Source organism: Nostoc sp. DSM 114160 (genome assembly GCF_053470305.1).
Genome location: NZ_JBPFGO010000001.1, coordinates 519,043 through 634,385, shown reverse-complemented (window position 1 = coordinate 634,385; position 115,343 = coordinate 519,043). Strand labels below are relative to the sequence as shown.

100 protein-coding genes, 1 tRNA gene and 7 pseudogenes are annotated in these 115,343 nt (G+C 41.5%); 43 read left to right on the top strand and 65 right to left on the bottom strand.

Features of this window, described 5'->3' with window-relative positions; translation table 11 throughout:
* The first annotated feature begins 192 nt into the window (after nucleotides 1-192).
* Together hisD and NSTCB13_RS02980 are read left to right on the top strand one after the other, a co-directional pair.
* A complete protein-coding gene (hisD, locus tag NSTCB13_RS02985; protein WP_445629733.1) occupies nucleotides 193-1,491 on the top strand; it encodes a histidinol dehydrogenase in 1,299 nt (432 codons plus the stop codon).
* A gap of 362 nt (nucleotides 1,492-1,853) precedes the next feature.
* Nucleotides 1,854-2,279: a universal stress protein gene (locus NSTCB13_RS02980; protein ID WP_445629734.1), complete on the top strand. Its 426-nt coding sequence runs from the start codon at nucleotides 1,854-1,856 to the stop codon at nucleotides 2,277-2,279.
* A gap of 367 nt (nucleotides 2,280-2,646) precedes the next feature.
* On the opposite strand, the gene NSTCB13_RS02975 is transcribed toward NSTCB13_RS02980, so the two are convergent.
* On the bottom strand, nucleotides 2,647-3,042 hold the full coding sequence (locus NSTCB13_RS02975) for a hypothetical protein (protein ID WP_445632012.1): 396 nt from the start codon (nucleotides 3,040-3,042) through the stop codon (nucleotides 2,647-2,649).
* 380 nt (nucleotides 3,043-3,422) lie between these two features.
* Between NSTCB13_RS02975 and hslO the strand changes: the two genes are divergently transcribed.
* Together hslO and NSTCB13_RS02965 are read left to right on the top strand one after the other, a co-directional pair.
* Nucleotides 3,423-4,322 carry an Hsp33 family molecular chaperone HslO gene (hslO, locus tag NSTCB13_RS02970; RefSeq protein WP_448273108.1) on the top strand — a complete coding sequence of 300 codons (900 nt, stop codon included), beginning with the start codon at nucleotides 3,423-3,425 and terminating at the stop codon, nucleotides 4,320-4,322.
* Between the two features lie 160 nt (nucleotides 4,323-4,482).
* The gene (locus tag NSTCB13_RS02965) at nucleotides 4,483-6,543 is read left to right on the top strand and encodes a chromosome segregation ATPase (protein WP_445629736.1); all 2,061 of its coding nucleotides are present in this window, start codon (nucleotides 4,483-4,485) and stop codon (nucleotides 6,541-6,543) included.
* 412 nt (nucleotides 6,544-6,955) lie between these two features.
* Here NSTCB13_RS02965 and NSTCB13_RS02960 read toward each other — a convergent pair whose 3' ends face one another.
* The 6 genes from NSTCB13_RS02960 to NSTCB13_RS02935 all read right to left on the bottom strand — a co-directional run bounded on the left by NSTCB13_RS02960 (nucleotide 6,956) and on the right by NSTCB13_RS02935 (nucleotide 15,308).
* Nucleotides 6,956-7,834: an NAD(P)-dependent oxidoreductase gene (locus NSTCB13_RS02960; protein WP_445629737.1), complete on the bottom strand. Its 879-nt coding sequence runs from the start codon at nucleotides 7,832-7,834 to the stop codon at nucleotides 6,956-6,958.
* A gap of 424 nt (nucleotides 7,835-8,258) precedes the next feature.
* A complete protein-coding gene (locus NSTCB13_RS02955) occupies nucleotides 8,259-9,437 on the bottom strand; it encodes a class I SAM-dependent methyltransferase (protein WP_448271304.1) in 1,179 nt (392 codons plus the stop codon).
* A 317-nt stretch (nucleotides 9,438-9,754) separates the two neighbouring features.
* Entirely contained in the window at nucleotides 9,755-10,144 is a 390-nt protein-coding gene (locus NSTCB13_RS02950) for a VOC family protein (RefSeq protein ID WP_445629739.1), read from the bottom strand.
* Between the two features lie 82 nt (nucleotides 10,145-10,226).
* The gene (locus NSTCB13_RS02945; protein WP_448271303.1) at nucleotides 10,227-10,763 is read right to left on the bottom strand and encodes a GAF domain-containing protein; all 537 of its coding nucleotides are present in this window, start codon (nucleotides 10,761-10,763) and stop codon (nucleotides 10,227-10,229) included.
* A 1,428-nt stretch (nucleotides 10,764-12,191) separates the two neighbouring features.
* A complete protein-coding gene (gene dxs, locus NSTCB13_RS02940) occupies nucleotides 12,192-14,102 on the bottom strand; it encodes a 1-deoxy-D-xylulose-5-phosphate synthase (protein WP_448271302.1) in 1,911 nt (636 codons plus the stop codon).
* Nucleotides 14,103-14,861: 759 nt separating this feature from the next.
* Nucleotides 14,862-15,308 (bottom strand): hypothetical protein, encoded by a 447-nt coding sequence (locus NSTCB13_RS02935; protein WP_448271301.1) that lies wholly within the window; start codon nucleotides 15,306-15,308, stop codon nucleotides 14,862-14,864.
* A 129-nt stretch (nucleotides 15,309-15,437) separates the two neighbouring features.
* On the opposite strand from NSTCB13_RS02935, the gene NSTCB13_RS02930 reads away from it, so the two are divergent.
* Nucleotides 15,438-15,644, top strand: coding sequence for a hypothetical protein (locus NSTCB13_RS02930; protein WP_448271300.1), 207 nt, complete (start codon nucleotides 15,438-15,440; stop codon nucleotides 15,642-15,644).
* Here NSTCB13_RS02930 and NSTCB13_RS02925 read toward each other — a convergent pair.
* From NSTCB13_RS02925 to psbO, 7 genes are all read right to left on the bottom strand, one after another.
* Nucleotides 15,641-15,931: a CopG family transcriptional regulator gene (locus tag NSTCB13_RS02925; RefSeq protein ID WP_448271299.1), complete on the bottom strand. Its 291-nt coding sequence runs from the start codon at nucleotides 15,929-15,931 to the stop codon at nucleotides 15,641-15,643. The genes NSTCB13_RS02930 and NSTCB13_RS02925 overlap by 4 nt on opposite strands.
* Before the next feature lie 49 nt (nucleotides 15,932-15,980).
* Nucleotides 15,981-17,231, bottom strand: a complete 1,251-nt coding sequence (locus NSTCB13_RS02920; RefSeq protein ID WP_448271298.1) for a competence/damage-inducible protein A — start codon at nucleotides 17,229-17,231, stop codon at nucleotides 15,981-15,983.
* A gap of 110 nt (nucleotides 17,232-17,341) precedes the next feature.
* Nucleotides 17,342-18,625 (bottom strand): serine hydroxymethyltransferase, encoded by a 1,284-nt coding sequence (gene glyA, locus NSTCB13_RS02915; RefSeq protein ID WP_448271297.1) that lies wholly within the window; start codon nucleotides 18,623-18,625, stop codon nucleotides 17,342-17,344.
* Between the two features lie 396 nt (nucleotides 18,626-19,021).
* Nucleotides 19,022-19,273: a hypothetical protein gene (locus NSTCB13_RS02910; protein WP_445629746.1), complete on the bottom strand. Its 252-nt coding sequence runs from the start codon at nucleotides 19,271-19,273 to the stop codon at nucleotides 19,022-19,024.
* Nucleotides 19,274-19,275: 2 nt separating this feature from the next.
* Complete coding sequence (locus tag NSTCB13_RS02905; RefSeq protein WP_445629747.1) at nucleotides 19,276-20,139, bottom strand: hypothetical protein; 864 nt, start codon at nucleotides 20,137-20,139, stop codon at nucleotides 19,276-19,278.
* A gap of 162 nt (nucleotides 20,140-20,301) precedes the next feature.
* On the bottom strand, nucleotides 20,302-21,078 hold the full coding sequence (locus NSTCB13_RS02900) for an RNA polymerase sigma factor SigF (RefSeq protein ID WP_322713663.1): 777 nt from the start codon (nucleotides 21,076-21,078) through the stop codon (nucleotides 20,302-20,304).
* Nucleotides 21,079-21,844: 766 nt separating this feature from the next.
* A complete protein-coding gene (gene psbO, locus NSTCB13_RS02895; protein WP_448271296.1) occupies nucleotides 21,845-22,681 on the bottom strand; it encodes a photosystem II manganese-stabilizing polypeptide in 837 nt (278 codons plus the stop codon).
* 787 nt (nucleotides 22,682-23,468) lie between these two features.
* Here psbO and NSTCB13_RS02890 point away from each other — a divergent pair.
* Nucleotides 23,469-23,816, top strand: coding sequence for a hypothetical protein (locus NSTCB13_RS02890; protein WP_445629749.1), 348 nt, complete (start codon nucleotides 23,469-23,471; stop codon nucleotides 23,814-23,816).
* 110 nt (nucleotides 23,817-23,926) lie between these two features.
* On the opposite strand, the gene NSTCB13_RS02885 is transcribed toward NSTCB13_RS02890, so the two are convergent.
* Together NSTCB13_RS02885 and NSTCB13_RS02880 are read right to left on the bottom strand one after the other, a co-directional pair.
* Nucleotides 23,927-28,975 carry a WD40 domain-containing protein gene (locus tag NSTCB13_RS02885; RefSeq protein ID WP_448271295.1) on the bottom strand — a complete coding sequence of 1,683 codons (5,049 nt, stop codon included), beginning with the start codon at nucleotides 28,973-28,975 and terminating at the stop codon, nucleotides 23,927-23,929.
* A gap of 103 nt (nucleotides 28,976-29,078) precedes the next feature.
* Nucleotides 29,079-30,410 (bottom strand): P-loop NTPase fold protein, encoded by a 1,332-nt coding sequence (locus tag NSTCB13_RS02880; RefSeq protein ID WP_448271294.1) that lies wholly within the window; start codon nucleotides 30,408-30,410, stop codon nucleotides 29,079-29,081.
* 897 nt (nucleotides 30,411-31,307) lie between these two features.
* Here NSTCB13_RS02880 and NSTCB13_RS02875 point away from each other — a divergent pair.
* The 3 genes and pseudogenes from NSTCB13_RS02875 (at nucleotide 31,308) to ftsZ (ending at nucleotide 34,535) form a co-directional block, all read left to right on the top strand.
* Nucleotides 31,308-32,142, top strand: a pseudogene (locus NSTCB13_RS02875) (cell division protein FtsQ/DivIB).
* A gap of 728 nt (nucleotides 32,143-32,870) precedes the next feature.
* Complete coding sequence (locus NSTCB13_RS02870) at nucleotides 32,871-33,158, top strand: hypothetical protein (protein ID WP_445629753.1); 288 nt, start codon at nucleotides 32,871-32,873, stop codon at nucleotides 33,156-33,158.
* Nucleotides 33,159-33,218: 60 nt separating this feature from the next.
* Nucleotides 33,219-34,535, top strand: a complete 1,317-nt coding sequence (gene ftsZ, locus NSTCB13_RS02865; protein WP_448268600.1) for a cell division protein FtsZ — start codon at nucleotides 33,219-33,221, stop codon at nucleotides 34,533-34,535.
* 258 nt (nucleotides 34,536-34,793) lie between these two features.
* Here ftsZ and NSTCB13_RS02860 read toward each other — a convergent pair whose 3' ends face one another.
* The 4 genes and pseudogenes from NSTCB13_RS02860 to NSTCB13_RS02845 form a co-directional block, all read right to left on the bottom strand.
* Nucleotides 34,794-34,952 carry a hypothetical protein gene (locus NSTCB13_RS02860; RefSeq protein ID WP_448271293.1) on the bottom strand — a complete coding sequence of 53 codons (159 nt, stop codon included), beginning with the start codon at nucleotides 34,950-34,952 and terminating at the stop codon, nucleotides 34,794-34,796.
* A 95-nt stretch (nucleotides 34,953-35,047) separates the two neighbouring features.
* Nucleotides 35,048-36,016, bottom strand: coding sequence for a glutathione synthase (gene gshB, locus NSTCB13_RS02855; protein WP_448271292.1), 969 nt, complete (start codon nucleotides 36,014-36,016; stop codon nucleotides 35,048-35,050).
* A 232-nt stretch (nucleotides 36,017-36,248) separates the two neighbouring features.
* Nucleotides 36,249-36,521, bottom strand: coding sequence for a glutaredoxin 3 (grxC, locus tag NSTCB13_RS02850; RefSeq protein WP_190893995.1), 273 nt, complete (start codon nucleotides 36,519-36,521; stop codon nucleotides 36,249-36,251).
* A 517-nt stretch (nucleotides 36,522-37,038) separates the two neighbouring features.
* Nucleotides 37,039-37,125 (bottom strand): annotated as a pseudogene (locus tag NSTCB13_RS02845) (hypothetical protein); the annotation flags it as partial.
* Nucleotides 37,126-37,199: 74 nt separating this feature from the next.
* Between NSTCB13_RS02845 and NSTCB13_RS02840 the strand changes: the two are divergent.
* Nucleotides 37,200-37,643 carry a hypothetical protein gene (locus NSTCB13_RS02840; RefSeq protein ID WP_448273229.1) on the top strand — a complete coding sequence of 148 codons (444 nt, stop codon included), beginning with the start codon at nucleotides 37,200-37,202 and terminating at the stop codon, nucleotides 37,641-37,643.
* A gap of 61 nt (nucleotides 37,644-37,704) precedes the next feature.
* On the opposite strand, the pseudogene NSTCB13_RS02835 reads toward NSTCB13_RS02840, so the two are convergent.
* Nucleotides 37,705-38,214: pseudogene (locus NSTCB13_RS02835) on the bottom strand (XDD4 family exosortase-dependent surface protein); the annotation flags it as partial.
* Between NSTCB13_RS02835 and NSTCB13_RS02830 the strand changes: the two are divergent.
* On the top strand, nucleotides 38,180-38,521 hold the full coding sequence (locus NSTCB13_RS02830; RefSeq protein ID WP_448271291.1) for a hypothetical protein: 342 nt from the start codon (nucleotides 38,180-38,182) through the stop codon (nucleotides 38,519-38,521). The pseudogene NSTCB13_RS02835 and the gene NSTCB13_RS02830 overlap by 35 nt on opposite strands.
* A gap of 479 nt (nucleotides 38,522-39,000) precedes the next feature.
* Here NSTCB13_RS02830 and NSTCB13_RS02825 read toward each other — a convergent pair whose 3' ends face one another.
* Nucleotides 39,001-39,882, bottom strand: coding sequence for a 2OG-Fe(II) oxygenase (locus NSTCB13_RS02825; RefSeq protein ID WP_448271290.1), 882 nt, complete (start codon nucleotides 39,880-39,882; stop codon nucleotides 39,001-39,003).
* A 436-nt stretch (nucleotides 39,883-40,318) separates the two neighbouring features.
* Nucleotides 40,319-42,065 (bottom strand): annotated as a pseudogene (gene hflX / locus NSTCB13_RS02820) (GTPase HflX).
* Between the two features lie 96 nt (nucleotides 42,066-42,161).
* On the opposite strand from hflX, the gene NSTCB13_RS02815 reads away from it, so the two are divergent.
* Nucleotides 42,162-42,308, top strand: coding sequence for a hypothetical protein (locus NSTCB13_RS02815; protein WP_448271289.1), 147 nt, complete (start codon nucleotides 42,162-42,164; stop codon nucleotides 42,306-42,308).
* On the opposite strand, the gene NSTCB13_RS02810 is transcribed toward NSTCB13_RS02815, so the two are convergent.
* From NSTCB13_RS02810 to NSTCB13_RS02790, 5 genes are all read right to left on the bottom strand, one after another.
* Entirely contained in the window at nucleotides 42,305-44,545 is a 2,241-nt protein-coding gene (locus NSTCB13_RS02810; RefSeq protein WP_448271288.1) for a Z1 domain-containing protein, read from the bottom strand. The two genes, NSTCB13_RS02815 and NSTCB13_RS02810, sit on opposite strands and share 4 nt — an antisense overlap.
* A complete protein-coding gene (locus NSTCB13_RS02805; protein ID WP_448271287.1) occupies nucleotides 44,526-44,987 on the bottom strand; it encodes a hypothetical protein in 462 nt (153 codons plus the stop codon). Before NSTCB13_RS02805 ends, NSTCB13_RS02810 begins: the two co-directional genes overlap by 20 nt.
* Before the next feature lie 93 nt (nucleotides 44,988-45,080).
* Nucleotides 45,081-46,052, bottom strand: a complete 972-nt coding sequence (gene cofG, locus NSTCB13_RS02800; protein WP_448271286.1) for a 7,8-didemethyl-8-hydroxy-5-deazariboflavin synthase subunit CofG — start codon at nucleotides 46,050-46,052, stop codon at nucleotides 45,081-45,083.
* A 113-nt stretch (nucleotides 46,053-46,165) separates the two neighbouring features.
* Nucleotides 46,166-46,927, bottom strand: a complete 762-nt coding sequence (gene crtW / locus NSTCB13_RS02795; RefSeq protein WP_445629763.1) for a beta-carotene ketolase CrtW — start codon at nucleotides 46,925-46,927, stop codon at nucleotides 46,166-46,168.
* A gap of 331 nt (nucleotides 46,928-47,258) precedes the next feature.
* The gene (locus NSTCB13_RS02790; RefSeq protein WP_448271285.1) at nucleotides 47,259-47,450 is read right to left on the bottom strand and encodes a high light inducible protein; all 192 of its coding nucleotides are present in this window, start codon (nucleotides 47,448-47,450) and stop codon (nucleotides 47,259-47,261) included.
* Between the two features lie 351 nt (nucleotides 47,451-47,801).
* Here NSTCB13_RS02790 and NSTCB13_RS02785 point away from each other — a divergent pair, with 351 nt between their 5' ends.
* Complete coding sequence (locus tag NSTCB13_RS02785; protein WP_448271284.1) at nucleotides 47,802-48,620, top strand: SDR family NAD(P)-dependent oxidoreductase; 819 nt, start codon at nucleotides 47,802-47,804, stop codon at nucleotides 48,618-48,620.
* Nucleotides 48,621-48,656: 36 nt separating this feature from the next.
* Here the strand turns inward: NSTCB13_RS02785 and NSTCB13_RS02780 are convergent, their stop codons facing one another.
* The 4 genes from NSTCB13_RS02780 to NSTCB13_RS02765 form a co-directional block, all read right to left on the bottom strand.
* Nucleotides 48,657-49,100, bottom strand: coding sequence for an SRPBCC family protein (locus NSTCB13_RS02780; RefSeq protein WP_322690490.1), 444 nt, complete (start codon nucleotides 49,098-49,100; stop codon nucleotides 48,657-48,659).
* A gap of 19 nt (nucleotides 49,101-49,119) precedes the next feature.
* Nucleotides 49,120-49,308 (bottom strand): CPXCG motif-containing cysteine-rich protein, encoded by a 189-nt coding sequence (locus tag NSTCB13_RS02775; protein ID WP_012411100.1) that lies wholly within the window; start codon nucleotides 49,306-49,308, stop codon nucleotides 49,120-49,122.
* An 82-nt stretch (nucleotides 49,309-49,390) separates the two neighbouring features.
* A complete protein-coding gene (locus NSTCB13_RS02770; protein WP_448271283.1) occupies nucleotides 49,391-51,046 on the bottom strand; it encodes a B12-binding domain-containing radical SAM protein in 1,656 nt (551 codons plus the stop codon).
* 21 nt (nucleotides 51,047-51,067) lie between these two features.
* The gene (locus tag NSTCB13_RS02765) at nucleotides 51,068-51,265 is read right to left on the bottom strand and encodes a SemiSWEET transporter (RefSeq protein ID WP_448273107.1); all 198 of its coding nucleotides are present in this window, start codon (nucleotides 51,263-51,265) and stop codon (nucleotides 51,068-51,070) included.
* On the opposite strand from NSTCB13_RS02765, the gene NSTCB13_RS02760 reads away from it, so the two are divergent.
* Nucleotides 51,192-51,476 carry a hypothetical protein gene (locus NSTCB13_RS02760; protein ID WP_448273228.1) on the top strand — a complete coding sequence of 95 codons (285 nt, stop codon included), beginning with the start codon at nucleotides 51,192-51,194 and terminating at the stop codon, nucleotides 51,474-51,476. The two genes, NSTCB13_RS02765 and NSTCB13_RS02760, sit on opposite strands and share 74 nt — an antisense overlap.
* A 131-nt stretch (nucleotides 51,477-51,607) precedes the next feature.
* Here NSTCB13_RS02760 and NSTCB13_RS02755 read toward each other — a convergent pair whose 3' ends face one another.
* The 8 genes from NSTCB13_RS02755 to NSTCB13_RS02720 all read right to left on the bottom strand — a co-directional run bounded on the left by NSTCB13_RS02755 (nucleotide 51,608) and on the right by NSTCB13_RS02720 (nucleotide 57,876).
* A complete protein-coding gene (locus NSTCB13_RS02755) occupies nucleotides 51,608-51,760 on the bottom strand; it encodes a hypothetical protein (RefSeq protein WP_448271282.1) in 153 nt (50 codons plus the stop codon).
* A 24-nt stretch (nucleotides 51,761-51,784) separates the two neighbouring features.
* Nucleotides 51,785-51,925: a hypothetical protein gene (locus NSTCB13_RS02750; protein WP_448271281.1), complete on the bottom strand. Its 141-nt coding sequence runs from the start codon at nucleotides 51,923-51,925 to the stop codon at nucleotides 51,785-51,787.
* Nucleotides 51,926-51,939: 14 nt separating this feature from the next.
* Nucleotides 51,940-52,185, bottom strand: coding sequence for a hypothetical protein (locus tag NSTCB13_RS02745; RefSeq protein WP_448271280.1), 246 nt, complete (start codon nucleotides 52,183-52,185; stop codon nucleotides 51,940-51,942).
* Between the two features lie 363 nt (nucleotides 52,186-52,548).
* Nucleotides 52,549-53,637 (bottom strand): chorismate synthase, encoded by a 1,089-nt coding sequence (gene aroC / locus NSTCB13_RS02740; protein ID WP_322705086.1) that lies wholly within the window; start codon nucleotides 53,635-53,637, stop codon nucleotides 52,549-52,551.
* A 174-nt stretch (nucleotides 53,638-53,811) separates the two neighbouring features.
* Complete coding sequence (gene psbA, locus NSTCB13_RS02735) at nucleotides 53,812-54,894, bottom strand: photosystem II q(b) protein (RefSeq protein ID WP_445628202.1); 1,083 nt, start codon at nucleotides 54,892-54,894, stop codon at nucleotides 53,812-53,814.
* Nucleotides 54,895-55,148: 254 nt separating this feature from the next.
* A complete protein-coding gene (locus NSTCB13_RS02730; RefSeq protein ID WP_448271279.1) occupies nucleotides 55,149-55,823 on the bottom strand; it encodes a DUF2834 domain-containing protein in 675 nt (224 codons plus the stop codon).
* Nucleotides 55,824-55,942: 119 nt separating this feature from the next.
* Complete coding sequence (gene hrcA / locus NSTCB13_RS02725; RefSeq protein ID WP_448268588.1) at nucleotides 55,943-57,073, bottom strand: heat-inducible transcriptional repressor HrcA; 1,131 nt, start codon at nucleotides 57,071-57,073, stop codon at nucleotides 55,943-55,945.
* A gap of 470 nt (nucleotides 57,074-57,543) precedes the next feature.
* Nucleotides 57,544-57,876: a rhodanese-like domain-containing protein gene (locus NSTCB13_RS02720; RefSeq protein ID WP_322697507.1), complete on the bottom strand. Its 333-nt coding sequence runs from the start codon at nucleotides 57,874-57,876 to the stop codon at nucleotides 57,544-57,546.
* A gap of 158 nt (nucleotides 57,877-58,034) precedes the next feature.
* Here NSTCB13_RS02720 and NSTCB13_RS02715 point away from each other — a divergent pair.
* The 3 genes and pseudogenes from NSTCB13_RS02715 (at nucleotide 58,035) to cysE (ending at nucleotide 61,478) form a co-directional block, all read left to right on the top strand.
* Nucleotides 58,035-59,697, top strand: a pseudogene (locus tag NSTCB13_RS02715) (DUF3352 domain-containing protein).
* A 316-nt stretch (nucleotides 59,698-60,013) separates the two neighbouring features.
* Nucleotides 60,014-60,505: a hypothetical protein gene (locus tag NSTCB13_RS02710; RefSeq protein WP_448271278.1), complete on the top strand. Its 492-nt coding sequence runs from the start codon at nucleotides 60,014-60,016 to the stop codon at nucleotides 60,503-60,505.
* Between the two features lie 208 nt (nucleotides 60,506-60,713).
* Complete coding sequence (gene cysE / locus NSTCB13_RS02705; RefSeq protein WP_322697504.1) at nucleotides 60,714-61,478, top strand: serine O-acetyltransferase; 765 nt, start codon at nucleotides 60,714-60,716, stop codon at nucleotides 61,476-61,478.
* A gap of 114 nt (nucleotides 61,479-61,592) precedes the next feature.
* Here cysE and NSTCB13_RS02700 read toward each other — a convergent pair whose 3' ends face one another.
* Entirely contained in the window at nucleotides 61,593-62,177 is a 585-nt protein-coding gene (locus NSTCB13_RS02700) for an Npun_F5749 family FMN-dependent PPOX-type flavoprotein (protein ID WP_448271277.1), read from the bottom strand.
* 162 nt (nucleotides 62,178-62,339) lie between these two features.
* On the opposite strand from NSTCB13_RS02700, the gene NSTCB13_RS02695 reads away from it, so the two are divergent.
* Genes NSTCB13_RS02695 through NSTCB13_RS02675 form a run of 5 tightly spaced genes read left to right on the top strand, consistent with a single transcriptional unit; the run spans nucleotide 62,340 to nucleotide 66,523 of the window.
* On the top strand, nucleotides 62,340-62,666 hold the full coding sequence (locus NSTCB13_RS02695; protein ID WP_448271276.1) for a hypothetical protein: 327 nt from the start codon (nucleotides 62,340-62,342) through the stop codon (nucleotides 62,664-62,666).
* Nucleotides 62,667-62,699: 33 nt separating this feature from the next.
* Entirely contained in the window at nucleotides 62,700-63,089 is a 390-nt protein-coding gene (locus tag NSTCB13_RS02690) for a helix-turn-helix domain-containing protein (RefSeq protein WP_445628212.1), read from the top strand.
* The gene (locus NSTCB13_RS02685; protein WP_445632213.1) at nucleotides 63,086-63,643 is read left to right on the top strand and encodes a transposase; all 558 of its coding nucleotides are present in this window, start codon (nucleotides 63,086-63,088) and stop codon (nucleotides 63,641-63,643) included. The genes NSTCB13_RS02690 and NSTCB13_RS02685 overlap by 4 nt, the downstream gene beginning before the upstream one ends.
* Nucleotides 63,640-64,707 (top strand): ATP-binding protein, encoded by a 1,068-nt coding sequence (locus NSTCB13_RS02680; RefSeq protein ID WP_448271275.1) that lies wholly within the window; start codon nucleotides 63,640-63,642, stop codon nucleotides 64,705-64,707. The genes NSTCB13_RS02685 and NSTCB13_RS02680 overlap by 4 nt, the downstream gene beginning before the upstream one ends.
* Nucleotides 64,664-66,523 (top strand): tetratricopeptide repeat protein, encoded by a 1,860-nt coding sequence (locus tag NSTCB13_RS02675; protein WP_448271274.1) that lies wholly within the window; start codon nucleotides 64,664-64,666, stop codon nucleotides 66,521-66,523. Before NSTCB13_RS02680 ends, NSTCB13_RS02675 begins: the two co-directional genes overlap by 44 nt.
* A gap of 641 nt (nucleotides 66,524-67,164) precedes the next feature.
* Here the strand turns inward: NSTCB13_RS02675 and NSTCB13_RS02670 are convergent.
* The gene (locus NSTCB13_RS02670) at nucleotides 67,165-67,929 is read right to left on the bottom strand and encodes a Uma2 family endonuclease (RefSeq protein WP_448271273.1); all 765 of its coding nucleotides are present in this window, start codon (nucleotides 67,927-67,929) and stop codon (nucleotides 67,165-67,167) included.
* A 404-nt stretch (nucleotides 67,930-68,333) separates the two neighbouring features.
* Between NSTCB13_RS02670 and NSTCB13_RS02665 the strand changes: the two genes are divergently transcribed.
* Nucleotides 68,334-69,677, top strand: a complete 1,344-nt coding sequence (locus tag NSTCB13_RS02665; protein ID WP_448271272.1) for a TMEM143 family protein — start codon at nucleotides 68,334-68,336, stop codon at nucleotides 69,675-69,677.
* Nucleotides 69,678-69,762: 85 nt separating this feature from the next.
* On the opposite strand, the gene NSTCB13_RS02660 is transcribed toward NSTCB13_RS02665, so the two are convergent.
* The 5 genes from NSTCB13_RS02660 to NSTCB13_RS02640 form a co-directional block, all read right to left on the bottom strand.
* Nucleotides 69,763-70,071 carry a KGK domain-containing protein gene (locus NSTCB13_RS02660; RefSeq protein ID WP_322697496.1) on the bottom strand — a complete coding sequence of 103 codons (309 nt, stop codon included), beginning with the start codon at nucleotides 70,069-70,071 and terminating at the stop codon, nucleotides 69,763-69,765.
* Nucleotides 70,072-70,357: 286 nt separating this feature from the next.
* On the bottom strand, nucleotides 70,358-71,419 hold the full coding sequence (ccsB, locus tag NSTCB13_RS02655; RefSeq protein ID WP_445629783.1) for a c-type cytochrome biogenesis protein CcsB: 1,062 nt from the start codon (nucleotides 71,417-71,419) through the stop codon (nucleotides 70,358-70,360).
* 250 nt (nucleotides 71,420-71,669) lie between these two features.
* On the bottom strand, nucleotides 71,670-73,439 hold the full coding sequence (locus tag NSTCB13_RS02650) for a DUF3352 domain-containing protein (protein WP_445629784.1): 1,770 nt from the start codon (nucleotides 73,437-73,439) through the stop codon (nucleotides 71,670-71,672).
* Between the two features lie 479 nt (nucleotides 73,440-73,918).
* Nucleotides 73,919-74,548: a chorismate lyase gene (locus tag NSTCB13_RS02645; RefSeq protein ID WP_445629785.1), complete on the bottom strand. Its 630-nt coding sequence runs from the start codon at nucleotides 74,546-74,548 to the stop codon at nucleotides 73,919-73,921.
* A gap of 182 nt (nucleotides 74,549-74,730) precedes the next feature.
* Nucleotides 74,731-74,811 (bottom strand) — tRNA-Leu (locus tag NSTCB13_RS02640).
* Between the two features lie 474 nt (nucleotides 74,812-75,285).
* On the opposite strand from NSTCB13_RS02640, the gene accC reads away from it, so the two are divergent.
* A complete protein-coding gene (gene accC, locus NSTCB13_RS02635; protein ID WP_445629786.1) occupies nucleotides 75,286-76,629 on the top strand; it encodes an acetyl-CoA carboxylase biotin carboxylase subunit in 1,344 nt (447 codons plus the stop codon).
* Between the two features lie 78 nt (nucleotides 76,630-76,707).
* On the opposite strand, the gene NSTCB13_RS02630 is transcribed toward accC, so the two are convergent.
* Entirely contained in the window at nucleotides 76,708-77,001 is a 294-nt protein-coding gene (locus NSTCB13_RS02630; protein ID WP_094350101.1) for a YggT family protein, read from the bottom strand.
* Nucleotides 77,002-77,290: 289 nt separating this feature from the next.
* Here NSTCB13_RS02630 and psbX point away from each other — a divergent pair, with 289 nt between their 5' ends.
* From psbX to NSTCB13_RS02610, 4 genes are all read left to right on the top strand, one after another.
* On the top strand, nucleotides 77,291-77,410 hold the full coding sequence (psbX, locus tag NSTCB13_RS02625; protein ID WP_013189728.1) for a photosystem II reaction center X protein: 120 nt from the start codon (nucleotides 77,291-77,293) through the stop codon (nucleotides 77,408-77,410).
* A 248-nt stretch (nucleotides 77,411-77,658) separates the two neighbouring features.
* On the top strand, nucleotides 77,659-78,576 hold the full coding sequence (locus NSTCB13_RS02620) for a Ycf66 family protein (RefSeq protein ID WP_445629787.1): 918 nt from the start codon (nucleotides 77,659-77,661) through the stop codon (nucleotides 78,574-78,576).
* A 47-nt stretch (nucleotides 78,577-78,623) separates the two neighbouring features.
* On the top strand, nucleotides 78,624-79,184 hold the full coding sequence (locus NSTCB13_RS02615; protein WP_445629788.1) for a TolB family protein: 561 nt from the start codon (nucleotides 78,624-78,626) through the stop codon (nucleotides 79,182-79,184).
* An 88-nt stretch (nucleotides 79,185-79,272) separates the two neighbouring features.
* Nucleotides 79,273-79,797, top strand: a complete 525-nt coding sequence (locus NSTCB13_RS02610) for a TolB family protein (RefSeq protein ID WP_448273105.1) — start codon at nucleotides 79,273-79,275, stop codon at nucleotides 79,795-79,797.
* Nucleotides 79,798-79,876: 79 nt separating this feature from the next.
* Here NSTCB13_RS02610 and NSTCB13_RS02605 read toward each other — a convergent pair whose 3' ends face one another.
* Nucleotides 79,877-80,881, bottom strand: coding sequence for a succinate dehydrogenase/fumarate reductase iron-sulfur subunit (locus NSTCB13_RS02605; RefSeq protein WP_448273103.1), 1,005 nt, complete (start codon nucleotides 80,879-80,881; stop codon nucleotides 79,877-79,879).
* Nucleotides 80,882-82,352: 1,471 nt separating this feature from the next.
* On the opposite strand from NSTCB13_RS02605, the gene NSTCB13_RS02600 reads away from it, so the two are divergent.
* Together NSTCB13_RS02600 and NSTCB13_RS02595 are read left to right on the top strand one after the other, a co-directional pair.
* A complete protein-coding gene (locus NSTCB13_RS02600) occupies nucleotides 82,353-82,790 on the top strand; it encodes an AbrB family transcriptional regulator (protein ID WP_094350106.1) in 438 nt (145 codons plus the stop codon).
* Nucleotides 82,791-83,015: 225 nt separating this feature from the next.
* Nucleotides 83,016-83,822, top strand: a complete 807-nt coding sequence (locus NSTCB13_RS02595) for a CPBP family intramembrane glutamic endopeptidase (RefSeq protein WP_448273101.1) — start codon at nucleotides 83,016-83,018, stop codon at nucleotides 83,820-83,822.
* A 221-nt stretch (nucleotides 83,823-84,043) separates the two neighbouring features.
* Here NSTCB13_RS02595 and NSTCB13_RS02590 read toward each other — a convergent pair whose 3' ends face one another.
* The gene (locus NSTCB13_RS02590; RefSeq protein WP_448271271.1) at nucleotides 84,044-85,006 is read right to left on the bottom strand and encodes a M48 family metallopeptidase; all 963 of its coding nucleotides are present in this window, start codon (nucleotides 85,004-85,006) and stop codon (nucleotides 84,044-84,046) included.
* 132 nt (nucleotides 85,007-85,138) lie between these two features.
* Here NSTCB13_RS02590 and NSTCB13_RS02585 point away from each other — a divergent pair, with 132 nt between their 5' ends.
* From NSTCB13_RS02585 to NSTCB13_RS02565, 5 genes are all read left to right on the top strand, one after another.
* Complete coding sequence (locus NSTCB13_RS02585; protein ID WP_445629792.1) at nucleotides 85,139-86,689, top strand: helicase C-terminal domain-containing protein; 1,551 nt, start codon at nucleotides 85,139-85,141, stop codon at nucleotides 86,687-86,689.
* A gap of 148 nt (nucleotides 86,690-86,837) precedes the next feature.
* The gene (locus NSTCB13_RS02580; RefSeq protein ID WP_448268569.1) at nucleotides 86,838-86,960 is read left to right on the top strand and encodes a hypothetical protein; all 123 of its coding nucleotides are present in this window, start codon (nucleotides 86,838-86,840) and stop codon (nucleotides 86,958-86,960) included.
* A 17-nt stretch (nucleotides 86,961-86,977) separates the two neighbouring features.
* The gene (locus tag NSTCB13_RS02575; RefSeq protein ID WP_445629794.1) at nucleotides 86,978-87,193 is read left to right on the top strand and encodes a DUF2839 domain-containing protein; all 216 of its coding nucleotides are present in this window, start codon (nucleotides 86,978-86,980) and stop codon (nucleotides 87,191-87,193) included.
* A 1,030-nt stretch (nucleotides 87,194-88,223) separates the two neighbouring features.
* Nucleotides 88,224-88,568, top strand: a complete 345-nt coding sequence (locus tag NSTCB13_RS02570) for a DUF1815 family protein (RefSeq protein ID WP_094350113.1) — start codon at nucleotides 88,224-88,226, stop codon at nucleotides 88,566-88,568.
* A gap of 919 nt (nucleotides 88,569-89,487) precedes the next feature.
* A complete protein-coding gene (locus NSTCB13_RS02565) occupies nucleotides 89,488-89,976 on the top strand; it encodes a hypothetical protein (RefSeq protein ID WP_445629795.1) in 489 nt (162 codons plus the stop codon).
* A gap of 188 nt (nucleotides 89,977-90,164) precedes the next feature.
* Here the strand turns inward: NSTCB13_RS02565 and NSTCB13_RS02560 are convergent.
* Nucleotides 90,165-92,233, bottom strand: a pseudogene (locus NSTCB13_RS02560) (CHAT domain-containing protein).
* Nucleotides 92,234-92,349: 116 nt separating this feature from the next.
* Between NSTCB13_RS02560 and NSTCB13_RS02555 the strand changes: the two are divergent.
* Nucleotides 92,350-92,850, top strand: coding sequence for an acyl-CoA thioesterase (locus NSTCB13_RS02555; RefSeq protein ID WP_322697481.1), 501 nt, complete (start codon nucleotides 92,350-92,352; stop codon nucleotides 92,848-92,850).
* Between the two features lie 41 nt (nucleotides 92,851-92,891).
* Here the strand turns inward: NSTCB13_RS02555 and NSTCB13_RS02550 are convergent, their stop codons facing one another.
* Nucleotides 92,892-93,089 (bottom strand): hypothetical protein, encoded by a 198-nt coding sequence (locus NSTCB13_RS02550; protein ID WP_448271270.1) that lies wholly within the window; start codon nucleotides 93,087-93,089, stop codon nucleotides 92,892-92,894.
* A 568-nt stretch (nucleotides 93,090-93,657) separates the two neighbouring features.
* Between NSTCB13_RS02550 and NSTCB13_RS02545 the strand changes: the two are divergent.
* From NSTCB13_RS02545 to NSTCB13_RS02535, 3 genes and pseudogenes are all read left to right on the top strand, one after another.
* Nucleotides 93,658-93,865: pseudogene (locus NSTCB13_RS02545) on the top strand (type II toxin-antitoxin system RelE family toxin); the annotation flags it as partial.
* A gap of 117 nt (nucleotides 93,866-93,982) precedes the next feature.
* Complete coding sequence (locus NSTCB13_RS02540; RefSeq protein ID WP_448271269.1) at nucleotides 93,983-94,192, top strand: hypothetical protein; 210 nt, start codon at nucleotides 93,983-93,985, stop codon at nucleotides 94,190-94,192.
* Nucleotides 94,189-94,455, top strand: coding sequence for a type II toxin-antitoxin system RelE family toxin (locus NSTCB13_RS02535; protein ID WP_448271268.1), 267 nt, complete (start codon nucleotides 94,189-94,191; stop codon nucleotides 94,453-94,455). The genes NSTCB13_RS02540 and NSTCB13_RS02535 overlap by 4 nt, the downstream gene beginning before the upstream one ends.
* Nucleotides 94,456-94,652: 197 nt before the next feature.
* Here NSTCB13_RS02535 and NSTCB13_RS02530 read toward each other — a convergent pair whose 3' ends face one another.
* Nucleotides 94,653-95,849 (bottom strand): 1-deoxy-D-xylulose-5-phosphate reductoisomerase, encoded by a 1,197-nt coding sequence (locus tag NSTCB13_RS02530; RefSeq protein ID WP_448271267.1) that lies wholly within the window; start codon nucleotides 95,847-95,849, stop codon nucleotides 94,653-94,655.
* A 14-nt stretch (nucleotides 95,850-95,863) separates the two neighbouring features.
* Nucleotides 95,864-96,022: a hypothetical protein gene (locus tag NSTCB13_RS02525; protein WP_445629802.1), complete on the bottom strand. Its 159-nt coding sequence runs from the start codon at nucleotides 96,020-96,022 to the stop codon at nucleotides 95,864-95,866.
* A gap of 294 nt (nucleotides 96,023-96,316) precedes the next feature.
* Here NSTCB13_RS02525 and NSTCB13_RS02520 point away from each other — a divergent pair, with 294 nt between their 5' ends.
* On the top strand, nucleotides 96,317-97,624 hold the full coding sequence (locus NSTCB13_RS02520; protein WP_445629803.1) for a mannosyltransferase family protein: 1,308 nt from the start codon (nucleotides 96,317-96,319) through the stop codon (nucleotides 97,622-97,624).
* A gap of 45 nt (nucleotides 97,625-97,669) precedes the next feature.
* The gene (locus tag NSTCB13_RS02515; RefSeq protein WP_448271266.1) at nucleotides 97,670-99,655 is read left to right on the top strand and encodes a DMT family transporter; all 1,986 of its coding nucleotides are present in this window, start codon (nucleotides 97,670-97,672) and stop codon (nucleotides 99,653-99,655) included.
* A gap of 94 nt (nucleotides 99,656-99,749) precedes the next feature.
* On the opposite strand, the gene NSTCB13_RS02510 is transcribed toward NSTCB13_RS02515, so the two are convergent.
* The 4 genes from NSTCB13_RS02510 to NSTCB13_RS02495 form a co-directional block, all read right to left on the bottom strand.
* Complete coding sequence (locus tag NSTCB13_RS02510; protein WP_448273100.1) at nucleotides 99,750-101,288, bottom strand: ArnT family glycosyltransferase; 1,539 nt, start codon at nucleotides 101,286-101,288, stop codon at nucleotides 99,750-99,752.
* Between the two features lie 204 nt (nucleotides 101,289-101,492).
* Entirely contained in the window at nucleotides 101,493-102,143 is a 651-nt protein-coding gene (locus NSTCB13_RS02505; protein WP_448271265.1) for a Uma2 family endonuclease, read from the bottom strand.
* A 147-nt stretch (nucleotides 102,144-102,290) separates the two neighbouring features.
* Complete coding sequence (locus NSTCB13_RS02500; protein WP_448271264.1) at nucleotides 102,291-102,713, bottom strand: type II toxin-antitoxin system VapC family toxin; 423 nt, start codon at nucleotides 102,711-102,713, stop codon at nucleotides 102,291-102,293.
* Nucleotides 102,713-102,967 carry a hypothetical protein gene (locus NSTCB13_RS02495; RefSeq protein ID WP_448271263.1) on the bottom strand — a complete coding sequence of 85 codons (255 nt, stop codon included), beginning with the start codon at nucleotides 102,965-102,967 and terminating at the stop codon, nucleotides 102,713-102,715. Before NSTCB13_RS02495 ends, NSTCB13_RS02500 begins: the two co-directional genes overlap by 1 nt.
* 179 nt (nucleotides 102,968-103,146) lie before the next feature.
* On the opposite strand from NSTCB13_RS02495, the gene NSTCB13_RS02490 reads away from it, so the two are divergent.
* A complete protein-coding gene (locus NSTCB13_RS02490; protein WP_448271262.1) occupies nucleotides 103,147-103,554 on the top strand; it encodes a hypothetical protein in 408 nt (135 codons plus the stop codon).
* Between the two features lie 36 nt (nucleotides 103,555-103,590).
* Here the strand turns inward: NSTCB13_RS02490 and NSTCB13_RS02485 are convergent, their stop codons facing one another.
* The 3 genes from NSTCB13_RS02485 to NSTCB13_RS02475 form a co-directional block, all read right to left on the bottom strand.
* Complete coding sequence (locus NSTCB13_RS02485; RefSeq protein ID WP_448271261.1) at nucleotides 103,591-107,031, bottom strand: CHAT domain-containing protein; 3,441 nt, start codon at nucleotides 107,029-107,031, stop codon at nucleotides 103,591-103,593.
* Nucleotides 107,032-107,109: 78 nt separating this feature from the next.
* A protein-coding gene (locus NSTCB13_RS02480) for an IS5 family transposase (RefSeq protein ID WP_448273099.1) occupies nucleotides 107,110-107,924 on the bottom strand; the annotation gives its coding sequence in 2 pieces (ribosomal slippage) (nucleotides 107,110-107,558 and nucleotides 107,558-107,924; 816 coding nt in all).
* Between the two features lie 75 nt (nucleotides 107,925-107,999).
* Nucleotides 108,000-108,695, bottom strand: a complete 696-nt coding sequence (locus NSTCB13_RS02475; protein WP_448271260.1) for an NACHT domain-containing protein — start codon at nucleotides 108,693-108,695, stop codon at nucleotides 108,000-108,002.
* 59 nt (nucleotides 108,696-108,754) lie between these two features.
* Between NSTCB13_RS02475 and NSTCB13_RS02470 the strand changes: the two genes are divergently transcribed.
* Nucleotides 108,755-109,084 (top strand): hypothetical protein, encoded by a 330-nt coding sequence (locus NSTCB13_RS02470; protein WP_448271259.1) that lies wholly within the window; start codon nucleotides 108,755-108,757, stop codon nucleotides 109,082-109,084.
* A gap of 64 nt (nucleotides 109,085-109,148) precedes the next feature.
* Here the strand turns inward: NSTCB13_RS02470 and NSTCB13_RS02465 are convergent, their stop codons facing one another.
* The 4 genes from NSTCB13_RS02465 to psbA (NSTCB13_RS02450) all read right to left on the bottom strand — a co-directional run bounded on the left by NSTCB13_RS02465 (nucleotide 109,149) and on the right by psbA (NSTCB13_RS02450) (nucleotide 115,126).
* A complete protein-coding gene (locus tag NSTCB13_RS02465) occupies nucleotides 109,149-109,622 on the bottom strand; it encodes a hypothetical protein (protein WP_445629807.1) in 474 nt (157 codons plus the stop codon).
* 81 nt (nucleotides 109,623-109,703) lie between these two features.
* Nucleotides 109,704-111,989: a PhoD-like phosphatase gene (locus tag NSTCB13_RS02460; protein ID WP_448271258.1), complete on the bottom strand. Its 2,286-nt coding sequence runs from the start codon at nucleotides 111,987-111,989 to the stop codon at nucleotides 109,704-109,706.
* Between the two features lie 318 nt (nucleotides 111,990-112,307).
* Complete coding sequence (locus NSTCB13_RS02455) at nucleotides 112,308-113,699, bottom strand: malic enzyme-like NAD(P)-binding protein (protein ID WP_448271257.1); 1,392 nt, start codon at nucleotides 113,697-113,699, stop codon at nucleotides 112,308-112,310.
* Between the two features lie 323 nt (nucleotides 113,700-114,022).
* Entirely contained in the window at nucleotides 114,023-115,126 is a 1,104-nt protein-coding gene (psbA, locus tag NSTCB13_RS02450) for a photosystem II q(b) protein (RefSeq protein ID WP_448271256.1), read from the bottom strand.
* Nucleotides 115,127-115,343: the final 217 nt, after the last annotated feature.

The window sequence follows — 115,343 nt, the reverse complement described above, 5'->3', positions numbered from 1 at the left end:
AGTCAAGGCTTGTCGGATTGAGCAATTAAGTCGCCTTCTCAAGCAAACTATACGCTGGTAGCCTTGAGAGTATCAAAAAAATCCAGGTTAAGCTAGAGAAGAGAATTAGAGTCAGCTTGCACACCCCAGTGGGTCAAGAGCAATACTAAATCTCAGGTGGCAATATTATAATTTTGGCATTGTCCTTACTCCATGCTGCGAATTATTACTCAGCAGGCAGACGTTAGAGCAGAACTACAACGGATCTGCGATCGCACCCATGACGAACAGGTACTTCACAAAGAAGCAACGGTGCGGGAAATTTTGCAAGCAGTGAAGCGCCAAGGCGACAAAGCTGTATTGCATTACACGGACGAATTTGACAAACAAACCCTCAAAGCAGAAGAACTCCGAGTTACAGGCTCGGAATTGGATGCAGCCTATCAACAGGTATCAAAAGAGTTGTTGAGTGCAGTTCGGCTAGCTTGCCGCCAAATTGAAGCGTTTCATCGTCAGCGAGTACCAAAAAGCTGGGTACACTTTGGTGACGATGAAGTAGTACTGGGCAAACGCTACACCCCTGTAGACCGAGCTGGGTTGTATGTGCCTGGTGGCCGTGCCGCCTATCCCAGTACAGTGCTAATGAATGCAATTCCGGCTCATGTTGCTGCTGTACCGCACGTGGTGATGGTAACACCACCAGGTCCAGGGGGTGCTATTAACCCAGCAGTCTTGGTAGCTGCCCAAGAAGCAGGGGTGCAAGAAATTTATCGTATTGGGGGCGCACAAGCGATCGCCGCTTTAGCTTATGGTACAGAAACAATTCCGAAAGTGAATGTGATTACTGGACCTGGTAACATTTATGTCACCCTAGCGAAAAAACTAGTCTATGGCACCGTCGGTATTGATTCTTTGGCGGGTCCTAGTGAAGTGCTGGTAATTGCTGATGAAACCGCAAATCCAGTACATGTAGCTGCTGACTTGCTAGCCCAAGCCGAACACGATCCAATGGCAGCAGCAATTTTGCTGACGACAGATGCGGCTTTGGCGAAAAATGTGCAATTAGCTTTGGAAAGACAGTTAGTCGATCATCCACGGCGAATAGACACAGAAAAAGCGATCGCTCACTACGGCTTGATTATCGTTGTGGAATCGCTCCAAGCCGCAGCAGAACTCTCAAATGAATTTGCCCCCGAACACCTGGAATTAGAAGTCAAAGACCCTTGGGCACTTTTACCACAGATTCGCCACGCTGGGGCGATCTTTTTGGGTTACTCAACGCCAGAAGCTGTAGGAGACTATTTGGCAGGTCCTAATCATACCTTGCCAACTTCTGGTGCTGCCCGCTTTGCTTCGGCATTGGGTGTTGAAACTTTCCTTAAACACTCTAGTATTATTCAATACTCTCAAACCGCACTGCAAAATGTGGCTGGTGCCATAGATGTGCTAGCAACAGCAGAAGGTTTACCTTCCCATGCTGATTCAGTCCGACGTCGAATTCAGCAAGAATAGTGATTTGGAATGCTTAATTTTTTCTAATAACTGGAAGTTTGGATAACGATACCGACTGTAAGCTACGCTCAAGCACACCATTTGCTATCCTACCTTCAGCTATCTTTTAAGCACGAGTCGGGCATTGCCGACAGTAGTTTCTGGGAGAGGGTTTTCCTCTCTCAAAAACTCGTGAAAAGCTTCTCCACAAAAGTTGCTACAACCTGTTCGCATGAAAGTGGCGTAAAACTAGCTGACCTATGGCGTAGCCTCAAATATCTAAACTTAAGTTGTCAGATAAAAAATTAGTTTAGTGTCACTGCCGACTAATTTTGCTAGATACTTATGTATGTAAGGGGTCTACTCTTTAGGAGACGAGAGCAGTGCTAAATAGTGTTTTGGTAGCTCTGGATGGTTCGGATATTTCAGAACGAGTAATTCAAGCTTTAGATAGTTTGGTGTTTTCAAAAGACGCCAAGGTTATTCTCTGTCATGTGTTTCTCACACCAGAGTCAGAAATGGAACTACCTGCCGATCGCCCTCAGCCAGAATCCCCAACGTTTTCTTATTTTCATATTGAAAAGCAACTGCAATTATATCAGGAAAAGTTATCAGCCAGAAGTGAGTTAGAGTTAGTAACTGGCGATCCCGCTGAAGAAATTATTCGTCTTGCCAATATTTATAAAACTGACTTGATCGTAATTGGCAGTCGGGGCTTGATGGGGATGAAACGAATTGTTCAGGGTTCAGTTAGCAGTCAAGTTGTAGAAGAGGCTAATTGTTCAGTGTTTGTCGTCAAACCGAGGTAACAATTTAAAAGGGAAAGCGATTGCGATAACTACCCAAAAACTAGCCTTTGAAGAATACCTGATATCTGATAATCGCACTGATAGTCGGTATAAATTGGTCAAGGAAAAACTAATTACCATGAGTTTAGAAAGTGGACAACATGGTGCACAAGGAGTTTAAGAATTTTAATCTATGCAATTCTGTGTTCTCTGGGTCTAGAGTCCTTAAATAAATTAGTTTTAAACAACAGAGCCACAGAAGAGGACACTTGCATGAGCGGGTTTCCCTACTTGAGCAAAGTGTCCGTGGCACAGAAAGAAAAAAGAGATTTTTGGAGTCACCTTGAAAAGGCTAGCCATAGAGACAAAGAAAATCCCTTTTCTACGTTCAGTCAGTTAAATGTTCTTGAGTTGCTAAAAACTGACGCAAGCTCAACAAGCTGAGTGTTTGACCCAAATTCAAGGGCAAAATTGAAACTCCTTCCAAGCGGGACTGTACCCAACCTTCTCCCCAGTACCATTCGTGGAACCCGTCAATGCCTCCGCTGAGTAGTAAGCGAAGGCAGTTGGATTTGACAACCTTTACTTGATGATGAATCGCGATTGGCCCAGTCCAGGTTGTAAACTGGAATCCGGGAAGCAGTTCTTCTGGCATTCCTGGCGCAAAACGTTGCCCTAAAAGCCATTTTTTTAGTTGCACGGGATGCAGCAGACTGTCACGAATTGCATCTGTTGATGCTTCGATTTCAATCCGTAGTTGGCTTTGTTGAAAATTACCCAGCATTTTTCTCGGATTACCTAAAGATAAGACATCGCTATTTCTAATATTGCAAATAGTTTTTGTCATTAGTCATCAGTCCTACCCTGCGGGAAGCCCTTCGGGTGACGCTCCTGCGTCGCTAGCGCTGCGCTAACAGCAGTCGCTCATGGGGGAAACCACGCCAGATGCTCCACTTGGGGAAACCCCTGCGTACCCGTCACTGGCTCCCCAAGACCGCGCTACTTCACCGCTGGCGCGTCTATGTCCTTTGCAAATAACTAATAACTAATGACCAATGACCAATGACAGCCGTTTATTTACGTAACACCCGACTACGTTACTTTTCTTGCAGCAGAGAACTTAGAATAGAAAAAGTGAACTTGTTAAGAAATGTAAGGTTATTCATGGCGGATCAGTTAATTCGTGCAACAGCAGCCGAAGGTGGAATTCGTGCCGTAGGTGCGATCGCCACACGTTTAACAGAAGAAGCACGGCAGCGCCACAAGCTTTCTTATGTGGCAACGGCAGCACTGGGTCGGACTATGACGGCGGGCTTGTTAATGGCCTCTAGTATGAAGCGGACTGGATCGAGGGTGAATGTCCGCGTTAAGGGCGATGGCCCTTTGGGTGGCATATTAGTAGACGCAGGCTTAGATGGTACAGTACGCGGATATGTCGGCAATCCATCTGTAGAATTGCCTCCTAATGCCAAAGGTAAATTAGATGTTGGTGGTGCTGTGGGTAGCGGCTACCTCTACGTTGTGCGAGATATCGGTCGTGGTTATCCTTACTCTAGTACGGTAGAACTAGTTTCTGGCGAAATTGGCGATGATGTAGCTCATTATCTGGTGAATTCCGAACAAACACCTTCGGCTTTAGTTTTAGGTGTGTTTGTGGGAGCCGCCGGAGTAACTACTGCTGGAGGATTACTGATACAAGTATTGCCCAAAGCCGCTAGAGACGAAGCCTTAGTAGAAAGGTTGGAATCACGGGTTGCTGGTCTAGCAGGATTTACGCCATTGTTGCAAGCTGGCAAGACGTTACCTGAAATCTTTGATGACTTATTGGGAGACATGGGGTTGGAAATCTTTTCCGAACGCCAAATGTTGCGCTTCCACTGTGGTTGCTCTTTCGATCGCGTTTTGGGGGCACTAAAGATTTTGGGAGAAGCTGAACTGCAAGATATGATTATCAAGGATGATGGTGCCGAAGCAACTTGCGACTTTTGCGGCAACGTCTACCAGGCAAGTAGCGATCAGTTAGCTCAACTAATTTCCGATTTGCAAGCCGAATCTGCTGTTTGAAGATAAAGTATAAAATAGCACTGATTTTAGAGATTGATAATGGTACTCTGTGGAGAGAGATAATCAAAAAAGTAGCTTTTTAATGACGAGAAAGTTACTATGTCAACAATGGAATTATCAATCTAAAACAGAGCGCTATTCAATTATTTTGGTGTGAGAGATGACAGAGCGGGATATTCCAGACAGTTGGTCAAGAGCCAGTGGAAGAGAGCCAGATCAAAGCAAAAGATTATCCCGAACAGAACAATTCGGTGAAACTCAGCCATTTGATGTCCCAGCTACTGGTTCTACCTCCAAGTCAGTGAAGCGGCGAAAAAAAAACCATACGAATAGTAATTCAGAAGAAACTGCCCAACTCAGTAGTACTTCTGGGAAATGGCCACGCTGGCTGAAAAGCTGGACATTGTGGCTAGTACTACTAATGTTGATTCCCAGCAGTGTCGGATTCTTGGCAATGGCAATGCTGCTAAAGTTACCAGCTGCCCCTAATTGTCCCTCGATTTTCTGGCCGCTAGCTAGTGCTTCTGTGCGGCTACATTGCGCTCAGTTAGCGGCTTCTAAGCAAACAGTGAACGACCTATTGCAAGCGATCGCTCTAGTGAAGCAACTACCACAAAATCACCCGTTGCATGGAGAAATCGATCGTTTCATCGAAGAATGGTCGCGGGATATTTTGAAGCTAGCCGATCAAAGTTTCCAAACTGGGAATTTAGAGGAAGCGATCGCGACTGCTCGTAAAATACCCGAAGATGTAGCAGCTTATAAACTAGTCGATGAACAAGTTGACAAATGGCAGTCAATTTGGTCAAAGGCTGAAGCCACATACAATGGTGCGATCGCCGAAGTAAAGGAACGGCGCTGGCAATCAGCATTCATGTTATCCGCTAAAATGCTGCGTGTAGACAATCAGTACTGGGCGGGTACTAAATACGACCAATTGAATCGTCTGATTGCTACAGCGCGGGAAGATGGCGATAAGTTAGGAAAAGCCGAAAGTTTAGCAAACAGCAAAGTAGTTGATAACATCCTAGAAGCGATCAAGTTAGCCGAGTCTATTGGTCAGGAAAGTTACCTTTACCAAAAAGCTCAGGAAGCGGTTCCGACATTTGGACGCAAAATGCTGGAATTGGCACAGGCGAAACTAGATAAAAAAGATGCGGATGAAGCGCTAAATATTGCTAGGCAAATACCGGAAAGTACGAAACTACAAGGCGAAACTGATGATTTTATTGCTATAGCTGACGCAAAAAGAAGTGCTTGGCTCGGTAATGTTTCTGGTTTAGAGGCAGCGATCGCTCAAGCACAACAAATCGATCCTTCCAGACCAGTGTATAACGAAGCACAGCAACTAATTGCTCGTTGGCAGTTGGAAATTGAAGATGTTGCCCATTTGGAAAAAGCAAGAATATTGGCTAGCCAGGGAACAGTCCCGAATTTAAACGCAGCAATCGCCCAAGTACAGCTTATTCCTGCTAGTAACCCTAGAGGCGCAGAAGCTAGACAAGAGATAGGTCGCTGGAATGCTCAAGTGGAGACAATTGAAGACCAACCTTACTTAGATCGCGCCGATCAGATCGCAATATTCGAGGATATTAACTCCTTGCAAGCTGCGATCGCCCAGGCCAGCGAAATTCGTAGAGGTCGTGCACTATATCCAGAAGCACGGAAAAAAATTCGTACTTGGGTAGGAAAAATTCAGCGAATTCAAGACCAACCTTACTTGGATCAAGCACAAGAACTGGCCCAGAGTGGAAATCTTACCGCCGCCATTAGCGCAGCTCAACAAATTGCCTCATCGGGAAGGGCGCTTTCACAAGAAGCACAAGCTGCGATCGATGACTGGGAAGGGCAAATTCGCACTAGAGAAAACTGGAAAAAAGCCCAGGAAGTGGGGGCCGCTGGTACTCCAGAAGCCTTGGTTGAGGCAATACGACTGGCGGATCGAATTTCAAACAATAGCATCTTACGTATGGATGCAAACCAGGCTATTGACCAATGGAGTCAGCAATTATTAGAAATAGCACGCACTCAAGGTCAGTCTGATATTGCTAGAGGCATTGACATTGCCAAATCAATTCCACGCGGTAGTGCTGCTTACAGTGCAGCGCAAGAGCAAATTAAGACTTGGCAGGATTTTCTCAATCCTCAACCTGAACCTCAGCCTTCGTCTGCGCCTGAATCTCTACCATTTCCTCGATCAACTACTATTAATGGTCAGTGATCGTCTATTAACTCAAGTTGCGGGTTATCCAATTCTAGGTTTTTTGCATCCGTCGATTCATGCGATGCCTACGCGCACCACAAGTTGGGGTTGCACTACGCGCAACCCTAACTTCGACAAAATCAAAAAGACAATTACTGAATCAGTTTAGAGTATCAGAATTTGCTCATTCAAGAAATGCTTATCGAATAGTCAATGCAAAAATGAATGCTTCAAGCTTCAGTAAAAACCTTTTATACGTGGCTGTTAACGCTTAGTTTACCCTGCCTTCAGGCGTGAGATGATATCATGTCCGGGTAATCACTTATGATTACCGTATCTGTGGAAAAATCCCAAAAGTCTCTTTCCCCCAGCAAGAACTGCACTCTAAATAATAAGTCTTCAACCGGACATGATATGAAGCTTAAATTCTTTATTCCCCGATCGCTTCTCCCCATTCCTTAATGACTGAAAATAGTGATGAGTAATCATCATCAGCAAATGACATTTTTACGGCCGTTTGCAAGATTTGCCGCACTCCTTTAATACTGCTGAGATCCAAACTCCGAGATTTCGCTTCCGAGATAAATAACTCCGTATCTTTAAGCAAGTGTTTTGTGGGGAAATTGGGATCGGCATAATTGCCATCTAACATCCGTTGTAGCTTTTTGTCAAAGGTAGGTGCATAGAGGGGACTGTCGCGCAAGATTTGCATAAACACATCTACATCGACACCTTGACGCTGGACAAAAGCTAGACTCAAACCAAAGCTAGTTGTTAGAGAAGCTATTAGTTGATTTAGTGCCAATTTAAGCGCCGCCGCAGATCCTACTGGCCCGATAAGTAAAGGTTCTGTGCCAAAATTTTGGAGTAACTTCAAGTGGCGTTCGTATTGTTCTGGCTCGGCCCCTACCATAACACTCAACTTGCCAGCTTTTGCTTCTGGGATACTCCCTAATACGGGCGCTTCTAAGTACTCACCACCACCCCCAACAACTGCATCTCTAATTTCCTGGCTTTCTGTGGGCGTAATTGTTCCCATTTGGATAATCGTGCGCCCTTCCAGAGTTTGCCAAGCAGTATCTGAAAGCAACACATTGTAAATAGCTGGGGCATTAGTCAGCATAAGAATTACGCACTCAGCAGCACGAATGGCGTGGCGGGGATGTGTAGCAATTTCAGCCCCAGCTGCTTGTAGTGATGCTAATTTTTCTGGGGTACGATTGTAGGCAACTAGCTGTATATCTGCGGCTAATAACCTTTGAGCCATTGGTAGTCCCATCAGTCCAGTTCCCAGAAATGCCACCTTCATTTTTTACGTTCCTTTAGTACAGCGTCACCATAAGCGTTGCGTAAAGCTTTTGGCATAGCAACTCTTAGAGAGGCTACGCCAACGCTCAGAGCGAGTCATTGAGCGTTATAGCCCATCATGAACATCGCATTGTTTGATTCAAATTTAGTTAGGAAATAGTTATTTGAAATTTGAAATATAATCCTAAATCCCAGTTTTCTTACTTCCTAACTCTGGCAATCAACCACCGGCAGCAAAAGTTAACATAATTATCACTGACAGTAATATACCAGGGGTAAGTAGTGTTACTAGCATTAACAGGTCATGAGTGGACATAATTATTACTTTGGTAGTGTGTTTAACTTTACTGTAATCACTGTTATGCTAGTCCAAATAAGACTGATACTGCATTCTTAAATAGAGTTTTAACTTTTCAACTTTACGCTTACTCTGGCAGGATCGATCCTTTTAATGGTTGAGAGATTTCTGTTTTGTCCAGACCTTTGCTCTGAATTAAGACTCCAAAGCCGCCGAGTCCTGTGGGGTCTAGAAGTTGGTGTAGTGCGTCCCGATGCTGTAGTAACTGCGAGAGAGGTTGCTTTTGCTGGGAAAGGGCTGCAATACGATCGCCTAATCCCAATGCCATCAAAAATAATCCCTGCTGAATAAAACCAACATTCTTTAAATTACATTTCTCACCCCAGCGTTCCAAAGCTGTAAAGTCAACATGGGCAGTTATATCTTGTCGCCCAATATTAATATAAGGGTTGTCATGGAAGCGGTGGTGATAATAGCACTGTAACGTTCCTTGCGATCGCCTGGGATTGTAGTAACGGCTGGCGGGGTAGCCATAATCAATTGTTAACACATAGCCGCGCTGCAAGCGGTCTGCTACTATACTCAACCAGTCTAGAGCAGCTAAATTAATTTCACTACGGTAGCCATCTGGATATGCACTTTGGGTAAAGTTCATTTCCACCAAGTCTAAATATTCAGCTAGTTGGGGCGTTGAAGGTTCCCCTGTGACTTCCACAAATGATGAACAGGTTTCTTTCTGATTACTATCTGTAGTTACATAAATTTCTCGGAGTTCTCCCGTTTCTAGGATGAATTGATGCACGGGAAACGCATCTACTAACTCGTTAGAGAAAAAGCAACCTGCGATCGCATTTGGTGGTATCTCCTCTAAATTACACCAACGCACCGGGAAATCTTGCAAGCGTTGCTGCTGTTCTTGTCTTAAAGTTGGAGACTTTTCAACAATTATGTACTCTAGGGCGGTAAAAAAATCTGGGTAGTGTAGCTGATGATATTTAAGGATATGCAAAGCTAGCAGTCCTTGACCTGCTCCCATTTCTACCAGAGAAAAGGGTACAGGTTTTCCTAAAATCTCCCACATTTGCAAAAATTGTTCTGCGAGTAACTCGCCAAAGTCAGAACAGAGATTGGGAGAGGTAAAAAAATCACTATCTTTAAAGCCTATTTTGACTGCATCGCTGGAATAGTAGCCGTATTCAGGGTGGTATAATGCCATATCCATGAATTGGGCAAAAGTAATTCGTTTTTGAGGATTGGTGGTAATGTGATTGGCGATCGCAGCACACAATGCTGGATTTGCATCCATAAAATTTGAGATTGGGGAGTATAGAAATAAATGAATTATGAATGATGCAAAACAAAATTCATAATTCATTATTTCTCTAATAGTCTACAAATCCCATGATATCGACCACTGTGGGATAAGTGCTGGCATTTATTGACAGACAAAACTGGGGAGTTTGCAGTTCGATGCGATCGCCATCAAATTGTTCTGTCCCTAATGACCTAAAATCTTTATTTTCTACTTAAGATTTATTTTATAAATAGTCTTTTAGGTGTTGATTTTTTCTCTTGCGATCGCAATCTACAGCCCAATTAATCGCGTCCAAGGCAATTTGCTATTTAGCCATTCACCAACGACACCAGCACACCGTTGGGATCGCGGACACGAGCAATAGTGTGTCCCCCTGGCTGGGTTTTCGGGGCATCTAGTGTTTTTGCACCAGCCCCGATCGCTCTCATGTAAGCGCTGCCAACATCAGGAGTGATAAATGATATCTGAATTAATGGTGGTGGTTGTGTGGGATCGTTGGCATGAAAGCCACCAGGAAATAATTTCTGTGCTTCGTTACTAGAAGAGAAAGCTAGTGTGGTGTTTCCGGTTTCGATTTCCGCCCAGATAGATTGCCCTTTTTCCAGGAGAGTGCGACGAACTAAACCAAAAGCTTTTTCGTAAAACTCAACTGTTTTAACTACATCGTCTACCCAGATTACCGTGTAACCAAATTTCACAGTTTTTTCTCCTTTTCTAGAAAGATCGGTGCTGGCGAGGATTTCTGCTACTTAACTGTATGCGATTTGAATACACAGTAACTTAGCTTTCCAGAATGTTACGATCTGTTGCTAGGGTTTGTGCCCCTGTTTGGACCGTTTCTATATCTGATGGCGACCAATAATGAGGCCCTTGACACTGATGTGCTACTAGTAATCCCCATAATCCTTTAGGGATGACAATTGGTACAACCAAGTTGGCGCGAACCTGCATACTGCGGAGAAAATCTCGGTGACAAGGCTGGATTGGCTCTAATTCAATATCAGCGATCGCTCTTACGCGTCCTGCTAAGTATAAAGCAGCATACTCATTGTTAAAACAATCATCTGGCCCAGTGGAACCAAGTATTGAGAATTCTTGAGAACTCAAAGATTCAAAAGTCACCTGCCCTTCCCACTGACTGTAAAAATAATACAACACCACCCGATCGACCTGAAGCGATTCTCTGAGTTGATTGGTTGTTTGCTGGACTAACTCATCGCGCTGTATTGATTTAACAAGGCGGTCGAGCAATTTCTGTAAACCCTGTTCAGAGCGATCGCAGCTGTGGTTAAATTCGGAGTGAGGATGAATTTTCACGGTTCTAATATGACGACTAAGTAAATGCTGCCGTATTTATATAGTAATTTATTACACTTTCTTTAAATACATTTTTGTATTGAGAGCAGCAATTCAATTTTAACGAAACACAATACTAGTAAACCTCTTCGTCAATTTAAAATAAATTACTAAGAAGTAGCGTTTTTTCATCTACACTAAGGATGATTCTAAATTTAAAATTTAAAGTTCAGAATATTAAAATTTTACAGATAATATGTATCTTGAGTTTTTCTAGCATAAATTATTGATTGCGATTTAATCTGCGAGTTTTCACCAAATCACAAGTCAGTTTGTATTCACAGTTACAAAAAATTATCAGTCAATATAGTCCAGATAAGAACAAAACACTTGTAAAGACGGCGATTTATCGCGTCTCAAAAACCCAAGCGTATTGCCAGCTATGTTTGCTTTAATGAGTTAATGCAACTCTTTGTGATTCTCCAAACATTGGGGCGAAGTTACGGTAAGCTTCTAATGCTGCTTCTTTAACAGTTGTATTCACAATCGGAATATGTTGTGAGGATGTAGCTAAATTGATCTTCGGTTAAGCCGTAAAGGTGTGCTACCATTCCATCGAGTTCGGCGCAGAGTTTAGCGCGTTCTGTTTCGTCAGTAACGCCTTGTTGATGGAAACCTAAACCGACTTCTTGCGCGAGTTCGTCAAATTCTGGTGTGGTGTTTAACCATGCTTTTGATACTTTATAAATCCTTTACCTTTGTTTACGGTTCAGAAATATTACTGAAATCGATTTCTTTGAGTCTTGGCTTTCTTTGTTTGTATAGCCGTGATTTTTTAATCATCAGGTATATTTGTTGATTACTTTATCAAAATGCCTAATTGCTTTATAAAAATGCCCGTTTACTTTCTCAAAATACTGAAATGCTTAATCAAAATAAGCTTTGACTTACTCAAAAGGTCATTTGACTTACTCATTTTGGTGTTTTCCGCAAGCAAAAGCAGCTTTTACTTACTCAAAAGGAGCTTTTGCTTACTCATTTTGGTGTTTTCCGCAAGCAAAAGGAACTTTTACTTACTCAAACCCCAGTTTACTTTCTAATTTCGGTGTTTTCCACAATATAACAAAGACGCGATAAATCGCCGTCTCTACAAAGGGGTAATTATTGTAGAGACGGCGATTTATCGCGTCTATTGCCTTAATTCAAAATTACGAATTAGAAAATAATCCCAAAGAACAAATAATCTGAGGTTCTTGCTTTTCTAGTTATTCTGTAGGTAGATGTAGTAAGGTGAGACTAAATCTTGCCTAGCCCAACTCCGATCGATAATTGCTGCTAATTCTTGAAAAATCTCTACACAACCGTAATCTTGCCAGCGATCGCTAATCTTCTCATAAAAATAACCCCTATAAAAGGGGTTATTTTTAGATAATACTGTTGATAAGTAAACTAAACCACAGCAGATAGTTGCCGTTTAAAGAAAGCTTGCAATACTCTCTCTGCTATTTGATGACTAGTTAAACCTAGTTCTGTCTTAGATTCATTGGGTTCAGCATGATCTACCAACACATCTGGTACACCAAATCGCTTGACAGGAACGAGAATATCTGCATCTAGTAAAGCCTCGGCGATCGCAGAACCAAAGCCACCCATGACACAGCCTTCTTCTAAGGTGACGACACGGCCGATTTTCTTCGCTAAAGGCAAAATCAACTCGGTATCCAAAGGCTTAACGAAACGGGCATTAATTACAGTTGCTTCAATGCCATGTTCGCTGAGAATTTCAGCAGCTTGCATTCCTGGATAGACCATTGTGCCATAAGCAACAATTAACACATCATCGCCTGTACGCAGAATCTCGCCTTTGCCGATTTCCAAAGGTTCCCAACCTTCCTCCATTAAGGGAACGCCGTAGCCATTGCCACGAGGGTAGCGCATTGCGATCGGGCCGCTGGTATGCTCAACACCAGTTACTACCATGCTTTGCAGTTCTGCCTCGTCTTTGGGGGCCATGATTACCATGTTAGGAATGCAACGCAGATAGGCAATGTCATACATACCTTGGTGGGTGGGGCCATCAGATCCGACGATTCCCGCCCGATCCAAGCAGAAGAATACTGGCAGGTTTTGGATGCAGACATCATGAATTATCTGATCGTAGGCGCGTTGCAAGAAAGTAGAATAAATAGCTGCAACGGGGCGCATTCCTTCGCTTGCAAGTCCTGCTGCTAAGGTAATTGCGTGTTGTTCCGCAATGCCGACATCTATATATTGATTCGGCAGTTTTGCTTGAAGCTTATCTAAACCTGTCCCCGTTGCCATAGCCGCAGTAATGCCGACGATTTTCGGGTTTTGTTCGGCAAGTTTTACCAGAGTGTGAGAAAAGACTTTGGCATAAGCTGGGGGTTTGGGTTTATTAGAAGGAATAGCTTTGCCAGTTGCGACGTTGAAGGGGCTTTGAGCGTGGTAGCCAACTTGATCTAGTTCGGCAATTTCATAACCTTTGCCTTTTACTGTTGCTACATGTACCAAAACTGGGCCTGGTATCTGATGTGCTTGTTGGAAGGTAGCAATCAATTCTTCAAGATTATGCCCATCCACTGGCCCAATGTAGGTAAAGCCGAGTTCTTCAAAAACTGCACCTACCTTCGGAACAGCCAAGCGCTTCATACCTTCTTTGATGCGTCCGAGTTCGGGTGAGAGGGATTCACCAACGAAGGGAATTTGCTTAAACTGTTCCTCAAGATTATCTTTAATAAATTGCACCGGTTGGCTAAGGCGCATTTTGTTGAGATAGCGAGGAATCGCGCCGACGTTGCGAGATATGGACATGTCGTTGTCATTGAGAACAACCAACAGGTTCGTTTTTGGTATGTGTCCGGCATGGTTAATCGCTTCTAAAGCCATGCCTCCAGTCAGTGCGCCATCGCCAATCACAGCAACGGCTTTAAATTTTTCTCCTTTCAAGTCTCGCGCTAAAGCCATGCCCAAAGCTGCTGAAATACTTGTAGAAGCGTGTCCAGCCCCAAAGTGGTCAAACTTGTTTTCACCCCGTTTCAGATAGCCCGCAACTCCGTCCTTTTGTCTGAGGGTGTGGAAGCGATCGTAACGTCCTGTAAGCAGTTTGTGGGGATAAGCCTGGTGTCCCCCTACATCCCAAATAACTTTATCCCGATCTAAGTCCAGTGTTTGGTAAAGTCCTAGTGTTAATTCGACAACACCCAACCCTGGCCCCAAGTGTCCACCATTAACTGCTACTGTTTGAAGATGCTTATCTCGAATCTGACGGGCAATCTGTTGTAGTTGGCGAACAGATAAACCGTGCAACTGATTAGGATGGGTGATTTCGCTCAGATGCATATTATAAGGTTTTCCTCTCTAACTTCGAGTCTCGGTATTTTGATTTTCCCACGGTCGGGTTGTCCACAGAATCAAACTCTTACATTGTTACTAAGTTGTAGTGGAAAGTATAACTTCTTAATTGACGATGGTGAAAAATTTGTTAACCATTAACAATTCGTCAAATAAGATTGCAATCAGTTAAAGTTATAACACATTTTCCCGTGGGTAATGCTACCTAAAAAATGCCTCTAATGCGTATATAAAAACAAGTTTTTTAAGAGTAATTTGCGGAAGTTCCCTAAGCAGATTACTCAATTTTGCCATCTTTAAGTTAGTACAAACGAAAGTCAAATATTTTATTTACAGCTATATATCTAGCATAATTACTAGTAAATATTTAACTATGGTTTCTACTCTGGTTCGCTGACAGCAGCTAATTTTATCAACGATCGCTAGTTCTTATAACTGGGACAAATATGTATCTAAAGCTACTTGATTACTTGATTACTTTATTTAACTTCATTTATTAATATATATCTCGTTAAGAGTCTCCAACTGGAAACGAAGCATTAATTACAATTCCTTATAGGGATGCAGAGCTATCTGTGTTACCCTACCATAATGTTTAACTACCTGTAAATTGCTGTAATAATATTGATGTAACCTTAGATTTTCCGAAATTACTCGCAAACAACAATATTTCCGACCTCTTTAAGAAGTCGGAAATTTGAAGCTTTCGATTTTTACAAATCCAATCGGATTGCTATATCTATATCTCTATTTACCAAAAGCATCCTTAATGTTTTCAACAGTACGTTCAACAACATTCTTTGTGTTGTCTACTGCTTCTTTAGTCCGAGATGCATCTTCATTTGCTCTCTTCTGAATTGTAGCGGCATCCTTCTTGGCTTTACGTCCAATAGGGCTATCATTGTCTGTTGCTTGGTCAACTTTACTGGAATTGCTCTTGGCAGCGTCCTTAACTTTATCTGCCGTATCATCAATGAAATTTTTGGTTCGTCCAGCATCTCTAGCAGCTTTGTCTTGGGCGCGATCTGCATCATCATATGCTGCAATCAAGGTTCCAGAAGGAGCAGCCATTGCTGAGGTGTTGGAGAAAAATGCACCTTGCCAAACGAAAGCGATCGCTAACATACAAAACAGCGCTGTGGCCATCCAGCGTTTTACGGTGGAAAACTGTTTTGCAACATAATTGGATTTCATACAATACAATCTCATGTGATTTAGTATACTATTTCTACTTCATTTAGCTTGCTAGCTATATCGATCCCTAGATAGAAGTTCTGGCATCAATAGTGATGAAATGAATTCACTATTTTGATAGATTGAATTTTGAGTAAAGATTATTTCTTAGGAATTAAACGTAGAATTAAACAGTTTACAGTTTTTGAGCATCCGCGATCGCTTCCTCCGGGCGGTTACGCCATCGCCACTGAATTTTTACGATTAGGGCGTTTGCGTTCTGATTTTTTCTTAAGTCCAATCCAACATCCGATCGGTGGTACACCTACTACAAAGTCAATGCTGAGTTTCAATTAGAAATTCCTTGAAAGCGGGGTGTAGAAATCACAGAAATCATACTTAGCTTTCAAGCCATCTCTCAGAATTGACTTGTAATTTACAGATAGATCCGAATCTGTATGACCGCAACCAATAAAACCTGTTTGGGTCAGCATCAACAACGCATTCTTTTGTTTCTGCTGAAGCTGCTGGTAATACAACTCAATAGCAGACTTAATCACATCCGTTACTGCTTGATTAGTCTGCTGTTGAATAAAGGTTAGTCGATCGGCATACTTGTCATCTAATCGTGCATTAATTCGCATCGTTAGGTTCGTTTGTCATACAATCTGTATGACAAACATAATATACCTACTACCTTGTCAACAACTTCCGGCGCAGATTATCCAACGCTGCATTTGCACTGACATGACGAATTAAAGCTCTACCTCGCACAGTACCAAACTGATACTCAAAACTTGTCACTTCATCTTTTGGCCCGGCTAAACCAATGTAAACTAAACCCACTGGCTTTGTATCTGTCCCTCCGGTTGGGCCAGCAATTCCAGTAATACTCAGTCCCCAAGTTGTTGCAAGGCGGGTTTTGACTCCAACAGCCATTTGCTCTGCAACAGTAGCACTTACCGCCCCAAATTTCTCTAAATCTTCCTGGTTAACCCCCAACAGCCTAACCTTTACGGAATTGTCATAAGAAATTACTCCACCCCAAAAGTAATCAGAACTTCCAGAAATCTCAGTCAACATTTGCCCTAAACCGCCACCAGTGCAAGATTCTGCCACTGAAAGCGTTTCTTTTGATGTACGCAACAACTGACCAACTACAGAAGCAAGAGTATCATTATTAACACCGTAAAAATCCAGTCCGGCAATTTCTTTAAGTTGTTTTTCAATGGGCACAATTAGGGCTTCTGCGGCTGCTTCTGAATTTGCTTTTGCAGAAACTCGCAATCTAACTTCCCCTTTACCTGCATAAGGGGCGACTGTGGGATTTGGCAACTTTAAATACGAAGTAACCTTTTCCGCTAAAGCAGATTCACCAATACCCCAAAACTTTAAACTCCGGCTGTAAATAATTTCTTTACCCCAACCTTGACTTTTGAGAAATGGCACAGCTGTTTCTTCCCACATCACGTGCATTTCACTGGGAACACCGGGAAAGGTGAAAATCGTGATTTCAGGACGAGGTTGCCAAATGATGCCGGGTGCTGTTCCAGTGGGGTTGGGTAGAATTTCTGCACCTTGAGGAATCAAAGCCTGCTTGCGATTACTTGGTGACATAACCCGACCACGTTGGGCAAATTTTTGCGTTATATCTTCGATGATGTCAGAACGTTCTACCAACGGGACTTTAAAAAAATCGGCGATGGTTTCGCAGGTGAGATCGTCTGGTGTGGGGCCGAGTCCACCAGTGAAAATGAGAATTTGCGCTCTGGAAATAGCAATTTCTATAACTTGCTTCAACCGTTCTGGATTATCCCCAACCACTGTTTGATAGTAGTGGGGAATACCGAGTTGCGCTAATTGTTGCGCCAAAAATTGAGCATTGCCGTTGAGGATATCTCCTAGCAATAATTCAGTACCAACACAAATAATTTCTGCACTCATTGGAAGGAATAGTTAGGAATTAGGAGTTAGGAGTTAGGAGTTAGGAGTTAGAGTTAGGAGTTCAAAACTTAAAACTCATCACTCTTAACTCTTAACTCCTAACTATCATCTCAGGCTAATGCTGGTACAGGAATTTCCAGATGAGGATATAAGGGGAAGCGATCGCACAATGCCGCTACCCGTTGACGACAATCTTGGGTTACTACGTCGGAATCTGGAGAAAGTAAGCGATCGCTAATAATATTGGCAATCTCGGTAAATTCTGCTACTCCTAAGCCCCGTGTGGTCATCGCTGGCGAACCTAATCTCAGACCGCTGGTAACAAATGGTGACTGCGGATCGAAGGGAATAGTATTCTTGTTAGCAGTAATATTCACGGTACTGACTAGCTGATCTGCCTGTTTACCAGTTAGACTTACAGAGCGTAAATCTACTAAGATTAAATGATTATCAGTGCCATTAGAGACTAACTTTAAACCACGGTTTTGCAGTTGTTCTGCCAAAGCACGAGCGTTTTCAATTACTTGGGCAGAATAAGTTTTAAACTCAGGCTTGAGGGCTTCTCCAAAAGCTACTGCCTTGGCAGCAATAACGTGTTCCAATGGCCCGCCTTGGCTGCCAGGAAAAACAGATTTATCTAGCTTTTTACCTAGTTCTGCGTCGCTAGTCAAGATTAAACCACCTCTAGGACCGCGTAGAGTTTTATGGGTAGTTGTTGTGACTACGTGACAGTAAGGAATGGGGTCGGGATGAAGACCAGTGGCAACTAAACCAGCAATGTGAGCAATATCGGCAAGTAAGTAAGCGCCGATTTCATCAGCAATACTACGGAATTTTTCAAAGTCAATTACACGTGGATAAGCCGAATAACCACAAATCAAGAGCTTAGGACGCTCCCTCAGCGCCAGCTCGCGAATTTGATCGTAGTCAAGTTGTTCTGTTTGTTGACTGACACCGTAGTGGCTAACTTTGAACCACTTACCTGAAAAATTTACAGGAGAACCGTGGGTAAGATGTCCCCCATGAGACAAATCCATCCCCATAATTTTGTCCCCTGGTTCTAGGAGTGATAGGAACACAGCAAAATTGGCTTGTGCGCCAGAATGGGGTTGCACATTCGCATGAGCAGCCCCAAATATCTGTTTAGCACGGTCGATCGCTAGTTGCTCGATTTTGTCGATAAACTCACAACCGCCATAGTAGCGTTTACCAGGTAATCCCTCAGCATATTTATTTGTCAGTACCGAACCTTGAGCTGCCAATACAGCAGCAGAGGTAAAGTTTTCACTAGCAATCAACTCCAAATGGTCTTGTTGGCGCTGTAGTTCGTCATTGATTAACCCAGCGATTGCCGGATCGCTGGAAGAAAGAAAGTCTGAATTAGTCCTAGTCACTTGAATTATCCTTATGGAAATTTGTACAACGGCTGATTTTGCTTGGATGCAGCACCTAAATATACAGTCAAAAACCATTGGTCTTGACTGCTGTACAGAGGCAATTACTCGTCTGCGTACTCTGGAGGTTTATTTGTGCCAACTTATTTATTATTAGACCCAAGCTCGATTAATGCATTAATTATCATAACGTTGCTTTTTGAAATCCTCACCTTGCTGGGTGTTGTGAGGTCGTTAGACAGTATTCTTTATGAACCTATGTTAAATAATGCTTACTGCGTAGGCGTAGCCCGTCGGAGACATCGCTGCTTTGTAGAATGATTCATGAACAACAAGAACCCCGACTTATTAAAGAAGTCGGGGTTCTGCGGGTTGCAATTCTCACAAATCAATAAATCAAATAGGATTCATATAGCGATTTTGATAGTAAGCCAAAATCTGGTTAACTCGTTGCCGATTTTCTAAGCTAGAGTTTGCTGTCCACGAGAGGCTCAAGCCAGCAATTTGACTTTGATTGTAATCAAACTGTTGGGATGACTGGGGAATTAAATCCACTTTCACCCCTTCGACTTGACGTAAATGAGCTGCTATTTCTCTATAAACAGCTAAAGGCAAACCAGCGAATTCAACTTTTTCCTTAGTCTCCATCTTTATGAAGCTCCCACATTAGACGTATTTTGGGGGGGTGTTGTCACTGAAATTGCATTGCCGGTAGCAGATGCAGCTGACGACGTTGATTTGACAGTCCCTTCCCCTACCATTTTGGCAACTTCAATACCATATTGTTCCAAAATTACGATGGGGTTGTAGCCCTGATTCATTTCAATACGTTTAATCAGTACGCCATTTGCTAATCGCTGTCCCGCTTGTACATACCGACTTGTCGGCTCATCCGGTACTTTGATAATTGCTTGTGGTTCTTTACTAATTAGAACTACACCAGTCACAACTACTGCCCTTGCTAACTCAGGCTGTGCTGGTGGTGGCAATACAGAGACTAAAGTGGGGTTGGGAACAACTTGAGGCAAAACTTTAGGTAACACTTTAGGCAACACTGAAGTCAAAGTAGGATTGACTTTTTTTGGTACAGAAGAAACGTTGTTTTTCTTTGGATTTAAAGCGATTCTGCGTGTTGGAAGTTTTCGTACTGCTAGTGATGCAGTAGGTAGCTTAGGCACCACGGGAACTGGTCTTCCAGATGTTTGAGCCATTCCGGGAATAGTCTGCCCGAAAAGTTGTGCAAAAGGATCGCTTCGAGTTTTTGATACCACAAGTTCCCGTGTCCGCTCTGTGGCATTCGTGGATTGAATCAAGCTAACAGATGCAAGATTAACTTGTGAGACTTGTTTGGCCGGTATCACTGGATTCTGAAAGGATTGAGCCGCTGGTGGCGACTTTTTTGCTATTTTGGGAACTGGCACAGGATTGATGGCTTGTGGTGTATCTTCAGAAGCACATCCAGCGAGCGCCAAAGTTAGAATAGCTGCAATTGTAATTTTTGAAGTTATGCCCATGAGCCTTTCTCAAAAGCCATTGGAAAATTGAAAAGTGGAAATCAACATGCCTAAAATTTAGATCAAAGGCAAAGTATGTTCCCTTTATAACCTAATTTTTTACATTTCAAGGGTTATTTTTAGCACTGCATCCCCAGTATAACTGCGGTTGGTTTTTTGCAGTCAATCTTCTGCCACACCCATAAGCTCTTTCATCAAATCCAGTCCTTTCTTGACTCGACGGGAAACCGTTACTACACTGATGCCCAGATGTTCTGCAACTTGTTTTTGGGTCAAATCTTGCAAAAACACACATTCCAACACATCGCGGGTGCGTTTTTCTAGCTGAACCAAAGCTTGTTGTAAGCGAAGTTGGTCTTCTTGTGCCAGTTGAAAGCTGCGATAGTGAGGATCTGGAACCAATTCTCCCAAGCAGGTAGAACCTTCTTCTCCATCTTGGATTGGCACATCAAGACTCAAGGGAGCGCGATTAACCCATGCTAATTTAATTTCTTGCCATTCGTTTGGAGAAATTTCCAGTGCTGCCGCTAATTCCGAGTCGGTTGGTTGACGATTGTGTTTTTCACGCCAAGAACGTGATACTCCTATTGCTTGCTGTTGGAGCGCTAACCATTTCCGAGGAATTCGCACGGTGACACCTTTATCTCGGAGATAGTGTTGAATTTCACCCCGAATATAGGGAAGAGCGTAGGAACTGAAGGCATGTCCCTTAGAAATTTCAAATCTTTCAATAGCTCTGATTAAACCCAAACATCCAACCTGGAGCAAATCATCGTAGGTTTCATGACATTGATTTGTCCAATAGTGAGCTTCTTTTCTCACAAGTCCAAAATTGAGTTTTACCAGTTGATTGCGAATGTTTTCTGACGGAGATTGTTGATATTCTCGCAACAACTGCCAAATTTCGTGCTTTAGTTCATTGGTGACTGTGGTAGGCATAGCACCGGGTTTATTGAGCAAATAAAGAATCAATTATTATTCGCTTTTTAAATTCAGCTGCGATCGCACGATATCAAATGAAATATTGCGCAATATTTCATACAAATACTATGGTAGATAATAAAGACTTTCTATTAAAATTCCATAGGTTACTTGACAATCGAGCAAAATTTAGATGGGCGAAATTATTATTTAGTTGGTTATTTATCTTTGGTATGACTTGTAGCTTTTTTAGAACCACATAGAAATAAAATATAAAATTAATCACTAAATATCAAACCGAGATTGTACTTAACTTCAGTTAATTAATGATGAAATTAATTTAGAGAAACTAAACAGCAGTAGTCGAGCTTTGTTTCACAAGTAAAAGTTCGATTTACAGTAAAATTACGTGCTCATTCCACTGAAATTTATTCAATCGTTAAAAATTACTAATAATTTAAAAAAATCTTATGTATATTTACGCAAGGCAATAAAAAAAGGGCGTCTCACCCTTTTTTGTACTTAAGTCTATAGTGTTTTAATGAAAGGGAAAAGGTGAAAGGGATGAATCAAGTCACCCATAAGACTGAGGGATAAGAATTTTCACAATTGCCAAGGTTATTTTGCCCCCAATTTTACTCAGATTTAACTTTTCCCCATTTTTGTAAAAAATCTATTCACCCTCTTTTTGAAAGAGGGTGGATAGTTTAACTTTTGCGATCAAGTCTGGTACTTACAGAATTGTCGTTTTGAGTGCCAGTCAGTTGCCTTAACTTTTGAAGATTTAGCCACGAGTCGATTCAACCCGTCCATAAAATAGACCACGAATCTTGACTTCTTTAGGTTCGCCAGCACCTAAATCTGTATCAGATGGCTGTTCGCTCTCAAAAGTGCCAGCAATTTCACCGCTAGAACTGTCTATTTTGGCGATTTGCAGAGAAATCTTGCCATTAAAATTTTCAGCGCGCTTGACGTTAGTGCGGGTCAGTTCTTCATCATCTGCTTGAGCGGGGAGAGCTACAGCATTATCGTAGCCACTGACGACACCACGACCTTTAGGATCTAGGAAGGCAGCACCACGATAGGAGGGAACTTTAAAGCTGCCTTCAAAGTCCGTGGAGGTGTTAATACTGGTCAAGCTGGGTTGGCTTTGAGCAACCAAATTTTTGATGGTGAAGAGGAAAGGTACTCGCTCACCACCAGGAAGTTGCACAGTGATGGCTTGGAAGTCAAGACCATCAGTTTCCTTAAAAGTCAGGCTATTATCTGCGTTAACTTTTAGATTACCTTGCACCTGGTCAATGGTGGAAGTGTATCTGGTCAACAATTTGCCAGCAACAAATTCTGCTTCTTGGCGTTTATTAGCAGGTTCTTCTTTGATGAAGAAGCTAGTTGGTTCCAAGCAAAGTTCTTTGATGGTATAAGACTGGCTAGAATCAATGGGAATGGAACCACGGCTTGTTTCTGCTAGTTGGGGGCATTTGTTCGCCAAGCCAGTGCCACGAATTTGATCGTAAGTGAGTACATCTCTACCACTACTGGTAGTAGGAGCATCACTACAAGCAGTTATTAGCCCCAGGCACAAAGCCAAGAATGCAACAATTAAAGCGCGATACCTCATGGTCAACCTCAATCTCAAAAATTAATATCTAAGTTGTAAAACTGCATCGAAGCTTTGATCTCTGATGAGAAGCTGCTACTCTGCGAAAAGCTACCTTTGTTCGGACACGGCTTTGCTCTGATTAAGAGAGTTGAAGCAAGTGTTCGGGTGTCTAGTTGTCAGACGCTGCTCAAACTTTTCTCTGCTAAACGTAGTTAAACGTGTCGCTCTCTTGAGCTTGGAGTGTAAACCCCAGACTAAGTAGAACACTGCATCCATTTTGGATGTGTGTCACTAGGGGAGCAAAAAACCAGCAGTTTTACTGTTGGTGGCATTTGTTTGAAGTTGGGCGAGTGTATGAGTAAGCCTCACACAGAGAAGCATAAATGCTTGTGCCTTGAAAAGTGCAAACAGGGGTATCTGCTTCGCACTTTGCTCTTGCTTATCGCAAAAGCATCGTCGCCCAAGTCTTTTTGTATCATGTATGTGACGCCACTACATACAGCCCATTGTTGGATGGGTAAATCAGCCAGATCATACGATTTTTTTTAACTCAAAATCAAAGTTCTCAAAATCCAAGAAAGTCTCGTCCCGATCGCATCTAGCTTCTGTAAAGCCTATGCTAAAGGTTACTACGCTCTTTTTGGAGCGATCGCAATTGCTTTTGATAAAGATACAAATCTAGTTATATTCACCCCTAACTAGGGCAAATGAGGAGATGCAGTAACAGGGGGACAACTGACAAACTAGGGAAAATTAAAAATCTCCGGTAAATTTGAGTTGACCTCATTTATACGGAAAAGGTGGCATGAACGATCGCAAAAATATTAAATCAGAGAAGTTGTCTGGTAAACTGCAAGCAATCGCAACTGTAGTGTATGATGCCGCTACAACCTGTGAAGGCGATACTGTAGCTCTTTTAGCTTTGCTGCGGCAATTAGAGCAGTTACACCGAGAAATCCGGGATGGAGTTTTTCAAGAAAGTTTGCCTGTTAACCGTCGCCAACTTTACTCACTGCTGAAAGATATTGAGTCTGAGGGGGGCTGGCCTTATATTGAGCGCATGAGGCTACAAGCCTTTTTAGCGAATTTGCCACAAGAGGCTCCCGAAGAAAATAGCCATGAAGTTTTGGAGAGCGATCGCTCTATTGGCTGATTAGCTCGAAATTTATTTCTAGTTTTGAATTAATAACTCCGATCGCCTCATCAACCGCTAAACCAAGAGCGGTTGCTCATTGAGGCTTTAACCTAATTCGTAATTTGTAATTAAAAAGGGTTTGTACGGATTATCCCATCACAAAGAAGGCGATCGCGCTCTTCAAGATTGTGGTTGTGCTTAAGGTAATCACCCACCCAATTGCAACCACGAACAAGCAGATCGTCAAGATTTAAATTCCACAGAATTATTGTGTTGTCAGTACTTGCTGATGCTAGTGTTTGACCATCTGGGCTAAAACTGACACTTAATACCCCAGCGCGATGTCCATTAAGACTTTTAATTAACTTGCCCTCAGGACTCCAGAGTTTCACTGTACTGTCCCAATTGGCGGCGGCGAGTAATTCACCATTGGGGCTGAAAGTCACGGCATTGACGCTATCGCTGTACCCTTTTAATAAGGTTTTTAATAACGTCCCATCCCGTTGCCACAGTTTTACGGTGTTATCCCAGCTGGCAGAAGCCAGTAACTCGTCAGTGGGACTAAAGCTGACACCTGTCACCCAGCTGTCATGGGGTGAGAAAGTTTTTAACAATGTACCATCCCGTTGCCAAAGTTTAACAGTTTGGTCATCACTGGCAGAGGCTAAAACTTGACTATTATGGCTGAAGTTTACACTATTTACAGCATCCTGATGCCCCACTAAGGTTTTGAGCAACTTGCCCTCACGGTTCCAAAGTTTCACTGTTTTATCTTTGCTAGCTGAAGCCAAAAACTGACCATCAGGACTGAAATTCACGCTCATCACACTATTACTATGCCCGTGGAGAGTCATGATTAAAGTACCGTCTAACCGCCAAAGTTTCACTGTTTTGTCAAAACTTCCTGAAGCCAGCATTTCACCTTTGGGGTCAAAACTGACACTAGTAACTTCATTTGTGTGCCCCACCAAAGTTTTGTAAAGTCGAGTTTTGACCTCACCACTGCTGGTGTATCTTTGCCAAAGTTTGACAGTGCGATCGCGACTACCAGAAGCTAGCATCCGGCCATCGGGACTCCAAGCAACGCTCAAAACTCGCTTCCGATGCCCTTGAAGAATAGACGGTCTGGGAGCATCTAAACTCCATAGTTTTATACTTTTGTCGAAACTTCCTGAAGCTAGCAATTTGTTTTTTGGACTGAAAGCTAAGCTGACAACATCATCGCTGTGTCCTTTGAAGGTTTTGAGTAAAGTACCAGTAATACTCCAAAGGTTTATGGTTTTATCTTCACCAGCGGAAGCTAACTTTTTACTATCGGAACTAAAGCTCAAACTCCACACTGTACTGCGATGCTGCCGTAAAGTTTTGTAAGGACGAAAGTCAAAACTGTCTTTAGTGCTGTTACTTTCCCTGAGCCAAAGTTTCACTGTTTTATCTCGACCTGTTGAGGCCAAGAATTTACCGTCTGGGCTGAAAACAGCTATCATTACAGCTTGTTGATGTCCCTGCAAAGTTGTAATAAGGCTACCGTCCCGTCGCCAGATTTTTACTGTTTTGTCGTCGCTGGCCGAGGCGATGAATTGACCATCGGGACTGAAGTTTACCCAGTTAACCCACCCTCGATGTCCTCTCAGTATTTTTACTAGGCTACCGTCTTTGTGCCAAAGTTTTACAGTTGTATCCTTACCGCCAGTAGCTAACAACTCACCATCAGGACTGAAATTAACGCTGTCAACCGAATCTCCGTATCCTTTCAGGGTTTTATATGGTTTAGGGTCAAATTCATCTGTAACCGGGTTTTTGTGCCAGATTTGCACTGTTTTGTCAATGCTGGCGGACGCTAGGGTTTGACCATCAGGGCTAAAACTTACACAGGTAACAGCACCAGTGTGACCTTTGAGGGTTTGGAGTAAGGTACCGTCAGGACGCCAAAGTTTCACTGTTTTATCTTTACTGCCTGATGCTAGCAACTGACCATCTGGGCTAAAAGTTACTCCCCAGACAACATCAGTGTGCCCTTCCAGGCGGTTAACCTCAGTTACCCCGTAAACTGCTTGTTGCAGTGCTGTTACTACCCGCATTCGGGTATCTGGCTGAACTCCATCAGCTTGTTTAAGTCCTTTCCAAGCCCGTAGACTTTCTAGGAGGGCATCAAATTCTTTATTAGATGCAAACAGAGCTTCGCTAGCAGCAGCGATCGCACTAATTTGTAAGTTGGTTTCACTACGTTCAGCTCGTAGAGTTTGGCGGACTGCTGCTCTTTTTTGTAAGTCGGCTTGCCACCATAATGCTGCTATTGTTCCCCCCATAATTGCTAGGATTGCACCTGCTATCCGTGCTTCCCGCAGTCGTCGTTGCAATACCAAATTTAGTTGCTTTTGACTGAGTTGTTGGGCTGCTTCGGCTCTAGTTTTTTCAAGTTTAATTTTTTCTAATTCGGCGAGCATACCATAGTTGTTCTTTTGGCGAATTGGTTCAACTAAATAATCGTGAACCAACTGGTAGCGATCGCCTAACTCTTCTCTGACTCGCAATACCAAGCCTGAACCCACCAATATTTCTAAAATCAGTTCTCCAACTTTGTCAAAGCTTGATATCGTATCTATATTATAATTATTAACTAATGCAGCTGCTAAATCAGCTTTAGTTTTTAAAGGTCGCGTCCCCTTTTCATCTGTTAATTCAAATAATAATTTCCAACTTAAATCTTCGTTCTCTTGACCGCAATCTTTGATAACTTCCCCTAACCAGCGTTCCACTAATTTTGCCGAGCCACCACAAAGCTTATATTCTGCAAGTGTCGTAATGTTTTCTATTTGTAGTTGAGCACCGACTATTTGTAATTCAATTGGATGTACTTCGTCTAGTTCTCCTGTCAAATCCTGGACTAATCGGTTAATCAATTCCTCACTTAGTTCATAATGTGAACGTTGAGTAAGACTGTGAATTATGGCTTTGGCATCTCGGCTAGAGAATTTTCCTAAATAGTAGCGAATATCCTTATCAAGAATATTTTTATTAATTACTCCTAAATCATATAAACCAGTACTATTTTTCTGGCTCAAACGTTCAAACTCTAACAAATGATGTAAGTAATCTTCTCGTAATGAAAGAATAATTTTTACATAAGAAATATTTAAACATTCACTAAAAAATTTATAGAATTCTATTCTTTGTGTAGGAGGATTACTAACAAAGAAAAATTCTTCAAACTGGTCTAATATGATAACTATTGTATAATTGCGCTCAGATGCTAGCCGAATTCTTTCTAGTATTATGGTGGGTGTAGAGTCAATATTAACCGATATTCCTGTGTATGCTAATGCTTGATTGATACTGCTACTCAAGATTGTTATCCAATCAGTATAAACAGACAAAACAATCGGTATAGGAATGCGTTCACCGATAACTTTTCCCTTGAGTGCTGGGACTAAACCAGCTTTGAGAATTGAACTTTTCCCTACACCAGATGGCCCATAAATAACTGTGAGTTTGTAGTCTGCGCGGGCAATTCTTTCAATGAAGCGATTGACATCTTGTTGCCGTCCAGAAGCAGATATTTCTTGAGCAATTTCTTCAGGAATAAACGGTATTTTGTGAGATTCTAGTACTGGATTAATTCTAGGGCGTTGTGGCTGTAATTGACTTGCTCCGATAAAGGCACGAAAGCCATACTGATGTTCTATTTTAATTTTTTCTTGCTTCAGCTTAAAGGCTTCTGTATAGTTATGACACTCAAAAAAGTAAAGCGATCGCAGTTCCTCTAAAATCTCTAAGTACAGTAATGGCTGATGTTGTAGCTCACAAACTACCCTCGCCCATTCTAAGTTATTGATAGCTTCCTCGCACTCACCCAAATGCCGTTGTGTGCGTGCTAGCAACAGAAGATACCAACTTTCTTGTCGTCGTCTTCGCAAAGCGTCTCGCAAAGAAACTTGTGTTACTTCTTCAGAGATAGAAAGCGCTGTATTGGCTAATTCATGAGCCAGTACCCAATTCGATTCTGAAGCCGCCACATTTGCCAAAAAACCATAATTTTGAGCAACTTGTGCGGGAGTTCCATAAATTTTATGTAGGTGTAATGACTTTTGAGCTAATTCTTTTAAGTCATTCCAGGCTTGTAAACGTTGTAGCATTTCACAAGCAGGCAAAATGAATTTAGCAACTAAGTCTTCTCTTTGTACCTCCTCCAATAGCTCCAAGCATTGTTTAAACCACGACAGGGCATGTTCGCAATAGCTACTAGTATTCTGGTATAAGTCTGCCATTCGGTGATAACAAAGCCCCAAGTGGAATAGTACTATTGCTTGCTTAAGTAAAGATGAGGAGGGCATAGGTTGAGGACATGAGAGGGGCAAAGAAGAATTACTCTCCCACTCTGCTATTCTCCTCGCTTCCTGCTGCCACAATGCTAGGCTTCTTTGATAATTGGCTAAAGCACCATTAATTTGATCGTTAGCGTATTTATCTCGCCCCAACACAAATTCTAAACTAGCTTCTAATCCTGGTGTTAATTTAACGCCATACAGGCGTAGTAAATCATTACGCGCTGATTCTATTTCGTGGCGGTGTTGGGATTTTGGATCTAAATCTAGGAAGGCGTTAGATAAAAACGTTTCAGCACCTGCTTCTAAAACTTTGGCAAATAGAGATTCTTCCTCTTGAGAGATCAAAGTAATTAAATCTACTTTGGCCATTTCAAATTTAATAGTGGTTGCAGCCCAGCTTTTGAAATCAGGCGCTAATCTTGAAAGCAATGATGCTACTTCATCCTGTAGCCACAAGACCACTGGAAATGGAAAAGTAGCAGCATAGATATCTCGTGCTTGGTTGATACCTGTAAGTAAGTTTTCGAGGTCGGTAATTGACTCAATACCGAAAATCATGACAGCAGACGGTAAAGAGTCTGTAAGGACGGCAGGATTATCTAAAGATAGTTCTGAGATGATTGTGCTGTGTAAAGAAGTAGTTGATGGATTGAGAACGATTTCTCTGATATTAATTTCTTTGGTGTTCGAGCGAATATTCTCTAACATTTGCTCGCGTAATCGCTCATAGTTGCATCGAACTAAAATCAGAGCAAATTGACCTTCGGAAAGTGCGATCGCTCTAATCAATCTTTGTAAAGTATGCTGATTTTCTTTGGTGTAGACACGTAGCTGTTTGTCATTACTCATTGGATATGGGGCTGGGCATTGGATATGGGGTATTAGGCATTGGATATGCAGCATTAATCATTAGTTCACTAACAAATGACCAATAACAAATGACAATTGACTGTTACTTGTTTTGTTGCCAAGCCAAAACTTTTTCTGTTTCTGCCAAGGCTGGACTGATGCCAAACCAGCGCCCCACAGGATCGCGATATTCAAACAGATACATGCTTCTTAGTAAGCTCTGATAGTCAGACTCACCTTTAACTCTCTGCTGCTGTACTACTTCAAACAATAATTCCCACTGGGACTCATCAATAGCTAATAGCAGATCGTCGCGGTAATCCTTAATCACAGCTTCTAAGCAGTCCCTAGAAAAAGGCGGATCTTGTCGTTGCAGGCAGCTATAAAGTAAGCCTAATAAGTTACGAATGTGACCACCACTAACGCGACATAGACGATCCAAGGTTTCGGAGCGATCGAATAATTCTGTAATTAATAAAAGTCTGTTATTCAAAGGAACTTCTGGAAAAGCTCTAGCTAGAACTAACTGGCGCACTAGCGACATTCCTGGTTCGTAGTCACTGCCATCTCTTTGGCGCACCAATACCATCGGTAGTACTTTTGGTGCAATCCCTCCCCCCAGACGATTTTTCAGTGTCTCATACTCATTGGAAAAAATTAACGTTAGGGGAATTGTGTAAACTAGGTGGCATTTAAGTCGGCGTAACTGTTCGCCTCGGTCAATGAAGAGATATTCTGGTTGCGATCGCCCGGATGCTAAGGGACGCATATCCACTCGATCCAAATTATCTACAATCACTACCAGTCCTTTTTGACCCCTTAGCTTTAGCTGTTCAACAGCCTTTTCTAAAATCTCTTCGTTAATCGCCTGCAAAATACTATTGGTACGTGGTTCCAGATATTGCCTCAGTTGATTCCGCATCTGGGTGCTATCTTTGGTTTTGGCAGTAATTTTGGCAATACCCAAGGACAACTCTGCTTGTCCAGAAAGTTCTATGGGGCTTTGCAAAAAATCGCCTACTTCTTTAAACAAATTGGTAAAGTAACCAGGTTTGAGTTTGATGCTAATCCCTTCTAAACTGGCACTGACTTGACGGGCTACACTCAGTAAAATATCGCTGATATCAATATCTGCCATGTCTAAGTCTTGACTGGACTCAAAATAAACCACATGAAATCCTGCCAATTCTAGTTCTGTCTTAAGGCGCTGCAATTCCGTTGACTTACCGCAGCCGATATGACCCGTAAATAACTGACAGGTTGGCTCGTCAGGAGAAATACGAACGATCGTTCGTTGCAATTCTTCGACAATCTTGCAACCACGTACATCAGCAAAATCTATGTAATACTGCCGATCTAGTTCGTTACTTATATTTAGCGTGTAGCTAGGGTTACATGCTTTATAAAAACGTGACAAATTTAATGTCGTTTTCATGTATGTAGAGGTTTATGTAGATGCAGCTTAGTTTGGATTTTTTATACAATAAATCCCTATCTAGGATGTAAATAGAGGATTGATTCGCAACGAGGTGGTAGTGTCTCGCAAAAGACAGCGCTTGTTGCCAGATTACTGTCAGTAGTATGGCAGAGATTTAATTGACCCTAATAGCAAATGGCACTAAGATAATGCAAACCCATTATCTACAAAGCTTTGGGGTGTGGGGTGTAGGGTGTGGGGTATAGTGACGTTCGCGCCAGCGTTGCGTGCAAAGAAATTTGTTTATGTTCGCACTTATTTTTACTTTTCTTGATTTTTTCTGAACTTCCCCTATACCCTTACCTGGCAAGGATTTCATCTTTTATTGGTGCCGCTCGACCTGTCGGGTCTTAAGCATATCTGTCCTTTTTACACCTGCTATTGAGGTTTTGACAATCTCTCCCTTCTGTTCGACCTGCCACAAAATTATATGGCTGAGGAATTAAGTAAAAAAAGCTACAAATTTTCATGGTTCTCAGTTTGGATAGCTGATGAGTGTGACTGGTATGAATTATAGCAAGGTATACAGAGATCCAGGAATACCTATCTATCATTTCACATTCTATTTGTCAAGAAAGCAAAATCCCACACATGTCAATTAATATTTTGTAATCTTTAAGGAAAAATCTTCAAAAATAACTTGTCAAAAAGACTACAGTCAGTTAAAAATGGACACCGGAAACTTTAATAGGACTAATTACTAGCGCCATAATCATTGTGTAGTTACTGTAAAGTGTTATTAAAAATAAAAAAAGTCTTGAGGAGAGCGGCTCAAAAATGCCAACAGTGTTTACTGAAATTAATAATGATACGAGCTTGTCAAAGAATTTAGATTGCAACCAAAAAGGGGTGTGAATGGCTGGCATAATATCAGTTTCCCGCACGCATCTAGCCCAGCGTCGTCAGAAATTGCGTCGGCAGCGGCAGATGAGAATTATTCAAGCTATTTGGCGAACCTTTGCCATTACTGGTTTGGCGGCTGGATTGTTGTGGATGGCAGTCCAACCGATGTGGATGCTAAAGGCTCCCAAACAAATAGCGATCAAATCAGGTAATAAATTGCTGTCGGATCAAACAGCTCAGTCATTGTTGGTGCTATCTTATCCTCAGTCTTTGTGGCGGATTGAACCGTCAGCGATCGCTAACTCTTTGAAAAAACAGCCAACTATTGCCCAAGCGATCGTCAGACGCCGCCTATTTCCTCCTGGATTAACCATTGAAATCCAAGAACGAGTACCTGTAGCAGTAACTCAAACACGTGGCAACAAAAAAGTAACAATCGGCTTACTAGATGCAAGTGGGGCCTGGATGCCTTTAGAAAAATATACATCACTGAATCCTACTAGAAAATTACCCAATCTCAGAGTAATTGGCTTGCCAAATCAATACTGTCTTTACTGGACTCAACTCCATGAAGCTGTGAGCCAAAGTCCCGTGAAAGTGATGGAAATTGATTGCCAAAATCCAACAAATTTAATTTTGAAAACAGAATTAGGAAATGTGCATCTTGGTGTTCCAGGGTCCCCAATTGTCTGAACAAATTAAGGTACTCGCCCAAATGCGTCATTTAGCAACAAAATTTAATTCTGGTCAAATAGAGTATATCGATCTGAAAAATCCTGAACTTCCATTAGTACAAATGAACCAAAAAGATGAAAAATTAACTCCCAAAATTCCTAAAAACATCTAGCGTGTTTATTATTTTGATAGTTCCTAGTAAATTAAGAAGCTTTATGCTGATAAATATATTTATTATTTTCAGTTTTCCAGCAAATCGCCCGAAAATCGGCATTAACTTCTAATTAAAATGAGAAAATCAATCATAAAATCTCTATTGCGAGTAACAGAACCTCAATTGTTACCCTAACATCTAATAGTAGGGTGCAAAATGTCAGACAGTCTAATGATGGTCTATAGCGTACAAAACGCCTTCTGCCCATACATTCCTTGACTAAACCCAGTGCAAAAAAGAGAACATTGCTTGAGCTTTTCATTCAGATTCAGACTCGTGAGCAGAGGTCACTGAAGGAACGGTTTATGCCGCCATCCAAGTGCAGAAGCAAAAAGGCTCTGGCTTTGGTCTGTTGAGGACACTTCCAAAGACAGTTTACCGAAGTTTCAATTTGTAACGAAAAATGCCAGCTAAAACTGCGTAAGCATTGCTTCTGGGCAATAAGTTTGGACTGTTCTGTGCTGTAATTCCTATTAGGTGACGAAATCTCTTAGGAAATCTTGATTTGTTGGCCGCACTAGTGAGAGTTCTTGTAGGATAGACTATTGCTTCAACAAAGTGTCCATTGAGACCACCCAAACAACAAATTAATCAGGTATAGTCTGACAAGTAAATTCTTGCTTAGTTTAACTTAAGCATAAGTAAGTAGAAGGTAAATTTTGTGTCTAAAGCTGCAATTATGCCCAATGGTAAAACTTATTAACAATATTATTATTGGGGCAGAGAAGATACGCTGTAGTATGTCTTTACAAGTTATGCCCGCCGCTGAGAATAATCAAGAGATTAATGTCTGGTTGAAGTTATACAGGTCAGTTTTAGATGAATATAGGTATACTTCTCTAGAATTGGCTGTGCGATCGGCTGTGTTAAAAGCTCATCCCATAGCAAATTTTCGCACTGCCAATTCTGTTAGGCTTGGCAGTAGTGAAAACAATAAAGAACAACGCCATATTATTGTGGCATTGTCAAACTAAAGTTGACTCTTAGGTGAATAACACCTGAAAAAGTCGTTTATCTACCCTTTTACAAATCCAATGACACTTGATAATAACCAAGGACTTAACTATAAAAATTCCCAATCTACGGGACAGCCGGGGTTCTCTTTGGCAGTGAACTCGACCAATCCCTTTAATAACTCTGGGCTGAATTTCGGGCAAAATCACGATAATAAAAAAATTTCTCCGGAAAATAGCCGAATTGGTGAGATTGTTCCTGGTCGGGTCGCCAACATTAAAGTGATTGGTGTCGGTGGTGGTGGTGGCAATGCTGTTAACCGCATGATCGAGTCTGATGTCTCTGGCGTAGAGTTTTGGTCAATTAATACTGATGCCCAAGCTCTTACCTTAGCTGGCGCTCCAAGTCGATTGCAAATTGGGCAGAAGCTAACGAGGGGTTTAGGAGCAGGTGGTAATCCTGCGATCGGTCAAAAGGCAGCTGAGGAATCACGGGACGAAATTGCTACGGCTTTAGAGGGTGCAGATTTAGTATTTATCACTGCTGGTATGGGGGGTGGTACTGGGACGGGTGCAGCACCAATCGTGGCAGAAGTGGCCAAAGAAATGGGTGCCCTCACTGTTGGTGTAGTCACACGTCCATTTGTTTTTGAGGGACGCCGCCGCACCAGTCAAGCAGAACAAGGTATTGAAGGACTAAAAAGTAGAGTAGATACACTGATCATTATCCCTAACAACAAACTGCTGGAAGTGATCCCCGAACAAACGCCTGTGCAAGAGGCTTTTCGTTATGCAGATGATGTACTGCGACAAGGGGTGCAAGGTATTTCTGATATCATCACGATCCCCGGTTTGGTAAACGTTGACTTTGCTGATGTCCGAGCAGTTATGGCAGATGCGGGATCGGCATTGATGGGAATTGGCGTTAGTTCTGGAAAATCTAGAGCCAGAGAAGCTGCGATCGCAGCTATTTCATCACCATTACTAGAGTGTTCTATTGAAGGTGCTAGAGGAGTTGTATTTAATATTACAGGTGGTACTGACCTGACTTTGCATGAAGTTAATGCAGCGGCAGAAGCAATTTATGAGGTAGTCGATCCCAACGCCAATATTATTTTTGGGGCTGTAATTGATGACAGGCTCCAAGGTGAGGTAAGAATTACTGTAATTGCCACTGGATTTACAGGTGAAGTGCAAGCTGCGGTACAACAAAGCGTAGCTAACGTTCGAGTAACACCTAATACTTCAAAGCGTCCAACAACACAGCAACCTACAGTTAATCCCCCAACCTCAGCTCCAAGTTCAACTCCAACCTCAACTCCAATTCCAGAACCAAAGGAAAAACCTGGATTAGATATCCCTGATTTTCTGAGAAACCGACGTACACCAAGGAATTAAAAGATTTGGAATTTGAGATTTTAGATTAACTTAGCAGTCTCCGGTCAGGCTGAACGCTGTATAAAATCTGCTACTTCCACCAGGGTTTTACCAAGGGCAGGGATAAGCAATCTTTTGCCATACCCAATTTTGCCAATTGGTAAAAAAACTTGTCAAGGCTACTTTATAGAATGAATTTGGGCAGGAGTTTACTGGCTTGTATGTCCAGCTATGCTTTCAGAACAAAACAATAAAAATACCTGCCCAACTATGGATGCATCACCGATAGCGCAGTGTTAGCAAATCTTCTCCCAAGGAAAAACGCCAAGGGCGAACGAGGTCACGAGCGTCACAGGCGATCGTAGACATCAATGCATCTACCCCTTGCAATCCACTAAACTCATATTCCGTACAAGTAAATATATTTACTTCAAACAAGTAGCTTAGGCAACTAGCCCACGCAAGCGCCCAAAGCAAGTCTGTTTGCTGGGGAATTCAGACATCAAACAAAAAAAAATAAATGTAAATTATTTTTAGATTTTTAATCTCTGTTCAATCCATTGAATAACCTGATGACCAAGGTGAGTACCATCTAGACGGTCAATCTCACGAATGCCGGTAGGACTAGTGACGTTAACTTCAGTTAGGTAGCCACCGATAATGTCAATACCCACAAAAATTAAGCCGTCTTGGCGTAAGCGTTCAGCTAGTTGGGTACAAATTTCATATTCTCTTGGCGTAATTTGGGTTTGAGCGACTGTACCACCAGTTGCCATATTATTGCGAAAATCAGTTCCACTAGAGAGGCGATTGAGCGCACCAATTGGTTCACCATTGAGCAAGATAATTCGCTTATCTCCTTCTTTTGCTTCTGGTAAATAGGTTTGTACCATTACTGGCACTTTACCTTGGAGGGTACTGAGTTCAACAATAGAGTTAAAATTGCGATCGCCTGATTGCAAAAACAAAATTCCTTCGCCAGCTTTGTTACCCAACGGTTTGAGAACTGCTGCCCCCTTTGCTTCCACAAATTGCCGGATAAACTGCTTATCAGCACTGACAATCGTTTCAGGAATCGCCTTGGTAAACTGAAGGGCGTACATTTTTTCATTTGCCCCTCGGATGCCACTGGCACTGTTAATCACCAGGGTTTTATTTTGATCAATATAATCCAGAATGTAGGTGGCATAGAGGTAGGAATCATTGACAGGTGGATCTGTCCGCATAAATACGGCGTCCATTGTCTCTAAAGAAGTTAAGGAGGAATCGCTTAACTTATACCAAAGATTCGCCGTTACCCAGCGTCCCTCTACCAACTGCACTGGTACAACTTCAACTCGCTGTAGAACAGCTAAAGCTTTGCCCTCCGCCACACTCAGCAAATTTGCTTGAGTCACCCAAACTTCGTGCCCCAGGATTTGCGCTGCTTCAATTAGGGCAACACTGGTATCATGACACGGGTCAAGTAGATGGATGGGATCAATGATAAAAGCCAGTTTCACCCTTTATACCTCAATCACCAAGAAATTAAATGGTTATTCAATTATTATCTCTTGATGCTCTCATCAATTGACGTACATATGTACTGCCGAGTAGAATCTGGAGGGTAAAGTCTTGTAGACAGATTGGTTTTGTGAGCAAACCCGCAGACAAGGCAGCGTGTTGTTTTTCTAAAATTGTAGCGACTACCGTGTAATTTGCAGTGGTTTGTCGCTATCGCAATACCTTCTGAACCTATACGCTATTGCTAGAAGTTAGTAGCTCATCCAGCTTGCCTTGACTGTCTAAAGCGTGGATATCATCACAACCACCAATATGATCGTCATTGATGAAAATTTGCGGTAAAGAACGGCGTCCATTTGCTCTTTGAGCCATTTTATTTCTGGCTGCTTCATCCCCATCAATGCTGTATTCGATAAATTCAACACCCTTGTTTTTCAGCAAACTTTTAGCACGAATGCAAAACGGACAAGTCCTCCAAGTGTAAATTTCTACTTTTGCAGCCATGATGTCCTCAACTTGATTTAATACTTTTTAATTTTAGAGCTTTGCCACTGACTGTGGCTGCTTTACTCCTTCATAACCTAATTTACAGAGGGCACTGATGTAAGTAGGCAAAAATACAAGTAATGTTAAGTAATGTAAAAATATTGAGATTAATTTGTAGTGTATCTCTTTGGGAAAGCAAGCTACGCGTAGCGTCTACAAACCTTTAATTATTTACGCAGCTTTATTTAAACTCCAAGGTTAAGCTAGCCAACTATTATATAGATTATTTTTATTTTGCATCTGACCTAACAAGCTAATAATATTTCAGTTTAAATGCTAGCAATAGCAGTAATTATATTTAGATTGTTTCTGTCGCTTAAATTTTTTCGCTACTAAGCGCTAGTTAAAACGCAGGAATTATTTAGGTGAGTTCTAGTTTAGCGTTTCTTACCTCTAACAAAAATGGGTTTAGAAATGCTTATGCTCTTCTAAACCCATATTTAAGCTTTCTCCTACTAAAACTCAGCAGTGTGGTTTAATTTTGGGAAATATTTTTTTTGTTTTTCTTCTTGAGTCCGAAAACACCCAAGGCAAATAATCCTAATGCTGCGGTTGTGCTGGGTTCAGGTACTTTTTTCGGTTGAGGTGCAGGGGGTTGATAGTAAGGCGGTACTGATGGTACGGGTGTAGGCGCGGGTGCTGGAGCAGGTGCGGGTGCTGGAGCAGGTGCGGGTGCTGGAGCAGGTGCAGGTGCAGGTGCAGGTGCAGGTGCAGGTGCGGGTGCTGGAGCAGGTGCGGGTGCTGGAGCAGGTGCGGGCGCTGGAGCAGGTGCGGGTGCTGGTGCTGGTGCGGGCGCTGGTGCTGGTGCGGGCGCTGGTGCTGGTGCGGGCGCTGGTGCTGGTGCGGGCGCTGGTGCTGGTGCAGGTGCAGGTGCGGGTGCTGGAGCAGGTGCGGGTGCTGGAGCAGGTGCGGGCGCTGGAGCAGGTGCGGGCGCTGGTGCTGGTGCGGGCGCTGGTGCTGGTGCGGGCGCTGGTGCTGGTGCAGGTGCAGGTGCGGGTGCTGGAGCAGGTGCGGGTGCTGGAGCAGGTGCGGGCGCTGGAGCAGGTGCGGGCGCTGGTGCTGTGGCAGGTTTTATACTAGTTTCGCTTAGTGATGTACCGTACTGAAAACGGATGTTGCCAATCTTAGTGATGTCAAAGTCCGAGGTTAGCCCTGATAGCAGGAAAGTAGCTGAACCTTGAATAAAAGTCCCCGAACTCACGGCTGGATTTGCATCATTAGCGTAACCACTGATGATGCCGTAATTGAATTGCTGTCCACCGCCACCTTGGAAAATGCCTAAGCCAGCTGTACCCAGACCGTAGTGTTGGTCAATGCCAGGAAGCCCTCCAGTATTACTAGTGTTTGGCAATTTCCATTCATTTAGAGCTAGAAGATCAACATTCTTTGTAGTGGTAGAGCCTGCGCTTGAGGTTACTGTCGGGGCTAGAGCCGAAACCAGCGATAAGTTGTTTAGGGGAGAACCAGCATAGTCCCAGAAGACTGAGGTCAGAACATCAGAAGGGTTTGAAATTCCTACAGAAGATTTGTTAGTCAGGGTCAGTGACAATAAACCATTGTCTAGGTAATTAAAGAGAACCGACGCTGCCAGAGGATCGTTAGATTTGTCGTAGGTATTGGTTCCTGTAGCTGAAAAACTTATAGAACCCAAACTCTTGGGTGCAGGTGCAGGAGCAGGAGCTGGCGCTGGTGCTGGCGCTGGTGCTGGTGCAGGTGCTGGCGCTGGTGCTGGTGCAGGTACAGGTGCTGGCGCTGGTGCAGGTGCAGGTACAGGTGCTGGCGCTGGTGCAGGTGCAGGTACAGGTGCTGGCGCTGGTGCAGGTGCTGGCGCTGGCGCTGGTGTATTTTTGTTGCCGTTGCCGTTGCCGTTGCCGTTACCGTTGCCGTTGCCGGCCTGTGCTTGGGGTAGTTGTGACCCTAAAGCTAAGGTGAATGATAATAGACCACAACTTATGTAACCAATTACTTTTTTTGAATAAGCTTGAGACATGTAAATCAAACCTCTTTGTCTTAAACAAGATATGAAAAAGCTTCCTAATAATGATGTTTATACGAGCATCATGGACATCATTTTCTAATCTAAATTGACACATAAAAAAGAGATTTAGTACTGTGTTTTTTAAGCTTTATCAAAAATTTAATACACGAGCAATAAATGGTTTATATTTAATCAAATATACTGATTGAATATTTATACTATAAAAAAGTTTCTATTAAAGTTACGTAATAATTCTAGTTATAATTGGGAAATTAAATCTTTATTTAAAAATAATAAATAAATTACTTAATCAATATTGATAAACTCTTTATAAGTCAATGAAAGATATTACTTAGAAAGTCGATTAGCTATGAGTTTGTAAGAAATTAGAGAAGGCGATCGCCTTCCCTAAAGTTAAATATTCATTGTGGTAGTGTACAGTGATTATACTGAATTCGCTTATCGACGCACCCAGCCATTGATAGTAAATCGACTATCTCCAAAAGCTTGAGAGGGACAATTCACAGGCAGTACTTCGTGCATATAACGGCTGAGGAAGAATACAATGCTGTTATTGCGAGGTTCAACTGTTTTGAATGTCTCAGCATTTATATATACGTTATTATCAATTTTGCTGTCGTAGATCAGCAATTCTCCACCAGAAAATGATTTTGGTTCTTGGTAAAAGTAATAAACGTATGTTAGCTCTCTAGTAGCAGTATCTGGACTGCCATTGTCATTATGAAGTTTATAATAGTTACCATCATTATGTGCAGTTAGTTGGCTTTCAATTTGTGATGCAGAAAATAATTGTAAGTTTAACTTGCTCATAATATCAGGAATCATTGCTTGAATTCTCTTTAATATCAGTTCAGAAAATTCAGGAAATGAATAGACAACCATTGATTGGCGATAGTTAATATCGTTGGTAGAAGTATTGCTTGGCAAAAAATCAGACTCTTTTTTAAGGACGTATTTGAGTAATTTTTTGTGTTCTTCTGGTTTAAGAAAATTATCTATTTGTATATAATCAGAAGCCAAAATATAATCATTTTGCAATTCTACTTTCTCTGATTGCTGTACAAAGATTGGGGGTTCTGTAACCACACCTATAAGATGTTCGCTAGGAAAACATAAAACCGAGCGACCTTCATTGATGGGAATTTGGAATAAATTCTGTAACTCAGATTCTTGTTTGTAGGCGCGAGCCACAACTGTTGTTAAAAGGCTATGCAGTACAGTTGCATCTGATTTTAAATAAACGGTGTATTGATGTCCTCCAGTTAAAAGAAGCTGTACTTTCACATCTTTTGACTCAAATTGCTGTGAAGCTAATTGCATATACCTTTCTTTCTATAATGTTGATAAATGAGATAACTCTAAAAGTCATATTGAAAGATTAATACAGTACTTACAGCAGATTTAAAGTTGTGAGGTACACAAGCTAAATCTGTTATCCAGATATAAAGTGTGTTTTACTCCTAAATTCTAAATTCTGCTGTATAAAATTAATTAAGAACAAGTTCAATACTTAAATCTTTATATGTAATTGAATTTATTTAGTGATAAATTTAATTACTGTATCAGCTACCAAACAGAAAAATACCATTAATCAATTGTTCTAGCACGTCTTTTATAATATTGTCATTCAGCAAATTCCACATAAATAAATAAAGCTTTAGTAAAGTAGAAATATCTATTATTTTTAATAGAAAATGCCATAGTTCCTATTAACTACGGCATTTTCAACTAGAAAATTAAAAATTTATTTCAGTATTTACTGGGAATCAACAGCATATTCAATCAGCTTGGCAAGGCGCTGACGTAGGGTTTCTAATCCCAAGCGCTGACTCGCGGAAATAAATACTGCCAAGGGGAATTCTTCTCTAGCTAGAGCTAGTGTCTCACTATTGGCTTGATCGATCTTGTTAAAAATCACTAGCGCCGGACCAGGAGTTATTGGCATTTGCGCCAAAATTTCTCTGACTGAGCGAATATGACGCAACCAAGCAGGGTGAGATAAGTCCACCAAATGTAGTAGGGCATCGGCTTCTGTGACTTCCTCTAAGGTGGCACGGAAGGCATCCATTAACGATGCAGGCAGTTCGTGTATGAACCCTACCGTATCTGTAATCAGAATTTCCTGATGTTCATTGGTTTCGCCATAAGGAATCGCCAAACGGCGGGTAGTCGGATCGAGAGTGGCAAATAACTGGTCGGCTGTATAAACTTCTGCATTAGTGAGAGCATTCAGCAAAGTGGACTTGCCAGCGTTGGTATATCCAACTAAAGCAACTGAAGGAACTTCTCGATGCTGTCTTCGTTGCCGTAACCGCGAACGATGGGCTTGCAACTGAGTTACTTCTTTTTGCAGTCGGGAAATACGCTGTCCAATTGCACGGCGCTCAGTTTCCAGTTTGGTTTCACCAGGACCCACGAGTCCCAATACCACCACCCAATCGGGACATCGTGCGACCTCTACCAGCCAATCGCGGTTGCATATATTCTAACTGTGCTAGTTCTACTTGCAACTTCCCAGCACGAGATTGAGCGCGTTGGGCAAAGATATCCAAAATTACTTCGGTGCGGTCAACCACCCGAATACCAATTTGCATTTCTAAATTGCGGACTTGGGAGGGTGAGAGATCGCGGTCGAAGACAACGAGGTTGACTCCTAGTGTTTGGGCAGTTAGGGCAATTTCTTGCACCTTACCTTCGCCAACTACAGTTTGGGGATGAACGCGCGATCGCTTTTGTTGTATTGTCTGTAATACATCTCCCCCAGCGGTATCAACTAACCGTGCCAATTCTACTAGGGTGTCTTGGAATTGTAGCGGAGTCATCTCACTGGTCATCAGCCCCACAATCAGCACGCGATCGTGGTCAGCATCTACTTCCTGGGCGACATATTCGCGCTGGAATTCTGCTTCCAGATTTTCCACTAAGTCTACTAAATCCTGCTCTGCTAGCTCGTCCAAGTCTAGAGGTGGGGATATATTCCAACTTGGAGATTGGATTTGGCTTTCCTCTACCTTGGGAGCAGCAGGACTAGTAATCAGGGTGCGAGACTCTTGGGGTGTCAGATGAGCTAGATAAGCTTCTTTGACATACCCAGTCGCACCGCCTCCCCGCCGTGTAAATCCGGTTCCGGTAATATTTAGGACAACTAGGGCATCTAAACGTTGTAGTGCCATAGCCGTGAGTGCCGCTTCATTGGGCGGTTCTGGCTTGAGATGGGTGGCAATACAACGAATACCACTGAGTCGTTCTGCACCGTAACGGGGCAATTCCATCGGTGGTATTTGCGTTTGACGCGGTGTGCCTACGCCGACGCGAATCACTTGTCCGCGACGGTTGATGTAGGCGCACACAGGCTGATTGACTTCTGTGCTAATTGCTGCCAGACGCTGGGAAAACTCAGGCGTGGTGATGCGATCGCCTGGTATGCGCTGGTGATACAGCCGCTGTAGTTGCTTCAGCTGGCTGGACTTCAGACCTTGGAGATTTCCAAAAATAGTTTCTATAGGCGTTTATGACCAGTGAAATGGCCCCCCGAATTCTTATAAGTCTATTTTACAACACGGTTTAGGCTGCTATCTCTCTCCTTTGAGGGATGCATTATGAATTTGTTCGCGGTGGGTATTAATTTGACCCTATTTTGGTATTGTCGGCTTAAGTTGCTATATACGAGTGAGATTATGAAAGCGATCGCCTATGAGAAAATTATATTAATTGTGCGATCGCTACATCATGCACTTATTTTTTAATCCTGAAAATCTATATCATCTTCTAATTCTTCAGCAACCTCGGAGTAATTGAACATGAAGACAAATTTGTTTTTAGGTAAAATCAACGTTGGAAGATAAAGCGGTTGATTATCCCAACGTTCTTTATTTTCACCTTTTTCATAGATGAGCAAAAGAGTAGGAACATTTGGGTACTCAGTTTTAGGTTTATTTAGCACCCTAGCATTGATAAAACCAAAGCCTCCCCATCCAGACGGTTCTTGTCGTGTCAATTCTAGTCCCTTACCCGTTTTTCCTCGAACAACATTGAGCCGTCCTGTTGAGATATTTTGTGTCTTCATTTGAATAAGCAAGTCTTTAACTCTGTCATCTTGCCAGGGATATCCTGGCCAATAGCGGCTTCTTATACAAGAAAGAATTTTGATGAGAAAGTCAATTTCTACTTCGTGATACTCGCCTTTCTCACCTATACTCTCGTAACTAGCTAGTAGCTTATCTAACTCTTCTACATCTTTTCTAATTTCCGAGGCTTTCCACAAAGGATCGCGAGGAAAAATATGTGAGCCTGGTATAAAAGCATTAATTGCTGCTAAATTCAAGACATTAGAACGAGTTGCATTGAGTGTGGGCCCTACCCAAACTGGCGTAATCTGAATATTATTAGGATCGTCTCCAATCACCTGACGCATTCCCTCATCAGCTTCATGAATTGCTCGGAAATCTTCTAAAATATGCTGAGGCAAAAAAAGGCGAGTCACATCAAGTAGTTCCTGACGATAACCAAACATCCGTGCGTGCTGATGAACTGTATCCATCGTCTTTTGCTTGGCATCACGTCCATAATAAGTAATCATTAATCCCTCAATAGTGACACCTCGTCCAAGTCTGTTACCCCCTATAAGAATATTCATTCCTGAGCTATACTTTAGTCCTTTATCTGGATTACTCGCATCAATAACCTTTGGGATAGCATTCCGTAGCTCATGCTCTAGCTCTATAACTAAATCATTTAGTGGTGGGAGATTTTTTGCTGTTTTACTTAACTCTGTATAGGCTTCATTTAACCACTTCATTGCTTCTTCACGCTTTGCAGCAGATAGTTTTCCTCGAAGCGCCTTATCAAGCTCCGCAATAAAGCCGCGAATAACCTTTTCCAAGGTGCTATGAGTGATACGCTTGTGGTCAATATGAGCCAGAAAAGAGTATTTAGCTTCTGAATTTTTTGCAGATTCTATTTTATATATTGAACCTAAGAAAAAACAGCATAGAGATAGTCTCAATCCGGGAGGTATATCCCAATTATTGCCAGGGTTTATCTTGCCTCCCTGTTTTTTTAATTGATCTAGCTCTTCTAGTTCAACTTTTGTACAGCAATATTTGCTGTTATCTGAAAAAAATAAATTTCCTCCAATATAACTATCACCAGGTTGAGGGAGAGCAGCACAGAAAACTGGTTTACAGGGATGATTAATATTTTGTAATAGAAGACTTTGAGGAGTTGCAGTAATCTGCAAATATATATGATTTCCTACTTCTTTACGAATATTGCCAATTTTTTCAAAAATTGCACTATCTGGAACTGTCTTTTTACCTTTTTTAGCCTGTTTTGCTTCGTTAGTATTTGGGCTAGCATTATCAGCTTCATCATCAAATATTAGAGTAGGCACACTACTGGCTTTAGAATACTTAAGAACTTTCAACAAGTTATCTAAATGACTTTTATTCTTTGTAGATACTAGGACAACACCAGTATCTTTCATATAATCAAGTAATTGATTAGTTGCAAAGTCTTCTGGATCGTTTCTCCATTCTTTCCAATTACAAATACGGGGCCCACCTTTAAGTTGCTCGGCAAAACGATCGGCAGTTTGTTCGCCTAGACAGATATTATCAGAAGTCAACACAATGAAGCAACGGAAATGGTTAGCCTGAGCAAGTGCTAGTGTAGCAATGGTAGTATTGGTTTTACCGCTTTGGACTTTGCCATAAATTAGTCCGGTAGTACCATCAGCTATTTTTCCCTTATGAGGCTGACTCACAATACCTGTACCGGTAGCACCAACATCACCAGAGCCAAAAGTTGTAGAGTAAAAATGAACGCAATTCTGGACTACCTCAACAGCAGTTTGTTTTAATTGCTCTGCTGCTTTATCCCCAATTTTGCTTTTAACTTTATCAATAACTTTATTAATACAATATCCATCCGTTGCAATCTCTATCTTATTCATTGGTGTTGCCCTAATTGGAAAAAAGTACACGAGGCCATTCATTTTGAGGCACTGTCTGATCCATCTGTTGTCTACCTGGGCCACTTATATGATAACTACCATGTATCTTTCGAGACACAGATATGTGTTTACCAGCAATACCAGCATTTTTGTCCAATATACTCCAAAGCCTTTCTTGAGAGATGCAACAGATACCGTCTTTATGACAGATAAATGCCAAAAATACTGAAATATTCTGGTATTTAGTATGCAGGGTATCTAAAGCTAGTTCTTCTTGACTACTGAAGGTAAAAGACCATGCAGATTTGGGTTTTTTAGAAACCTTAAAGAGAATAGCTGATTTACTAATCTTAGTTTCAACTAGATAAATGGATGAATGTATCGAAGATGCATGAGTTATTGTGAGGCGTTCTCCATGATCAATTAGCCGCAAAAATGCAGCGCCATGAAGGAATTCCTGATCGTTGATCATTGTCAAATCTGGGCAAAGTCAAGGGAGATGTATACGTTCTGGGTACTTCAGTAGTAAGGTAATCACTCTTGGTTAGCGATCGCACTAAATCTGTTAAACCAATAACATAGCATTCCGCGATCGCTTCACGGCTGTTTGCAATTCCTCCGACAACCAGCCATCAAATTGCGGATAAACTGGCAAACGGGCTACCAATTCCCACCCCGCAGACTGTAAAATTTCTCTTAATGCCTGTTCCTGAACATGAGGATAATCAGGATTTACCTCATCTTTTGGCCCTATTCCACCCAAATCTCGCGCACCAGCTTCGATACAAGCGAGTAACCATCGGTCATCTTTAACTAAATTCGGCGGAATTTGAATAGTAATATCTGGCGGTAAAATCTGACGTGCTTTAGCAATTACTTCTGGTAACTGATGAGGGTTAAAAGGTGGTGCATCAAAGGTTTGCTGATATCCTGGACTATGAGGTTGCAAGATAACTTCTTGAATGTGGTGATAACGTTGATGCAGTTCAGATATAGCTGTTAATGTTTCCCACCAATCATCAACTGTTTCCCCAATTCCTAACAGTAACCCAGTTGTAAAAGGGATCTGCAACTCTCCCGCCCATTGCAATTGCTGTAAACGGACTTCTGGTAATTTACTCGGTGCGTGCCGATGTACACTATTTAACAATGTTGGCGTTAACTGTTCCAACATCAGCCCCATCGAAACATTCACACGCTTGAGCTTTTGCATTTCTTCAAAACTCAGTGGCCCCGCGTTTGTATGAGGTAAAAACCCCATTGAAAGCGCTAATTCACACAAATCATAAATCCGCTCAAACCACGCCTGACGCTTTGGCGAATGGGGATGCACTTCACCACTGAGTATAAGAATTTCACAGACTTTTTCGTTTTGAAGTGGTTTTAAAATACTGTCTGCATCTGAAATACTCATCCAGGGACTTTTACCCAGTTCGCTGCGAAAGTTGCAGTAGCTACACCGATTAAAGCACTCGTAAGTGGGAACGATTGTATAAGCAGGGCTATAGGTGACAAGACGAGAATTATTAATTGGCATAAGCAGAATAAATTTGCTCTTAGTAGGCAGCCCCAGACTTATTTTAATAGTTATAGACACTGACTACAAACCTTTAATTATTCACGTCCACTTATTTACTAGATGAATAAGAACTATTTTGCTTTGTAAATTTCTGGTAACTGCCACCAAGCAACATGAGGATACTCATGGTGTTCTTGATGATAGCCGAAATGATAGCACGTGAGAAATGACCACCAAGTTGGACGGTTAATCGTTTGGGCACAATGAGGCTGAATATACCCTGAGATTGGTTCGCTATGTGGAAGGAAAGTACCAAAATAAAATAATTGGAATGAACTAAAAAGCGAAGGAAGCACCCAAAAAGTTATTAGATTAGTATGGGGTATATGAAGCATGTGATTAGCAAACTGATATATAAGAGTTACAGCAATCATTTGTCCCCAACTCCAGTAACCTTTCATAAAATGAAAATACCAAGCAAAGAAGTTTTTGTCTTTACCATTATGAAAGTCTGGGTCTGTTTGAGTTGCTGGATTTTGGTGGTGTAACCAATGCTTTTTTAATAATTTTTTATATGGTAAAAGACCATAAAGAGATAGAGTTAATGTCCCAATAAAATGATTAATCTTGGTGTTCTGGGGAAACACTACCCCATGCATGGCATCATGAGATGTAATAAATAATCCCGTATATAAAAATGTTTGCCATAGTATAACGGGCAATAACATCCAAAATTTTAATTTGGAGATGTCAAGGGAAAGCAATAAACTCAGGCTAATGATCCATACGCTAACAATGACAATAGCAATGAAAAGTCCTTTAAAGTGAGATTTACTTTTCACTAATGAAGTCAATTTTGTTTGATCGCTGGGTGGTTGTTCTAACTCGATCACACTTTTACTCCGCCTAGCATTCAGGTGAAAATTCCAAAAATAAAATATAGTCATTACAAAAACAACTAACTACTAGCCAGAAAACTGTGTTAGTGGTAAATGTATTACACTGGACAATGCCAACAAACAAAAATATGTATAAATATTGAGATACTTTAACTATTATTACACAATCTGATGCTATTCTAAAAACCGTTTTTGGTTAAAAGGTTGGGTGATATAAGTGAAAACACTGGTAAAAATAAGTATTTATTATAATCAATACCTTATATTTGATACTTTGGATAGAATCTAAGCCTGCAACAAAGACGCTCAATAATTAACGGGGAGTTTAAGAAATCAGGTGAAGTACGTCCCGCACGACGCTATAACCATTGAGATCCCAAAGTAGATAAGCTAGAAAACCGATCGTAGCCAAGCGACCGTTCCAAAGTTCAGGCTGAGGAGTTAACCCAAGGTCACTAGCATTGTGGTCTTTACCATTGTATGCAGTTTCAGTTTTATCACTAGGATAAAGTGCCATTGTGAAGTTTTCTTAAGAAGCTAATTACATTGTTTATATTACTTAAATTACTTATTTGGCGCTATCTGTCTCTAGTCCTAAAGTAGAAACAACTCTAAAGAATGAGATTTTGAAGATATTTAGGAAATACTTATCTAACAAAAGTTCAATAATAGTTTTTATTACTCTATAGAGTAGAGGTATTTTTACCAAACAGCTGCGAATAAAAACTTATAATATCGTTAAATAACTATTTTGGATATCATAAAAAATCTAACGAAAGTTAGAAGGTTTCTGGAATGTTATTGCTCAAAATAAATAATAAAGAAAGAGCAAATAATATTTTGAAATTTACTAATTATATATAATAGTATGGCTCCTACAGTATTGATTACAGGTGCTTCTGAAGGTATTGGTAAAGCAACAGCTCTTTTATTTTCTCGGCAAGGATATGACCTTGTAATTGCAGCTCGTTCTGCTGACCATTTGGAAGCTGTAGCGCAGGAGTTACAAAGCCTTGGTCGTGCAGCACCATTGACTGTTACTTGTGATGTAACTGACGCATCTCAAGTACACACCTTGGTACAAAAGGCATTGGAGCATTATGGTTATATTGATGTGTTGATAAACAATGCAGGCATCTTCGCATCAGGGCCAGTAGAGCAGTTTTCTCTCAGTGATTGGCATCAAATTATAGACACTAATTTATGGGGATATATCCACACAATTAATGCCCTTTTACCTCATTTCCTCCAGCGGGGTAGTGGAACTATAGTTAATTTAAGTTCCATTGGCGGTAAGGTACCAACTGCTTACTTAGTGCCCTACTGCGCTAGCAAGTTTGGGGTGACAGGGTTGACGGAAGCGTTACAAGCAGAACTACAGCCAAAGGGGATTCATGTTTGTGGGATTTATCCGAATTTAATTAAGAGTACTTTAATGGAACGGGCAGTTTTTCGGGGCAAGGATAAGCAAGATGCCCAAACTCGCCGTGGACAGCTTGAGGCTGTGCTGAAAAATCCGGTGGTGGAGAAGCCTGAAGATGTGGCAAATGCTATCTGGGATGCAGTCAAGAATAAGAAATCGGAAGTGATGGTTGGTTCGGCGAATTTCTCGCAAGCTTTGTATCGCTTGTTTCCTGGTTTGATAAAGTGGGTTTCGCGGCAAGGGTTGAAAAATCAGGATAATTAAGATAATTAATTTTTGCTGCCAGCATATTCTGCTATCTTACTCACATTCTCGTTTCGTTACATAGTGGCGATAGCGAAACATAGCTTCTAGTTGCACTTGCACTAACCAACCACTGACAAATTCAACTGTTCCTCCACCAGGCATAGAAAAAGAAATAGCATCAGTCAGCCTAGTTTTACCATTTTCCAGTTCAAATTCATGTCGATGTATCCAAGATTCAAAAGGCCCAGATATCTGTTCGTCGGTAAATAGGCGATATTTTTCACATTCAGTATGACGCGCTAACCAAGTTAAGGGTAATGGACCGAGAAACAAGCGAAATTCAGTGATAGCGCCCACGTTCAGCCCTCCTTCACGACGAACCACTTGAACCGGCTGCCAAGGTGGATTTAAGAGTTGCAAAATATCTGGCCTTTCGTGAAATTTCCAAACTACTTCTGGTGAGGCATTAATGATTGAAGAATGTTTAAAGTGCAGCATGGAAAGAAAAACCTAAAATTCAGCTTTCAGATTCGGTATCTATCTCGATATCTAGGGTATCTTCATCAACCCGCACATACAAAATATTTGGGTTACAGCAAACTTGACAATCTTCTACATAAGATTGCTGTCCTCCAGCACTCAAATCAATAAAAGTTAAGTTCGGTTCGCCGCAATAGGCGCAGTAATACTCAGCTGTGTTTTGCATCAAGTTTTCAGCGATGAATTCAATGGTATTGGGCATGGGGCATAGGGGATTGGGCATTGGTTATTCCCCTTGTCCCCAGTCTCTAGTTCCTAGTTCCCAGTACTGGCTGTAGTTCTTTGAGGGATGGATTGATATAACTCTGAGCATCAGCCAAATGCTTTAGTAGTGTAGACTGTGGCAAAGGCCCTTGCAAGTGGCTCCAAGGTAATACTTGTTCTGTTGACCATTCGGCATGAACGTAGAAATCTAAGTCGGGGATTTGTCCTTTGAGTTGCTTGAACGCACGTTTGTAGCTACCCAAGGAATCGCCAAAATCACGAGTAAGTTCGAGAAGTTGGGAGAGTCTACGATCGCCTCTCGATAATAAAGCCTGTATAATTGACCAATTATAGCTTTCTGGGCGAAATTCTATCCCCTGTGGTTTTAGCTGTTTTTGCAAAAACTGCAACCGCTTTTCTGCCTGCCGATTCACTCCAAACCATTGAAACGGTGTGTGTGCTTTGGGTACAAAGGTACTACATCCGTATGTTAAGCGCAATCCCGGCGCAGCTTTTTTGATATTACGCATCATCGCCACGGTTTGCTCTAAATCTTCTGCTTCTTCACCAGGAATTCCTGCCATTCCGTAGAGTTTCAAGCTTTTTAAGCCGCCAGCTTTGGCATTTATGGCTGCTTGAATAATTTCGTCGTTATGCAGCTTTTTGTTGACGATTTGGCGGATTTTCTCAGAACCACTTTCTACAGCAATAGTAAGCGATCGCGTGTCTCGTTTTGTCAAAGTTTCTGCTAACTGGACTGTTACAGTATTAGTTCTCACTGAGGCAATACTGAGACGGGCATCATCATACTTTGGCTGACTAATATAATCTAGCAAAGCCTCAAATTCTGGATGTTGAGTAACTGAAGCCCCTAATAATCCTAGCCGATTTGTGACTTCTAAACCTTTGGCGATCGCTGGAATTAATGAATTTTCCAGACTGGCTGTTCTAAAAGGCAGTGTGAGATAACTCGCCAAACAAAAGCGGCACATTTCTGGACAACTTCTCACCACTTCCACCATGTAAATATTTTCCCATGCGGCTTTTTCGGTGACTACAGTAGAAGCCGATAGAGTATTTCCTCGGTAAGTTTGCTTTTGCACCACTGCGGGAATTTCGGGAGAAATTGGTTTGATTGACTTTACTTCACCATCTTTTGTGTGATACTCCACTTCATACAAACTCGGTACATAAATTCCTGGTATTTGTGCAAGTCTTTTGAGTTGAGTTTGTCTGGAGGCATTTCTGATTTCTTTATAAGCCTCAATAAAATTTCCTAACAGGGTTTCGCCATCTCCCAGTAAAATGACATCAAAAAAATCTGCAAAAGGTTCGGGGTTAGCAGTGAGAACGGGGCCACCACCAAAAATTATCGGATGAGAATCATTACGAGAGGTTGCCCGAATAGGAATTTCTAAAGATTCCAGCAAACTTAAAATATTCACATAATCCAGTTCCCACGAAATCGAAAATCCCACAATTTCCGGCGTTCTGGGGAGTTGTTCGTGAGTATCGGTAAACAGGCGACTCACCTGCACATCATCACGCATTGCCAAAGTTGCCCACACCACCTGATAGCCAAGGCTAGTGATACCTACGCTGTACTCGTTGGGAAAGGCGAAGATTATGGGGATAGCGTTGGTGTCTGGGGTGGTGGGTGTAAATAGAAGGCGTTCGGAGTCAAATACAGATGATGTCACAGGGATTTGTTAGAGGCAAGTTTATCTATATTTAATTTTAAGCCATAGAATAATTAAGTTAAAAATCAATGTTACGGCGTTAGCAAGAATAATTGGCAAGGATTGTAAATAAATTCCATAGATTAACCACAAAAAAATACCACTGATGAATGTAATTAACGTAACTAAAGAAACATCTTTTGCTGATTTTGTTTGCCAAGTTTTAAACATCTGTGGCAAAAAAGAAATTGTGGTTATTGTGGCGGCAGCTAATCCTAGAACTGTCAGAAAATCCATGTTTAATTATTTATATCAAGTTGCCATATCATACATCAGCGATCGCCCTTGCCTGCTTAATACAACGCTATATGAGACATTTTACACTGTTGAGCGATCGCTACAACAGTTTAACAATAAGATTAGCAACTTATTCAATAATTTGCTAATCTAAAAATGGATCGCGGTCTAAACAAGAATAATCGGTGAAAATTGTCACTTATATATATTAACCCCCAAACAAAACCGATTATAAATGCAATTAGTATGACAAAATAAAACTCATTAAAGGCTATGTGATAAACATTAGCAAAACCGATGAATTAATTCTTCACGAGACAACTGCAACAGTAAAGGCGTAAACTCTTCTGGCGGTAACGATAATAAAGGTTCAATAATTGCTTGAAGCTCATTATCTATTTCACCAAAGCGAACTTTGAGCAAGTTTTCTACTACCAAGCGTTCTCCTTGCTGAATTCCTGTTTAGAGTCCTGTTTGGAGTCCCCGTTGTTCTCCTTCTTGTATCGCCTGTTCGCGGTCTTGTTGGTAAAGTGGTGCTAATCGCATAAGCAATTCCCTATCTTCCTCGTCTTGATTTTGAGTGACTTGTAAGTTTTGTTGCAAGTTGTACAGCAATTCTAACGCTGCTTTTCGGAAAGGATTATCGAGAGATTTAGTAGCCACTCATATTCATGATCATTTAAACTCATTTCTACGTCTAGCTTTTTTAGTATTTTATACAGTGGGCTGTCAGGAGATGAATCTTGATACTTGGTGGCTTGATATTTATTTTTTAGATTAGCAAAGCGTTTTATATCTTGAACAATTGCAACTGTTTGAGTAAGATTATTTTCTTGCAATAATTTGGCTTCTGAATCAGTCAAACTATTTTCTGAGTCAAGTTTCCAAAGTATCGGATACAAAACATTACCTATTGATGATTCCCAGTTTTTGGCAACTTTATACTTAGCTCAAGTCAGTGAGTTCAATACCTAAGTCAAGTTTTCGTAGTATGAGATACAGTAGGCTAGCGGGTGATGAATCTTGATATTGAGTTGCTTGGTACTTGGACTTTAAAGCAGCAAAGTGTTTTAAGCGATTTTGAGACTCTTTATCCATATTGATAGTAGATGCGATCGCACGTAGTTAAATGTGTCATTCGCTACTATAATAATACAGATAAAAAAGGGCGAGTCAGACACCCACCCCCGAAGCATAAATATTTTCTGAAAGTCAAAGTATAATCCCTACAACACCTTACACTGTCCATGATGTCGTAACAAATGGTCACACAATACCAGCGCCACCATCGCCTCCACCATTGGAACTGCACGCGGTAACACACAAGGATCGTGTCGTCCTTTCGCAGCTAATAGCGTTTCTTCACCTTCACGAGTTACTGTTTTTTGCTCTTTTCTAATTGTCGCCGTCGGCTTAAATGCAACTCGTAAAATGATATTTTCCCCGTTGGAAATTCCCCCCTGAATACCACCAGAACGGTTAGTTACAGTGCGAATTTCACCATTTTCATCAATATAATATTCGTCGTTATGCTCAATTCCGGTTAACAACGTTCCGCCAAAACCGGAACCAATTTCAAAGCCTTTGCTAGCCGGGAGAGACATCACACCCTTAGCGATATCAGCTTCCAATTTATCAAATACTGGTTCGCCCAAACCTTTCGGCACGTTACGCGCTACACATTCTACAACACCGCCGATAGAATCACCTTGCCTCCCAACTTGCTCAATTAATTCAATCATGCGATCGCTACATTCAGCATCGGGACAGCGCACGATGTTGCTTTCCACCTGTTCTAAGGTAACGGTATTTGGATCGACTACACCTTCCAAGTCTTTGATGCGCTTGACATAACCAATAACTTCGACATTGGCAACTTGACGGAGAATTTTTTTTGCGATCGCACCGGCTGCTACTCTACCAATTGTCTCACGCGCTGACGACCTACCCCCGCCTTGCCAATTGCGAATGCCATATTTTGCATCATAAGTTGCATCCGCGTGAGAAGGGCGATACTTCTCGGCCATCTCGTCGTAGTCTTGCGACCGAGTGTCTTTGTTCCGTACCAAAATCCCTATAGGCGTTCCTAATGTTTTGCCTTCAAATACACCCGATAAAATCTCGCAGGTATCGGCTTCTTTGCGAGGTGTCGTAATTTTACTTTGTCCCGGACGCCTTCTATCTAATTCTACTTGAATTTCTTCTGCCGAAATTTCTAGTTGTGGAGGACAACCATCAATCACAACCCCCACACCACCGCCGTGAGATTCACCAAAAGTAGTTATACGAAATAGATGACCAAAAGTGTTGCCCATGATCTTAAAGAAAAAGGATGAGGCTTATGTATTTTAACTAGAGTTTGTGCAAAAGTTAATTTTTATGCTTTGGCACTCGGAATGTTTGACGTATAGCCTATTTTTTATCTATACAAATGAGAAAGCGCCCTCCGTTACCAGAGGGCGCTTTCTTAATTCAGCTAAACTTCAGAATTAACCGTTGATCGCAGGAGCAGTCAGAGCAACAGGAGCGGAATCGCCAGCAGCCAAATCCAGAGGGAAGTTGTGAGCATTACGCTCGTGCATAACTTCCATACCCAGGTTAGCGCGGTTGATTACATCAGCCCAAGTTGAAATGACACGACCTTCAGAGTCAATTACTGATTGGTTGAAGTTGAAACCGTTCAAGTTGAACGCCATTGTGCTTACACCCAAGGCGGTGAACCAGATACCGATTACAGGCCATGCTGCTAAGAAGAAGTGCAGGGAACGGCTGTTGTTGAAAGAAGCGTATTGGAAGATTAACCGACCGAAGTAGCCGTGAGCCGCAACGATGTTGTAAGTTTCTTCTTCTTGACCGAACTTGTAACCGTAGTTTTGAGATTCGGTTTCGGTGGTTTCACGAACCAAGGAGGAAGTTACAAGAGAACCGTGCATCGCAGAGAACAAGCTGCCGCCGAATACACCTGCTACACCTAACTGGTGGAAGGGGTGCATCAAGATGTTGTGTTCTGCTTGGAAGACGATCATGAAGTTGAAGGTTCCACTTATACCCAAGGGCATACCATCACTGAATGAACCTTGTCCGATCGGGTATACCAAGAATACTGCACTTGCTGCTGCTACTGGTGCTGAGTAGGCGATCGCAATCCAAGGACGCATTCCTAAGCGGTAGGATAGTTCCCATTCACGACCCATGTAGCAGAATACGCCAATCAGGAAGTGGAAGATTACCAACTGGTAGGGACCGCCGTTGTACAACCACTCATCAAGGGATGCTGCTTCCCAAATTGGGTAGAAGTGCAAACCGATGGCGTTGGAGGAAGGTACTACTGCACCAGAGATGATGTTGTTTCCGTAAATCAAGGAACCTGCTACTGGTTCGCGGATTCCATCGATGTCTACTGGAGGTGCGGCGATGAAGGCGATGATGAAGCACGCGGTGGCGGCTAGCAAGGTGGGGATCATGACTACGCCGAACCAACCGATGTAGATCCGGTTATTGGTGCTGGTGATCCATTCGCAGAATCGATCCCATACATTGGCGCTTGAGCGCTGTTGTAAGGTTGTTGTCATTGTTTTATAAATGCGATTATTTGCAGATGAATTTAGGTAGGTTTGACTACCTGTTACACATCTTAAAGAATTTATTGCGTTTTGTAAAGTACTTTCAGAAAAAATTTTCTCTTGGGATTTACGCACCCACAGAAAATCCCCAAACCTTTGAAAAAGCGGGGACTTGGGGTGATATCACTTTGGATTTTAGACTTTCCTGCGGAACGCTACGGTTAATCGAACGATTTTAGATTGTGAAAAATGCACTTTATTCTTCAATTCGTTGCTGGCTGCTTGGATATGGACTCTATACCCACTTCTTGTAAAGGTGGACGCACAGATAAATAAACCAATGGCCCAAATAGCGGTATCAAGGCTATTAACCAGAACAACTGCGGATTCTTCCAACCGCGACGCGCCATATCATCCCCCAGCAATGTGGGAAATAATAGGCAAAGTAAGCAAAAATCTAAACTCATCACATGAATGAAGCGGTTAGTTTGCCACTCTTGCACAAAATTGCTCCAATCTCCACCTCTTATACCGTAGGTAACTAGAATAATCGTGGCTATTGTCAATACAAAACCAGTCACACGAGAATCTAGTAATTTGAGCAAGATATTCTTTTTACCGACAAACTGATTATTTGGTTCTCTAAAGGCTAAGTACGGCAACAAAGCGAAAGCACCAACTCCGAAAGAGACAGTAGCAAACAGCCAAGCAGGTATTTTTTGCCCTCTACCATCAATGAAGACTACTGCACTGTAAATAAGAGGCCAGATGCCCATGAGGTTGAATAGTGCTATGACTAAGGGGTTAATGCCTTGCCACTGTCCAATAGAAAGGTTTTTGATTAACTCGAATGTACCAGGTTGCTCAGGAGGCGCGAGGAAAAAAGCATAGACAACAAATCCCAGCCACAGTAGACTAAAGGCAATTTTTCTAAGCATGAAAGATTTAAGTAGTATTAATTATTGATTTTGCCGTTACAAATCCGGCTATCTGCTTGCTATGGTATTGTTTGCTCGCCTAGAGGCGTAGCGGCTTGTTCCTAAAGATTAATCGCTAATTAAGGATTGAAATAACTGAAAGCTTCTGAGAGATAATCAGCAGCAGATGCTACTACTGCGATCGCACTTTCATAATCTAGGCGCGTTGGCCCCAAAACTCCCACACTTCCTACAGGTATCGAACCTCGGCGATAGTTAGAAGAAATCAAGGTGCAGGTGCGTATCGGTTCTAATGGATTTTCTGCGCCAATGCGAACCGTTACTTTTGGTTTTCCACCATCCTCCGGTTCTGGTTCTTCAAATATTAATCGCCACAGTTGGTCTTGTTCTTCCTCCAACAGGTGGATAATTGTTTGTACCTGCTGTAACTGGGAAAATTCTGGTTGGCGCAAAACTTCTGACACACCCCGAACCATAATTTGGGTTGCAGTCGGTGCAAGAGTGCGACGAGTCAATTCGGCAACTGAGTTTTTCAAAAATTCCCCGTAGCGTTGGAACTCTTGATCTAGTTCGCTCCAGTTGAGGTTGGCTAATTCCAACAGACTTCGCCCCCGCAAGTGGGTATTCAAAAAGTTAGAAACAATCTGCAACTCGCGATCGATTACCTCTGAATCTCGTTGTGTTTCTTCTGGTGTTGGCGACAAATCCATCAATTTAGAATGTGTCTCATAACCATCAGTCACTACAATCAGCATGATCCGCCCAGCTTCAATTTGCACTAATTGCAGATGTCGCAATAGCGCTGTAGTCGTTTGCGGCATAGTGATCAAGCTAATACAACCACTCAAGGTTGCTAAAATCTGCGCGGCTCCTTGTAGTAAGGTTTCTAAACTGCGATCTTCCCACTGGAGATGCTTTTGCAGTGCTATCTCTACTTCTCGCCCTAAAGTTTCTGTTCGTATAGTTTCTGTCTGCGACACGCTGCGCGAACGCAGAGAAGGTGTAATTAGCTGGTCAACATAAATACGATAACCTGAATCTGAAGGTACACGTCCAGCAGAAGCGTGTGGTTGGTAGAGCAATCCAGACTTTTCTAAAACACCCATGACATTGCGAATTGTCGCCGAGCTTACGCCAAGGTCATACTCCTCGACCAAAGCCTTTGAACCAACAGGCTCTGCCGTAGCAATGTAGTGACGTACCGTTGCCCAAAGTATATGCTGTTGTCGATTTGTTAACTGAACTTCCATTATCCTATGTTTTGCTGAAGGCAAATTTTAATCAAACTCTGAAGAAATTTGTGAATTTAATCGAAAACAGAGAATATTAATAATTTATTAAGATAGCAAATTATATAATTATATTATGATAAGTATTTTTAAAGTTTATATACATACAGCATTTTTTAAGAGTAGGGTTGAAATAGTAGCTCAACCTTTTTTCAAAAGCTGCTAGTTATAATGTACCCTTACGATGCTTCTTTCTAACCGTACTTTTGCACAAATTTGCGCTTGCAATAGTATTATTAGATACATATCTGTTGACAATGGCTAGTGCTAAAGTGGGATTTGGGCACAGTCAAAAAGTTTTGTGCAAATGTACTTTATGCCCAAATTGCAGGCTTTTCGGTGAGCCTATAAAGTGATGTACTTATGCCTCTAGCATAGCAAAAGTCAGATGGAAGAGTCAGTTCCATCTGAGTGACGTATCCCAGCAAAAGCTAATACTGGGGAATTGAAGGGTCTACTAATTGGGAATAGGCATCAATACCACCCGAAATATTTTGCACATTTGTAAAACCTTGAGCAATCAACCACTGGCACATTTGGGCAGAGCGGATGCCGTGGTGGCATAACACCAAGGTTTCGGCTTCGGGATTGAAGAGGGTAGGTACTCGATCTCCCCATTCGGCAAATTGACTTAAAGGTAGGTTTACAAAGCCCTCAATGCTAGCGATCGCCAATTCTTCTGGTTCACGCACATCTACTAGCTGAATACTTACATCACTAGAAGAAAGACGTTGCGCCAGTTCTTCTACACTAATTTGGTTCATGGGTTGACTAAAAGAATTCCCGATAAACAGTCCTAATCCTATTTATGGTGACAGAAAATCTCTGCCTTTGCATGAGTATCCATTCTCAAGAAGGTTGATTAATTCTGCTAGGCTTTCTGCTTAAATGGCTGTAAACCGTCTTTTTTAATAGGTTTAATGTGAATAGGCAACGTTCATTTATCGGTTTTATCGTCGCTGGGGCGATCGCCCTGCTAGTAATTGCGATCGCAGGCTTTTACTGGTTTTTCGCCAAAAGTCCGGCTAACCTTATTGCTTCTAGCTCTGGGCCTGGTGCAGCCATATTCGTGTCAAAACTTTCCCCTGCAATGGTTTCATTATTGACCAATCCTGACCGTTTGCAGGCGTTGGAGCGTGAAGAAGAACTATCTAAACTCAAAACCAGTTTATTCGGCAAGAGTGGCATAGATTACAAACAAGACATTCAACCCTGGTTAGGGGACGAAATTACATTAGCGGTTACTACCTTAGATATCGATCGCGATCCAGAAAACGGACAGCAGCCAGGGTATCTGTTAGCAATAACAACCAAGCAACCAGAGAAAAGCCGCGAGTTTGTCGAATTGTTATTTTCCAAACGGGCCTTAGCTGGTGCAAACTTAGCTGTTGAACAATATAAAGGTGTAAAGCTGATTTCTGACAATTCTCAACCAGAACAAGATTTGCTTGCTGGTGCTGTTGTCGGTGAAAGCTTCGTCTTATTTGCCAACGACCCCAAAAGTATTACGAGATGCGATCAATAACGTCCAAGCGCCCGATCTGAATTTAACTAGCTCACCCGAATACCAAAAAGCTACCAAAGAACAGCTCAAAGGGAAATTGGCTGTAGCTTTCTTGAATCTTCCCATCGTCGCAAAATGGCAAGGGTTAGAGTTACCAGAACAACTTTATAACAGTCAAATTATATCCTTAGTGTTGAATCCCCAAGGATTGCTGGCAGAAACCAGCATTTTGACTTCATCGGAAATTGTCCCTCCATCTGCACCGTTATCTAAACCTGTGGGAGCATTGCAGTATGTTCCAGCATCCGCAGGTTTAGCAATTTCCGGCTCGAATTTAAGTAATTTGGCTGATAGTGACTTAGCCAAACTCTGGAAACAAGCAACAGCAACTATATATGGTTCTGGGGAAGATATAGTTTCCCGATTAGCAAAACCTTTGGTGGATGTTCAAAAACGCTGGGGTATAAACTTCCCAGAGGATATTTTCAGTTGGGTACAAGGAGAATATGCCCTAGCATTGTTACCTGATAAAGAGCAAATAACCCCCCATTGGATTTTTGTAGTAGAAAAATCCGAAAGTGTGGAAAAAGGTGTTGCTCGATTAGATGCGATCGCCTCATCCAACGGACTCAGCATTAATCCCTTAACTATAGATAAGCAAAAAATCTCAGCTTGGACAGAGTTAACCACAGCTACAAAAAAAAGCGATGTCAAAGAAGGAGCATCTTTCAGCATTGAAACAAAAGTGCGGGGATTGCACACAACTTTAGGAAATTACGAAATTTTTGCGTCTGACTTGGAGACGATCAATGAAATTCTCACAACCAAGGATAATTCCATAATTAACAATCCTAATTTCAAAGATAGTATCGCTGCAATTCCCCTACCAAACCAAGGTTATGTATATCTCGACTGGACAAAGAGCCAGAATTTGTTAGAGCGTCAAGTACCGATTCTCAAACTAGTGGAAGTCTTAGGTAAACCATTTTTTAACAACCTGCGATCGCTCACAGTCAGTAGTTATGGAACTGACACGCGATCGCTCAAAGGTGGCGTTTTCTTCAAACTCCATAATTCGTGAGATTTTCATAAAAGCTCAAAGTAGAGAAGGGAAAAAATTCTTTTCACTTCTCTACTTTCTTGCCTCATAATATTTACGTAGATATTCTGTAATATTTGGTAACTAATGTCTTGATTGCAAAAATTCCCCACTATCAACGGGCGGATTTAATGTTGCTGTCTAGATCCAGAAATAACCAAGCAATTAACAGTCCACTTTGAAAAACATTAACTGTGGCACATTTGATTGTGGCACAACCAATTGAAATTTCACTGGAATTTTTTTACTAGAATATGTATATATCACTACTTATTTAAAAGCCTGTTGGAGGGCTACTATGAAATACTGTCGCCCCCGACTTCAGTTTTGCGGCGGTTGGCTGTTGGCTATACTTACCGCGATCGCAGCTACCCCTGCAATCGCACAAACAGCAAACTTTGCTACTTTAAACTTATCAGCAAACTTTGATTCATCACAAGGAACAGTGCAGGGATTTACAGGTGGTTCTTACTCATTGTCTGCCATAAGTAACCGCGATCGCGATCAAAAAGCCTGTATTGGCTTTGCCGATTCCAAACCAGATCACATTATGGTTTTGGAAAAGGACTTTCCTCAGCTAACAATCCAAGTTGATAGCAACAACAACGACACCACTTTAATCATCCAAGGCCCAGATAAAACAACAATTCGTTGCGGCGATGATACTGGCAAAAGTAAAGATGCTAGTGTTAGCGATCGCGACTGGAAAAAGGGCACCTATCGGATTTGGGTAGGTACATTTAATCCTGGAGTCAAGCGGGATTATACTCTGAAAGTGGAGCAGCAGTGAAGTGGGGAGTAGGGGAGGCAGGGGAGCAGGGGAGCAAGGGAGACAAGGAGACAAGGAGACAAGAGGTGAGAACTTGCAACAAGTTTTTCCCCTTATCCCCAATTCTCCTTGTCCCCTTGTCCTCTTCCCTATGCCCAATTTTTAGGTGTAACACCTGAGAGGATAATATGGGATAGTAGCTTGTTGTGCTTTCCGAGGGTGCTATCTCGTGCTATCTATACTGCGTGCTGACTTTCGTATCATATTTGAACGTGACCCAGCTGCCCGTAACTGGTTGGAAGTTTTATTTTGTTACCCTGGTTTGCAAGCCTTGTTATTCCATAGGCTGGCTCACTGGTTGTATAGTGTTGGTCTTCCCTTTATTCCGCGCCTGATTTCTCACTTGGCTCGGTTTTTTACTGGAATTGAAATCCACCCTGGTGCAACAATTGGGCAAAGTGTGTTCATTGACCACGGCATGGGTGTCGTAATTGGTGAAACTGCGATCGTCGGAGACTATGCTCTAATTTATCAAGGTGTCACCCTTGGGGGTACTGGTAAAGAATGTGGCAAGCGCCATCCTACTGTGGGCGAAAACGTCGTAGTTGGAGCTGGAGCGAAGGTACTGGGCAATATCCAAATTGGCAATAATGTCCGTATTGGTGCTGGTTCTGTTGTTCTCAGAGATGTGCCTTCAGACTGTACTGTGGTAGGTGTGCCTGGGCGCATTATGTATCGTTCTGGAGTTCGGGTTTCACCTCTTGAACACAATAACTTACCAGATTCAGAAGCTCAAGTAATTCGTGCTTTAGTAGACCGGATTGAAGCGTTGGAAGAACAAATACAAACCCTTCAGCGCAACAATTCTTCAGACAAAACTCCTGTTTTATTGGGTGGTTTAGCAACGAAAGAGGATGAACCAACCCACGATACTCGCTGGTGCAACCTCAAGGATAAGACCATCCAAGAATTTCTAGATGGTGCTGGCATTTAAAAAGTGAGAAGTTAAAAGTGAGGAGTGAGGAATAAAAATCATAAATGCAGGTTTGCAATTTCCAACTCCTAACATTTTGTAGAGACGCAATTAATCGCCTCTCTACTCCAATATTTAAGGATTAATCGCTTGGCTAGACCACTCTTGCTGGTCATCACGGTGGTAAAGCCATCGATTTTGTGGTTCGCCGCGTAATTCTAAATGGTCTACTTGCACTGGGTCTAGTAGCAGTAGACAAAAATTAGCCATTGGCTCGACCGGATCGGGTGCTGGTGGCTCAAAGGCTCCTGCTTCTTGGTTTCTGGGTTTACCAGGATGCGGCCAAGCAAACTGTAAACGCGCCGCATCACTCAATTCTTGCCACATGGCGATCCGCGCTAGCTGTAGATGTCGATCGGAATCATTACCGCTTACTAGGGTTAAACAGCCAGTGATGCGGAATTGTTCTCGTGTATTGGGGAAGTACCAGCAAACTTCTGCCCAAGGTTGTTGCTGTATCCGATCTGTTTTGGCGCTACGGTTATCGGTGATAAATTTTAGCTGGTTTGTACCTTCTAGGAAGCCGCGAAAAACTAGGGTACGATTAGCGGGGCGGCCGTTCGCTTGTAGCGTTGCTAATTGCAGGTAACGGGCATAAACAAGGCTGCGGTTGCGATGGAGTGCATGAGCGATCGCACCTCGCCAAGGAGCAAGAGACATTATACAATTCTGTTGGTAATCTAACGCCAGGTATTCCTGAACATACTATCACTTCAATACTTCTGGTTGAGAGCCAGTGATTATTAAAAGTTATCTAACGCCAAGAAGCTTTAAGATTTTGTTGCTGTAATATATATAAATTATTAATATAAATAATACCTAATGAGTTCCTTACCTGCTAATCGTGCTAATACTCTTAAAGCTGCTTTTCGTGTTTGTGATGTAGCTCCTCTAGTGAGTAATAAAGACATTGAACGTTATTATGTTAATTTATCAAAAGTTCGCAAGACAGAAGCAATTAATACTATTAAAACTCGCTTAAGTTTTCTTGAACCCGCAGAATTTTGCAGCCTTCTATTTACTGGACATCGAGGATGCGGTAAAAGCACAGAATTAAGGAAGATTCAACGAGAATGGGAATCTCAATATAAAGTTATTTATATAGAAGCCGACGCTGAACTAGATATACAGCACTTTCGAGGTAAATGAGGTACACATAATATTGGTGTATCAAGACTTAAAATGAAAGCATACTCAATCGATTTACGAGAAAAAATAGTAAATACTTACGAAAAGGGTGGTACTTCAATAAGAAAGGTTGCTGTGCAATTTGGTGTAGCAAAAAGCTATGTGCAAAAGCTAATCCAACTTCATAGAGTGCAAGGACATCTAGAACCTAAAAAGCAAGGTGGAGCCATGAAGGGTAGGTTAGATGATTTCGTGAGCGAATTAGCCGAAATGGTTCAAATTTACCCAGACGCAACTTTATTGGAATATTGCGAATATTTTGGAGAAAAATACAACGTTTGGGTGTGTGCAAGTGTGATGTGTTGTGCATTACAAAAACAAAAATTAACGCGAAAAAAAAGTGAAAGTGCAGCCAAGGAAAAACAGAAAGAGTCCAAAAACTGAGAATAGAGTATTGGGAGAAAGTAAAGCAAGTAGACCCAGAAGACCTTGTATTTATAGATGAAATGGGTGTTTTACTTGGCTTAACTAGAACTCATCAAAGAAGCGAGCGCGGTACTAGAACGTATAATTTTAAACCATATTACCGGGGAGCAAAAATAAGTGTAATCGGAGGAATTAGCTTAAAGAAGGTTTTAGCCGTGATGACTTTAAACGGCTCAATGGATGGAGATGCATATAAAGTTTTTGTAGAACATTTTTTACTTCCGCAATTATGGGTTGGTGCAGTCGTTGTAATGGATAATCTACCTGCTCATAAAGTCGAAGAGATTAAGCTTTTGATTGAAGGAGTGGGAGCAAGTGTTCTTTATCTATCTCCTTATTCTCCTGAATTCAATCCAATTGAACATTGGTGGTCACAATTAAAAGCTTTTCTGAAACAATTTTCTCCCAAGAGTGCATCTGTCGTTGATGGTTTAATTAAAATTGCGCTGAAACTAGTTGATCCAAAGCATCTAAAAAATTGGTTTACTAATTGCTGCTACTGTACCTCATGAACCTCAAATTTGCTGTATTAGACGCAGAATACACAGATTTATATTTAGTAATTATTAAAAAACTTGCTGATGTACTATACGCATCGGAATTAAATTTTGATGCACAACTTTTAAATAATTTTGAGTCTTGGTTTAAAGAAATTACTCAAGAAACTGAACAAACAGTTGAAAGGTCAGTAAGTGTCGGTGTTCAAGCAGAAGCAGGAATAAAGATTCCCTTTATTTCAAAGCTCTTGAGTAAAATACAAGCTCAAATTAAAGGTGCTGACAAACAAAGAAAGACGGTTCGGCAGAATTTACAAAAAGATATTGGTCGTTTACAAGCAGATATAAATTTGTTGCTAGGGGATGCTTTTGTCAAGCTTAAATCCAAATATCCTGAATACGAAAAGGGATTGTTAATTATTTTTGATAACTTAGACAGAGTGCCCCCAAATGTAGCTAAACATTTATTTTGTGATTATGCATTTCAATTACAAAGTCTACATTGTACGATTATCTATACAGCGCCAATTTCTATTGTCTATTCGGAAAATAATTTGAGTAATTCCTTTGACACACCTAATATTGTGCCGATGGTCAACATATATGAGTTTGAACAAGACAAAAACGAGCTAGATTATAATGATGATGGTATAACAGCAATTACGAGTTTAATTGAACAAAGAGTTGAAGTAGACGCAGTATTTGAATCGCGTCAATTATTGGTAGATTTAGCCAAAGCAAGCGGCGGTCACATCCGCCAATTGATGCAAATAGCATCAAAAGCATTTATTACAGCAGCAACTCGTGAGCATGAAAAAGTTACTGCTGATGATATCACTTATGCGATTAAGCAAGAGCAGTTTAATTTTGAGCGGAGTATATCAACAGAATACTATTCTGCTTTGGCTGCGATATATATCAACAAAGATGTTTCTAAAGATGAAATCGGCAGATTAATGCTGTTCAATCTTTGGGTTTTTGAATATAACGGCAAAAATCGCTGGAATTATGTTAATCCAGTTGTGAGGCAAATCCATGCTTTCCAAGAAGCAGTCAAATCAGCCACAAGTAACCCCTGAGTTAAATTTAGAAAAAGAAACTTTTGTGCAAATAAATCAGCAGTCATTAGCGGAACTGTTAACCTTTATTGACTTTGCTGACACTCAGTTAACGATTGGGTTCGTTGCTGTTAACTTTGCAGAAGATAGAAATACTTTAATTGAAATCCTCAACAACCATCCTCAATGTCATGAGATTCAGTTTGAACTTCTCAATTTTGCCGACCCTAATTTGCGTTTTTTAAGGGATGAGATTATTCGTGATTTAAAAGAAATTCATTTAGAATCAGATAAAAAATTAGTTTTAATTGTGATCGGTTTAGAAAAGTCTATTGGTTTATCTGGGGAATATCCGCCTGTACTGCAAGACTTGAACTTTGTCCGAGACGCTTTTACTAATAGTGTTCCTCACCCTATACTGATATTTCTGCCAGATCATGCCCTAACACGTTTGGCAAAATATGCCCCAGATTTTTGGGCATGGAGAAAAGGAGTATTTTATTTTCAAACAGTCCAGTCTACTCAAAAGTTGGCTATTGAAAAAACTATTCAGTCTGAGAGAATATTAGGAAGTTTAGATTTACCAGAAAGGCAAGAGCGGATTGATTTACTTGAGCGCTTGCTAATGGAATCATCAACTGATGTACGCACCCGCATTACTATTTTGCAGGAGTTAGGGGCAGCTTATAAGAGTATTGCTGAGGTAGAAAAAGCAGAATATTTTTTGCTAAAAGCTTTGAAGTTGACTGAAGAAGATGGAAATTTAGCAGGAATCAAAGCCAGCGTTCTCCACGAACTGGGTGACACTTATCATGATTTAGGAGAATGGGATAAAGCGGTGACATTGCACGAACTAGCAGGTATCTACACCAACAAAGGGGATGTGGATAAAGCGCTCGCATTCTACAATCAGTCTTTGGAAATAACTGAACGCATTGGTGATGTCCAAACCAAAGCGTTAACTTTGCACGAACTGGCAGGTATCTACGTCAATAAAGGGGAAGTAGATCAAGCGATCGCACTCTACAATCAGTCTTTGGAAATAACTGAACGCATTGGTGATGTCCAAACCAAAGCGGCGACGTTGCACGAACTAGCAGGTATCTATGCTGACACAGGGGATGTGGATAAAGCGATCGCACTCTACAAATGGACTTTGGAAATAACTGAACGCATTGGTGATGTCCAAAACAAAGCCGCGATGTTGAGCAATCTAGGAATTCTTTACGCCAACAAAGGGGAAGTGGATAAAGCGATCGCAGTTTACAATCAATCTTTGGAAATAACACAACGCATTGGAAATGTCCAAGGTAAAGCAGCGACATTGAGCAATCTAGGAATTCTTTACGCTAACAAAGGAGAAGTAGATGAAGCGATCGCACTTTTCAATCAGTCTTTGGAAATAACACAATGCATTGGAAATTTCCAAGGCAAAGCGGTGACGTTGCACAATCTAGCAGGTATCTACGCCAACAAAGGGGATGTGGATGAAGCGATCGCACTTTTCAATCAGTCTTTGGAAATAAATGAACGTATTGGTAATGTCCAAGGCAAAACAACGACGTTGAGCAATCTGGGAGTTCTTTACGCTAACAAAGGGAAAGTGGATGAAGCGATCGCACTTTTCAATCAGTCTTTGGAAATAAGAGAACGCACTGGAGATGTCCAAGGCCAAGCAATGACTCTGTGGTGGTTAGGACATTTGGCAGAACAGCAGGGTGAATACACTAAAGCGATATCCTATTTGCAACCAGCTTTAGAGATTTTGCAGCGAGTGCAGTCACCGGATGCTGAAAGTGTGAGTGCAAGTCTTGATAGGGTAATGCGTAATTCGTAATACTTCGACTGCGCCCTTCGACTACGCTCAGGACAAGCTCAGTACAAGTTCGTAATTCGTAATTACAGCACCTAAAGTTTTTTGTCTCACGCAGGCAGAGAGAAGTTTGAGCAGTGGCTTTTGCCGATCAAAACTTCTCCTATCGGAGACGCTACGCGAACGGTGGGCGCAAAAGCGCAGAGAAGAAAGCGAGAGTGTTTTTTAAATATATGAAAATTGCTGTAATGAGTCTTTGATACTCGTGAACGAGTCTTTGATACTCGGCGACGAGTCTTTTTTACTCGCGGATGAGTCTTTGATACTCGGCGACGAGTCTTTTTTACTCGCGGATGAGTCTTTGATACTCGGCGACGAGTCTTTTTTACTCGCGGACGAGTCTTTTTTACTCGCGGACGAGTCTTTGAACTCCATTAATGAACCTCGGAGCTTCGTTGATGAACGTCAGAGCTTCATTCGTGAACCTCAGAGCTTCGTTGATGAACCTTTGAGCTTCATTCGCGAACCTCGGAGCTTCGTTGATGAACCTTTGAGCTTTATTCGTGAACCTCAGAGCTTTGCTGATGAACCTCGGAGCTTCATTCGTGAACCTCAAAGCTTCGTTAATGAACCTTTGAGCTTCGTTAATGAGTTTTTACAGCAATTCAGGAAAGAGAATCAGGATCTATGCCAAGCGATCGCAACTGTTCTGCGAATAATTCAGCACGTCGTTGTGCTTGTTGAGCTTTTTGTTCTGCTTGTTGAGCTTTTTGTTCTGCTTGTTGAGCTTTTTGTTCTGCTTGCTGGGTTTTCTGTTGAGCGAGTTTTGCGTTTTCTTCGGGTGTTAAAAGCTTTTCCCCTTGTTGGTTATACCAATACAACCACTGGCGAGGAATGCCTAGATAAGTTCCCCGTTCCATGCCAATTCCTAAACCAATCTCTGGCAACCAAACGGGATTACCATCTTCTAATGCAGTGTAACCACCATTAATTAATTTGTATATTTCCAACCGTGGCTTTCGACGACGATTTGGATTGTAGATTACATAATATAAAATCCCTAATTTCGCATACTCTGCTTTTTTAGTAGAGTACTCACCACGATATTTTTGAGATACTACTTCTAGCGCTAATATTGGTACTCTCCTCTCTTCCCAAAGCACATAACTTAGACGGAGGTTTTCATCATAAAATCGCTCTACGCCCAAACTCAAAAACCCATCTGGGACTATTGCTGGTAAATCTGGGTCATAATAAATACCCATATCTACACCAAAAAACCAATCCATGCGTTCTGGCCAAGCCATTGCCAGAAGCGCTTTTAGTAAACCGGGAATCAAATCTTGCAATTCATTATCCACGGGAGTCTCGTCAGAGTCAGGTAGCTCCTCAGATGAGGGCAAACAAGCTAATGGATCGTAATTTAGCATGATCGATTTCCCATTCCTCAGTTATGAGTACATCTTTATTTTATTAATGAATCTTGATGGTAATTTAAATGAGAGAATCAGGATCTATGCCGAGCGATGTCTACGATGGTCACTGAGCCAAGTCGTACCACTTCGTGGAAGCAAGCTACGCGCAGCGTCTCGTAGAGAAGTGCGGGCCACGCCTACGCACTTTTCAATCAGTCTTTGAAAATAACAGAACGCATTGGAGATGTGCAAGGCAAAGCAAATATCCCTACTCACTTTTTCCCTCGACTCAAGAAAAAACTGCTAGATTTACCACCCAGGATACTAGAATTTAGTTACCAATGAAGAGATAATGTCTCATGGCCGACGTTTTCGTGGGATGTGGCAAACCCTAGTTAGATTCTGATTCATCTTTGAATATGACTGTTTCCGAAAATCGAGAAGCGTTTATTCCCTACACTCGCAGTGATATTATCAAACTTTGCCTGCAAGACGGTCAGCTAGATGAAGCTGATGTCAAAAAATTTCAAGATTTCTGCCAAATCCTCATTGCTTACTATCACTTTCGCTTCCACAAAACCTTAGAAGTTATCAAAGATAACTACGTACCCTTTAACCCTAATGCAGAGATTCAACCAGTAACTCCACCAACATTCGAGCAATATGATGACATGGAGTTGAAAGTAGTTGAAGCCTTTGGGCATATTGTTGAAAGAGCTAATTATATTCTTTTACCTGAATCGATTCTCAAACGAGCGCTGGCAACCAAATCTCTCATTGAATTGAAAACTAAAGTAAATTTTGAGGATTTTGACCGCTTGATTTGTTATTACCGGGGTGATAGTTCTAAAAAAATTTCGGTAAAAAAATTCTTCTTTTGGCAAGAAGAAAAAACGATTGATATTTTTGAACGGATAGTTTTGTTAGTCAAGTTCAAAGAAGCAGCTTACTTTCGGGCGAAGAAAGACAAGATCCAAGAATTAAAATTCATTCCCGGTAAGATGTATGTTTACTTCTACAAAAATATTCCCAAACTAGATGTTGACTTAATCTTTCCCAATGTCAAAACAAGTATGACCTGGAAAGATCGGTTACTATTTGGAATTCCGGCGATTGGCGCGGCAATTCCTTTGATATTAAGAACGTTGCCGAATTTATTATTAATAGTTGCTGCAATTTTACTAGTACTAAATGTTACTTTTTGGGTTGAATCATTAAATGTAGAGTTGGATAAAGTCAGAAATTTTATGCCCGTCTTGGTGGCAGCTTTATCATTAGCGATCGCTTTGGGTGGATTTGCCTTTACGCAATACACTAATTACAAAAATAAAAAAATTAAATTTCAAAAAATTGTAACTGATACGCTATTTTTCAAGAATTTAGGAAACAATCATAGTGTTTTTCAAATGTTTATGGAATTAGCAGAAGAAGAAGAATGTAAGGAAATTATTCTGGCATATTATCACTTACTGACTAGCCCCACACCATTAACTCCTCAACAATTAGATTCTCGCATTGAAACTTGGATGGACAATAAATTAGGCACAAAGATTAACTTTGATATTCAAGGGCCTCTAAGCAATCTAGAAGATATTCGCGGCCAAGTAATTCAAAATAGCAAAACAACAGACAAAGTACCAGAAGTCCCTTTACTAGCCTACGATCGCCAAGGAGCATGTCACGTTTTACCTTTGGATGAAGCTAAAGCAGTAATTGATTATGTTTGGGATAATGCTTTTCGATATAACGGGATAATTTTGTAGTTTAGTCTCTCGGTTATTTGTAAACATCAAGAGGCGCATATCCCCCAATTCTTGAAGAAGTTGGGGATATTTTGCTTATTGAGTATTAATTTTCCACTTGTTTGAGTTTTTGAAAAATTTCATCAAGTGGTGACTCAGATTCATCAGGACAAAATTCTAAAGCAAGTCTCACTTTTCCTTTTTTCCATCCCAAATTACTAAATTGTAAAACTTCACAATTTAATCCTTGGGTATACAAATTTACTTCATCTGTTTCTTCTGCTCCAATATATTCCTTAATTGCTGTAATCAAATCGCGGACTTTAAAAGTTTTAGCAATATTTAACTTATTAAAAGTGTCCGGTTTTATAGACACAACTTCATCATGGTTTAGTATCTCGAATCCATCTTCCATAAAAATCTCCTGTTAATCAATTTATATTTTCCAGAGATATAACAGTTCATCCGAAATAAAATGATAATTTAGTCATTAGTCATTAGTCCTTAGTCCTTATCAATAATAATTTTTGTCTGGCGCAATCGCTCTTAGCGATTTAGTAAAAGTAAGGGCAAAGAAAAACTCTGCCCTCCTCTGTGTTTCAACTTAAATACTTAACTCACCATAGTTTTACAAGATACCAAGTCCTGATTTATGAGTAAAAGTAAAATACTCAATACTCAGTACTGTCTTAGTGAGGTTCTTAGAAAAACCAACCGTAAGAATGCAAACCTTTACCCAAAAGATTCACACCGAGATAGCAAATCCAAACTACAAGCAAACCAGCAGAGGCTAAAATTGCCGGACGGCGCCCTTGCCAACCGCGAGTAATTCTGGCGTGAAGGTAGGCAGCGAACACTAACCAGGTGATTAATGCCCAAGTTTCTTTCGGGTCCCAACTCCAGTAGGAACCCCAGGCTTCGTTAGCCCAAACGCCACCGGCAATAATGCCAATTGTCAGCAGGGGAAAACCTAGTCCAATGATGCGATAGCTGATGTTGTCGAGAGTTTCGGCAAGGCTAAGGCGCTGGGGTGAAAGAGGTTCAGCAGATGCAACGGCTGGCGATTCAGGGGTAGTTACTAAATTCAAAACAGCGGTGTTTCCGTTACCGTTGCCGTTGCTACTAGTTTCAAAACGAGCAAAGCCGTTATTTTCGACAGCAGGGGTTGGTGGTTGAGAAATTAGTTCAGATGCTTTGTGCAAGCGGTAGCCGTTGCTGCGATAGCCACCAGTACCAACAGAACTGCCTTGTAGTTGGATGTTTTGACCGCGAGTGACAATTAAAAAAGCGATCGCTAATAACGAACCCACCATCAAAGCAGAATAACTCAGCATCATAACGCTGACATGCATCATCAGCCAATTTGACTTCAAAGCAGGTACTAAGGGTTCTGACGCTTGCATCTGGGATGGTAGTGTCATAGTAGCAAAAGCAGTAATAGCCATTGCCACCGGAGATGTCGCAACTCCTACTAAGCGACTACGGCTACTATTTTCGGCAATCAGATGAACAGCGGTAATTCCCCAAGCTAAGAAAAACAGAGATTCATAGAGATTACTTAAGGGAAAGTAACCAGCTTCGATCCATCGTGCCCCTAGTAGAGTAGCTATACACAAATTTGCGATCGCCATCCCAGCTGTCCCCAAAGCGGCTAGATAAGGCAGATTTGGAAAAGCCGCTCCTCCCCAATACACCAGCATTGTCAGGAATAATATGGCAAAGGACGCATTGTCCAGCCAGTTCTGGAGTACAACCAAATTCATAAAGTCTTCTCTCCGTGGATGATTTAAAATATCGATTCTGACTGTTTTGATCCTATATGTTTAGAGGGGAATCGGGAATGGGGGATTGGGAATGGGGAATGGGGATTGGGCATTGAACATGAAGAAGAGACAAGGGAGATAAGGAAGAGGGGGGAGACAAGAGAGAGACTTGTTCAATAATTCCCCCTTGTCTCCCTTGTCTCCCTTGTCTCCCTGCTCCCCTGCACCCCTGCTCCCCTCCTCCCACTGCCTATCTAACAGAGTTACTCTTACTCTTTTCTGGACTAGGCAATGTAGTTGCGTTAGTAACTTTTTTAAGTTCGATAAAAATATCGTAACGGTTACTACGATTGTCGCTGACAGCAGATGTCATCCCAATTGTGCGCGTTGCATCTAGCAAAGTTTCTTGATTGGGAATTAGAGTTGGTAAAGGGAAATTTTTCACAGTTCGTTCCACATCCAGAAAAAATTGACCGTTTGTCGGATTGGGTTCTGTAGGAACTGTTTGTTGGAAGGGAAGAGTGCCAGCTAGTGTGTAGTTAGGTTTGGGAACAATTTTATCGGTGATGGGAGCGCCCACTACCAAGAAAGCGACATCTCCATCTAACCAACCGTGGGTAGCAGTTAACGTACCATAAGGTGATACCCAGTTAACAACGGGTTGACCTGCGACTTTCCCCGGTTGCACTTGGAACTGGTATTGATTTTTCATCACTTCATCCAGCTTACTGATGGATGCTTCAGCTAATTTGCGTTGGCTTTGCCCGCCGTAGTCATCGTTTGTCTGTACCATGAACAGCAAACCCGCACGAAAATCATTTGGTGAACCTTCTTTTGGAGTAGCAGGAATTACTGATAAAGAAAACTCCCCTTTCATCCAACTAAGCAAATCCTTCTCCAAATCAAGATCGGTAAGAGATTTTATCCCACCTCTAATCTGTTCTGGTGCGATCGGTGATAAAGGATTTCCCTGAGATGTTAAAACATAGTCTCTCCACAACCTCTGTAAATTACCACCAGTAAGCATCATTAAGGTTTCGGCTGGTATGCGGCTTTGCATTTTCCCAGCTTTGTTTTCCACTGTCAGCACGCGTTGACTATTAGGGTTTAACCAAGAAACGCCCTTGAAGCGGATTCCTTCTGACTCTAAAGTTATTGTCCCTGCTAAACCTTGGTTATTTTGCAGTTGAGCCAAAACTTGAGCAGGCAAAGGGCGGTTTGGAGAAGCCGCGGCTATTTTCGCTGCTGTTGGCACATTTACATAAAACTGTCCAAAGGGTTGGTAATTGGCAATTTTTGGGAAATTCTCAGCAAAGCCGCCCGTTGTCGCTAGGGATGTTTTATTTTTGTAAGCATCGATCGCTCGCTCTGTGGCTTTGGGACTATCAGTTATGACTAAAAAATGCCCATCTAGTAATGCAGCCGAGAAGTTTTGCCCTGCTTGTCCCTCACTTTGTTTAATGGCGATCCCTTGATAAGTGCGATCGCTCCATTTGCCTTGTTTAAGAATTTTGGGTTGTGCCAAAATACTTTTGGCGATTTCTGAATTTTTTACTGGCAATACCATTACCATCGACTGCTGATCGCTAGCAGCATCTTCATTGGTGGTAACTGGTTTGGGTGCAGGTTTATTCCCTATTGTTGGGGCAAGAATTGCGATCGTCACGTCATCGCCTACCCAAGGAGCGATATCTTTCTGGAAGTCGTAACCATTATTCGTCAGAAAGCGATCGCGTAACTGGACTAAATTTTTGTCCAGTTCTGTTTGGGTTTCTCTTGTCCCAAACTGCCGCAATTTCTGCCACTGCTGGGGATCTGTTGTTAAGGAAACCGCAAACAGGGCATCACCAGGAATAATATTTGCACCTACTAGCAAATCGCTAGAAGATATTTGTCTCTGGGCTAACAACCAGTAGGCCACACTCCCCGCACCAATCAATAACCCAGCAGCCGAGAGCGTCAGCACCAAAGACGGTTTCTTATTTTTCTTCATCTGAACAGACACAAGAGGCGGTGCCATTGAAACCTGTACCTCATATTTCCAAACTCATTACTTGCTAAATTGGTTAAGTCAACCAAAAAGTTTCTTGCGATCTAAGGTAGTTAATTTCATAAATTTTTCCACCATAGACATTGATGATATTTCGGTAATTAACCGTTCTTTACTGTTTCAAAGCGGTGTTTTAATGGTTAGTTACCTTTTTTAACACGCTTTCTTGAATTTCGCTGGACATTTCTAAAAACTGCTGTCTTTTTTAGAAAGTCTCCGAAAGTTAACATAGTTCATTTCAAGCACTTTGAGGATATAACTAACTTGAAAAAGCTGCAAGTCATCTGTAACCCAGACTACCTTCTATTTATAGAGCTTCTATCTGTGGTACTGACTTGATTTAAGTAAGATCAACTTAGCGTCCGGGATTTTACATAGATTACCCATCTTCAAAGTCATTAATGTAAAATTCCTATACTCTGGGGCGCACTGTAAAAGATACAAAAATACTATGCCTCAGCATTAGCAGCACTCAACTGCATAGGCCCCAAATATTTGGTTAAATAAGGTGAAAAAACTTCATAAATTAATGTCAGTGGCTGCCCATGATGCCAAAACAAGTAGTGACGACCCCAAAAAGGCCCAGTGACACCAAAACCGGACTCTAGTGCCAATGAGTCACCGTAGTAAATTCCTCGAACATCCCGATACAATTCTGTGCGAAGACGAGCTAAACTTGCCCAAATTGGTAATGAACGGTTTTGTAAATACTCATCGACATGACTGGCTTCCCACCACGAAGTAGCATAAGCTAATCGTTGACCAGAAGCGGTACGCAGCCATACTTGTCGCCGTAATCGCGGTTCTGGGACAGCTTGGATTAACTCAGGAGCAGCATCCAAGTCGATACCAATCAATGACATATCAATGATATCTACTTCTACAGGCTCACCTGTGAGCAATTCTAAGTGACGTGTTGGAGAGCCGTCACCCAAGAGCATTAGCTGCCATGCAGGTGCTAGCTGAGTGTGGGGTAAACTTTGTTGAATTATTTCCTCCCCTCCTTGCCAAATCGGAGTGAGGCGATGCCAAGGTGGTGGCGATGTTAGGTTGTTTGTCGGCGTAAAAGAAATAGTCAATGCTTTTTACAAAACTTCACCTATTTCTATAAAAGCATAAAGGACTAGTACTTTGACAAGGCAACTTTACTTAATATCTAGTAAGCACTGAAGTGCTTCAAAAGCAAACTTAATATTTAAGGGTCAACAGTCTAAGGTTTTTTAACCTATAACTATTGACCCTATACTTAAACAAGCAAAAATGCGGATGGGGAGACTCGAACTCCCAAGGCAAAGCCACACGCACCTCAAGCGTGCGCGTATACCAATTCCGCCACATCCGCATGGTTTCTCTAAAGATAGACTATAGCATAAGAAAATAATTATAGTAAGGTGATATCTAAATTCAGTTGCTTCAAAAATATAAATTTTCTCAAGGCGGTATCAGACTGACAGAAATTTAGCAGCTGTACAAGTGATATTGAAAAGGGTAGAGCTACTGTGTTCGGCGGGGTGCGATCGCGTATCTGTCTGCTGTAGGTGGTGTCGACGACAGGCTATGACGCTCGATAGCGACGTAGGAGCGTCTGACTCGCTATCGGCTTCGCAAAAGCCCAGCTTGGTAGTCTAGCCAAGACTTACAGCAGCAATGTTGTTAGTGTAGTAAGACTCGTAGACGCAGCAAGCCTGCAATATGCGAGTTTGCTTAGGATCAGGGTGGCGAATCTCCTGCAATAATTTGAAATAATGCGGAAGCGTTGTTTCAAGTTGGATCAGAGAAAATGTCAATCTACTGGTAATGATATCGAAACTAAAAAATGAAGTTTGACAAAATATTAATTGCCAATCGGGGAGAAATCGCCCTTCGCATTCTCCGCGCCTGTGAAGAAATGGGAATTGCCACAGTTGCGGTTCACTCCACCGTTGACCGTAATGCTCTCCACGTCCAACTTGCTGATGAAGCTGTTTGCATTGGCGAACCTGCTAGCGGTAAAAGTTATTTGAATATTCCCAATATTATTGCTGCTGCACTGACGCGCAATGCTACTGCCATTCATCCAGGTTATGGTTTTTTGGCAGAAAATGCCCGGTTTGCGGAAATCTGTGCCGACCATCATATTGCTTTTATCGGCCCAACTCCAGAAGCTATGAGACAGATGGGCGATAAATCCACTGCCAAAGAAACCATGCAAAAAGCTGGAGTCCCGACGGTACCAGGTAGTGAGGGATTGGTAGAATCCGAGCAAGAAGGATTAGGATTCGCCAAGGATATCGGCTATCCAGTGATGATCAAAGCTACAGCAGGTGGCGGTGGACGGGGTATGCGCCTAGTTCGTTCTGAAGACGAATTTGTGAAACTTTTTCTCGCAGCCCAAGGCGAAGCAGGAGCAGCTTTTGGGAATTCTGGCGTTTACATAGAAAAATTTATTGAACGTCCCCGCCACATCGAATTTCAAATTTTGGCGGATAACTACGGTAATGTCATCCACTTAGGCGAACGGGATTGCTCAATTCAGCGCCGGAATCAAAAGCTGTTAGAAGAAGCTCCAAGTCCAGCTCTCGACCAAGACCTACGTGAAAAAATGGGACAAGCTGCTGTCAAAGCTGCCCAATTCATTAACTACAGTGGGGCGGGTACTATTGAGTTTCTCTTGGATAGATCCGGTAAATTCTACTTTATGGAAATGAATACCCGGATTCAAGTAGAACATCCTGTAACAGAAATGATTACTGGGATAGACTTAGTTGCCGAACAAATCCGCATTGCTCAAGGTGAAAGACTCAAGCTTACCCAAGACCAAGTAGTATTACGAGGTCATGCGATCGAATGCCGAATCAACGCCGAAGATCCCGACCATGATTTTCGCCCTTCTCCCGGACGGATCAGTAGCTATCTGCCCCCCGGAGGGCCTGGTGTACGGATTGATTCCCACGTTTACACAGATTACCAAATTCCACCTTACTACGATTCCTTAATCGGCAAGTTAATCGTTTGGGCACCAGACCGATCCACTGCTATTAACCGGATGAAACGCGCGCTGCGGGAATGTGCCATTACTGGATTACCTACCACCATTGGGTTTCATCAAAAAATTATGGAAACTCCACAGTTTTTACAGGGTAATGTCTATACAAATTTTGTGCAGGAAATGAACGGGTAGGAGAGTAGGAAAGGAAAAAGGTTATAGGTTACAGGGGACAGGGTTATAACCTGTAACCTGTCCCCTGTAACCTGTACCCTAATTAACACGAGATAGCATAGTCAACAATCCTTGTTGACCTAACAGGATTTCTCGCAGCAGGCTGAAGATACCAACCCAAATAATAGGTGTAATATCTACCCCACCTATAGGTTGCACCAGCTTTCGCAAAGGTATTAAAAATGGCTCAGTTGGCCAAGCTATTAAATTAAAGGGCAAACGATTCAAATCCACTTGCGGATACCAAGTGAGAATGATACGAAATATAAATAAGAATGTCATAACCCCTAACACAGGGCCAAGAATCCAAGCAGTCAGGTTAACACCAGTCATCGGTTTTAGGTACTATCTATCTGTAAAAAAAGAAAAAACTTAGGCACAGGCAAGTTGCGCTTTGCGTAGACATAGCTACAAAATTTTAAGCTTTGTAAAGCACTCCGATCATCATTTTAACTAAATGCTGTCACTTCTTTCTGAAATAGAAAAGCGAACTCGCCCATGTGGTTAACTCAATAACTGGTGAAAGAAGTTACCAAGTTTGGCAGTTCAGAGTTAGAGGCTTCTCAAGAAAGTAATACACTATTAAAATTAGGATGAAGTGTGTAAAAAAAGGTTGAGAAGTATGACGCCTTCTTTAGCAAATTTTCTTTGGAGTCTGGTATGGGGTACAGCAATTGTTGTAATACCCGCTACTGTTGGTCTAATTTTCATTAGCCAAAAAGATAAAATACAGCGTTCATAATGCTTATGAGAGTTAAATTAGCTCTCGTAATCGATTGTCTGTCAACTATCTACTTAAATTGCACTAAAAGCAGCATAAACTGCGACTGGTGGCAGTTGTAGCTGACAGACATAGACGTTTTTACTTTTCGGTGAATAGCTTCAGAGCTTCTTTGCCAGAGGCTTTGAAGCTTCAATATATCGTGCCTAATTACAGTAGTGATTTTAATTGTGACTCGCTAACATAGATTTGATATTGGGAAAACAGCAATGATAAATTTTGGGCTGAACTCAGCCAGTTTTCTGGCTCAGGTAAATTTTGGGGCAAACTCAGCCAGTATTCTAGGAATTTTCCTGGCTGTGGCTGGGGCAGCACTGTATTTTCTCCGCACTGTGCGTCCGGAATTGTCACGGGATCAAGATATCTTTTTTGCGGCAGTCGGCTTACTTTGCGGCTTTATTCTCGTCTTTCAAGGATGGCGGCTAGACCCGATTTTACAATTTGGTCAACTGCTTTTAGTTGGCACAACTGTGTTTTTTGCAGTTGAAAGTATTCGTCTGCGAAGTATAGCTACTCAGCAAGCAAAGCGCAACACTCCGATTGTGGACGAAGACCGACCAGTTAGCGATCGCTATTCGTACAATAATCGCAGAAACTATCAGGCTGAGATGGAGGCAGACTTAGATCCACTGCCTTATGAAGACGAGGAAGAACGCCCAGTGCGTCCCCGGATTCGCGGTAGCAGGGATGAGATTTCAACTCGTGATGACTACTATCAGGAACAACCTCCCCGTCGTACAGAACGCCGCAACAGCAGCACTAGTGAAAGACAGACTCCATCTGATAGAACGCGCCGGCGGACTTCTGGGCGTCCTGTAAATCGCCCTTCTGAAAGCTTTGAAGAAGAGAACTGGGGTTCTTCTTCTAGGCAAGTTGATGATTGGGAAAATTCAGGTGGGGAAGTTAGAAAACCTTCTCGCCGTAGTAATAACGGGTCACAGCGTCCCGAAAGTCGTGAAGATGATGTTTCTCCCAGACCGAGAAGGCGTCGTCCCCCCACTGACTCAACTTCTCGAAGACCGCGCGAAGATGATGATGCGATCCCAACCGATTATGTACCATACAACCCAATTGAAAAACCAAATGAGGGGCCAGATAATTTGACCGATTTTGATGACGATGTTTAAAACAGTTGGCGTGCAAATAGGTTTAAAGGCGACGGAAAACAGTTGAGGTGGAAAAATTTACGCCTGCATTTTGGCTCCAAAGACCAATTCATTGGAGCCTGGTTTTTGGTTTAACAAGTTTGCTTGTATCTTGTGGTTCTAACGATATTCCTATAGGGCCTACTTCTCTTAACAGTCGCTACACCGAGGAGCAACCTGCTTTGAGTGGAAATGGGCGCTTTTTAGCGTTTGTATCTAATCGGAATGGTAATCAGCAGCTACTAATGTACGATTTGGAGAGGCAACTGTTTATTAGTACACCGGGGATAAACCGACAGGAGACAATTGCCGAAAGTCCTAGTTTGAGCTACACCGGACGTTATATTTCTTATCTTACTAGTGACCAGGGAAGACCAGTGGTAGCGCTTTACGATCGCGCCACGCAACAGTCACAAATTGTCACGCCAATTTATCGCGGCTGGATCAGAAAACCAAATATTAGTCCAGATGGACGTTATGTTGTCTTTGAAACCGCCACTCGTGGTCAGTGGGATATTGAAGTTCTAGACCGAGGGCCAAATATTGAGTTAGATATTCCCAACGGTGCAACTGTGGGTTCACCTCCGTAGGGGAGAAGGTGAGGAGTTGGGAGTTAGGAGTTGGCAGTTAGGAGTTAGGAGTTGTGAGACTATTGACTAATGACTAATGACTAATTATATGAAACGTATTTTTTTTATACCTATATTTTTCTGTTTAAGTTTATTGACTGGGTGTTTTGGCTACCCTCGCATTTTGAGTTATCCTTTTGATCCGGGGGGTCGGAGTCTTAATAGTTTAGCGTCGGAATTAAACCCCCAAATTTCTGGGAGATACATTGTTTTTATTACTGACCGACGCGGTAGCCAAGATGTTTATATGTTTGATACGGTAACTCGTGATTTGGTTGATTTGCCAGGTTTAAATTCCTTTGATGCGATCGCAAATCATCCTAGCGTTTCACAAGATGGTCGTTATATTGTGTTTGCTGCTAGCCGTCAGGGGCGATCGGCTATTTTTCTCTACGACCGAGAAACACGCCAATCACGGAATTTGACCAATAACCTGCAAGCGGAAGTCCGCAACCCTACAATTAGCGCTGATGGTAGCAGGATTGCTTTTGAATCCAGTAACAACGGGCAGTGGGATATTTTAGTATATGACCGTTATGGACAGCCGTTAAATATACCTCAAGAGCCACGTTGAACAACAGTTAGAAGTTAAGAGTTAAGAGTGAAGAATTTTAACTCCTAACTCTTAACTCCTCACTACTCCCTCCTCACTTTTAACTTTTGTTTTCTACTTGTTGCACAGATTCAATGAGCGATCGCACTTGTTCCGTACCCTCAGAAGCTTCAAATGATAAAGGAAACTTACCCCGGAGGATCATCCGCAAACCGAGGGGTGCAAGACTGAGTAATCCTTTTAAATCCCGAAAATAATTACCAACTACTTGTAAACCAAATTGACGTTCATCAATCCAACCACCTTCTTTAACTAAATCTATCAATACTTTCCGGTGACGAATTGAACGACTATCACTATTTTTTTTCTGGGTGAGAATTTCTTGTTTAACTTTGGTGATTTGTTCTAATGGTGCAACTTCCATTGGACAAACAGAATCACAGTACAAACAACGAGTGCAACCCCATACGCCTTTAGTACCTTCGTTATAGCTTGCTAAACGATTTTCGGTATCGCTATCGCGGGAGTCTGCTACCATTCGGTAAGCTTTGGCAAGGGCATGGGGACCTACAAAGTCTGGATTAACTTCACGAGCGTTGCATTCAGAGTAACAAGCACCGCACATAATACAGTTACCAGTTTGATCGAGGCGCGATCGCTCTTGTGGTGTTTGCAAAAACTCTCTTTCTGGTACTTGTCGTGCTGCCGTACTCACATAAGGGGCAACTGCCTCTAGATTATTCCAAAAGCTGCTCATATCTACAACCAAATCTTTAATCACGGGCATATTGCCAAGAGGTGCGATCGTGATTTCATCAATAGCATTTACTTTACTTTGAGATGATGGTATTTGTTGTAATCTGGCAAGTTCGCTCCCAACATTTTCTTTACAAGCTAAAGCCGAACGCCCATTAATTCGCATAGCACAGCTACCACAAATAGTATTGCGGCAATTTTTGCGAAATGCCAAAGTTCCATCTTGCTCCCACTTAATCTGATTGAGGCAATCCAAGATTGTATTACCTGGTTCGGCCTCCACAATGTAGGTTTGCACAACAGGGGAGGAATTTTGTTGCTGTCGAATGACCTTAAAAATAATTTCCATAACTACTAACCAAAATTTTAAAATTACTTCACCAGCCTCAACAATCATGAGTCAAAGCAGGTAGTTGCGAAAAGTGAGTTATACTTTTTGCCCCTAATTTAAACCCTGGTGTTAATAGGCTGACGATTAAAAGGCGACTGATTCTAGTTTAAGGATAACCATTAAAATTTTACTTGTAGTAGCGCTGTAAGCAAGATTTTTGTCAAATTCTCAGTTAAAACGCCAAAAATGCGATCGCAGCTTTGCATTGAATTTACCTGTTTGGCAATCTAAAGGAAAGAGAGTTTGCTTCAAAAGTAACTTCAGTTGATCTTTGATCTAGCGATCCTATCCAAATGAAATGCATGGGAAGTTAGCAATATGTCTTGATGTCAACTTGAGTCAAGCAGTCCTGACAGTAAAATTCCACCTTCGCTACCACTTGACAGAATTTTTTGATTATATAGAAGTTTGAAAGCCCATGTTTAATATATAGTAGTGGCAATCAAGCACTAGGCAGATGTTAAGAGATTTGTTCATCCCATAGACAGACGTGCAAAATCCTCTGGCCGCTTTTGACCTGAAGATAATAAACCGAGGAAAAATCCTCACCACTTTCAAAAAAGTTAGAGTACCGCGAAACCCACAGGTGCCAGACTTTTCGCTTTTTGGCTTGCTCTCAATCAACAAAATATGGGATTGAACTCATTGGTCAAAACTGCTCGTCTCAATATATAAATTTTTATCAAAGCCAGATAGCAATGCTCGCGCTTGTAATCATAAAGGGTTAAGAAAATCGTCACTGCTTTTTTCAACTTTCAAGTCCAGGAATTTAAATAAAAATTTACCAGCAACTTTAATTCAAAATTAAACAACTATTTTGCTATTATTAGTCCATGCTAGTATTTAATATAAAATTACGAAGTAGCAAAACCAGAATCAATAGCCGTATCAGCGCGGTTACTACTGCTTTGTTGATTCGTAATGTAGAGACAAGAAAATTCGCGTCTCTACTGGTAGAACAAAAGGGTGTATACCCGTAGGACTCTATTGAAATACTATGCTGTCCTAAGCTTGAAAGGACGAGTGGAGAAAACTCTACTTGCTCATTGGCAAGAAAGGCAAGCACTGAAAGTGAAAAACCTGCAATTTTTTGGGTCTACGACTTATTTGCAGTAGAACCTAACCTCATTTGTAATGGTGGCTGAAAGTTACACCGCTACAGTAGCGCTAAAGAAGAAAATAGTTTTCTTTCTGATGGCTAATAATGGTTAAAAGTGCCGTAACATCACCAAAATTAATGTCTGTGGCAACTATGGCCTCTAGTTGGTTGTAGACAACCATATATAGAAGTGCTTTTGGCTCCTATCGGCAGGAATTCACCCGTTACATTAGGGTCTTCAGTAGCTCTATGCAAATGCTAAAAAATTAAATGCTGGCATGAGACTACATAGTTTATCAGTTTGGAGAGAGTAAGGAAAATTTGAGCATAATGACTGAAACTGCAACCGCGCCATTAACTGGAAAAGCACTACTTGCTAAAGTAAAAGAACTTTCCACATTACCACGCCGAGAAAGAGCTAAACAGTGCGGCTATTACACTGTTACTAAGAATAATCAAGTTCGTGTCAATCTCACCGATTTTTATGACGCTTTGCTATCTGCTAGGGGAATTCCTCTAAGTCCAGAAGCGCCTAAAGATGGTCGTGGTCGTGAACCGACATATCGGGTTAGTGTCCATCAAAATGGTCAGATTGTAATTGGTGCTACATATACCAAAGCAATGGGCTTGAAGGCTGGAGATGAGTTTGAAATTAGGCTGGGATACAAACATATTCACCTGATTCAACTAGGTGAAAGCGATAAAAAACTAACCTCACAAGATATAGATTCTGACGAATCAGACGAAGATTTAGAAGACGAAGAGTAAATTTGCTAATGGTAGGGATAAGTTTCAGGTTATGATAACTTGTCCTTACCCCGACAGCAAATTGGTAGCCAGGTAAAAAATACGATTAGACCCCTTGCAGAATTTACCAAAATTAGTAGAGTCTTGATTAATCAGCAAGAAATCTATAATGCAAGAAGTCTATCGTGTTTTTTGTTTATTTTGATAACTTTCTTTGAGTCTTCGGTCAACGCCTTACTGGCGTTTATAGAAAATGCACCGCCACTAGTAATAGTGACGGCATTTTTTGTTTGTTGGATAGTTTGCTGGTTGCCAGTAGCAACAGTATCAGCAATATTGCTTAATTGGCAACCTCCTAAACCTTTACAGCCAGAGCAAAAAATGCCGTTATTGGTGTCACTTTACCTATTAGCTCCCCCGATCCTTTGGGGAGTTGTTTGGTTGACTAATAAATCTTTTTCAGATTACGGCTTTGTTGGCAATCTTTCAACTCTTGGTTTTTTAGCACTAGGTTTTGGTTTGGGAGTGCTGAGTCTAGCTATTGTATTTGGTGGGCAATTCGGGTTAGGTTGGTGTTCTTTTGAAAAGTCTAATTTCAAGTTACTACTACCCATATTGCTACCGATTTTCTTGATAGCGTTATTAGTCGGTGGGATAGAAGAGTTAGTTTTTCGCGGTTTCCTGTTCACAGAATTAGCACAGGATTACCCAGTTTGGTTGGCAGCAGCAATTTCTAGCTTGATTTTTGCCTTGTTACACTTGGTTTGGGAGCAACGCGAAACTGCACCCCAACTTCCGGGATTATGGCTGATGGGAATGGTACTGGTGCTAGCACGTTTTACCTCTAGCGGTAATTTGGGTTTAGCTTGGGGATTGCACGCAGGATGGGTATGGGCGATCGCTACCATAGATACAGCAGAACTAATTACTTACACTGGTATTGTCTCTGACTGGTTCACAGGTAAAAATAAAAAACCCTTAGCTGGCTTGGCGGGAATTATTTGTGTATTGGGAACTGGAGTAATTATCTGGTTCAACTCTCAAATATTTTAATTTCCCATAGATGATGTCTGTTAACGCAAATCCCCGACTTCTTGAAGAAGTTGGGAATTTAAATCCAACGATTTAGAAGGTACTATTCCACCCCTATACTCTCGGGTTTTGGAGAAAAGGGGAAAGAAAAAACCTTTAACCCAAACCCGATTCCGAGTTAGAAATGCACAAAGCGAGAAGTATTGTATTCCACCCTACTAATCTTTATTCAGTACTCAAAACTACTCAGACCTTCTGATTCTGTCGATTTCTCGTTGTAATTCTTCAATTTGGCGGCGCAAACTTTCTGTTTGATTTTCGGAAGATTCTGCTGAAACATTTACCGATCCGGAAGCAGGCGATCGCTGATAATTTCCTCGGCAAATTTGCTGATATTCTTCAGATACTGCCCACGACCGTAAGTAATGCAAACGTTCAACAGGGAAAGGATGACTCAACATCATACCCTGAGCGCCATTGTAGATCAAGAATTTATATATCTGATTCAGTCCATCTTCATCCAATGCCTGATAATTTTCTGACTGCTTGATAAACTCTTGTAAACTACATTCATTGGCATATTTGTTACTACCACCAGAGAGTTTCATCATCGTTGACATCACAGGATTTAAGTCATCCATCACTAGTAGTGCAGCGCGATCTGACGATAACTCCGCTTTGCGCCGCCACTCAAAAAAGGCGTAAATCAAGCCTTGTGTGAGAATATTACCGATGCCGAAGGTCAATTCTCCCAAGGCCGAAGCAGCACTCATCGCCCACATCGCCATTTGAATTAAAATAGTATGACCACATTTAATATGCCCTAGTTCATGAGCTAGCACCGTCCTCATCTCGGCTTCGTCTAGTAAGTCTAGTATCCCTGTATTTATGACTATGTAAGGATTCTCTTGCCCCAGCGCATAGCTATTTGCTTGGGGATTTTGCGAGACAAACAGTGTTGGTTCTGGGTAAATGTCCAAATCTCGGACGCATTCCCGAAACATCTGGTAAATAGTGGAATATTGACGCGGCCCGACTTGGATGCTGTTACCCATTAGATAGACTAATTGAGGGCGTTCGTAGATAAATTCCACAAATTTACGAGCGATTAAATCAAATCCTGGCAAATTTCGTAAAGCTTGCTCCGCTTGGCGATCTAGTGGATGCCTGAAGGCTTCGCTGGAAATTCCTGTGTAAGTTGGCATAATTTAGGATATTGGGTGATTGGTCATTGGTCATTGGTCATTAGCAAAGGACAAAGGACAAATGACAAATGACAAGATAATAGAAATGGGGCAATTGGAAGTAAAAATCACTTTGTATGGAATTGAAAGCGTGTGATTGAGGCAGAAGTTCATTTGTCACTACATAACTTTTTGCGATCGCAAGCGGGGTTCCCTTCCTGGCCCCATCATTTGACGATGGCACGGTTGGTAGCACGCGCCTTGCGCCTGGGACGTAGCGCCCTAATTCAAGTAGGGGCAGTTAGTGGCTATCAAGGGCGGTATCGTACTAGTTTTGTAGCATCAGCCCTGATGTGGCATGGTCCTGTAATTATTGTTGCTCAAGAAACAGTGCAGCAACTTCTGCTGCGGGTGGAAATTCCCCGTCTACAGCAGTGGCTACCAACCAATAAATCGATTAGGACAGGTGATGCTTGGCCTGATGCCCAGTTCCAAGGGCTACTGTTGACCTCCCCAGAAGCTTGGTTAAAAGGACAGTTAGCTGGTGACTCACGCTTTCCCCAAGGCATTCCCACAATTATTGATGGGGTAGACGATCTTGAAGATTGGGTGCGTCATCAACTTACTCAAGATATTCAACCCGATGATTGGGAGCAACTCATGCTGGCTTGTCCAAACCAAGCTGAGGCAATTCGCGAAGCACGGATACAACTAACACACGAACTTTTTCAGCATCCTGCAAATCCATATCAGTGTTATTTAATTTCCCAGCCAGAAATAGAAATTTTAGGCCGTTTGTATTTGGCTTTAGAGTCAGTACAAGCACTGCCAGAACCTTGGAAAAAATTCTGGCAACAATTTCAAACCCTTGATGAAAATCTTTCCCCCCCTGCTCTCTTTTGGGCGACTATTGCCCATCGACAAGGTTTATTTTCTTTGCACTACGCCCCAATGGAATTAGGGGAAATACTCTCGCCGATTTGGCAGCGACAACCAGTAGTTTTAATTGGCAGCGCTATCGAACCGGAAACTGAGGCTCCCCTTTTCCGCCAGCGCTTGGGTTTGGACGATTTAACTTGCCTGAAGTTCTCTTCGGAAAATCAAGCGGAAGCAATTCAACTGTATGTACCCTATAAGTTGCCTCTACCCAACACGCCAGAATTTCAAGCGGCATTTATTCACAAAGTCCGCACACTGGTTTGTCTAAGTGCGACAGCGCCAGGATTAACGGTTGTCTTGGTGGGGGATGTACCACTAAAGGCTCAAGTTGCGGCAATTCTGGCTTCAGAGTTTGGTTCGCGGGTGCAAGTAGAAAAAACTTGTTTAGATGAGAATGGTATTTTGATTAGCGGTTGGGAATTTTGGCGAGAACATCAACGAGTTTTGCCAGCACCTCATCTGTTAATCATTGCGACTTTGCCCCTACCATCTTTAGAAAATCCTCTGGTAGCTGGTAGGGTAGCTCTTTATAAGCGATCGCATCAAGATTGGTTCCGTTTATACTTGTTGCCAGCAGCCTTGAATGAATTACAACGGGCGATCGCTCCAGTACGAGAAAGTCAAGGAATTGTGGCTTTGCTTGATAGTCGTGTAGTTAACCGTAGCTACGGCGCTCAAATTCTCGCAGCTTTAAGTCCTCTGGCACGCATTAACTATCTCGATCCCAGCCTGTTTTCCAATACCGATGAGGAAAATTCTGCTTAAAATTCAGTTACCAGTGACGCCATTTGACGGCAGTTGCTCCACTTGGGGAGACCCCAAAACCCTTCGGGTTCGGCAGTCCCCCATCGACGGAAACCGCCAAGACGGGGTCTGCCTCACCGCAGTGCCTCCCCAATGCCTAATTTAAATTTTGACGAAGCAAAGCGCGATCGCAAAGAAGCAAGATATTATTATCAGCTTATGGAAGGTGATGCGATTCATCGCCTTTGGAGTAGGCATGATTCCTGGCAAAATAAATTTAGAACCTAAGTAGAATTTGAGTTACTGATTATGGGTGAAGCAAAACGTCGTAAAACCGCACTAGGGGAAACATACGGTAAAGATACTCGGATCTTATCTTGGGTTCCGATCACAAAAACTCAAGGCGAACAATTTGTCACTTGGACTACTCGTGGTGCTTGGATAGGCATTGGTCTGATGATTGTTGGATGGTTAACAATCCGTTTTATCGGTCCAGCTTTCGGTTGGTGGCAAGTAGTCTATTAATTCTTAATTCATAATTGAATTAGTTGGATATCTAGGCTCCAACTAATTCAAGGCTGCTAAAAAAGACAATAACGCCCAAGTGTCTTGCCAATAATTACAAATTACATTAGCGCAACGGTGGGGAGTTTGCGTACCCTATGGAAAGCAAGCTATGCGTAGCCTCTTGTAAAAAGCATTATGAGGAATTACGAATTAGTTAACTGAGTTATTAATAAAAAATAATTACTCATTTTGGATAGATAATCGAAATATATTATATATGCATTAAATTTGGCAAAACCAAATTAAGATAAGAATCCTTCTAAATTATCGTGCTTTGGTTTGTGCAAGTTTTTGAAAATAATCCCAAAATAACTAGAAATATTGCCTAAATGGCAACAATACTTTGCTGAGTTTAGATATTGTCAGTGTTAAGTTTTCCCATTGTGGATTCTACACTCACAGTTGTCTCCTATGTACGTAACCTGAGTATAAACTATTTAGTTTATGCTTGTGCAACTACTTAGGCTAGAATTCGCACTGTTATCTGCTTAACTTTATATATATAGGAGGAAGGAATTTAGTATAAGTAATCATTTGTCTATACCAAAATCTACGTTATAAACAGAACAGATTAAACATCTAAGCATGAGACAGTATAACGATGGAAAACTACATTATAGCGTTTAATAACAGTGTATTTGACTGCACATAGCCAATAAAAACCAAATATGTAGCTTTTCTGTAGTTGACTAGTGCTAAATTTAAGTTACTCTTAAAGCGGATCTCTTGCTCTAAGAATCTACCCTGACAGAAGTGTATAAAGATATAGTTAAATTTAGCAATTCTGTCCGAGATTTTGAATTTGCAAACTGAATAGTTTGATACGGCCCTCAAAATCCCGATCCACTACCCTAAACAAAGTAGTCAATTCATGACTCAATATCATGTGTCTGGTAATTGTAATGGATAGCTTACAATACCAATGGGTGAGAAAATCTAAAGAAAATATAAAAGAAACTCAAATTACTGTGGTGTCTGGAGGACAAAAGTGTTTCTGAGACTAGCACATCAACATCGACAATTCGTCCAAGACTTAGTAATGAACCTGCAAGCCTTGGCGATTGTATTAGAGCGGCGTGGGTATCCTGCATCTTGCTATACCTGTGGCGATCAAATGAATAGTGCATCATTTATGGTTAGCTTGGGCGATAACCATCTGATTCGGTTTTTAGTGTCCGATTACGGCATTACTTGGACGGAAATGCGGGATGACCGCGAATTAATGAAGCTAGAGGGTGCAGAGGCAATTAGCCAACTAGATGAATTGGCCGATCTTGTCAAGCAATCTATGCAAAGTGATACAGGCTCTAAAACTCTTGCCAAGAAGTATTAAGATTTCAGAGGTCGATAGCAAATTAGAAATTGATTAGGTAACTGTTAATCGGTAAAAGTGGCTTAGTTAGCGATCGCTCATTACTGATTCTCCGTTACCATTAAGTGATTGGCACTTTATTAGCCTATCGCATCTTTTTTTGTATCTACCAAAATTTCACAAGCCAAATTGTTAACCTTGAGTTATCAGGTGTTAAAACGCACCACACTCAACCCCTTCTCCTGTAAAGACGCTACGCGAACGGGGAATTCAAAATTCTCTCATTCACCTCATAAAATCCCCATAAATAATGGGGCTTGAAACAAGGACTCTTTGTGCTTTGTACTTACGCATCGCAGCACAATTATTTCTAATTTTTCCATAAATCATCGGACTTATATCCTTTTATTCTTCCGCCAGAGGTGGCGTATATAGCTGCTCAATTCTGCAACATGAAAAGCGATCGCTCCTCATGTGGGAAAATCTTATCAAAACGCGATCGCAGTTTTCGTTAGGGCATTATCTAAAAGTATACGAGTGTCTAACGCTCTTTTATTACTCTAAAAAAATAAAAATATTTGTAGCGACTGTCTTGAAAATCAAGACAGTCGCTACATTTAGATTCTTCAAAACCTATAAAAATAAAAGGTTATAATTTTTCTTTAATGAGAGTAATAAAAAAGGGCTAATAAGTCAATTTTTATGTTAAGAATTGCTGAGATTTGGCGAATCGTGGTTTAATTACTGAAAAAATTTAACTATAAAAATCCGAATTTGATTTTTGAATAAAATTAAGTATTTGTAAAGTGCGTTACGACTTCAGTCTAACGCACCGAACCCTGAATTTGGTGCGGCGCTTGGACACTTAGGGCATGATTTCTAATTCTAAAACTCAAGCTAAAAATTCGATTCTAATCAGATGAAGAAGGACTGGAAGCTGATGAAAACAAATTGGAAAATAGGATTTGGTGTTCTTGCTACTTTTGCAACTCTTACACCTATGTCATCAGTTCTAGCTGATGAGCTTTTCTACAACACTAGCAATGGTGCGGGTGCTGTTGGTGTTTTCGATCGCTTTGGCAATTTCACACAATTAAAGGGCTATGCTGCGGGAACTTTTTCTACTGGTTGGTCACAAATAGTCAATACACCGCAGGGCGTCTTCTTCTACAACGCTAGCAATGGTGCGGGTGCTGTTGGTGTTTTCGATCGCTTTGGCAATTTCACACAATTAAAGGGCTATGCTGCGGGAACTTTTTCTACTGGTTGGTCACAAATAGTTAATACACCAAGGGGCGTCTTCTTCTACAACGCTAGCAATGGTGTAACTGCTTTTGGTGTTTTCGATCGCTTTGGTAATTTCACACAATTAAACAGCTCTACGGGAACTTTTTCTACTGGTTGGACAAAGATTGTAGAGCAGCCGTAGCTACTGGGCATTGAATTGTTATTTCTGACTAAAGACATGCTGAATGTGTCGATTCTAAATAATTTGTAAAATATTATCATATAAGCTTTGTTGACTGTTGACTGTCAAAGGTTAACAGTCAATACCGATAACGGATATTTTTCACAACTGAAATAGGATTGCCATAACCCAAAATTTCAAATCCAAAATTAAAGTCCATTGCCAATCAAAATAAACGGTGCCCAGTAGTAGGGATGACTAAAATTACTAATTGGCGTTGCAGATGTATTCTCATTTCTCGCCTTCCAGTTTCCAGTAATTAATGAGATTTGAGCTTGTCGTAGAGCTTCAGTTTTAGTCAACTTCTCAGAAGAGAGAATATGATAAAAAGCACTCATGATTGCTTGTGTACCACCATCATCTACAGACCACAAAGAGGCGATCGCGGCTCTAGCGCCAGTTTGTTGCATCTGATAGCCAAAGCCCAAAATTTCTTCACCATTACCTAACTTGCCTCCCAAGCCGGTTTCACAGGCGCTCAACACTACCAAATCTACATTCGGGAGTGACCAAGTGGCGACATTTCTAAAATTAACGCGATCGCCATTCCCGAATAAAATAAACGAATCTTCTGGTTTACCAACCACAAAGGCTGCATGAGTCGCTAAATGGACAATTGTATAATCATCCATTTGGGGTACAGCGACTTTAGGAGTAAAGGCATGTCTAAAAGCTTCGTAGTTTCAGGAACCGCTGCTGCTAGACTTTCCACCTCCCGCACTGCAAAGGGTAAGCCAGCGAAAGCAACCTGTCGATTCCCAACTTTGATTTGATAATTACCTTTAGTAAAAGCACCCGCTAAAACCCGCAAAGTAGATTGTTTTGGGGTGTTTAAGTTAGTCAGGCTAGCGGATGTAATATGATTCACATTGAAGCGCTGCACTAACCATTGTTTACCATCATATAAAGCAGTTAAAGGAATGTAGCGTAAGCGATCGTCTGGAGCGTAAATCAGAGTTTGCGTACCTGATACCTTCAAGTCTTTCTCTATCGGTTTAATTAGCCAGTCATATAATTGGCGTGCAGGTGCTTTGATATTTCGACTGGGATTGATTAAAGCTTGACGGAAAGCATCAATTGTTTGATAGAAGTTTTCGCGCTTTACAGCAACGGTGCGATGGATTGGTGGGGATTCAGGAGTTACCAATACCAATTCCAAACTATCTTTTAAAATCAGTGGGTAGAGTAATGCCGATTTTTGCGGTAATCGCGCCAAATTATCTCGAAGTTCGTTAAGACTTTCCAAATCCAAATTTTGCCGCCTAGCTGTACGGCTAATTTGCTCTACCTGTGCTTTCACTGAAGGACTATTGATAAATTCGTTAAATCCATCTAGAAGTTGCTGTTGATTTAAGACTAGTTGCTCGATACGTTGTTTCTGTTTGAGCGATCGCTGTTCGGGGGCAATTTTGCGTAGTATTGTTAATTCTTTACCCAGTACAACAGCATTATCCACACTTTGATCCAGCTTTTGTTTAATTGGTTTTTCTGTTGCCGCTATATTAATACCTTTGACAGTACGTTGATTACCTGGCACATTCTGGAGATATTCCTCTAGTTCTTCAACTTTGAGTAAATCCATTGTCCTTTGTGCTTCAGCAACACGTTCTTGTTTGAGCAATCGTTCGCCCAAAATGCGATATGTCTGGCTAACAGTTATGTTGTAAGCATCTGGTTGCGGCGCACTCAATGCTGATGGATTCAAGCGAGCTTTCTCACGATTAATCAAACAATGCTTGTAGAAAAAAATTGCTAACTCTGGTTGGTTTTGGATATCGAATAAGTAACCTATGTTACTGTAGGTTTTGCCAAGTCGAACCAGATCCCCAAGTTCTTTGTTAATCAATAAGGCTTGCTGATAGGATTGAAGTGCTTCAGGATACTTTTTTTGACTTTGGTAGATTCTGCCAATATTGTTAAATGTTACCGCTTCCCAAGAGCGCTCTCCAAGGTCTCTACTGATGGTTAATGCTTTCTGTAATTTCTGCAACGCTTCTTTTGATTGACCTTGACGAGATTCTTTGATAGCTTCTTCATTGAGCCTTGCAATTTCTGAGAGTTGATTATTCTTGGGTAAAACTTGAGCTTTTTCTCCAGATTCGTACCTCAACCTTGCATTTGTATTTACCTGGTTATTGTCTGGATATACCATCCCAAAACCTAGTAAGCTAAGTAGAGATAAAGTAACAACACTCACATGCCGGAGATTAGGCTGCATCACAAAACACTCCCTATGCTCGGAAGGTAAATATTAAATCAATAAGTCCGGCAACGCAATTAATTTTTATGCTATTCAATAATTTGGAAAATTTATAAACACTGAGAAATTTGAAGATGTCAGAAGAAAAACCCAGCCGACCAAAACTACCACCAACCAGCGCTCTTGACAATCCATCCAGTCATGAGTTTGGGAATTGGTTTGAATATCCTGTCAGAGTCCAACCCCACCACACTGACTATGCCGGTCTTGTCTGGCACGGTTCCTATATAGCTTGGATGGAAGAAGCGCGGATTGAATGCTTGCGATCTATAGGGATTGAATTTGCTGATTTAGTTGCTATAGGCTGCGATTTACCAGTTGTAGAACTGTCGGTGCGCTATCACCGTTCAATTCAATTGGGTATGGCAGTGCTGGTAAAAACCCGCATGGCTGAGGTGACTGGTGTGCGAATCAATTGGGATTACGCCATTATCTCAACTGATGGACAACAATTGTACGTCACAGCTAAGGTGACTTTAGTCGCTTTAGATCGCGAAAGAGGGAAGATTATGCGTCAGTTACCGCCGAGTTTTAAAGATGCATTAGCCAAGATTTCAGCATTAAATAACAATTGACCAAAAAATTAATTCTAAATTTTGCATTCATAATTCATTTTTTACTTGCCGATTTGGATCTGTGACAGATTTTGAGCAAACTGTGTTGCGTAATGCCAAATATCTTGGGGTGTAATGCCAAAACTAATATTTAATAAAACAAGGATTGCCGCAAGAGTTAATGCAGTGTTCACGGTTGCTTTCAGCAATTTCCATAATATTATGAAGACTATCCAAGCTATAATTAACGTAATAATCATATATATTCATTCCTGAATAATTGCCCTAGTGTCAGAAGATCTTTATTTAGAAAGGGTAAATTTTTATCTGAAGTCAAAATTACTATTGCTAAAGCTATTAAACCTAATTTGGAATAGATACTAAAGCTAAGATTTTTGTCTAACTGTGCCAATGCCATATTAGCTGAAAATCATCCAATTATTCGGGTAAAAGGCAACTTATTTGGCAATTTGGCAAAATTACTGGAAAGACTTTTTAAAATTTTTGTATCAATAATCACAAGATACAATAGTTAGATTAGGACTGCGATTTGATTTTTGAAAACATCCTGAGACTGAAAAGGCTGTTGTATACTAACGCGAGGTTGCAACCATTTAAAAGAATACCTCGCTTCCCGTCCCGATTGGTGAAAAGAAATTTGCCCTGAAAGTAAATAGCCACGCTACGCATTTGTGATGTTGTGAAAGTGCGATCGCATTTTAGTACTTTGGGAGGGACTGCGATCGCATTTATTGTTGATGAGATGAAGTGCGATGTTTGACGACAAGCCACTATGCGTCTATGCATTTATTGTTGATGGGATGAAGGGCAAATAAAGCAATGTCACTGAATGTTGACCCCTTACCCGCAGATTATAAAGAATTAACTGGTTATCCAGGATACTATCGCGTACAATAAGAGAGAATATCGTATTGTTTACCGCTTTGATATAGATGCAGATTTGGTTGAAGTGATTTTAGTAGGTAAACGTAACGACGATAAAGTTTATAAGCAACTCAAACGTTTGCTGGGTTAGAGATTTATAGGGGCGATGTCTGACGACAAGCCGCTGTGTGTCTACGCATTTATTGAGGTTTATGGTATTGAAGGGCGATCGCCATGCTAGTATCAATCCAAAGCTTAAGGAATTTATATGACAGAACTTAACCTTGACGAAGAAAAAATTAAGCAACTATTTAAAACCGCACTCACCGAAGTTATCCAAGAACAGAAAGAAGTATTTGCTGATTTGTTAGCAGAAATTATTGAAGATATAGCTTTAGAAAAAGCTATTAAAGAAGGTGAGGATACAGAAACAGTCAGCAGGGAGGCGATTTTTAAGATTTTGGGAAATAAAGGATGAATGTTGAGTTCAAAAAGAGCTTTGAAAAAGATGTGAGTAAAATCAGAGATGAAACTTTGCTGCAAAGAATACAAGCCGTAATTGAAGAAGTGGAAAAGGCAGAAAATCTAGGAGAAGTTAACAATATCAAAAAACTTAAAGCTGATGGTGATTATTATCGTATTAGAATTGGAGACTACAGAATTGGATTAACAATCTCTGATGATGCTATTGTTTTTGTTCGAGCATTGCAAAGAAAGGATATTTACAGATATTTTCCTTAATGACAGTTTAGAGCTTTAAAGGCTAATTATTTTTTTGTACTAATATCAGCGGATTTTGACATTCAATAGTAGATGCATACTGGATGCTGTAATTTGTAGGAATAACCGTTAGCCTTCAGTATTAAGCTGAAGGCTAAACAAGAATTGGTCAAGAACCAACCAGAAAATTTGCCTTTTAGGTATTTGATTAAAGGCTTTTATCGCAGAGAGATGATCCGCGACTGAGTTTCTAACGTTTCACTTGCTATTAAAACTTCTTGTCTTGCCCATTGATCTGCTGCCAAAATGTCATCTAAAGAGGGATTAACACGGTTATTATTTTGATGGCGATCGCACACCCATTCGATACACCGAGGAATATCTAAAAACCGAATTTTTTCTTCTAAAAATAAAGCTACAGCTTGTTCGTTGGCAGCGTTCAATACAGCTGGCATAGAACCGCCAGCTTTACCCACAGCATAAGCCAACTGCATACAAGGATACTTCTGGTGATCTGGTTCGCGGAAGGTTAAATTTCCAGCTTTCACCAAATCTAGTCGTTCCCAGTTAGTGTAAATGCGATCGGGCCAAGATAAAGCATACAGCAAGGGTAAGCGCATATCTGGCCAACCGAGTTGGGCTAAAACTGAAGTATCTTGCAATTCAATCAGTGAGTGAATAATGCTCTGGGGATGAATGACAATTTCGATATTGTCATAATCCAAGCCAAACAGGAAGTGAGCCTCAATTACTTCCAGTCCTTTATTCATTAAAGTAGCAGAGTCTACTGTGATTTTCCGTCCCATCGACCAATTAGGATGCTTCAAGGCATCAGCAACGGTTACATCTGCTAACTTTTCTACATCCCAGTCGCGGAAAGCCCCACCAGATGCAGTCAGCAAAATTTTCCGTAAGCCATCTTTGGGAACACCTTGGAGGCATTGAAAGATTGCGGAATGTTCGGAATCAGCAGGGAGTAATTTTACACCATGTTTTTCGACTAGGGGTAGAACCACAGGGCCGCCAGCAATCAGAGTTTCTTTGTTTGCTAAGGCAATATCTTTACCAGCTTCAATCGCTGCGATCGTCGGTAGCAAACCAGCACAACCAACGATCCCAGTGACAACGGTTTGGGCATCGCCGTAACGGGCAACTTCTATCACTCCGGCCTCACCAGCCAGTAGAATCGGTTGGGGATTGAGGTCAATGATTGCTTCTTTGAGCGCTGGTAATTTATCTTCTGAGCAAATGGCTGCTATTTCCGGCCGAAACTGTCGAATTTGAGCAGCCAACATCTCTACATTGTTCCCAGCTGCCAATCCCACAATCCGAAACCGATCTGGGTACTGAGTGACAATATCTAAAGTCTGAGTACCAATAGAACCAGTTGAACCAACGAGAGTAATCGCTTTCACAATTGCTTAAGGATTTACAGACAACTCTCACTATAAATTGCTGGGGACTCTTTAATCACAGCGATCGCCATAATCGATACACTAACGAGGAGGAGAGACGCAAAGAAAGAAAATATCCCCGTGTCTTCTTGTTCGCGTACCTGTTTGTGCCAATCCCAATCCGTTAATTTCAACTCGATAGACTGCTAGCACGGCGGAAATCCTGCTACGATCTCAAAGCAGACAAGGTTTAATTTTCATATAACTAGACAAAATTTGTATTTATAAATACTATATTTTAAAAGATAAATTCTGAGAGAATTGGCAAAAGTAACCAAATAGGAAATAATTTCAATTAATTACTCATCTGTCCAGTTTCTTAATTATGTTGGTGGAGGATTTAATATGCAAAATCTTACTGATAAATTGCTGGATTGCAGCCATAGGTAGAAAGATGCATAAAGGAGTTTGTTGAAGCACTCAACCCTATGGTCAAAGCTCAGATAGTTATAAAAAAAATTTTATGGAAAAATGATTTCCTATTTCCAGCAGCAATATGGCTTGCCAGTCGAATATTTATCTGGACTGCTATGTTGCTGGTTGCGCCAAAACTATCATTACCAGCAGAGGAATTTTTGCCCCGTTTTGGCTGGGGGGTTTTTGATGCTTGGGATAGTATCCATTATCGAGCGATCGCAACTTCTGGTTATGAATTTGTGAATGACGGTAAGCAACATAATCTGGCCTTCTTTCCCCTGTTTCCCTTAAGCATCTGGATTTTGATGGAGTTGGGCTTACCGTTTGAATTGGCAGGCACATTAATCAACAACTTGGCATTTTGTGCAGCACTTTACTGTTTGTACTTTTGGGTCAAGGATTGTTATGGCATCAATGCAGCACACTGGGTAACTGCTGTGCTTTCTTTGTATCCAGCTTCGATGTTTACGGGAGTGATTTACACAGAGGGGCTGTATTTGTTTTTGAGTACGGCGACATTGCAGGCGTTCGATCGAAAGCAGTATGCCTGGACTGCTTTTTGGGGCGCGATGGCGACAGCAACACGTCCTACAGGTATGGCACTAATTCCAGCATTGGCGATCGCAGCCTGGAAAGAACGCCGACCACCTATTGCCTATATAGCCGCTTTGACTACAGCTATTGGCATACTTCTATTCAGTTTGTATTGTGCGATTTATTTTGGCGACCCTTTAGCTTTTATCGAAGCACAGCGAGGATGGCGACCAACTCTCGGATTTGATTGGCAGGGTTGGTTAAATATGTTCATGCAAATTGCCGTCGGTAGTAAAAATTGGCAATTTGGCTGGGTGCAAAACTCCTCTGGCGGGATTCAAGACCCCTGGTATCTCCTGTTATTGGGGGCGATTGTTGTCAGTGGCTATCTTTTATGGCATTTCCGTCAACGTTTTGGTTCTGTAAAATTATTTTATAGCTTTTATGCTTTAGTCTTATTTTTGTTGATTCTGGCAAGCGAACAGTGGATCGATAACTTCCTCAACTTGTTCATGGTCTTGGGTGGTGGCTATGTGTTGTGGCGCTTCCACACGCAACTGACCCCAGTTACAGTTATTTATGGCTTTTGTGGTATTGGTTTGCTGCTAGCCTCTGGAGGTACTATCTCTTTGAGCCGTCTCGCCTACGGTATTGTGCCTCTGAATATAGCCATTGGTGTGCTGCTATCTCACTATCCTCGTCAAGGATATTTAATATTAGGCGCTTTTGTGACATTACTAGCCAAAATAGCTGTAGGATTTGCCCAAGAGCATTGGGTTGGTTAAAGGGTTCGATCCATTATTGCGAAGAAATTGAATTGAAATTTCCTAATGAATGTATTCAATCAAACGAAGATAGCGATCGCTTCATTATTTCTAGGTGTAGGTGCCATATCTTTTGGCTCTATTTTTATGAAATTGAGCGAAATTGAACTCAGCCCTAGTGCAACTGTATTTAATCGTTTTTGGCTTGCTAGTGTGGCCTTCTCGATCTGGCATGGATACAAAGCAATACGGCAACGATTTTCCGCAGACAAACCTGTAGAACAGCAGTCTTACACCAGTCAGGATATGTTGCTATTACTAGGTGCTGGTATTCTTTGGGCTGCCACTTTAGTTTTGTTAGCTTGGTCGCTGACTCAAACTAGTGTTGCGATTTCTAGTGTGTTGCATAATCTCGCTCCCATATTTACTAGTTTAGGGGTGTGGCTGCTATTTCGTAAGGATTTTGAGAAGCAATTCCTGATTGGCATGTTCATCGCCCTTGGGGGAGCGATCGCTATTGAATTTGAGGAGTTGCAAATTGCTACAGACGAGGTTCAAGGCAGCTTGGCTGCGATCGTTTCGGCGGTTTTATTGAGTGCATACCTGCTGATCGTAGAAAAATTACGAACTAAATTTTCTCCAGCTACAATTCAATTGTGGATCTGTGCGATCGCCGCTCTAGCTATTTTCCCCATACTTTTGTTCACTCAAGATCGGCTTTTCCCCTCTACAGTCAGTGGGTGGGTGTGGGTAATTTGCTTGGCGCTGGTTTGCCAAGTTTTAGGTCATGGGCTTTTAACCTATAGCCTTGCCAAGTTTTCCTCTGTGGTTGTCTCCTTGGTGCATCTGTTAGAGCCAGTATTTAGCGGCATTTTCGCTCTGGTAATTTTTTCAGAAAAATTAACTTTCTCGAATTGGATAGGTTTCGCTGTAGTTTTAATGGGTTTATACTTAGCCATATCTAGCCAAGCTGCTATTAATTACCCGTTCCAGGAATCAGTCAACAATATAGTTAACATTTTCGTTAAAAGTATGACGATTAAACTGTCATTACTAAAGCAACAATTCTCCGAAACACCGGCTTTATTGGGAACTGTCTCATTATTGTTTGCCTTAATTCCCATATCCTTAGCACCATCTTTGACTAAATTGTGTCAACAAGAAATCGGTGCAAATGCTGTAGTATTTCATCGTAGTTGGATTGCAACAGTTGTCTTTGGTTTGTGGAATGGACTTGAGGCTTTCCGCTACCAACAGTCTATTGAAGGAGGCAGGAGGCAGGGGGCAGAGGGCAGCATTACTCCTGTCTTACTTGATAACCAATCTATAGAACAGAAGCCTTTTACAACTCAAGAAGTGTGGCTATTGTTGGCAATGGGAACCTCTGCTGGAACCTATCTTCTATTATGGGCTTGGTCGCTGAGTCAAACTAGTGTTGCCAACGTGGCTTTACTGTCTAATTTGAACTCTTTATTTGTTGCTTTGGCTGGGTATTTATTATTCGGTCGGCGTTTCGACAATAGATTCGTGATTGGTCTGGTCGTCGCTTTGGGTGGAGCGATCGCATTTGAACTCAATAAGGTACAATTTGCAACCGATCAAATATTAGGTGATGCATTAGCATTGCTAACTGCGGTTTTCATGGCTACGTGTATGCTGCTGATAGAAAGGCTCCGAACCAGATTTAGCACTGCAACTATCATGCTGTGGCGATGTGGAGTGACAACAATGTTTCTATTACCAGTCCTGCCATTCCTCGAAGATAGACTATTGCCCTATTCTTGGATGGGTTGGTTTTTCATAATTTTCCAAGCTCTCTTCTGCCAAGTATTGGGTCAGGGACTTTTAGCTTATAGCCTTAGCAGAATCTCTTCAGGCGTTGTCGCCGTCACGCTTCTTTTAGAACCAGTTCTAGCTTCCATTTTTGCTTGGTTTATTTTTGCAGAACAAGTAGGTTTATTTGACTGGGCGACTTTTGCCGTAGTTTTAATGGGTATCTATCTAGCTCAATCTAGTCAATCCATCGTTCAAGTAACAAACGAAGGATCGTAGCAGCGCTATTTATCCAAAGTTAAATTTTAGAGAATATGTCTCTAAAGGATAAATTCATTCAGATGAAAAAAGTAAAATATCTTACATATTTAAGTTATGGTGAAATCAGTGTAAATCCTTGAGCCGAACCGATAATTTTACTACCAGTTAAATTGATTTGCTGCAAAGCTCCATTGTCTAACAGCAAATAAGATTTATTAGATAACATTTGTTGTAAAGTTGGGACAGTTGCAGGAGTTACCTTACAATCGCAGTAAAAGTCTAAACTGGGACGCCCATAAGCAAAAGAAGTATAAATTTGTGTTCCTGTTGAAACATTTGCCCGAATTAATTCTGCTACTGGTTTAACCGGAAAAGCTTCCTTTAATTCCCAGATCCATGATTGCGAACTCATTAACAGTGCTAAAACTAAGTACATCCCAGAAAATAGCACTGGAATAAAGTTGCGATCGCGTTGTCTAATTAGCCATGCTGCAATGCTCATAGTTATTGCCAAAACAATGCTCATAACTATTAAACTCGGCTCTTTCTTTGCAACAATAAAGTAAACAAAACCTCCTAAACCAGCAATAGCAATAATAGCTATAAATATTGTCAAACTTCGCACCTTAAAATGACCGTACTGCCAAATTTCGCTAAGTTTAGCACCAATTGCCAAAGCTAAAAATGGATACACAGGCATAACATACCAAGGCAGCTTAGTTCTCATTAAAGAAATAGTCCCTAAGTAAATAATTATGCCAATAAGAATTAAGCGACCCCAGGTAGTATGACGTTTTTTCCAAGCTAGATAAAAACCTCCTGGTAAAAATAGTAGCCAAGGAAAACTATACTTAATTAACTCAATTAAATAATACCAAGGTGGCCCGCTATGACCTTCAACAGATTGTGTCAAGCGATCAAAAGTTTGTGTTTGAAAGTTCACTTGGAAGAAAGTTTCGCCATAATGTTGCCATTGAGCGACAAACCAAGCGATCGCAGGTGCATTTCCGAAAAATATTCCCACTAATAAATAGGGACTTGTTAACAAAGCATACTGCCGATCTACAATCAGGAATAAAAAAGCGATCGCCCCTAGCGGTAAAACTATCATCCCTTTGGTGAGAGCGATTAACCCCAGACAAAATCCCACACCGAGAGCATATCGGCGATTCTGTCGTGCTTTTAGCAAACAAAACAACAGCAGCAAGAAAAAGGTAATAGTTGTACCATCTAGCATTGCTAGTCTTCCGTGACGCACTACAGGCAACATCGTCAGGTAAACTAAAGCGCTAAACAGAGCTGGTATTTGGTTAAAAAGCAAACATCCCACCAAGTAAAGCAAAGGCACTCCCAAGGCAGTTAACACTGCACCCGGTAAACGCGTTGTCCACTCATTCACGCCTGCGATCGAGTAAGTCCAAGCAATTAACAAGTGCATCAGGGGTGGCTTATTATGATAGGGTTGTCCTCCCAGTGTGGGGTAAAGCCAATGCATTGAACCAAGCGGGGCACGCCAAATTTCACGGGCAACTTGTGCCACAGTACCTTCATCCCAATCTCTTAAAGCGGAGTTTCCCAAAAATATCAGCCATAGAAATAGAGATATTACCAGTAAGCTAAATAACCATTCTTTTTCTCGGAATAGACGCATATTTAAAATCGGGATAATCATCTCAAACCTCACTAATCGTTAGATGATTTCCATCAGAAATCATTGCTAATTTTGTAAGTATCTTGGATGAAGATTTGAGATTTTCTTCTCCTAAAATAGATACTCAGGCTGATAATACTCGAAATCCCATCGTAAATCTAATGGAAGTTGTGAGTAATTAACAATGCTCCAAACTGCCAAACTTCAACCCTCCTTTTGCTGAAACTGGCTCAATAACCAAGCGCAAACTTCAGATTGACTTATTTCACGACTTCGGCGTAAGGCTTCTTCTAAAATTGCAATTACCAATCCAGGCAATACTTGTGATTCTTGAATACGTTTACTGCCTCGATCTGCGATCGCATAAGCTATAATTTCGGCATTTTGGACATCTACTACCCAGTATTCAGCAATACCCAATTCTTCGTAAAGCGCTCGCTTTGTACCCAAGTCATCCAGTAAAGATGTTTTCGCAATCTCAATCATTAAATCCGGTGCAGGATAGCGATCGAGGTTGACGATTCCTGTACCTGCTGGGATAGTTTGGGCACGTTCTCTGAGGTAATAGGCTATATCAGGCTGACAATCCTGAACACCAGTTTTACGAAAAGTCGTGGTGTCTAAGCCTGTGGCTAGAATCCCTTTAATAGTCGCAAATAGAGTTACAGCAAAAATAATTATTACATGGTCTTGACCATGAGCAAAACTAACTGGTGGCATCTCCAGCCTCATGTGTCCTTTGTAGTAGTAACTCTTTGCCTTCTCGTTGAGCAAGTTAGCGATCGCTTGCTCATACTCCTGCCAAGAAGCACAAATCCATGTATCTGTCGGTAACTGGGTCTGAGTTTCACTCATTGTCTAACCCTTCTGCCAGTAAGCTATATCTCTTGTAACTTAAATTCTAAACTCCTAGCTCGACTCTTTAACCTCTGAAGTGCAACCTTCGAGTTCTGAGGTTGGATGATGGGGGTTAGAAGGCGATCGCTTCGCTGCTAAACCATCTCATACTCGGCAATTTCGCATCAAAGCTGTATAACCTGCTTGCACAAAATGTCTGTCATAGGCAAGCGCTTCAGCAATAATTTGCTCCTCCATAATTTTGAATGACACGCAATCAGTTTGACTCCACTCCTTATCTACCCTTTGCTCATAAAGCGTCAACGCCGCCTGAAACTGAATACTAGTTTGGGGAATGATGGTAGTGTTTGGATGGCGATAGAGACTTCTAATAAGATTGGCGGCTGCTTGTCGAAAGTACTCACCTCTAGATGAAAAATCATTCAGTACTTCAGTTAAGACCATTTCACTGGTGACAATATGAGCAGGCTGTAAAGCTTTTGAGAGATTTATCGCTTTGTTATGTAAATCATCACGAGGATTAAGCAACGCTACCCAGTACCCTGTATCTGCAAACACAACCCGCATCAATCTTTTCCTTGTTTCTGTTTCTGGTAGTAATCAAATCTCCTAGCTAAGTCTGTGGGTAGTTTTTGCCATTCTTCATCAGGGACTTGGGCAGAGATTTCAGCTACCAGTTCCCAAATAGGCACAGCGTTTGGGTCAAAGGAAAGTTCGCTTAATTTGGATATCTCGCTGAACTTGATGGTAGTTGACAGGTTTTCAGAACCATCTGACGGAGATATCGGCGTATGTTCCGGTTGAAAATTTTGTTTTACCATTCTATTAATTTTACTTGCTTCTTCGATGTCTGAGTCTGGATGATGAGGCTTGAAAGGCGATCGCTTTATTTACTCAACTTAGTTTATTCTCTTTTCACCGCAGCCTCAATTGCTTTCACAAATGGAGCAACCCACTACTGATCTAAAACTTTTTAAAGTGCCTCAAATATAAATGCACTTTGATTTTTTGGCTTATTGCTCACAATCTGGAGAATCTGCTCTGGTTGAAGCGGTTGCCAAGTTTGGCGACGAGTCTAGCTTTTGAGATATTATGCGTCTGCGATCGCTCTCAAAATCTCAACTTTCAACCTCTGAACTCGGAAGTTGCACCTTTTTACTCGAACATTGAGCCTCTGAACTCGAAACTTCCACCTTTTTGCTCGAATGTTGAGCTTCTGAACTCGAAACTTCCACCTTTTTGCTCGAATGTTGAGCTTCTGAACTCGGAAGTTGCACCTTTTTGCTCGAATGTTGAGCTTCTGAACTCGGAAGTTGCACCTTTTTGCTCAAACGTTGAGCTTCTGAAGTTTAAGTTTCGGTTTGTGAGGTTAAAACTTAAAGGTATAAGCTTGGATGATGGTGATTGAAGAGGCGGTTTTCTGATTACCAGAAAGGTGATTAAGCTATTTTTTCTTCAATTTTGGAGTTAAATGCTCTGGAATGTTTTCTAATTGAATTGCATTACATCCAAATTTATAAGCTATTTCAATTGACTTCCCTGCTCCAAGAGCATCATAGAATCCTGTAGCAAACTTGATTGCGGCAGTATCTCCCACTGAATCACTCATACCAATTACATAATTAATATGCTGGACAATCGCGTTTGCTTGCACCTCAGAAAGGCAAGCATTCAGAAGAACACATTCTACGTCTTCAGCAAACAGTTCAAATAAACTTGCGAGAGCCTCTGTACTCACTAGTTTTGATTTACCTTCTTCGTCTTCTATCACTAGTCCTTCATCTCCAGCTCCATGTCCGCAGAAATGGACAATCTGTGGTCGAGTATCTAATAAAGCTCGACGTATATCATCAGTCCTAATAGCCCCTCTCTTCTCTAATCTGAATTGGTCACGCTTCTGAGATCGACGTAATCCCTCATCAATTTCACGCACCTCTTTATCCAAGCGTAATCTTGCCTCATCAACTGGGCTGGATGCCAAGATCAGAATTGTTTTCATAGTCTGTGATTCCTTTTTGCTAACAATCTGAAGAATCTGCTCTGGTTGAGGTGGTTGCCAATTTTTTCGCCGTTTAACGCTCTGAGCTTTCAGCAGCGTTTTTTGAAGCCACGTTAATTCAGGAAACTCCTCAGCAATACGCTCAATCTCGATACATGCCTGAGATGTCCCAGTTTCCCTAAGTTGTGTTAAAACACTGTCTCTTAAGTTAGCAACGCTCTCTCTAGCGCCCATATTGTGAGCAAGAACATCATTACTGTAATCAGGATCTTCAGCATGAGGATACTGATAAAGTAGCCAGATGTATAAATCCGCTAACTGTTTTTCAGTCAGCTTCAAATGCAAACCATGCGAGTAGCGGTAAGCGACTGCTTCAAATACTTCTCGCCCAAAGTCTGTATTTTGGTGGATAGCCGACCAAATAACCGCCCAGCTAGTAGGTTCTGCACATTCGACTAATACCCTACCTGCAACTACAGCTTTTTGGTGTGCTTCTTCTTCTAAAGGCAGAGGAATAGAAACAAGGGATTTAGCAAACTCTCTAGCTCCAATCGATTCACGCTTTAAAAGTTCTTCAAGTAACTGTCCCATACATTGAGGTTTAATTACTGTATCCCTAGCCTTTTCTAAAAGAACAGCTTTGAAAGGCTCATCCCAGCATTTCTCAAATTTATTAAGAATAAAGATATAGCTATGTTCCTCATTCTCCTTATTAATAATGGACAGCAGTGTATTTAGGGTTTCAGAGGGGGCATTTATGTATGCCCATTTAACTAATTCGGTGTAATAATGTTCTCTTTGGGTGGTGCTGCTATGAGGAAAGGCGACAATAACAGATGCCCACCGTTGCCATATCTCAGATGATATAGTATCTAAAAATTCTGGAGTTTCTTGTAAAAGCAATAGTAAAGCTTTACAGCCAGCTAATGCTGGACGATCGTAAGTATTTGTCCCTATCCAGTCATAAGCTACCTGATTATATTCTTGAATGTACTTTTTAGCGCCGTTGATAATTCTTTTACGAGTTTTTCTATCAGCTTCTTGCCATCCAAAAAGTTTTGTTAAATCTGATTCAAGCTCTTGTTCATAAAATTGACTATCTGGCTTAAGCAGCATCTCCATACTTATTTGCCACCAAGCTAATAGATTTCCTGACTCTAGTTGCTCTAAAAATAGAAGTACTCGTTCTTTAGGTGGTGGATCTAGAATAGGTTTTTGTCTACGAGCTATGCGTTCTTGCATCTCTTGATAGTCAGACCTCGACTTCTTAGCCTGCATTGAGTCCAAATCAATTATTGAAACATAATATGCAAATTCTTCACGCAAGATATTATTAGTCTGAGTAGCTGTAAGGATAGCATCTATCTGCTTCACATCTTGACGATTAAATTTCCACTGAATTAGCGCTGCCCAAATTCGCTGTTGCTGAGAATCAACATTTTTAAGTTTTCCGAGCATCCAAAAAACATCTTCTGTCAAAAGGATATTTTGTGTTAATGAATCCAATAAGAAATATATATTTTCTCCTGATTGGGAAACTGTTATAACTGCCTGCTCAACAAGCTTGCGCCGATTTTCAATATTATTAACAAGTGATAATTTAAATTGTGCTTGAATCTCATTGTCAAAAGTTATGATTTTCTGGTCTTCTCTCCACTGTATTAGAGCGATTTTAGTAAAATTTTCTGCTATCTCAGGTAAATTGAGATGTTCCCAAGCTTTTAACATTATCGCGTCTGCAAGTATTTCAAATGAATGTCCAAAGCACCTAAGACCTTGCTTTTCGACCCACTTAAGAGCAACTAGCAAATCACATGGCTGTAGTTTTGGTACAAGTTCAAAGTCAAGAAATATTTGATACGAGCCTGTAAAATTTTTCTTCTTGGGTGGAGTTAATATATTAAACAATTCCTCTACTGTTAGATGATCTGACCAAATTGCTGCCAAAGCATATCCTTTAAGTCGGTCGTCCTCATCTTCTAGAAGCTTTTCACAAGTCAGTGGTTTCAATTGCAATCTTGCACTTACATTACCAATTGTACAGATTGCTTTTGCGGCACTAACTCTGAGGTAAATTGATTGAGATGAATCAAGTGCTAGGTTTATTAACTCCTCCTGAAGTTCATCTACCTTACAAGCCTCAGCAATGTTTATCGCTGCATTTCGTGCATCGATTGGCTTGCTTAAATCCTGAATATATGGAAGCAATTGTACAGCTAACCCGGAATTTTTAAACTTCTCGTATGTGGGATAATTATCTCTATGTGAATCAAATAGTTTTCCCTGCTCGTACTGTTTTAAGAAGTTATCAACTATTGCTGCTCGAAGATTTGTATCTGTAGGTATGTCGCTTCGCAACAGTACATCAGGATCAGTCTTCATGATTTCCTGAAGTACGTCAGTTCTCATACTAGCTAACCATGCTACTATTTCATGAAGTTGTGGAATTAATTTATGTTCAGGATCTTCAGGTGAAACAATTAATTTCATCACCTGATTTAAAGGGGTTTCGTGCTGAAATAAGTACCATGCTGCTAGAAATTCAGCATAGGTCTGATGAGCAAAAACAATTCGATGCACCCCACGCGAAGAAAACAACCCCGTAACAGATAAAATCTCTTCTTTAATACACTTTTCGTCAAAAGAAAACTCTTGCTGATTAATGTTTTCTTTACCTATCAAATCCCGAATAGCAATATCCGTTGTAGGCATATCCCCATATTCTGGATTGACCCAGATGGCAGACTTATTAGAAAATAGAAGTAATGCAGCAATTCGACTTGCTATAATTAATCGTTTTTTGGCACTTAAACTGCCAATATTGTCTGAATCACGGCGATCTGGGTTAACCTCTTCACACATTTGTAAACAACCTTCTTCGTACAATTCTTTCTGAGAAGAAGGAAACCGTCCGTTTTGATAAATACCCAGAAGAAATTTTAGAGCTGATTCGTAAACAAAAGCTTAAGAAGCCATCCGCTTGATCATCAGACGAATCAATGAGCCATAAATCATAGCTTCACTTAACTCTGTGTACAACTCATAATCCTTACTCAAACGCCGAAATCTATTAAGCCAGCCAAATGTCCGTTCCACAATCCATCGTTTCGGCAATCGCTCAAATGTTTTCGATATCCTTTCAATCACCTCAACACGAACCTTTTCTCCGCAAACTTTCTTGACTGCTTGAGCAAAGTTTTCTCCTGAATAGCCTTGATCTACCCAAACAACTTCCAATTTGGACAATTCTTTAACCGCCTCATGCAGTACAACCACAGCACCTAAACGTTCTGACGCATTGGCTTCAGTTACTAAAACACCAATCAACAACCCTTGAGAATCTACAACTATATGTCGCTTACGCCCTTTAACCTTCTTACCACCATCGAAACCGTAGACCTCCCCTTTTTTTCCGTGGTCTTCACTGACTGAGAATCTGCGATCGCCACGGTAGAATTTTCATCTCGCCCTAAATCTTGTCGCAGTTGATAGCGCACTTGGTCGTGAATCTGCTGCCAGATGCCTTTACGCTGCCATTTTTGAAAGTAGCCATACACTGTTGTATATGGAGGAAGGTCATGAGGTAGCATTTCCCATTGACACCCAGTACGTTGCACGTAGAAAATTGCATTCAATATTTCTCGTAAATCTACTTCTACAGGATGCCCAAATCCCTTTGGCGTAGGGAGAAGAGGCTTGAGAATCAACCATTCAGCATCGCTTAAATCACTTGGGTAGGGTTTGCGGTGTGGATTCTCAATCGTAGGTATACGGCTCATCGACAACAACATAAATTACACTCGATTTAGCCTATAACCTTAACAAAGCCGGATTCAGCTTTCTTTAGATTTTCTTTACGAATCAGCTCTTAATGTTATTGGCTTGATAGCAAGAGGAATAGCATTTTTGTTAAAAACTTCCTGTAAAAAACTGTTAGAGTTTATGCCACGCTTACTTGCCTCTTCAATTACATTTTCTCGAAGTAGAGGAGCTAGCTGATATACCCCAAAATTCGCTTCTCCCCACTTGTCTTTTAGCTTTTTTTCTAGGCTATCCTTCCAATCAGCTGTTCTGCAAGTGATCCGAAAATACAAGCGATCGCAAGGTAACTTTTCTATTTCACGCTTGAGAATAATGACAAGTTTATTGATGGAAAGTAATCCTTCATCTAGGCTATCCAAAAAAAGATATAGTTTATGTTTTCCTCTGCACCAAGCTTGAAACGTTTCGTCGCGGAAAATTGCATCACACAGATCCTTATCTGAGTCATAATTAATAAGTTTGAACCACAAACATACATCTTCTGAACCACTAAATTTCTGACTTATTTGAGAATATGCTTGTTCGGCTGCTGTAGTCTTACCCATACCAGCTTCACCTAGCAGCACCAAACAGGGCTTTTCAGATATGGTATCAAAAGTAACTAAGTCAGGATTATATATATGTCCCCACTTTTCTTCTGGATTGCATAAATAACCTCCGCAAGCAAAGTTGAGGTTAATTGATGGAGGATACCAGAATCGCTTCCATTTGTAATCTTGACTTGGCATTTTTACCGACAAGAGGTTGAGAATATTTTTACTATGTTAACCTCACCCAACCCTTAGTGATGCTCCATCATAAACTAGCTTTTAGGATAAGATGCTTTTGCGATCGCTCTCAAAATCTCAACTTTCAACCTCTGAACTCGGAAGTTGCACCTTTTTACTCAAACGTTGAGCCTCTGAACTCGGAAGTTGCACCTTTTTACTCGAACGTTGCACCTTTGAACTCGGAAGTTGCACCTTTTTGCTCGAACGTTGCACCTTTGAACTCGAAAGTTGCACCTTTTTGCTCGAACGTTGCACCTTTGAACTCAAAAGTTGCACCTTTTTGCTCGAACGTTGCACCTTTGAACTCAAAAAATAGAGCTTCAGAACTCGAAATGTCGTGCTTTTAACTCCAACATTTAAATTCTGAAGCTCACACGTGGCATCTTTTAAGTGCAAGTACTAGGCTATTTTCTACAACGCTGCTTTTTGAGACTTGGATTTTCCAGGTTTACGAGCAAATCGTTGTCCCATTTCTGCAACCACTGTATCTAAACCCGCCCCTTGTCCACTGGCTTTAGCGTAGTTATACACCTGTAACGCGGCTGCATAAGCTTCACTACCGACTGCAAGAGATGTATCATCTACCAACTCTTGTAACTGCGTCAAGGACAACAACACCGGATACAAGGCTTCAAATAATTGCACATCCTTTCGCATTTCATCCAAGTCAAACGATCGCGGTAAAAACTCTGGATTCTGCGCCGCCACCTCTAATGCTTTGCTTACAAACGCCCGACTCTTATCTCCCATCTTGGGTAAAGTCTTGCGATCGTCGGCACTCAAATCAACCAAAAATGGTAGCTTTTCTTTAATCGTGCTAATCGCTTGCAACACAGCATCTCTGTCTGTTTGTGCCAATGTTGCACTAATTGGGGTCGTAGACATAGAAATCACTCTCCAGTATGTTTCTGAAGTCTAGAGTGCCCACATATACAACTAAACTTTCCATTCACATAACAAAACCGCTCATCGTAATAAAGACTGATTGGGCGTTAACTGGCTCTCAAAACGGCTGTAAACAATTTGGGTTGGATACCAACAAGAAAACCAGTATAAATCTTGCATAACTTTGCAATAATTACTTTCATCTGCTAACTCAAAGTGAACCAGCGCTAAATTATTCAATCCAACTACTTCTCGTCCCTCTTGAAACCAACGAGATTTCCAAAAAATCAGAGGTTGTAACCATTTCCATTTAGCATTTTCGGCTCGTTTCCAAGGAGCTATCAATGATAATATATCTGCTGTGTAAGTAGAAGTCTGAACGCTGTTTCTAGGTATCCACTCCAGTACACAATGCCAGTCAGGGTCATTCAGCAGCTGAGGATTATGGTGTAATTGTTTCTCGGAAATTTCTACCATATTGGGTGGCTTTATCCAGCCGATCCAATGTCGTACCTGTTCTGGTAGCAGCCAATCTTTCAATCGTGTATGAATCAACCGCGTCAACATTTCTTCATTCTTCAATGCACTAGCGGTTAGCTGTACTAAGACAGATTGTAATTTGGAATGGGTGCGTGCATAAGATAAGTGAGCAACAGAACTGTAGTGAATATCCCCAGATAGAATCACGACTTGTTGACGTTCCTCAAACAAAGTAGTTAGAAATTTCGCCAGTGCTTCAACATTAATATTCCAAGCATCTCCAACATCTGTTGAAAAAACTTTCTCCTGGTTTAAGTGCCAATGATGAATCCAATCAATCACTTGTAATCCAAATACATTTGTAGGCGCAATCACAAATGTAGTTTGAATCTGAGTTTGTTCAACTACTTCTTGTAAAGGTAAAACTAGTTGTTGCTCAAAGGCTTTGGGACATAACAGCATCGGCGGCGCAATTGGTTTTTGATCGGCTGGATAACCCCGCCATGTACGTGTATCCAGCACAATTACTTCATGGCAATCGCTCCTGACTATATAATGCCAAGTCAGCGCTTTTGGATCTCGATCCAGAATAAATACCGCGCCGTCTCGGACTAAAATAGGTAAGTCTGTGTGAGGATCGTTGGCTGGCATACCTAGATAACGAGCGATCGCCTCATTAGCCTTTGCATCTCTTCCTTCGGAAGCTGACCAAGCTTGTGCAGCCGCCAACAGCTTTTCACCTGATTTCCCTTCTGCAAATTGCTCTGGTGTATTGCCCCAACCTTGAAATACTGTATAGGCTAACAATGCATTTTGGACTATTCTTCGCCCTAATGGTCGCCCCAGCACGCGCAAACACCAAGCTTGGTTCAAATTCCAGTCATCAGTAACATCATGGTCATCAAAGATGGTGTACATGGGGATATTGGCAAGGGCGCGGCGCACTTTCCAAAGGGTATAGATGAATTGTCGCAAATGCTTGACTGCGCGATTCCAGTCTTTGATAGCATGGCGATCGCGCATTACTTGGTGTCCTTTGGGAAATGTTGTCGGCCAGCACACTGGCGACCAAGCGAGTAAATAAGTAGCGTAATATTCACCCAGACTGAAAAGATGACTGTTGACTTTCTCTGCTTTATTATGTAATCCTGCCGTCAAACCAGCTTGATTTGTCGCAGCATCAGCCCGTTCTCTAGGGGGTAGCTGCTGGGGAGTGCAATACACTCCATTTACCGGAAGTCGTTCTTCCCAACCCAAGAGGGCATCACCAAGAGTAGTTGCAACCCACAGAGATGGTTCTGCTACATCATCTCCATAAATTTGATCTCCCGTGAGAAACAGCTGGTGAGGTCGGTGCTGGGGTTGATTTGCTGACGCCTGAATCATACTATCGAGAATTGGCAGTGCATCAAACCCATGCCCATGAGGTTTACGGCAGGAAGCATGGACAATTTGCAAATCTTGAAAACGGTTTGGCGGTAGAACAAAGGTTGGTTTTCGATGATCGAAGTAGCTGATGCTGACTGGAGGAAAGGAGTTTGAACATAATGCTTGTTGCATTTGCAGGGTTTGGTCAGCAACAGTAAACTGGAGGTCGTATGCATAGATGCGACCTCCAGTTAAGCGATGTCCAATTGTAGACCGAGCCGTGATGGCAACTACATGAAGATACTTACCCAGAGCAAAGGTAGAGCGTTCTCCCTCCAATAAGCAATTTCCTATTACTTCACCATCATTTGTTGTGTCATAAACCTTAAGTTTTACCTGACAAGACTGTTTGAGTGCGACCCATACTGTCACAGACTCTGGCTCAGTATATTTGAGGATTGGCCCCGCTAAAATCAGTGGTAGTTCTTGTAAAAACTCGTCCCCAATTTGATACTTCATTGCAAACAGTTGACATGATGGTGTTTTAGATGTGTTACTTTGCTCCTAAATTGGTAGCCCCAACTCATCTAATCACCAATCATGCATCAATTCTTATCTGTTTAACATCAGTTTATAGCGCAAATTGATTGCAGCCTAAAAGTTCAGGGACGAGCGAGACGCGCATCTCATAAAAGTGATTATTTTAGGAAACTCCAAGAAATAAACTATCCAATATTGTGGGGTGGGCAACATGAGCGCCATATAAACTGGGCGCTTATGTTGCCCACCCTACAATCAATAATTGAATATTTTTTTATTTGGAAGTCCCTTAGTTAATTAATTCCGCGCGATGCCTTCTTCTCGTGCGGCACGTTGCACAGCCGCAGCAACAGCAGTGACAACGCGCTCATCGAAGACGGAAGGAATAATATGTTCCCGATTTAAGTCAGATGGCTTAACTAAAGAAGCGATCGCACTTGCAGCTTCTAGGTACATTTTGATGGTAATTGTCTGTGCCCGACAATCTAAAGCACCACGGAATACCCCAGGAAAAGCAAGGACGTTATTGATTTGATTTGGGTAATCGCTACGACCGGTCGCAATGACAGCCACATCTTTACTGATTAATTCTGGCTGAATCTCTGGAATCGGATTTGCCATTGCAAAGATAATTGGATCTTTCGCCATCGATTGCACCATTTCTGGTGTCAAAACTCCTGGTGCGCTGACACCAATAAACACATCAGCCCCTTGCATTGCACCCGCTAATGTACCCTGACCTTTCACAGCAAATTCGAGTTTTTCCTCTGTCAAATCGCTGCGACTGGTAGAGAGAATCCCTTTAGAGTCGCACATCCAGATTTTTTCTGCCCCAGCTTTACGGAGTAACCGAGCGATCGCCACTCCCGCCGCCCCAGCACCGTTAATTACGATCTTGATTTCTGCTAAGGATTTATGTACCAGTTTCAAAGAATTAAATAACGCAGCCAAGGTGACAATTGCTGTACCGTGCTGATCGTCGTGAAAAACGGGGATATCTAACTCTTGGCGTAATCTCTTTTCAATTTCAAAGCAGCGAGGTGCAGCGATATCCTCTAAATTCACGCCCCCAAATACTGGAGCAATATTTTTAACTGCCTGGATAATTTCTTCTGTATCTTGGGTGGCGAGACAAATGGGAAAAGCATCCAGCCCTGCAAATTCCTTGAATAGCATTGCTTTGCCTTCCATAACTGGTAAGGCGGCAGCTGGGCCGAGATTTCCCAAACCTAAAACGGCACTACCATCGGTAACAATGGCAACAGTGTTTTGTTTGATGGTTAAGTTGTAAACTTCCTCTGGGTCTTGAGCGATCGCTGTACAAATTCGACCAACTCCGGGGGTGTAAGCCATTGCTAAATCGGAAACACTCTTCAGGGGAATTCTGCTAGCAATGCTAATTTTGCCACCACGGTGCAAATTAAAAGTGCGATCGTAAACACTGAGTAACTTGATATCTGGCAAGGCTTTGATTGCTTGCACAATGGTTTCAGCGTGTTCAGTACTAGCAGCATCTACAGTCAGATCGCGGGTGGACTCTTTGCGGGTTTGCTCGATTAAATCGATTTGACCGAGATTACCGCCACAGGTTGCGATCGCATGTGTTACTGACGCCAACATCCCTACACGATTGGGAATCTGCAAGCGCAGTGTCAAACTAAAACTAGAATTAGGAGTTAGGTCTGCCATGTTGATTTTGGATTTTAAGTTTTAGATTTTATATTGAATTGAGACAAAAACTAAAATTTGAGATTTGTAGTCTGTGAAAACACAATCTATGTATCCAGGGATAATCATCAGTAGTTAGTTTATCTACTGCTCACAGTTTTGATAATTATTTTTATTTATACCAATGCATTCACTAATATAAATGAGTAACAATTTAGTAATTGTACCCAAATACACCAGATATTTTTTTTATATTTTATCTGTGTAAATATTTGTATAACTATAGCTTCATGCACGAAAAAAGCGCCCTCCATACAGAGAGCGCAGTGAATTTTAACTTACAATTAACCGTGAATTACAGGTGCCGCAGCTACGCCTGTCGTAGACATCGTTGCCACTGGTACTGCCTCACCCGCCGCTAAATCCAGAGGGAAGTTGTGAGCATTGCGTTCGTGCATCACTTCTATACCCAAATTGGCCCGGTTTAGTACATCAGCCCATGTATTAACTACATGACCTTTAGAGTCAAGAATTGATTGGTTAAAGTTAAACCCGTTGAGGTTGAACGCCATCGTACTGATGCCCAATGCCGTCAACCAGATCCCAACTACAGGCCAAGCAGCCAAGAAAAAGTGCAAGGAACGCGAGTTGTTAAAGCTGGCATATTGCCAAATTAACCGCCCAAAGTAACCGTGAGCTGCTACGATGCTATAGGTTTCTTGTTCTTGTCCAAACCTGTAACCATAGTTTATAGATTCAGCTTCTGTTGTCTCTCTGACTAGAGAGGAAGACACCAAAGAACCGTGCATTGCTGCGAAAAAAGCACCACCGAACACCGCAGCTACACCTAATTCATGGAATGGGTGCATGAGAATATTATGCTCGGCTTGGAATACCAACATGAAATTAAAAGTGCCGCTAATGCCCAGAGGCATCCCATCAGAAAAGCTACCTTGACCAATTGGATAAATTAAGAAAACCGAAGTTGCAGCAGCTACAGGCGCAGAGTAAGCAACGCAAATCCAGGGACGCATCCCCAAACGATAGCTTAACTCCCATTGCCGACCGAGCCAGCAGAAGATCCCAAGCAGGAAGTGCAAGACAATGAGCTGATAAGGGCCGCCGTTGTAGAGCCATTCATCCATTGAAGCAGCTTCCCAAATTGGGTAGAAGTGCAAACCAATTGCATTAGAAGCAGGTACAACAGCACCAGTGATGATGTTATTGCCGTATAATAAAGAACCAGAAACTGGCTCCCGAATGCCGTCAATATCAACGGGTGGTGCAGCAATAAAGGCAATAATGAAACAGATGGTAGCGGTTAATAGGGTAGGAATCATTAAAACGCCGAACCAGCCGATATAAAGCCGATTGTCGGTGCTAGTAATCCATTGACAGAAACGATCCCACAGGTTGCCGCTTTCGCTTCTTCCTAGAGTTGTGGACATAACTGTGTTATTTATAAATCGGTGACAACAAACTTTCTCAATTCTTAAAAATTGAGAATTAAGCTGTTTTCAAAGACTTTTGCCAAATACCTTCTCCCTAATAGCCGGGACTCTCTGGAATTACCTCACACCAAAAATGCTGTTAACTCACTTCCCCAGGGAGACTGTGTAGAAAAAAGGGAAAACTTTCCCGGCTCCTAATATCACGTTTTACATT

What these genes read in the sequence shown, in the direction of transcription:
- NSTCB13_RS02690 (WP_445628212.1), top strand. Translation starts at nt 62,700, where the DNA reads ATGAAAGCATACTCAATCGATTTACGAGAAAAAATAGTAAATACTTAC.
- NSTCB13_RS02515 (WP_448271266.1), top strand. Translation starts at nt 97,670, where the DNA reads ATGAATGTATTCAATCAAACGAAGATAGCGATCGCTTCATTATTTCTA.
- NSTCB13_RS02720 (WP_322697507.1), bottom strand. Translation starts at nt 57,876, where the DNA reads ATGAACCAAATTAGTGTAGAAGAACTGGCGCAACGTCTTTCTTCTAGT.
- NSTCB13_RS02675 (WP_448271274.1), top strand. Translation starts at nt 64,664, where the DNA reads ATGCTTTCCAAGAAGCAGTCAAATCAGCCACAAGTAACCCCTGAGTTA.
- NSTCB13_RS02925 (WP_448271299.1), bottom strand. Translation starts at nt 15,931, where the DNA reads ATGCGAATTAATGCACGATTAGATGACAAGTATGCCGATCGACTAACC.
- NSTCB13_RS02965 (WP_445629736.1), top strand. Translation starts at nt 4,483, where the DNA reads ATGACAGAGCGGGATATTCCAGACAGTTGGTCAAGAGCCAGTGGAAGA.
- NSTCB13_RS02890 (WP_445629749.1), top strand. Translation starts at nt 23,469, where the DNA reads ATGAACGATCGCAAAAATATTAAATCAGAGAAGTTGTCTGGTAAACTG.
- NSTCB13_RS02775 (WP_012411100.1), bottom strand. Translation starts at nt 49,308, where the DNA reads ATGCAAAACACAGCTGAGTATTACTGCGCCTATTGCGGCGAACCGAAC.
- NSTCB13_RS02700 (WP_448271277.1), bottom strand. Translation starts at nt 62,177, where the DNA reads ATGTCTCTTGCTCCTTGGCGAGGTGCGATCGCTCATGCACTCCATCGC.
- NSTCB13_RS02465 (WP_445629807.1), bottom strand. Translation starts at nt 109,622, where the DNA reads ATGTCTACGACCCCAATTAGTGCAACATTGGCACAAACAGACAGAGAT.
- NSTCB13_RS02470 (WP_448271259.1), top strand. Translation starts at nt 108,755, where the DNA reads ATGCTCCATCATAAACTAGCTTTTAGGATAAGATGCTTTTGCGATCGC.
- NSTCB13_RS02565 (WP_445629795.1), top strand. Translation starts at nt 89,488, where the DNA reads ATGAAAACAAATTGGAAAATAGGATTTGGTGTTCTTGCTACTTTTGCA.
- NSTCB13_RS02660 (WP_322697496.1), bottom strand. Translation starts at nt 70,071, where the DNA reads ATGGAAGATGGATTCGAGATACTAAACCATGATGAAGTTGTGTCTATA.
- NSTCB13_RS02910 (WP_445629746.1), bottom strand. Translation starts at nt 19,273, where the DNA reads ATGGAGACTAAGGAAAAAGTTGAATTCGCTGGTTTGCCTTTAGCTGTT.
- NSTCB13_RS02605 (WP_448273103.1), bottom strand. Translation starts at nt 80,881, where the DNA reads ATGGAAATTATTTTTAAGGTCATTCGACAGCAACAAAATTCCTCCCCT.
- NSTCB13_RS02905 (WP_445629747.1), bottom strand. Translation starts at nt 20,139, where the DNA reads ATGGGCATAACTTCAAAAATTACAATTGCAGCTATTCTAACTTTGGCG.
- cofG (WP_448271286.1), bottom strand. Translation starts at nt 46,052, where the DNA reads ATGCCAATTAATAATTCTCGTCTTGTCACCTATAGCCCTGCTTATACA.
- NSTCB13_RS02475 (WP_448271260.1), bottom strand. Translation starts at nt 108,695, where the DNA reads ATGCCAAGTCAAGATTACAAATGGAAGCGATTCTGGTATCCTCCATCA.
- NSTCB13_RS02730 (WP_448271279.1), bottom strand. Translation starts at nt 55,823, where the DNA reads ATGCTTAGAAAAATTGCCTTTAGTCTACTGTGGCTGGGATTTGTTGTC.
- NSTCB13_RS02455 (WP_448271257.1), bottom strand. Translation starts at nt 113,699, where the DNA reads ATGGCAGACCTAACTCCTAATTCTAGTTTTAGTTTGACACTGCGCTTG.
- NSTCB13_RS02555 (WP_322697481.1), top strand. Translation starts at nt 92,350, where the DNA reads ATGTCAGAAGAAAAACCCAGCCGACCAAAACTACCACCAACCAGCGCT.
- NSTCB13_RS02510 (WP_448273100.1), bottom strand. Translation starts at nt 101,288, where the DNA reads ATGCGTCTATTCCGAGAAAAAGAATGGTTATTTAGCTTACTGGTAATA.
- NSTCB13_RS02500 (WP_448271264.1), bottom strand. Translation starts at nt 102,713, where the DNA reads ATGCGGGTTGTGTTTGCAGATACAGGGTACTGGGTAGCGTTGCTTAAT.
- psbO (WP_448271296.1), bottom strand. Translation starts at nt 22,681, where the DNA reads ATGAGGTATCGCGCTTTAATTGTTGCATTCTTGGCTTTGTGCCTGGGG.
- psbA (WP_448271256.1), bottom strand. Translation starts at nt 115,126, where the DNA reads ATGTCCACAACTCTAGGAAGAAGCGAAAGCGGCAACCTGTGGGATCGT.
- hslO (WP_448273108.1), top strand. Translation starts at nt 3,423, where the DNA reads ATGGCGGATCAGTTAATTCGTGCAACAGCAGCCGAAGGTGGAATTCGT.
- NSTCB13_RS02590 (WP_448271271.1), bottom strand. Translation starts at nt 85,006, where the DNA reads ATGCCAACTTACACAGGAATTTCCAGCGAAGCCTTCAGGCATCCACTA.
- NSTCB13_RS02955 (WP_448271304.1), bottom strand. Translation starts at nt 9,437, where the DNA reads ATGGATGCAAATCCAGCATTGTGTGCTGCGATCGCCAATCACATTACC.
- NSTCB13_RS02535 (WP_448271268.1), top strand. Translation starts at nt 94,189, where the DNA reads ATGAATGTTGAGTTCAAAAAGAGCTTTGAAAAAGATGTGAGTAAAATC.
- NSTCB13_RS02975 (WP_445632012.1), bottom strand. Translation starts at nt 3,042, where the DNA reads ATGCTGGGTAATTTTCAACAAAGCCAACTACGGATTGAAATCGAAGCA.
- NSTCB13_RS02575 (WP_445629794.1), top strand. Translation starts at nt 86,978, where the DNA reads ATGGGTGAAGCAAAACGTCGTAAAACCGCACTAGGGGAAACATACGGT.
- aroC (WP_322705086.1), bottom strand. Translation starts at nt 53,637, where the DNA reads ATGGGCAACACTTTTGGTCATCTATTTCGTATAACTACTTTTGGTGAA.
- NSTCB13_RS02785 (WP_448271284.1), top strand. Translation starts at nt 47,802, where the DNA reads ATGGCTCCTACAGTATTGATTACAGGTGCTTCTGAAGGTATTGGTAAA.
- NSTCB13_RS02760 (WP_448273228.1), top strand. Translation starts at nt 51,192, where the DNA reads ATGAATGTAATTAACGTAACTAAAGAAACATCTTTTGCTGATTTTGTT.
- NSTCB13_RS02630 (WP_094350101.1), bottom strand. Translation starts at nt 77,001, where the DNA reads ATGACTGGTGTTAACCTGACTGCTTGGATTCTTGGCCCTGTGTTAGGG.
- NSTCB13_RS02960 (WP_445629737.1), bottom strand. Translation starts at nt 7,834, where the DNA reads ATGAAGGTGGCATTTCTGGGAACTGGACTGATGGGACTACCAATGGCT.
- NSTCB13_RS02695 (WP_448271276.1), top strand. Translation starts at nt 62,340, where the DNA reads ATGAGTTCCTTACCTGCTAATCGTGCTAATACTCTTAAAGCTGCTTTT.
- ftsZ (WP_448268600.1), top strand. Translation starts at nt 33,219, where the DNA reads ATGACACTTGATAATAACCAAGGACTTAACTATAAAAATTCCCAATCT.
- NSTCB13_RS02870 (WP_445629753.1), top strand. Translation starts at nt 32,871, where the DNA reads ATGGTAAAACTTATTAACAATATTATTATTGGGGCAGAGAAGATACGC.
- NSTCB13_RS02540 (WP_448271269.1), top strand. Translation starts at nt 93,983, where the DNA reads ATGACAGAACTTAACCTTGACGAAGAAAAAATTAAGCAACTATTTAAA.
- NSTCB13_RS02920 (WP_448271298.1), bottom strand. Translation starts at nt 17,231, where the DNA reads ATGAGTGCAGAAATTATTTGTGTTGGTACTGAATTATTGCTAGGAGAT.
- NSTCB13_RS02505 (WP_448271265.1), bottom strand. Translation starts at nt 102,143, where the DNA reads ATGAGTGAAACTCAGACCCAGTTACCGACAGATACATGGATTTGTGCT.
- NSTCB13_RS02495 (WP_448271263.1), bottom strand. Translation starts at nt 102,967, where the DNA reads ATGGTAAAACAAAATTTTCAACCGGAACATACGCCGATATCTCCGTCA.
- accC (WP_445629786.1), top strand. Translation starts at nt 75,286, where the DNA reads ATGAAGTTTGACAAAATATTAATTGCCAATCGGGGAGAAATCGCCCTT.
- NSTCB13_RS02550 (WP_448271270.1), bottom strand. Translation starts at nt 93,089, where the DNA reads ATGATTATTACGTTAATTATAGCTTGGATAGTCTTCATAATATTATGG.
- NSTCB13_RS02815 (WP_448271289.1), top strand. Translation starts at nt 42,162, where the DNA reads ATGAATTTGTTCGCGGTGGGTATTAATTTGACCCTATTTTGGTATTGT.
- NSTCB13_RS02885 (WP_448271295.1), bottom strand. Translation starts at nt 28,975, where the DNA reads ATGAGTAATGACAAACAGCTACGTGTCTACACCAAAGAAAATCAGCAT.
- psbA (WP_445628202.1), bottom strand. Translation starts at nt 54,894, where the DNA reads ATGACAACAACCTTACAACAGCGCTCAAGCGCCAATGTATGGGATCGA.
- psbX (WP_013189728.1), top strand. Translation starts at nt 77,291, where the DNA reads ATGACGCCTTCTTTAGCAAATTTTCTTTGGAGTCTGGTATGGGGTACA.
- NSTCB13_RS02610 (WP_448273105.1), top strand. Translation starts at nt 79,273, where the DNA reads ATGAAACGTATTTTTTTTATACCTATATTTTTCTGTTTAAGTTTATTG.
- NSTCB13_RS02790 (WP_448271285.1), bottom strand. Translation starts at nt 47,450, where the DNA reads ATGGCACTTTATCCTAGTGATAAAACTGAAACTGCATACAATGGTAAA.
- NSTCB13_RS02825 (WP_448271290.1), bottom strand. Translation starts at nt 39,882, where the DNA reads ATGCAATTAGCTTCACAGCAATTTGAGTCAAAAGATGTGAAAGTACAG.
- NSTCB13_RS02880 (WP_448271294.1), bottom strand. Translation starts at nt 30,410, where the DNA reads ATGAAAACGACATTAAATTTGTCACGTTTTTATAAAGCATGTAACCCT.
- NSTCB13_RS02900 (WP_322713663.1), bottom strand. Translation starts at nt 21,078, where the DNA reads ATGCCTACCACAGTCACCAATGAACTAAAGCACGAAATTTGGCAGTTG.
- dxs (WP_448271302.1), bottom strand. Translation starts at nt 14,102, where the DNA reads ATGCATCTGAGCGAAATCACCCATCCTAATCAGTTGCACGGTTTATCT.
- grxC (WP_190893995.1), bottom strand. Translation starts at nt 36,521, where the DNA reads ATGGCTGCAAAAGTAGAAATTTACACTTGGAGGACTTGTCCGTTTTGC.
- ccsB (WP_445629783.1), bottom strand. Translation starts at nt 71,419, where the DNA reads ATGAATTTGGTTGTACTCCAGAACTGGCTGGACAATGCGTCCTTTGCC.
- NSTCB13_RS02780 (WP_322690490.1), bottom strand. Translation starts at nt 49,100, where the DNA reads ATGCTGCACTTTAAACATTCTTCAATCATTAATGCCTCACCAGAAGTA.
- hrcA (WP_448268588.1), bottom strand. Translation starts at nt 57,073, where the DNA reads ATGGAAGTTCAGTTAACAAATCGACAACAGCATATACTTTGGGCAACG.
- NSTCB13_RS02935 (WP_448271301.1), bottom strand. Translation starts at nt 15,308, where the DNA reads ATGAAATCCAATTATGTTGCAAAACAGTTTTCCACCGTAAAACGCTGG.
- NSTCB13_RS02520 (WP_445629803.1), top strand. Translation starts at nt 96,317, where the DNA reads ATGGTCAAAGCTCAGATAGTTATAAAAAAAATTTTATGGAAAAATGAT.
- NSTCB13_RS02650 (WP_445629784.1), bottom strand. Translation starts at nt 73,439, where the DNA reads ATGGCACCGCCTCTTGTGTCTGTTCAGATGAAGAAAAATAAGAAACCG.
- NSTCB13_RS02670 (WP_448271273.1), bottom strand. Translation starts at nt 67,929, where the DNA reads ATGCTAAATTACGATCCATTAGCTTGTTTGCCCTCATCTGAGGAGCTA.
- hisD (WP_445629733.1), top strand. Translation starts at nt 193, where the DNA reads ATGCTGCGAATTATTACTCAGCAGGCAGACGTTAGAGCAGAACTACAA.
- NSTCB13_RS02460 (WP_448271258.1), bottom strand. Translation starts at nt 111,989, where the DNA reads ATGAAGTATCAAATTGGGGACGAGTTTTTACAAGAACTACCACTGATT.
- NSTCB13_RS02620 (WP_445629787.1), top strand. Translation starts at nt 77,659, where the DNA reads ATGATAAATTTTGGGCTGAACTCAGCCAGTTTTCTGGCTCAGGTAAAT.
- NSTCB13_RS02680 (WP_448271275.1), top strand. Translation starts at nt 63,640, where the DNA reads ATGAACCTCAAATTTGCTGTATTAGACGCAGAATACACAGATTTATAT.
- NSTCB13_RS02805 (WP_448271287.1), bottom strand. Translation starts at nt 44,987, where the DNA reads ATGATCAACGATCAGGAATTCCTTCATGGCGCTGCATTTTTGCGGCTA.
- NSTCB13_RS02600 (WP_094350106.1), top strand. Translation starts at nt 82,353, where the DNA reads ATGACTGAAACTGCAACCGCGCCATTAACTGGAAAAGCACTACTTGCT.
- NSTCB13_RS02710 (WP_448271278.1), top strand. Translation starts at nt 60,014, where the DNA reads ATGAAATACTGTCGCCCCCGACTTCAGTTTTGCGGCGGTTGGCTGTTG.
- NSTCB13_RS02665 (WP_448271272.1), top strand. Translation starts at nt 68,334, where the DNA reads ATGACTGTTTCCGAAAATCGAGAAGCGTTTATTCCCTACACTCGCAGT.